Source organism: Ureibacillus sp. GCM10028918, from assembly GCF_042666115.1.
GTDB lineage: Bacteria > Bacillota > Bacilli > Bacillales_A > Planococcaceae > Ureibacillus.
This window is the reverse complement of sequence record NZ_JBHTFK010000002.1, coordinates 346,029-461,371: the sequence shown is the minus strand read 5'-3', so window position 1 is coordinate 461,371 and position 115,343 is coordinate 346,029. Positions and strand designations below refer to the sequence as shown.

Below are 115,343 nucleotides of genomic sequence, written 5' to 3'. Positions count from 1 at the left end.
ATTTTTGCAACTTCCATAAAATAATTCATACCAATAGCCCAGAAGAATGAAAGCCTTGGTGCAAATGAATCAATATCGATGCCTGCTTTTAAACCTGTACGTACATATTCCAGTCCATCAGCTAAAGTGTATGCTAATTCGATGTCGTTAGTAGCGCCAGCTTCTTGAATATGGTATCCCGAAATCGAAATGGAATTGAATTTAGGCATATATTTACTTGTATACTCAAAGATATCCGCGATAATTTTCATGGACATCTCTGGTGGATAAATATATGTATTTCGTACCATATATTCTTTTAAAATATCATTTTGAATCGTACCTGCAAGTTGCTCCGGAGTAACACCTTGTTCTTCAGCAGCCACGATATAAAAGGCCATGATGGGTAATACTGCACCATTCATTGTCATTGATACAGACATTTGATCTAAAGGAATGCCATCAAATAGAATTTTCATATCTTCAATTGAATCAATGGCAACCCCTGCTTTACCTACATCCCCCTTTACACGAGGATGTGTGGAATCGTATCCACGGTGTGTAGCTAAATCAAATGCAACCGATAACCCTTTTTGACCCATCGCTAAATTTCGACGGTAGAATGCATTTGACTCTTCTGCCGTTGAAAATCCCGCATATTGACGTACAGTCCATGGTCGGGCAACATACATTGTTGGATATGGCCCCCGTGTATTTGGTGCAACACCGGAAACGTCATTTAAATGATTGAGATGTTCAATATCTTCCTTATTATAAAAATCTTGAACGTCAATTCCTTCATTCGTCATAAAATTGCGTTCTGATTGCAAGTGTTCATTTACTAAGACATCCTGTATTTGGACGGATTCGAAATTCGGCTTACGCTTACTCATTGTTGTACCCCCTTCAAGCTTTCAAAGATCTCCGTCAGCTTTTCAACAATATTTTGACCAGCAAATATAAAGCCATTTAAACCTTTAGCTAACCATGCTTCTTGTTCCTGTTTAAACCTGCCTGCTACATCTACTATTAAGGATTTAGGTTTAGTTTCAAGAATAAAAGGGACAAGCGTACTTGCATCCTCATCTTTTGCAGCAATGACTACATAATCACAATCAGCCTTTTCAATCCAGTCCTTCGCAGATTCAATGGTAAAAATATCACCTGACTTTTCGGGTACAATACCAGCAGTTGCAAAGAATCCTTCAACAAAATCTGCACGCGGTTTAAAGTCTTTTAATTTTCCGTATGTTAGAATGGCAATTTTCGGCTGAATCGTTTTATAATTCACTCGTAAATTTTCAAATGGAATCGCTAGACGCTTTATTTGTGCAAATTGGCCATTTGTCTCAGCAGGCACTTCATCAACTGGGTTTGCATAAATATTCGTCCCAATAAGCGAGTGTTTCCGAGTCTCCACCTCTTTTAGTCTACTCTTGTATACTTCATCTAAATCAGCTTTTAGCTTACCTGATTGGGTATATGCATCAATGCCCCCAACCTTCTCAATTTCTAAAAATAGCTCCCAAGCTTTTTCTACATATTCAGCTGTTAAAGCTTCTATAAAGTAGGATCCACCAGAAGCATCTAAAACATTTTCGACATATGATTCTTCTTTTAAAACTAATGAAACATTACGTGCGATTCGGATTGATTTTTCGGTTGGCTTTATTAAACAATCATGTGGATGTACAGTAAAGTAATCTGCCCCTCCGATTAAGGCAGCAAGCGCTTCGTTTCCAGCTCGTAATAGGTTTACATATTGATCTGCTTTTGTATAGCTTCTTAAAGAAGTCTCTGCCAACACAGGAATTGCGGTAGGCTTATCAACTTCGTACGCTTTTGTAAACGCTTTCCACAATACTTTAAAAGCTCGTAATTTCGCAATTTCAGAGAAGAACTGTGTATCGATGGCAAAGTTGACAAAGAATTTAGATGTTAAGCTTTCAAATCCGCCTTCTGCCTCAGCATATTTAGCTGCCAATGCCAGAGCCAATGCCAACTCTTGAATAGCATTTGCCCCTTCATAATGATAAGGAACCGTATTTACTGAATTTGTTCTTACATTCTCGAAACCATTTAATCTTAAGGGCTCATTTGAAACGATAAAGCCTTTTAAAGTTGGTTCATCTATTTTATTAAAAACATCCAAAATAGGGTCTAGTTTATTATCCACATATAGCTTGAACTGATTTTCAATTAAGTGTTTTGCTAATCGAATTAAATTTTCATCATCCCAACCAAAAGAAACTCCCTTGCTATCGATTGCTATACAATCATTTCCTCGCTCAATACTTTCTTGGAGTGAAGTGAAAAATTGTGAGGCAGTTTCTCCATATATTTGTTGTGATACTTTGATTCCATCTGTAGCCTTAAATGATCGAATCGTCGAAATCTGTTTTTCTAATTGTTCCCCTAATTTGTCCACTAACATTTCTTGCGTATAAAGAGGCTCTAGTATTACACCTTCAATTGTTTTAGTGAATAACGTTTCAAACGGTTTCCCCTTTAATGCTTTTATTGCCTCTGCTTTCCACTCATCATAAGTAACTGATGGAAATTGAATATCCTTCATTTGAATTGACATATTCTCGCTAAAAAGCTTCCCCCTTTAACTATTATCCCGTAGTAATGAGCTGTGGGACTCCCTCTTTAATGCCCCACTAAAATTAACAATAATTAGTTGAGCATGAGTAACTCAACTAATTAAAGTATCATTATTAATTTAATTCTACATTAGAAAAGCTTTCCAATAAAGTAAAAAAAGTAAAAGAAGCCTTATAAAACAAGGCTTCTTTTACTTTTAGTAGACGGACATCGTGTCTTTATTTGCATTTTCGAGAATATCTTTCACTCTATTCAGAAATTTCCCACAAATGAGTCCATCTAAAATTCTATGGTCAAGAGATAGGCATAAGTTTACCATATCACGTGCAGCAAACATGCCACCTTCCATAATTACCGGTCTTTTTACGATAGACTCTACCTGTATAATTGCAGCTTGCGGATAATTAATAATTCCCATCGACTGAACAGAACCAAATGAACCCGTATTATTTACAGTGAACGTCCCACCTTGCATATGCTCAGAACGAAGTTTTCCACTTCTTACAATAGTAGAAAGCTCATGAATCTCTTTTGCAATGCCTTTAATGGATTTTTCATCAGCATTTTTGATAACAGGAACAAATAAGGCATCTTCTGTTGCTACTGCAATAGAAATATTAATGTCTTTCTTTTGTATAATTTTGTCATCAGCCCAAACTGAATTCATCATTGGAAACTCTTTCAATGCCCTTGCAATTGCTTTAATGAAGAATGCAAAATAGGTTAAGTTAAATCCTTCTTTTCCTTTGAATTCAGTTTTGATGGCATCTCGATAAGCTACAAGATTTGTTACATCCACTTCCATCATCATCCAAGCATGTGGTACCTCTTGTGCGCTCCGCACCATATTTTTCGCAATTGCTCGGCGGACTGATGAAACGGGGATTTCAATATCATGCGCAGTACTTTCAAAAGCAACGGCATTTTCTTTAACTGTTGCTGTTTGCTTTTCTTCCACTTGTTGTACAGGTACAATTTGTGCCTTAGTGAAAGGTTCTGTCTGTGGTGTTTGGCCATTTTCTATAAGTTTCTGCAGGTCTTTTCTAGTAATTCGACCTTCTAAACCAGTACCTTCTACTTGTTGCAAGTCGATATTATGTTCCTCAGCTAATCGTAAAACAGCTGGTGAGTATCGTTTTTTTGAAGTTGAACTTGATACCGTCTTGGCTGGTTCCGCTTTTTCTGTTTGCACCTGATCAGTTGCATCTACGCTAGCTGAACTGACATTAGAATTTAGTGGCTGAACGGCTGTGGTATCTCCAATTGCCTCATTCGCTACATCAACAGAACAAATGATTGTGCCAACCTGTAATGCTTCGCCCTCTTTTGCTACCAGTTCTTTAATCGTCCCTGTATATGAGGAAGGAATTTCTGCATTTACTTTGTCAGTTACTACCTCTGCAATCGGATCGTATTTATTGACCTTGTCTCCTGGTTGGACTAACCATTTTTCGATTGTACCCTCGGTCACACTTTCTCCCAGTTGCGGCATTAAAATATTTTCAATAGACATCTAATATCCCCCTTTTAGAACGCAGCCAAGCTTCGCATTGCTTGTTCTATTTTTTCAGGATTAATCATGAAATATTTTTCCATTGTTGGTGCATAGGGCATAGCAGGAACATCAGGACCAGCTAGGCGCTTAATGGGCGCATCTAAATCAAATAAGCAATGTTCTGCAATAATTGCTGCTACTTCACTCATAATGCTACCTTCTTTATTATCTTCCGTAACTAATAATACTTTCCCAGTCTTGCTTGCTGCTTCAATGATTGCTTCTTTATCTAATGGGTAAACTGTGCGCAAATCTAAGATATGTGCTTGAATACCATCATCTGCAAGTCGCTCTGCAGCTTGGATAGCAAAATTCACTGCTAAACCATAGGTAATCACAGTAATATCGTCACCCTCGCGTTTTACTTCCGCTTTTCCTATTGGCAGTACATAGTCATCTGCAGGAACCTCACCTTTTATTAAACGATAGGCACGTTTATGTTCGAAAAATAGTACCGGATCTTCGTCTCGAATTGCTGCCTTCAATAAACCCTTTGCGTCGTATGGTGTAGAAGGAATAACAATCTTTAGACCTGGAGTACCAGCAAATAACGCTTCCACCGATTGAGAATGGTAAAGCGCTCCGTGTATTCCTCCACCAAAAGGTGCACGTATAACAATAGGACAGTGCCAATCATTGTTTGAACGGTAGCGAATTTTTGCAGCCTCTGACACAATTTGATTTACGGCTGGCATGATGAAGTCAGCAAATTGCATTTCAGCAATAGGACGCATTCCAACCATCGCTGCACCGATTGCAACCCCGGCAATCGCACTTTCTGCTAAAGGTGTATCAAGTACACGAGATTCTCCAAATTGATCATACAGCCCGGCAGTGGCCTTAAACACACCACCTTTGAGGCCAACATCTTCCCCTAATATAAAGACATTTTCGTCTCTTTCCATTTCTTCTTTCATTGCCATTTGAATTGCTTCAATAAATGAAATCACTGCCATCAGCTCTCTTCTCCTTCCTCGTACACATATTTCAGTGCATGCTCTGGAGTTGCATACGGAGCATTCTCCGCATAGTTAGTAGCGTCATTGACGATAGCCATCACTTTCTCATTAAGTTGTTTAAAATCGTCTTCTGTTGCTACCTTTGACTCTTTTAAATAGTTTTCAAATAACTTAATCGGGTCTTTGGCTCTACCTTCTGCAATATCCTCAGCCGTTCGATATTGACGATCGTCGTCATCTGATGAATGCGCTGTCAAACGGAAAGTAACTGTTTCGATCAAACTTGGTCCTTCCCCGCGTCTTGCACGATCAGCTGCTTCCTTTACCACTTGGTAGACTTCTAATGGATTTTTGCCATCCACTGTAACACCCGGCATTCCATAGCCGATCGCTCGATCAGATACTTTCGCACAACCTAATTGCTTTTCAATTGGCACAGAGATCGCATATTGATTGTTTTCAACCATAATAATGACTGGTAATTTATGAACACCTGCAAAATTAGCCCCTTCATGAAAATCTCCTTGATTAGTAGAGCCTTCACCAAGAGTTACAAATGCTAAATAATCTTGTTTTCTCATTTTACCAGCAAGTGCTACTCCTACTGCATGAGGTATTTGAGTCGCGACAGGAGATGAACCTGTTAAAATTCGATTTGTCTTTTGACCGAAGTGCCCGGGCATCTGACGTCCACCTGAGTTTGGATCCTCGGCTTTTGCAAACGCGGAAAGCATTAGATCCTTTGCTGTCATCCCAAAATGCAGCACAACTCCCATATCACGATAGTATGGAGCTATATAATCCTTTGTCTCGTCAAGTGCAAATGCCGCTCCAACTTGCGCAGCTTCTTGACCTTGACACGAAATGACAAATGGAATTTTGCCAGCGCGATTAAGCAACCACATTCTCTCATCAAGGCGTCTAGCCATTAACATTGTTTCATACATTTTGAGGACATCTTTATCAGATAATCCTAATTGCTGATGTTGAATTTTCACTTCTCCCACATAAAACATCCCCTTTCAATAAAGTGGAAAGCTTCATTTTACCACTATCATTCCATAACTGTAACTTGATATCGATACCCATTCATTCTCGATTTCCTATTAATCTATTCTTTTAGAAGTGAATGGCTCTTCCCTCTACAGCAAGAGCTGCTTCACCCAATATTTCACTCAGTGAAGGGTGAGGGTGAATGGTTTGACCGATTTCCCAAGGAGTAGAATCCAATAATTTACCTAATGCTGCTTCTGAAATTAGATCTGTAACATGTGGTCCTATCATATGAACACCCAATAGATCATTCGTTTCTTTGTCTGCAATAATCTTAACAAATCCTTCTGCATCTCCGTAAACTAAAGCTTTACCTATACCTTTAAATGGGAACCTACCAACTTTGATATCGAAACCATTCGTTTTTGCTTGTTCTTCTGTGAGACCGATACTTGCTGCTTCTGGAAAACTGTATATACAGCGCGCAACATTTGTATAATCAATCGGCTTCTTTTCGCCGTTCACAATATGTTCAACAGCCGCAATACCTTCATGTGATGCGATATGTGCTAATTGCATACCCCCGATTACATCACCAATCGCGTATATATGCTTTTCTTTTGTTTGATAAGCATCGTTAACTTTAATGAAATTTGATTCAGTCTCAATTTCCGTATTATCTAATCCAATATCATCAATATTACCAATTCGACCAACGGCTAATAAAAGTTTCTCTGCAAAATAAGATTTATTTTCCCCTTTTATATTGGCAGATATCTTGATTCCATCCTGCACTTCAATAGTATCTGATAGTAATTCAGCATTTTTTATAATTTCAACACCTCTTTTTGCAAGGTGTTTTTCCATTTCATTTGAAACTTCTACATCTTCACTTGGTAGAATGCGATCTCCATACTCTAAAACTGTAACTTGTACCCCAAAGTCTGCTAACATTGAAGCCCATTCGATACCAATGACGCCACCGCCAACAATAATGATAGAAGTAGGCAATGTTTCTAATTGTAATGCATGGTCTGATGAAAGAATTGTTTGTCCGTCAACATTTATCCCATTTAAATTTCTAGGTCGTGAGCCAGTTGCTAATATGACATTTTTTGGAATCAGCATTTCATTTTCATGCCCTTCCATTTCTACTGAAATCGTTCCAGGCATCGGCGAGAAGATCGACGGTCCCAGAATTCTACCCGTACCATGATATACATCGATTTTCCCCTTTTTAATCAATGCTTTCACGCCATTATGAAGTTGCTCTACGATGGCTGTCTTTCTACTTTGAACTGCTGGAAAATTAAGTTTGACCTCAAGGGCCTCTACACCAAATTCCTGAGAATTAACTGTTTGCCGGTAAACTTCAGCACTTCTTAATAGAGCTTTACTTGGGATACACCCCTTATGAAGGCAAGTACCACCCAGCTGCTCTTTTTCTACGATTGCCGTTTTAAGTCCAAGCTGTGATGCTCTGATCGCAGCTACATAGCCCCCTGTTCCACCACCAAGGATGACTAAATCATATTCATGAGCCAAATAATTCCCTCCTACCCAAATTGGGAAGCAAAGAAAATCTTCACTTCCCGCAGATGACTTTTTAAAACATATAAATTATCTTCCGTTTAATATATTTTTCCCATTCTTTAAAAATTGTGAACGGGATTTAGACATACGCTCAATTCGTTCTTCAGCAAGACGATTTGCCGCTAGATATGTTGGTATATTATCACGTTTTGAAATTTCAAAGATTTTCGCAATGCTATCGTAAATTGTTTCTACACGTTTCATAGCACGCTCTCTATTATAACCATATAATTCATCGGCAACGTTTATCACACCACCTGCATTAATAACGTAATCAGGTGCATAAACAATGCCCATTTCATGTATGATATCGCCATGCTTCGAATCCTTAAGCTGATTATTTGCAGACCCGGCAATGACTTTAGCCTTTAACTGAGGAATTGTTTCATCATTGATGATGGCCCCTAATGCACAAGGCGAGAAGATATCAACATCTTGATTATAGATTTCTTCAGGTTCAACTGCAATGGCATTAAAATCATTAACAACTCTATCAATTGCTTTTTGATTGATGTCGGTAACAACTAATTTAGCGCCTTCTTTATATAAATATTCGCATAAGGTATAAGCTACATTTCCAAGTCCCTGAACAGCAACTGTTCGATCTTGTAAACTATCCACTCCAAAAGCTTCTTTTGCAGCTGCTTTCATGCCAAGATAAACACCGTATGCCGTGATCGGCGATGGATTTCCTGATGAACCAAATGTCGGCGAGATTCCAGTTACATAATCCGTTTCTTCATGAATTAAATCCATGTCAGATACTGTTGTTCCAACATCTTCAGCAGTAATGTATCGTCCATTCAGTCCTTGTATGAATCGACCTAATGCTCTGAACATTTCTTCATTTTTGTCTTTAAAGGGATCACCGATAATAACAGTTTTACCACCACCAAGGTTTAGGCCTGCAGCAGCATTTTTATATGTCATTCCTCGAGCTAGACGGAGTGCATCTTCAATTGCTTGCTCTTCAGTTGCATACGTCCACATCCTACATCCACCTAAAGCAGGACCAAGTGTTGTATCATGAATAGCAATTATTGCTTTCAAACCAGAAGTTTTATCTTGGCAAAAAACAACTTGTTCATAATCGTATTTTTCTAAGTACTTGAAGATTTCCATAACTATCCCTCCAATAAAGTAAGCGTTTTCTTTCTCGAATAATCAATAATTTCATTAAAATCAAACTAATAATTCTTAAATCATATTAGTCTGCCTAAAAAATTTTCTTACCTAATCTAAACATACTTTTAATTCTGGAAATAGGCAACAATAAATGTCAAAATTGTTATATTAAGAATATTTGGAACTATCAGAAATGTTATTCTGCATTATGTAAAAATGCTAGTGTTCCTTGACTTTCATGTTGACCATTGTACAATAAAAGGTATAGTGAGGTGTTAAGACAAATGGCAAGAATGGTAGCGTTTATCATTATGTTAATTCCTGCATTAATGGCTGGTGCTGGAATTAAATTTATGAGAGATACATTGTTCGGCAAATTAATATCACCATTTCCCTGGTTATGGCTACAATTCATTCTAGGAATCATTTTCTTAGTCGTTGGGTTAGGGTTTTTTGCAGGTTTCTTAATTCACAGAGATCGCAAAAATGGTAAAATCCCACCAAAGGTTCAGTAAGTGAGAAATTTTTACATAAAACTTTCTAACATAAAAAATAGACGCTCAATTCTAGGATAACCAAGTCCCCTATTATTGAACGTCTATTTTATTTTTTTCTATTTGCTGCTTTTGCTACAGTATCTGGGAAATCAGTTATCCAGCCAATGACTGATGGATCGGGATTGGCTAAATACGGTTCCTTTCCAGTAATAGCATAGTATCGCAGTCCCTTTCCTGCCTCAATGCATGCTTTAAAATACTCCGGTTTGTAATATTTTCTATGCGCATGAACCGCGTCGATATGTGATTGTTTCCATAAATCTTGCCAATTGAATTTTTTAGTTGCAATAATGGCAGTTTGAAGTTCCGGCCTTTGCATTTTTACTACTCTCATTAACTCATCATGAAATGACGAGAAATGACTACCCATAGGCAATTCCAATTTCTGCAGACAATCGATCATAGCATTATGATTGTTTAGTAGTGTTTCCTTCAATTCAATATTTAATGGCATGTTGTAGCCATTGGCCCATTCTACTACTGCCTGAAATGTAGGGATTCGCTCTTTTGAGAAACGTCTTAAAATATGTTTCCCTAGAGGATATTTTATTAATTCTTCTAAAGTACATTCGTTGATTTTCTTCCTTACCCCCGTCAAACGAAACAAATCTAGATCATGATACACAACTAAACGGTTATCTTTGGTACACTGTACATCCAATTCAATACCATCAGCACCCAGAAGCCTTGCTTTTTCAAAGGCTTTAAATGTATTTTCCAAAGTATAACCTGATGCTCCTCGGTGAGCAAAGATAGGGACTCGGTTTGTCATTTTATACATTCAATTCTCCAAATTCTAATTTAAACTTCCCATGCTTACTTTGGTTAAGCAACGAGGATTTTTTGCCAATCCTAATATAGGTACCGGAAAAAGCCTCTTTCGTGACAAGAACTTCTTCCTTTCCGATATTTTTCATATCTAGCATTAACTGCTGGATTTCTTTATCGATTAGCTCACATTGCTTTTTCTTTTTTTCTAATTCTTGTTGTAGAGCCTCTAAACTTTTTAGATGTTGTCGGCTTAGCTTACTTTTATGTTTATTTACTTCATCTACTTTTACCGTTAACTGTAAAGTTTCTTCACGCATACTCTTTAAAAGGGCTGCTTTATCTTGAACTTGGTCATAGGCTTCCTGCTTACTTAAACTTTCAATTACCAATTCCGTACGTCTTTCTAATCGATTCCCTGAAACCGATGTAATAATTGTATTTTTGGCTATGGCTTTTCCGCCAATAATCTTGCCATTTCTTTCATCCAATTTAATGGTGTTTGCCACTAAGTATGAACCTAAGGAATAAAATCCGATAACAATCTCATTGTTTGCGAATAAATTTGCATCATTCACATGTTTTACAAAAATGCTTCCTCCTGCCATAACTTCTGTATCCCCTAATCCAAAGAGGCCATTTTTTATATAAATATCACCATTTTCAGATTTGAGCAGCTTAGCACCGGTTACACCTTCTGGACTTTCTATTGAAATATCGCCCATTGCGCTTACAGAATAGCCACTATTTACTGTACCCCTGATAGAGACAGAACCATCAAATTGTATGTTCCCTGTAGCGATTCCGACATCTCCATCAATTGTCAAATGATTGTTGACAGTAAGTAGCCCTTGTCTTTTTTCAACGGCCCCAGATTTTGAAGCGTGTAGGATAATCTTGTCATTTTGATCTACTTCATAAGCAGCCTGTGGGTCATATTGAAGAGGCACATCCTCACCGAATGGAGCTGGAACACGCTCTCCAAAGATATTTATTCCCTCAATCCCAGGTTGGGGAGGAATTTTTTCACCTAACCAGTCACCTTCATTAATTTCAAAAATAAAATTCATTTCAAAATAATCTGCTTTGCCATCTTCATGAATGACTGGTTTTCTTTCAGGAATTTCTAAATAAGTGACTTTCGCATCTGCACCTTTTACTGGTAGTGTACCTTCAGCAATGCAGTAGGACTTTCCAGTAATCAGTTTATTTATTTCAATTTCTTTAATACCATGACTAATTTGATTTTCAGATAATAGCTCATCTAAATTTTGAAGGATTATCTGTTGATTATCTAAAACTTTTTCATTTGTTTCATTGATTGAGATTGTGGCTGACATTTTGTCTTTTGAGATTTCTAATTCAATGACAGGAAGCCATTGACCGATTTCAACCGGTTGAATAGATTCTTTTTCTAATGTTCTTTTTAATAAAGCAAAGTTAGTTAGTCGAATTCTTGGATATTTCCTTAGAATTTGATCAAAATCCTTCAACAAAAAATTTGGTTGTATTGTGTTTAAGAACACTTTATTGTTTTCTTCGATTACCTCTATAAAATTATTGGAAAATAATATCATAGTAAGACACCCCACCCCTATGTCTTAGTATAAATAAAATTTTCCAGTTTGTTTAGAGTAATATCCCAAAACAGTTAAATCATTACTTTTGATACACATTGTTCTTTGATATAAATTTTTTTGGAATTACCTCTACTTTTTCCTTAGTTACCCCCTTTTTTTGGTTTTCTACTTCTATTTATGGATTATGCTGCACATCTGCTTTACTTTTCTTGTTGTTTTTCTTCTACTTGCTCCACCGGACTTGGTACTTTCTCGTCTTCATTTCTTGGTTTTGTATAAACCATCACTTGGGAACTGTCTTTTACACCTGCTGTTGTGGGGTCGATAATAATTCCAAATAGGGCTAAGATAAGCAAGATTGTCTCCAATAATTGATGTATTTTCGCACTGATTATAGTGATATCCACACCAAATAATGAGGCAGCATGATTTGCCAATAAAACGAATGCCGAAATGATGGCAATCCAAAATTGTCGATGTCTAAGACGGACTTTCCAATTTATTTTCATCACTTATTCTCCTTTGCTAAAAAATATTGTGTATATTTATATACTATTTTCTATTTCGACTGAGAGGAGAATTGATTGCCTATTCAGCAAGTAAAAACACATCTAACTGCAGGAATTACCTGTAATGAGATGTGTTTTAAGGATAAGAACAGGCATAAATTCATTTTCAGGTTTGTAATCCGTTACGCTTAACTTTATTTGGTCTTCAAATACTCTTAGTAATTCTTTATAAACCAGCTTTCCAAGAACACCCGTTGCTCCAACAACCATAATAGTTTTCAAGATTATTAAACCCTCTTCCTGGTAGAATTTTTGTAAATTTTACTAGAATACTATCAGGATTATTTTTAATATTTTCTTTGATTTTTCCAATATAAAAAGCACCTCCATTTATTGAATTGAAAATACCCAATAAATAAACGTGCTTATTCATTTAGTTATTTATTAAGGATCTCACACTGTTCCCTACTGCATTTATAGGGATAGCATATCCAATGCCCAGATTCAAATTTCTCTGCATTTGTTTAATTAAAATTTGAATAAATTTAACAAGATTTGCATTACCAATTAACTCCATTTCTTTTGGCTTTGCCTGTTGGACTTCTGTCAAAAAATAAGATAGCGCATTATGCTTTGCATTTACTATGCCTACTAATTCTCCATTCGCATTAAATAAAGGTCCTCCAGAATTACCATGGTTAATAGATGAATCAATTCTAATTAACTCATATTCTTTCAACAGTTCAAATCCAGCAATATTTGCTGAAAGGGCAGTTATTTTTTTTATATTTAAAGGGAAACCAACAACAAATGCCTCCTGCCCTATTTTTACCGTTCTAGAATCACCTATTCTAACCCCTTTACCAAGTGGTTTTTCAACTTCTAAAATAGCAATATCTTTTTTGGGGTCATTAAAAATGATTTTACATTTTTGAGCGTTATCTTCTCCAGAAAATCTAGCAATATTTAAAAGATCAGGCTTAATACAGTGGGAACAAGTGATGATCTTAGTGCCATCGCCAATTATTACACCTGATCCTGATGAAATCATTTTCTTTTCCTGTGCATTATTGAGAACACAGATATTTACCACAGAGCCTTTTATTTCCTCGAATTGCTTTGAAAAATCCATTATCTTCCTCCTAAATGATCGTCTCCTTTTGTCTAAGTATTATATGAAATAATGTACTATACGGTTTTCCGTCATAATAAGGATCAATTGTCAGATTTATTGTCGTTTCACATTTGATTATTGAACCAAAGACAAAAAAACATCTACTTAAATAGCAATAAAAATAATTTAAAAGGCTGTGCATTTTTTATATGTTCGTTATTCTATCGATAACATGCGACAGTTTTAAACTCTTCATCTGATACTGTTATACCATTGACTAACCCAACACATCTGAATAACGAGGAGCACAACATTTTCTTTAAACACGATGTTTGGGTTCCATGCAATAATATGCTAATTTCATTTACTCTTTTCCCTCTCATTTTTAGGCATAATTAAAAGCCACTCAATGTACAAGTGACTATATGTTTTGTTTACTCTTTAATTTTGAAGGATCTTTTCTGGAATCATTACAACTTTTAAGGAGTTACCTCTTCTACATAATCATAATTCTGTAAATAATTGTTCAAAGGTATCGTATTCTTTATCAGAACCATATAAAGAATAGACGAATTTAAGGTTATCGAATTCGAATACAGTCTGATGGTACCAGTCAATATTTTCGATTAACTTATTTTTCAATACAGTTAATTCACTTATATCATTTATACCAGCTATTATCCTTTTATAATTATCATTATTTATAATTTCGTTATTAAACTTCAAAGTATTTTTCCAATAGAGCCTATCACGTTCGTTACTACTAATTTTTATTACAATTCCTTTGACCAGATTTTCGGAACTTATCCTTAAAGAGATTACTGACTCATCTATATTTTCATTTGCATTTTCATCTTCCAATAAAATAGTTAAATCTTTATACCTGGCGATTGTTCGATTAACTTTTGTTGTTATTTCAAAACCATTTTTCTCAAAATACTCTTTAAACTGGGAAGTAAGTTCATTCTTCTTTTTTATTACGGCACTTTCTATCTGAATAAACAATGCTGTGTAAATAGCATTAAAAATCTTGTATTTATCTAATGTTAAAAGCCTTAGTGTTTCCAATTCCTTGCTCTTTTTGTTTGCATCGTCTGCTTGTTTCTTTATCTTATTAATATCCATAACTTCACACCTCCATAATGTGTTCGTTACTTAATTAGACAAAAAGTAGGAAAACCCTTTTATCATAAATTTTCAAAACATAATAAAAAGCATCGCTCGAATGAACGTGGCTTAAAACAATTAATCCTTTACTATTAAACTATTCAATATGTCTTTCTTTATTGTATTCGTCTGCTTATATACATTATTAAATTCATTATATTCCTCAGTATTGCTCATTTTCCTCAAGAATAGATTTTCTTTTCCTTTGTGGTTTTACATTCTTAACTTCTTTATCGGATTTTTGATAAATGCTTTGCAATCGCAATACATCATATTTTCTAAAGTATTCTAATACTGTAATTGTTATTTTTTTCTACATAAAAAAGCACCTCCATCTATTGAATTGATAGGAACCCAATAAATAAACGTGCTGAAAAATTTACAGATATTCATTTAGTAATTTATAGCTTTGTAAAGTAGTTTATTGCTTAATTAAACTTGTATAAAGACATCTTCGAACTACTATAGCCCCTCGATAAACAAACCCTTAAGAAGCCACCAATTCAATACGGATCTTGTCCGCAATCATGGCAATGAATTCTGAGTTGGTTGGTTTTGATTTCAGGTGGTGAACAGTGTAGCCGAACATTTGCGATATGGATTCGTAATTTCCGCGATTCCATGCAACTTCGATGGCGTGGCGGATTGCACGCTCTACACGTGAAGGCGTTGTCCCGAACTTTTTCGCAATTTCAGGATATAAAATTTTTGTAACAGAACCTAATAATTCAATATCATAGTACACCATTTGGATCGCTTCTCTTAAATAAGAATATCCTTTAATGTGAGCCGGTACACCAATTTCTTTAATAATTGCTGTGATTGTTGTATCTAACTGACGTTGATTCACTTTAGCTTGTCCTTCTGGTTGAAGTATACTTTGTCTTTTTACACTTTCTACTTTCTGTCCAGCACAGTGTAAGATTTTTTGCACAAGTTGGTCAAACTCAAATGGTTTTAACATAAAGTATGAGGCACCATATGTAACCGCTTGTTTCATGACATCCTCTTGTCCAAAGGCAGTAAGCATGATCACTTGCGTTTTTGCAATACCATCATTGCTGTACATTGCTTCAAGAACACCGAGACCATCTAGATGTGGCATGATGATATCTAGCAGTAATACGTCTGGATTAAATTCTTCTAACATTTTAATACAAAGTTTACCATTTGATGCAGTTGCTACTACTTCAATATCAGGATGGTTTTCAAAAAACTGTTCCATCGTTTTGACTAAATCACGGTTATCGTCAGCTATTGCCACTCTTACTTTCGCCAAAAAAATTCCCCCTTAGATTATAAACAACACATATTCTACTTAAATAGTATCCCATCTCAATATATGCCACATATTTACTATACTTGACAATTCTATTTTCGACAATTGTTAGTAAAAACCTTTTTTTAAATTAAAAATAATTATGTAGTATGATTGTTTCTTGTTGAATCGACATGTTTGATATAGATGCCAATCCATATAGAAAATTATCCGTTACACCTAAGTCTTATTTTAATAAATAAAATGGAAAAAGACTATACTTTTTAAAAGATATAGTCCTTTTTCCATATAAAGTTTATTTTGGTTTTTTCTTCAACATTTCATTTACGGTAATTGCAGCACCTTTAGACGGCTGTTCGACAAACATATGGGTTACTGCTCCTACAAATTGTCCCTTTTGAATAACCGGGCTCCCACTCATACCTTGCAGAATACCACCTGTTTTTTCAAGTAGTTCCTTGTCGGTTACAATAAATTGTAAAAAGTTTTCTTCAATTTTTACAATTTCAATTTCAAATGCCTCTACTTCCGAACCTTCAATGGCTGTATAAATCTCGGCCTTACCTAACGCAATTTCATCGTCTTTCATGATTTCAATGGGTTTTCGTAAATTATTTTTTATTTCGCTTTCCCAGCTACCAAAAATACCATACAGGTCATTCGATTTAACATTCCCTAAACGAATGTTGTTATTTTCTATAACAGAAATTTTATAACCTGGATTCCCCGGGCTACTTTTCTTTATTTGTTCAATGGAGGCTAAAAAAATTGACCCATCTGTAAAGTCTGGTGGTTCGTTCAATACACCATCTATTATTTGATGACCCAACGCGCCGTATTGCTTCGATTCTGGATCTATAAAGGTTAATGTCCCGATGCCATCCGTTTCATCTTTCAAAAAGGGCAAAATATTATTTGCCTGCTCGCTAGTCAGTGAAATATCACGTTGCTCTTGTGCTTTTTGTTTAACGGATAACGTAAGCTCTTTGGAGCCTAACTGTTGTTTAATTTTATCAACTGATGATACTTCAGAGCCGTTTACTCCTTTGATCACGTCACCTTTTTTTAGCCACTGACCATTTGGCAATAATACATCATGAGCAACGTAAACAAATGGCAATTGTAACTGTATCCCAATTGATTCACCCATCGGTATTAATTTCTTCGCAAAAGCTTCCGCGTTTGGCGATAAAATGAATACCATGAGTAAGATAAAAGTAAACAGATTACGCAAATGGCACTTCATAGTCCACCTCCTTTAAGATTTGTACATTTACTATGTGTCACTTGTACATCAATAATGAGAGGTAAATATTTGTCGCAATAATTCTTAAAAAGGTGGAATAAAGGAGTAGCTATTGTTTTAACTACTCCTTTAGACTGTTGACAAGCGATCTCTTTCATCCTGCATTGGTTGGCTCGCTTGTCCCCTCTATTCGGGTCTACACTTGCCTGTCCGCTTGTCTGGCAAGCGTTTTAAAGGCAGTCTGGTGTATTTTACTTTTCAAGAATTTCTTCAGATGAGTGTAGACAAAGTCGGTTAATCGACTTTGTCTACGCTCTGAGGAATAGCTATCGTCTTAACTACTCCTAATACTACAATTGACAAATATTTTCATCGAATATTGCATCTAAACCATCGAGTTCTTCATTTCTTGTTTACGAACAGTGGCAAGCTTTAAAAGTTCGGATGCATGTTGTAAGGTAAGCTCAGTTATTTCAGAGCCACTCATCATACGACTGATCTCTTCTATTCGATTTTGCATATTGATATTAGAAACAGTTGTATACGTTCTATTTTTTTCCACTTGCTTACGAATTAAATAATGCTGATCTGCCATTGCAGCAACTTGTGGTAAATGTGAAATACAAAGTACTTGCGAGCAGATCGAGATTGCTGCAATTTTTTCAGCAATCGCTTGTGCCACTCTACCACTAACTCCGGTGTCGACTTCATCAAAGATAATGGAAGTGATGCCATTTGATGAAGAAAACATCGTTTTTAGTGCTAACATAATCCGAGATAACTCTCCACCTGATGCAATTTTTGGTAAAGATTTAGGTGGTTCACCAACATTTGTTGATATATAGAATGATACATAGTCTTTCCCATTGGAATCAAAACTATGTAGGCTTTCAAAATTAACAATAAATTTAGCTTTTTCCATATGTAAATCGCGCAATTGAACCATAATTGCTTCACTTAATTTCAATGCACTCTGCTTTCTAATTTTTGTTAAGGAAAGTGCAAGCTCTTCAAGCTCCTCTTCCATCATGCTTATTTTCTTTTCGTAATTTTGAATCGTTTCATCGCGATTTTGCAATTGGATTAACTCGTCTTGAATTTTCTCAAAATATTCGATAATATCCTCTACAGTGTTTCCATACTTTCTTTTCATCGTTTGATATTGTGCTAAGCGATGTTCCACCTCATTTAGACGTTCTGGATCAAATTCTAGATCATCTAACACATTTTTAATTTGATATGCAGCATCCTGAAGTGCGTAAAAAGCCGAATTAACTGACTCAGAGGATTCTTTAAATTGTTCATCCAACTCCACAATATCCTCTAATGCATTCATCGCATCACCGATTTGATCCAAACCTTTTAGCTCTCCAGATATGGATTCATAGGCAATATTGGCGCGTTCAAAAATTTTATGGAAATTAGATAACCGTCTACGTTCTTCAACAAGTTGTTCTTCTTCACCGATTTTCAGGTTCGCTTCCTCAAGCTCATTTATTTGGAACTGAAATAAATCAATACGTTGAGCAAGTCTTTGTTCATCTAAACTGATTGATGCAATTTCACGTTTAAATTCTCTATATGCTTGATATTTTTCTGTATACTTCTCTTTAACTGGCGCTAACTTAGTATGCGCAAAATGATCCAGTAAATAAATGTGTCTTTTTTCATCCATTAGTTCCTGACTTTCATGTTGACCATGGATGTCGATTAATGTTGAACCAATCTCTCGAAGAATTGAAAGTGTCACTAATTTCCCATTAACTCGACAGACACTCTTTCCATTTTCGTTAATATCCCTGCGAAGAATAATCATTTCTTCTTCACATTCTATTCCATATTCTTGAAGCTTGTCATAAATCGGGTGTCGGTCATTTAAAATCATAAATAACCCTGTTAATTCGGCTTTTTTAGCACCATGTCTTATAAATTCAAGTGAAGCTCGTCCACCAGCAAGTAAATGAACAGCATCAATAATAATGGATTTACCTGCACCTGTCTCACCAGTTAGTACTGTAAGTCCTTCGGAAAAGTCCACAGTTAAATCATCAATGATTGCGAAGTTGCGAATACTAAGTTCTTTTAACAAACATACATCACCTCTTGAATTTGCTTTATACCTATGTATAAGCTCGAAAATATTCATGCATAATGAATCATGCTAATTTTGCGAATCTTTTCGATTACTTTTAACGTTAAATTAAACCAATGATACGCTCTTTAATATCCTCACGGTCTTCTTCACGTCTACAAATGATTAAGATTGTATCATCTCCAGAGAGTGTACCCAAAATTTCTTCCCATTCTAAATGATCTATTAACACTGCTATCGCATTTCCATTACCAGGCAACGATTTTAACATTAAAAAATGAGCAACACCATCAATACTGACAAATGAGTCTGTTAATGCTCTCTGCAATTTCTGTAAAGGGTTAAATCTTTGATCTGCTGGCAAACTATACTTATATCGGCCATCTTGCAGCGGTACCTTCACTAAATGCAATTCTTTTATATCTCGCGAAACTGTTGCTTGGGTTACGTTATACCCAGCTTGTTTCAAACGATCTACTAAATCATCCTGTGTTTCAATTTCGTTATTTGTTACAATTTCCCGAATGCGCATATGGCGTTGACCTTTGTTCATTTCATCCACCTCTTATGAATATTTATGTATATTTATACTAACATTTCACATATAAAACCACAAGAAAAAGTGGACAGCCCTGATTTCTAGAGCCATCCACTTCACCACTTCATGTTATTTCAATTCATTATGAGCTGATTCAACTAATTCTTTAAAGTTTGTAAAGGGAGCAATTTCTTGCCCTTCTTCAGGATTTACTAAATGGAATAAAAACTCGATATTCCCTTCCCCCCCAGTGATAGGAGAATAGGAAGCATCCTTTACTGCAAATCCAATTTTCGTTGCCATGTTAGCTGTTTCTTCGAGTACATCTAAATGCACTTTTGGATCACGAACAATCCCCTTTTTCCCAACATTCTCTCGGCCTGCTTCAAATTGCGGCTTTACTAAAGCCATGACATCTCCACCAGGAATTAAAATCGTTTTTAAAACAGGTAAAATAAGCGATAACGAAATAAAAGATACATCAATGGATGCAAATTCCGGCAAGCCTTCTGTAAAGTCCTCAGGCTTAGAGTATCGGAAATTGGTCTTTTCCATCACTGTTACTCGTTCGTCGGAACGGATTTTCCAGGCTAACTGGTTGGACCCTACGTCAAGTGCATAACAATGCTTTGCTCCATTTTGTAGGGCACAATCAGTAAAACCGCCTGTAGAAGAACCTATATCAAGCATCAGTTTACCCGAAACCGACATATCAAAAATTTCCAGTGCCTTCTCTAATTTAAGACCACCACGGCTTACATACTTTAACTGTGAACCTTTTAATTGAAGAGGTGCATCAATGGAAATTTTTTCGCCAGCTTTATCAATTCTTGTTTCATTTGAGTAAACAAGACCAGCCATAATCGAACGTTTTGCTTTTTCTCGTGTTTCACATAAGCCTCTTTCGACTAGCAGAATGTCTACTCTTTCTTTCATTTGTTTTGTCATACTAATTTCGTACCTATTACTTTGTTACTCTTTACCAATTGTTGAATGCGAGCAATTGTATCCTCTTTTGTTAGGTGAATTTCTTCTAGCAACAGGTCAACGCTTCCTTGTTCGATAAACTGGTCAGGAATACCCATTCGATCGACTTTAACATCAAAGTAGTTATTTTCGCTAGCAAATTCTAGCACAGCGCTGCCAAAACCGCCTTGCAGCATCGCTTCTTCGATTGTTAAAATCGGCATCTTCTTGGCGAATAATTCGTGTAGCATGTCCTCATCAAGCGGTTTAATAAAACGGGCATTCACAACTTTCACATCAATTCCTTGAGCAGCCAGTTCCGCTACTGCTTCCATAGCCATAGGAATCGTTGTACCAAAAGTTAAAATACAAGCATCTCTCCCGTCCTTTAGAACCTCCCAGCTACCAATAGGAATTGTTTTCATTTCCTCATCCATTGGAACACCTAAACCATTGCCACGCGGATAGCGTAGTGCGATAGGGCCATCATTATATTCAAATGCTGTTTTGACCATATGTTGACCTTCGTTTTCATCCTTTGGCATCATTAACACCATATTTGGTAGGTGGCGCAGGAACGAAATATCAAATACGCCTTGGTGAGTCTCACCATCTGCTCCAACTAATCCCGAACGATCAATACCAATAACGACATTCAAGTTTGGTCTAGCAATATCATGCAGTACTTGATCGTATGCACGCTGCAGGAAAGTAGAGTAAATAGCTAAATACGGTTTCATGCCTTGTGTAGCAATACCCGCCGCCATTGTTGTAGCGTGCTGTTCTGCAATCCCTACATCAAAGAATCGATTTGGGAAGTCACGTTGTATGCCTTCCATCTTTGATCCTACAGGCATTGCTGGCGTAATCGCTACAATTCTCTCTTCATTCTCCATCAGTTTGCGAACGGACTCAGAAATTAAATTACTCCACCCAGGACCTTTTACCTTAGATTTGACAAAGTCACCAGTTTCCATTTTATAAGGTCCAGTTCCATGCCATGTACCTACTGTATCTTCTTCTGCCGGTTTATAGCCCTTGCCTTTTTTAGTAATGACATGAACAATTACCGGACCTTTTACTTTTTTCGCATACTCTAATGTTTTATCTAGTGCTTCAAAATCATGACCATCAATAGGACCTAGATATTTAAAGCCCATTTCTTCAAAGAATACACCCGAAACAACTAAATATTTCAAGCTATCTTTTACACGTTCGGCTGTACTTGCAACTTTCCCGCCTAGTAGAGGGATTTTCTTCATCAAAACTTCTAATTCTTCTTTTGCCTTTGAATACTCTTTTGCTGTTCGCAGGCGCCCTAAAATACTGTGTAATGCACCAACATTTGGAGCGATTGACATCTCATTATCATTTAAAATGACAATCATATTCTTTTTTTCATGTCCAATATGATTTAGCGCCTCTAGAGCCATCCCACCTGTTAAGGCACCGTCTCCTATAATTGGAACAACATAATTATTTTCCTTTTTAATATCACGAGCGATGGCCATTCCCATAGCAGCTGAAAGTGAAGTTGAACTATGACCTGTTTCCCATTCGTCGTGTTCACTTTCTAATCGTTTTGGAAACCCGCTAAGGCCTTTATATTGACGTAATGTATCAAACTGATCAGCACGACCTGTTAAGATTTTATGAACATAAGCTTGATGTCCTACATCCCATAAAAATTTATCCTTAGGACTGTTAAATGCTTTATGCAAAGCAATTGTTAATTCAACAACACCAAGATTAGGACCTATATGTCCCCCAGTAATCGAACATTTTTCAATCAGGAAAGAGCGGATCTTACGACTTAATAACTCCAGCTCTTTATTCGTCATATTTTTTAAAAAGGATGGACTAGTAATTTTAGTTAAATCCATCTCACACACACCTTTTCATCATAATTATTCTAAGAAAATCGAAAGGCGGATCATTCAGCTCCGACAGAAACCGAAGACTTCCAACAAGCAAAATTTGCATATGCAGGAGGAAGTTTTATTTTCGAGGAGTTAGCCGCCATAGCTAGACACAAATAAGAAAAACGTATTTACTATTATAACAGTGAAAACTCGGATTCAAAAGAACTTCCTTTAATTTAGTTATTTCTTTTCACAATATAACTAGCAAATTCTTCTAATAATGACGTGTTTTTCTCAATTTTTTCAAGTGCTGATACAGCAAGACCATAATGCTCTTCAAGTTTTGCTTTTGCGCCCTCTAATGATAATAGAGCCGGATATGTGCTTTTTTGGCTTTCAACGTCTTTTCCTGCTGTTTTACCAAGCTCTTCACTTGTTCCAACAATATCTAAAATATCATCTTGAATCTGGAATGCCAAACCAATATGGTGTGCATACTCAACTAGCGCTTTTCTCTCATCCATTGTCGCATCTGATAATACAGCACCTGACTCAATACTGAATCTTAGAATGGCACCTGTTTTATTAATATGAACATTTTCAAGCTCGGGTAGATTTAAACGACGACTTTCACCGTCAATATCTAATATTTGCCCACCTACCATACCCTCTGCACCTGAAGCAATACTTAACAGATTGATGAGTTCCACTTTTTTATGGGGATCGACGTTTTCCATTCTTGAAAGTACACCAAAACTTAATGTGTTTAATGCATCCCCTGCAAGAGTTGCTAATGCCTCTCCAAAAACCACATGGTTCGTTGGTTTTCCACGTCTCATATCATCGTTATCCATACTTGGCAGATCATCATGAATAAGAGAATATGTATGAATCATTTCTACTGCAGCACCGACTGTTAGAGCTTCTTGTTGCTTATTATGAAACAAATCGCATACTGCTAATACAAAAAGTGGACGAATTCTTTTTCCACCTGCTTTTAATGAATAGAGCATCGATTCTTTTAAAATTTCCGGAGCATTGATTCGTTCAACTAAATCATAGAGCTCAGCTTCGATCCTAGTTAAATTATCATCAATAAATTGCTTTAATTGATTTGTCATAAATTAGTCCTCTCCGTTGGCAGGTTCAAATGCTTGCTTTTCACCTTGATCATTCACGATAGATATTAACTGATTTTCTGCATTTGAAAGCTTTTGATGGCAATAATGCGATAATTCCATGCCCTTTTTATATAAATCAATCGCTTCTTCCAAAGGCACATCCCCAAGTTCTAGTTTACGTACAATCTCTTCGAGTTCCGACATCGCCTCTGCAAATGGTTGTTGCTTTTCCACGTACTATTCGCCTCCTTTTTGTTCAAGCGTATTTAGAATTTTTGCTTGTGCTTTCCCATCATGGAAATGAATCATAATTTCATCATCTTTTAAAAGCTTTGTAACAGAATTTACTACTTGTTCATCCTTATAGGCAACACTATAGCCTCTCGTCATTATTGATAACGGATTTAACGCTTCTAGAGTACGTATATTTGAGATATATAGATCTTTCTTTTTGTCTATTAGAGACGAGATGGAACGCGTTAGCATTCTCTTCATTTGTTCAATTTGCTTATGATTTGATTGAATGGCATAAAGCGGTGAATGCAGCTTAATGGCTGTCACATGCTTTTGTAGTTCATTTGACTTTTTCATTAAATACATCTGAGATGCTCTGCCTAATTGCATATCTAATTGAATGACTTTCTCTGTAAAAGGACGGTAAAGCCGGTCAGGTGTTGCAAATGGATAGGCATTTTGCATTTTATTTAAACGATGTCTTTCATGCTGTAATCTTTGTGACGTCATTTGATGCAACTGTGATTTGCTTCGCAGCAATTGCTGCATTAGTTCATGTTGATTAGGAACTGCTAATTCCGCAGCGGCTGTTGGGGTTGGTGCACGAAGGTCTGCTACAAAATCAGCAATGGTTGTATCTGTTTCGTGTCCAACTGCACTAATAATTGGTATGCGGCTTTCAAAGATTGCTCTTGCGACCTCTTCTTCATTAAATGCCCAAAGATCCTCAATTGAACCTCCGCCACGCCCAACTATTAAGACGTCACATAATTGTTGTTTGTTCGCAAATCGAATGTTTTTGACAATATTTGGTGCTGCATAATCACCTTGTACAATCGTTGAATAAATGACAATTTCCGCTAAGGGGTAACGCCTTGAAATAGTGGTGCAGATATCTCGAATGGCCGCACCTGTTGTAGCGGTAAGCACACCGACAGTTTGCGGGAATTTCGGGATTGGTTGTTTGAAATTCGGATTAAATAACCCCTCTTTTTGCAATTGTTCTTTTAACTGGTTGAAGGCTACAAATAATCCGCCTACCCCATCCGGCTCCATCGTATGGGCATAAAGCTGGTAATTTCCAGACGATTCATAGACAGAAACCTCTCCACGAATAAAAACCTGCATTCCTTCTTCTGGTTTGAACTTTAGTTTACTTGCTTGTGTACGAAACATGGCAGCATTAATTCTTGCGCCTGTATCCTTCAAAGTAAAGTAGATATGTCCTGAACTATGTATTTTGACATTGGAAAGCTCACCCTTTACATAAACTTCACGTAAATGTGGATCCGCATCAAATTTTCTTTTTATATACTTTGTTAATGCTTTTACGGTTAAATAAGAAGACGTTGTCATATTTACGGCTCCTTCATTGAAAGATTAGGAATTCATCCCATTAGAAAAATACGAATTTCACCAATAAAGCGAAATTCGATTTTCTTCAATAGAAAAGCTGTTTCTCTTTTGAAAAACAGCTTCTATTTTTATTCTACATGTTTTTATACTATTTGTCCTGCAATAGCTTTTTTTGTGCAGACTGTACAGTGTTATAAAGCAGCATTGTAATTGTCATCGGTCCTACTCCACCAGGAACAGGTGTAATATGTGATGCAATCTGCTCTACTTCTGCAAAATGAACATCGCCTATTAATTTATTGTTCTCATCGCGATTGATTCCGACGTCGATGACAACCGCACCAGGTTTAACATGCTCTTTTGTAATAAAATTCGGTCGACCAACGGCAGCTACTATAATATCAGCTTGCTTTGTTATGGATGGCAGGTCAGGAGTTTTTGAATGTGTGTATGTAACAGTAGCATCTTTTTGCAGAAGCAGTTGTCCCATTGGTTTACCGACAATATGGCTTCTTCCAACGATGACCGCATGTTTTCCAGCAATATCAACTTGTGTGTACTCCAATAATTTCATTACGCCATATGGAGTGCATGGTAAGTACGTTTCCTGACCTAGCATCATTTTCCCTACACTAACAGGAGAAAAGCCATCAACGTCTTTTTCAGGAGAAATTGTCGCAATGACTTTATCTTCGTTAATGTGCTTCGGTAACGGTAGTTGTACCAAGATTCCGTGAATACTTTCACTATTATTGAGTGAGCGAATCTGTTCAAGCAATTCATCTTCTGATACTTCATTCGGTAATTTGATAAGTTCAGAATAAATTCCAATTGCCTCACATGATTTCTGCTTATTTCGCACATAAGTTTGTGATGCAGGATTGTCGCCAACCAAAATAACTGCTAAACCAGGTGTAACCCCTTGGTCCTTTAACTTTGCAACTTCCTCAGCTACAGATTTACGGATTTCTTGCCCAATTTCTTTTCCATTGATAATCATTGCATTCGACATTTTTGTTACATCCTTTCAAACGACTATTGTTGTGTGAATTTAGATAGTACACCGTTTACGAATTTGCTCGATTTTTCATCACCGAATGTTTTACAAAGCTCTATCGCCTCATTCAGAACAACACGGTTCGGAGTATCTTGCATAAATTTTAATTCGTATATAGCAATTCTTAAAACTGTTCTTTCTATTTTAGGTAAACGGCCTAATGACCAGTTCTCTAAGTTTTTAGTAAGCAGTTCATCAATTTCTTCTAAGTTTTCTTTAACACCATGTACTAACTTTTCAAAAAAGGTATCTGATTCCTCTTCTTCTAGTACGTGGCTAATTGCTTCCTGTAATGTTAGATCTGTATTATCTAACTGAAACAGTACTTGCACTGCTTTTTGGCGCGCATCATGTCGTTTCATGTATAAATCTCCTTCATTGGTAACATTAGTTTTTATAATAACATATTTTAGCTTTCCGAACACTGCTTCAATCATTTCCGCCTAAAAAATTTGTCGGGAGGTTGTCAGTATTTTATTGACCATAATGGGTGATTTATCTACGATAGAAATGAAATGAGGTGTTTTGTTTGTGGAAACAGTATTTAAGTGCAGTTGTAGTTGGAGTTGTAATTGCAATTTTTGAGTTTCCATTTTGGATAGCAGCAGTTCTTCTTTTAGGTGTTTCACTCTGGATTATCGGTGAATTTCTTTATATTTTGTATGGTTCCACCAATATGGAAAAAGTTGAAAAGTTCATTATTGCCAAGCAAAAGGAGCCTATCTACCACTTTGTTTATGCTCAAGGATTTGGTACATTACAAGATCAAATTTTAGCTATAGATAAAATCCTAAGAAAGTATAAACAACCTCATATTCATCAGTATTACCTAGCTTTACAGCAACTACTTTCGAATAATTTTGAACAAGCACTTATTGAGGCAAATCAAATTGGAAAAGAACCGATCATGAGCTATACGAAAGCTCTGATACTCGTACAAATGGGGAATATCGAAGACGCGAAAAGCTATAAATTCGAAAAACAGTGGATGGAAGAAGCGATCATTGCAATGATTTCAGCGCAAAATAAGGACAAAGGCAGTTTTGAGCTGCACGCTAAAAAAGCGATGAATGCCGCTCGAGGCGTACAGAAACTAAGTTTAATTTATAGCTTTAAAGCGATGGATATTTAATTACAACATAATCCTTATACGAATACTAAACCTAATATGATTTTTATCATTATTAAAAAAGTGCCATACATTTCTAAATGGCACTCTTTTACTTCTTATCCCCACAAAACCACTTCAGTTTTCTCTTATCATCACTCTTATTTAAAGATCTGTGCAGCTTTAACTGCCTTTTTCCATCCGCTATATAAGTCCGTTCGATTGTTTTCCTCCATTTTCGGTTCGAACTTGTGGTCTTGATTCCAATAATGGCTAATTTCTTCCTTGCTCTTCCAAAATCCTACTGCAAGCCCTGCTAAATAGGCTGCCCCTAAAGCAGTTGTTTCATTAATAGCTGGACGTTCAACAGGAACGTTCAAAATGTCTGACTGGAATTGCATAAGGAAATTATTTTTCACTACGCCTCCATCAACACGCAGTGATTTTAAGGAAATCCCCGAGTCCGCTTCCATCGCACTTAATACATCCTTCGTTTGATAAGCCAAAGATTCTAATGTTGCACGGATAAAATGCTCCTTTTGAGTACCACGTGTTAATCCAAAAACAGCACCCCGCACCTCACTGTCCCAATAGGGTGTACCTAAACCAACAAATGCCGGAACGACATATACTCCTTCTGTACTTATCACTCTCTCCGCATATTGCTCACTTTCAGAAGAATCTCGAAGCATTCTTAAACCGTCACGCAACCACTGAATAGCCGATCCAGCGACAAAAATACTACCTTCGAGAGCATACTCTACCTTGCCGTCAATTCCCCAAGCAATAGTTGTTAATAAGCCATGATTGGAGTGAACTGCTTGTTCTCCAGTATTCATTAGCATAAAGCATCCAGTGCCATAGGTGTTTTTAACCATTCCGGATTCAAAACACGCTTGACCAAATAGTGCTGCTTGCTGGTCACCAGCAATCCCGGCAATTGGGACCTCAACGCCAAAGAAGTGCTTTTTCGAGACATGTCCATAGATTTCTGAAGAGGGGCGTACCTCCGGCAGCATAGATATAGGGATTCCTAGTATATCTAATAGCTCTTCATCCCATCTTAACTCGTGAATATTGTACATTAATGTTCGAGAGGCATTTGAATAGTCGGTGACATGAACCTTTCCTTCTGTCAGTTTCCAAAGAATCCAAGTATCAATGGTACCGAATAATAATTCCCCATTCCTACTCTTTTCTTTTGCCCCTTCAACATTCTCCAAAATCCATTTCACCTTCGTACCCGAAAAATAAGCATCAATTAACAAACCGGTCTTTTGATGGAATAACTCCCCGTATCCAGCTTCATTTAGATCATTGCATATTTCCGCTGTTTGTCTAGATTGCCAGACAATGGCATTATAAATTGGTTTTCCAGTAGTTTTATCCCAAACAACGGTTGTTTCCCTTTGATTCGTTATGCCAATCCCTGCAATTTGTTCTGGTCGTATATTTTTTTCTGTTAAAACCGTTGCGATTACTGAAAGAATCGAACTCCAAATTTCATTTGCGTTATGTTCAACCCATCCAGATTGCGGGAAATGCTGTTTAAATTCCCTTTGCGATACATATTCAACTTTTCCTTCTTTATTAAATAAGATGGCTCTTGAACTTGTTGTGCCTTGATCTAAAGATAGAATATATTGTTCCATATACCTCTCCCCTTTCCAGCAAGAAGTTGTAAGATCATCATTATCCGGCAATATGACTAGCATTACAATCTTACAATCTATTACTAATATTTATCCATTTATCATATAAAGTAAAACATTTAATCCTCATCGTATGTACTACTTGTAACTTTTAAAAAAGAGCATGTCCAATGCGACATACTCTTTTTTAGCTATTTAAACAATATTAGTGTTCCCTATGGGCTGCTTCATCTTTAATCTCTTCTCTTAGCCCGTCAATCGCCTCTTTTCGGCGCTTATTTTTCGACTGAATTTTCGCCTTTTCTTCCGGGCTTGAAAAAGCAAGCGTTTCTTCTGCAGCTTCAATATTTTCTAGTGTATTGTGAATTGTAGCTTGTAATTTTTCAACGTTATCGGATCGATCATCTGGTTTTGGTCTATTATGATTTGTCATCGTGTATCCCTCCAAAGTGATTATTATAAAATACGGACTTAGTTTGGTACCTTTTTTAAGCTTTATACGGTTTATGGTTTCTTTTTTTTGAGAAATAAAAATACCACAAAGGTGCTTTTAAACCTTTGTGGTATCGATGTAATTGTAATTATTCTGCTTCTTTTACCTGTTCAAATTGTATTGCAGTAATATGAACATTCACTTCGTTCGTATCAATCGATGTCATATTAAGGATAGCCTGTCTAACTACAGTCTGGATTTCCTTTGCTACTTTTGGGATTGAAAATCCATATTTAACCGAACAAAATACGTCGATGACAATTTGTCCTTCTTCCGTAATTGTAGCTTTGACCCCTTTAGAGTGTACTTTTTTACCAAAACGTTCAGCAACGCCTGATGCAAAGCTACCACGCGTAGCAGCAACGCCGTCCACTTCCGTTGTCGCGATACCTGCAATCACTTCAATGACTTCTGGAGCTACTTCGATTTGACCAAGTTCTTCTTTTCCAGAAGGAGTTGGTTGTATGAAAGCTTTTGTTACTTTCTCAGCCATCTTCTTCATCCTCTCTTACTTCATAAATCATTCTATTTTATCAAAAACAGTAATTTATAAAGACTTCTATTTAATTTCATTATACACCAATTTTCTCCAGTACGCTTATTACGAACACAGATTTGTTTTATTTTCTTAGGCTTCTTTCCATACTTTAGAAAGCAACTCATACGATTTTTTTCGATCATTAATATTATAAATCGGACTATTGATCATTAGCTCATCTATTTCTCGATGGCGCATAAATTCCACTAATTGATTATATACTTTTTCGCTCGAACCATAGAACGTATACTTTAGCTGTTGATGCACAACCTTCTTTTGTTCCTCTGTCCAAAGATTGGTCATGTCTCGTGGTGGTTGCGTTTTCCCTCTTTTTCCTTGGATAATTCCCAAGAACTGCTGAAATAAAGTACTCGCTAAAAACTCTGCTTCTTCCTCTGTATCTGCTACAACTGCATTGACGGCAACCATTACATAAGGCTTCTCTAGAACTGCTGAGGCCTTGAAATTTCTTCTGTAAGTAGCTATTGCATCGTCCATTAAATCGGGTGCAAAATGACTTGCAAACGAATAAGGCAATCCTAATTGACCTGCTAACTGTGCGCTATATAGACTTGAACCTAATAACCAGACCGGAATTGACATCCCTTTACCCGGTACCGCGATAACAGGGCGCTCGACATCTTCAAAGTATCCTCTCAACTCATCCACTAACCGATCAAATTCATAGGCACCTCGATCATCTCGACGCAATGCCCGAGCCGTCAACATATCTGATCCTGGTGCTCTCCCTAATCCTAAATCAATACGTCCAGGATACATGGATTCCAGCGTCCCAAATTGCTCGGCAATAATTAGTGGCGAGTGGTTTGGCAACATAATACCACCAGACCCAACACGAATTGACTTTGTACTAGCTGCTAAATACCCTATTAAAACAGCAGTCGCCGAACTAGCAATCCCTTGCATATTATGATGTTCTGCTACCCAATAGCGATGATAACCAAAGTTTTCAACTGCCTGAATTAATTCTCTACTATTTTGAAATGACTCAGCGGGTGTACTGCCTTCTAGTACCGGTGCTAAATCAAGTACTGATAATTTCGGTAACATTTATGTCTCCCCCTCTCATACCTATTCAGTATAAAACGAACTTTATAAGGAATCATTTATTTTACCTCGGCATGGAATAAGAAACCAAGATTGCTTCATAGAAAACACACTAAAATAAAATTTTATTTAGTATAACCCTTTCCCCAGAAAAAAGATCGCCTCCTTGTTTTGAGCCGATCTTTTAGAGTATATAGGGTATTTATTTCGAGGTAACTTCTTCTTTTTAGAAGTGTTTAAAATGTCGTTCTCTCTAGGAATTTCGTATTAAACTTCCCTGACTGGAAAACTTCATTACTCATCAATGCTAATATTACGCATATCGTAATCAAGATATTATACTAAGCTGATCATATGGTAATTGAAGTGAAGTTAGAGGCTTTATTAGAAGAACGAAAGCTTAAACAATACCAATTATCAAAAATGACTGGATTGACAACTCGTACTATTTCTGGATTGGTTAATAATAAAATGGAACGAATACCTATAAAGGCAATATGTAAAATTGCAGAAGGTTTGAAAATTGAGGATATAGTGGAGATAATGGATTTTAAGAAATAAAAACTAGGCTCACAGTGTAGTGATAAACTGGACTCTGTTGCGATATTCAACTTGACTTATGGGGGTAAGTCATTGAATATAATTTGGGATATGTCGATTGTTTATAAATACTTAGACAAATTAATTACAAAACTTATCTAACTCAAATCATCTTTAGCACCTATAATACATACAATGAGGAAGATAATAAAACTCATTAGAGGCACCAGAACAATTATAGAATTTACAAACATAATACAAACCCCTTTTAAATCTAGTTTATTTATTATGCCTGAGAAAGAAACTAACATACGTCCCCTTTTTGAGATAACTATCTCTGTAAGTGTATTCCTTTCTTCCCTATAATATCTTTGTAACATTAATTTACAAAGAAAAAAGACCGTTCTCTATAGTGGAAAGACGGTTTTAATAATTTCTCAAACTAATATTCAACAATTTTAGAAAAATAAGTTAAATTGCATTAGATCCACTTATTGCTGCCAGGCATTCTATTGTAATCGTATTAAGTTAAAGGAATCGTTGTTGGAGCAACGGTTCTTTTTTTGTTTAAATTTATAAATAATCCCCACGACTATTCAAAAACTCTTCTTAATTTATGCCTAAATATTGAGTGGTGACTGCTAGAGATTTGTGTGAGAGTGCTTTACTTATCACCACTACATCTGCACCCTTTTTCTTAAATTCATCGCATAGAGCCTTCTAATGGCATGAGCATTTATATTGTTCAAAGCGTACTTTCTCGCATAATTAAATAATCGTTTTGTAATGGCATTGTTACATCAACCAAAATCCGAGGTGTGATAACAAGTGTAGGTTCTTCTTTCTTTTAATCGATTGGTATTAATTCGATTGCTTTAATAAAATCATTTAAATCAAAAATTCCTGTTCTTACTCTTGATTTACTTTTAGACAATAAAAAGACCTCCTAACTCATTGAGTTAGAAGGTAATAAACTTTAGTAACTAATTAACTTGTTCCATTCATCATTCTAGTCCACAGAAGCGATTTCTTCTTTTTTAGAAGTGTTTAAAATGTCGTTCTCTTCAAGGAACTTCGTATTAAAATTCCCTGACTGGAAAACTTCATTATTCATCAATGCTTCATGGAATGGAATCGTTGTGTGAATTCCTGGTCCGTCTACTTCAAACTCACTTAAGGCACGATTCATTTTTGCAATCGCTTCTTCACGAGTATCCGCATGAACAATCAATTTCGCTACCATAGAATCGTAATAAGGCGGAATTGTGTATCCAGCATATACTGCAGAGTCAATACGTACACCATAGCCGCCGGGAGTTATATAAGTTTCAACAGTCCCAGCTGAAGGCATAAAGTTTTTGTAAGCATTTTCTGCATTGATGCGGCATTCAATTGCCCATCCATTCATTTTAATATCTTCTTGGGCGAACGGAAGAGCCTCACCTGCAGCAATTTTTAACTGCTGTTGTACTAAATCCACACCTGTAATCATTTCCGTAACAGGATGTTCTACTTGAATTCGTGTATTCATCTCCATGAAGTAGAATCGATCTTCACGATAGTCATAAATAAATTCAATTGTACCTGCACCTTCATAATTACATGCTTGTGCTGCCAACACAGCCGCTGCTCCCATTTCTGCACGACGTTCTTCGGATAGTGCAGGAGATGGTGCTTCTTCAACTAGCTTTTGCATACGACGTTGTACTGTACAGTCACGTTCACCCAAGTGTACGACATTTCCGTATGAATCTGCCAACACCTGGATTTCACAATGACGGAAGTACTCGATGAATTTTTCTAAATAGACACCAGGATTACCAAATGCAGCCGCTGCTTCTTTTTGTGTAATTTCAATGCCTTTTACTAAATCCTCTTCTGTACGTGCTACACGAATTCCTTTACCGCCACCACCAGCAGTTGCTTTGATAATGACTGGGTAACCGATTTCACTTGCCCATTTCTTGCCTGTTTCTATATCTGGCACAATGCCTGTACCAGGTACTAACGGAACACCCGCTTCTTCCATCGAACTACGAGCAACGTCCTTAATGCCCATAATTTTGATAGAATCCGATGATGGTCCGATAAATTTAATACCCGCTTGCTCACAGCTTTCTGCAAAATCAGCATTTTCAGCCAAGAAGCCATAACCAGGATGAATCCCGTCCACACCTGTTTTTTCTGCAACGCTTAAAACAGCTGGGAAGCTAAGGTAAGAATCCTTTGATAACTTCGGTCCAATACAATATGCCTCATCTGCTAATTTAACGTGAAGTGCATTACGGTCTGCTTCTGAGTAAACGGCCACAGTTTCAATGCCTAATTCTTTGCATGCACGAATGATACGTACGGCAATTTCACCACGGTTTGCAATTAATACCTTTTTCATCGTTAACGCACCCCTTACTCAGGTTTCACTAGGAATAGTGGTTGACCGTATTCAACTAATTGACCGTCTTTTACTAGAATTTCAACGATTTGGCCCTTGATTTCAGCTTCTATTTCATTGAAAAGCTTCATTGCTTCAACGATACAAACGATTGTTTCTTCACCAACTTGATCCCCTACTTTTACGTAGGCAGGCGAATCTGGCGATGATGCTTGATAGAATGTGCCGACCATCGGAGAAGTGATTTTATGTAATGACGAGTCATCTACATGAAGTGGTGCTGTATTTTCTTCCACTTTTACTTCTTCTACTTTTGGAGTTTCTGTCACAACAGGAGCTGCAACTTGTTGAACGACTGCAGCAGTTTCTTTTGCCGGTACAACTACCTCTGAAATAACTCCATTATTTTTTTTCAGTTTAAGTTTAGCCCCATCGTTTTCATAGACAAATTCGTCAATTGATGAATTGTCCACTAATTTGATTATCTCTCTCAATTCTTGTACTTTAAACATGAGAACACCCCTTGTACTTTAGTAACTACAATTACCATTTTATATTTTTTTAATACTTTTTGAAATACATAAATAGATTTTTATTGAAAAACGTGAAAAAACAGTGCTTTCGTTGCTATAACGAATGCACTGCGTAATTTCTGTCTTATTAACAATATTAATACTATATTAAAAAATATTATCGCATTAATAGTAATTTGATTCAGGGTTTACCGTTACTTGTGCATCTTCAATTTCTGATTTTACAATGTAAATAATTTCGTTTGCTTGTGCTGATGATAACTCTTCAGTCAATACTGAAACTGCCACTTTTTCTTCATTTATTCGTACTAAAGCATCTGAATAACCAATAGATTCAATTAACATTTCCAGCATGGATTCTGAAGATTCTTGAGCAATTAACGCATTCATTTCATTATAGGCAGCACTTTTTTCTTCTGCTGTATAGTCGTCAGATGCAATTTTTTCTGTTAATTGAGTTCTTAACTGATCTCGTTCGTTACTAACTTCCATACGCATTTCATCGAATAAATAACTTTCTGAAGTAGTTGTTGTAATTTCTTCTTCCGTTACACCCGTTAGAGTAGTTTCTTGTAATGTGTCATCTGTAAAAATTGTTGTTAAATCCACACTGCGATTTGGTTCAAATACATAATAAACTGAGATAACAGCCGCCAAACTTAGTAGCGTTAATAACCATACGGTTCTTCTTTTTACTTTCATTGTTCATCTCCTTTGTTCTCCATAGGTACAATCATAATTCTGTGAGTAGGCATTTGCATGACACTACTAATAGTTTCTAAAAGTTGCTTTTTTATAGCCGGGTTAGACGCCCCTTCCGATACAACGAGCAATCCTGATAAATATTTTTCATGTTCACTTGAACTTAGATATCCATTTAGTAAGCTGTCTGAGTCATTTTCACTGGGAGTTTGGTTCTCATAATGGAAATATACCTTTACTTGTCCAACTCCTTGAATCTGACCGAGTACTTGTTCAAGTCTACTTTCTTCTGTTGATGATTGATTTTGCTCTTCATTTGACTCATTCCACGTAACAGAAATGTACGCAATGAACACTAATACTGCAATCGGAATAAAGATTAATTTTTGTTTTTTCCATTTATTTTCCACCTCACGTTTTTTTGGCGCCCCCTTTCTTTCTATTACACCTCGGCTTTTTGCCGATAGGCATTTACTTTGTTCAGCAAGATTCATTGTTTATACGTGAAATGATCATGCCTTCTAGGTGATTACAGCCTTACTGATCAAAGTTTTCTGTTTCAACACATTGTATGAAGCTAGTCCCAACTCTATGCTTTAGAGTTTAAGAAAATCTAATACTGTTGTTAAAAAAATTAATAAGGTTGCTAGTTTTACATAGACCAGGATGTCTTTTTCATCTGCCAAAAGTAGTAAACATTTTCCTATTAAAATAATCGCGATTAGTTTGATCAAAAGCTTTTCCCCACCCCTAGCTGCATAATTACCATTAATATTAACCAAATAAAGACAAAGGCAATTCCTAACAAAATGGCAACTGCACAAAGCAGCAATAATGACTTTCCTACATCATCCAGCAATCCACTAATAGTACTTCCAGTAAATGGTTCCACTATCGCAGCTATAAACTTAAATGTTAACGCATGAATAAGCAGCCTACCTGCCGGATAGAAGGAAGCCCCCCAAAAAGCAGTCATGGCCCCAAAACCAACCACTGTTGTAGCAGTCGATTGATATTTGTGAAAAATAGAAAAACCTTCAACAATCAGTGATCCAACGATCGGAACAGTTTGCTCAATTACCTTCTTGATCGGGCTTGCGATAGCTTGGTCAATTGTAAAGAATGCAACACCTGTAAAAGAAAGTACTGTAACCATCGCTATAAGGGAGGCAGTAATTAACGTCATCACTGTTCCCCGTATCAATTCAGAAGCCTTTGAAAATGAAATATCTTGAATAAACCTTGTACAAAAATCCAGTATTAATGCCACAGTAATGGCCGGGATTAATATTTTTTTGCAAAGTAAAATCAACATCTCGAAAATAAAAAGAATGACCGGGCTCCATGCGATAAATGAAAATACTGCATTTAAAACAACTAAAAGCGAAGTTAAAATTGGTGTAATCGCTAAAAAGAAATCAGAAGCAACATCGACTAAATTTCCCATCAAGGAGAAAGCATCCACCACAGTTTGTCCAAGTGTTAAAACGAGAATGATCACAAATAGTGCATCCGCAAATTTTTTGAATTTCGGTACAAACGCTTCGACTATTAAAAACATGATGGTATAAGTCAAGATTAAAATGATGGATTGTCCAGCAATTTTCAATGGGTCCAAAAAGATATTTAGTATTTCATGCATTGGCACAGAGCCCCTTACTGAAGCTTTTCTAAAATTGACGATAAACTTGACAATATTTTTCCTAGTTCACTTGTCCAGTAAAATAACAGCACGATACGAATTGAGAACATTACGAGTTCGCCAAATGTTTCATAATCCTCTTCCTCAAAAATCGATTGAAAGAACAAACCTAGCTGATAGAAAAGTGCAGAGTACACAAGTTGAGGTACATAAGGCACTGACTGTACATATGAAAGGAGCTGCTCTAAAAAAGGAATAGTGAGCATCGACAATAAGAAATATAATAGGACGAAAAAAAAGATGACGACAATTATTCCATGTAGTTTGTTGATTGTTTCTTTGATAAATATTAAAAGAATCATTAGGATTACGGCATAAATTAAAAATGTCATAGTTTAACCTAATTTAAATTAAGCCATTGGAAGAATGTAAGAATGTCGCCAAAGAAAAGCCGTAAAAATCGTATTAGTTCTGCAGTAATATACAAATATGCAATAAAAAATATAAAGAATGAGAATTCCTTCTTGCCGATTTGCTCGAAGAAAACATGCAGCAAAGCAATTATGAGCCCTACTCCAGCTACTCGCAAAACGTCCTGTAACTCCATCACGACGCCTCCTTGTGTAAGGCAATATATGAGCTTGTTCAAAAAAATAGACCTTGAACTGAAGAAAAAAATCATCTAATAGATAGATGACTCAGACTGTTGAATAACGCTCGCATCCGCGTTACTTGCCTCGCTCGGCCCCTCATGAGGCGAAAGCGAACAGGATGTTAGTCATGCGAACTATGGCACAGGACGTGCCGTTTTTCGTTCGCGTACTTCTCCGTTCTATTGTCGATGCAGAGTAAAACTGACCGACTAGCGTTTTCAGGACATTCATAGAGTCCAATCATAGGAAGCGGGACTCCGAACACACTTGCGATTTCTTCTCTTGTGAGTTTTCGAGACACATCTAATAGATAGAAGACTTTTTATACCTTATTAACAACCTGGCAAAATTATTAGCTATTAAAATAAAAAAAGAGTGCAAACAAGGTCAACTTGACCCTTGTCTACACTCTAAAATCCGAAACTATTTCCTACTTAAGCACGCGATACGTAAGATCCTTCAGTAGTATTGATGATTAATTTGTCGCCTTCATTTACAAAGAATGGTACGTTTACCATTAAACCAGTTTGCATTTTCGCAGGTTTAGTACCGCCTGAAGCTGTATCACCTTTAATACCTGGTTCTGTTTCAGCCACTTCAAGAACAACTGTATTTGGTAATTCAACACCCAACATTTCACCTTGGTAAGATTGGATATGAACTTCCATATTTTCAAGAAGGTATTTTAACTCTTCTTCAATTTGCGCACCTGCAAGTTCTGTTTGCTCGTATGACTCCATATCCATGAAAATATGAGAATCACCTTGTGCATATAAATATTGCATTTTACGGTTGTCGATTTGTGCTTTTTCTACTTTTTCACCAGCACGGAAAGTTTTTTCTGTTACGTTACCGTTACGTAGGTTACGTAATTTAGAACGAACGAATGCTGCACCTTTCCCTGGTTTAACGTGTTGGAAATCCAATACGCGGTATAATTGGCCATCAATTTCTACTGTAAGGCCAGTACGGAAATCATTAACTGAAATCATAGCTGTTTTCCTCCATTATAAAATAATTAATTCTTTGTTTGAATGAGTTAATTTTTCATTACCTGTTTCTGTGATTAAAACATCGTCTTCAATACGAACTCCACCAATTCCCGGTAAATAGATACCCGGTTCAATTGTCACAACCATGTTCGGTTCCAAAACCGAGCTAGATCTTGATGAAAGTGCAGGACCTTCATGTACTTCTAAACCGATTCCATGTCCTGTTGAATGTCCAAAGGCTTCACCATAGCCCTTAGATGATAAATAATCACGAGCAATGCTATCTGCTTGCACCCCAGTCATTCCTGGTCCTACTTTTTCCAAGGCAAGCAGTTGTGATTCCAACACCGTATTGTACATTTCAACAAGCTTTTCGGAAGGTTGTCCAACTGCAATTGTTCGAGTAATATCTGAAATGTAACCATTATATAAAGCACCGAAATCAAGTGTAACGAAATCACCTTTTTCAATCACTTTGTCAGTAGCTACACCGTGCGGCAATGCACTGCGCACTCCACTTGCTACAATCGTGTCAAAAGAGGAGGCTGTTGCCCCTTGTTTCCGCATGAAAAATTCCAATTCATTCGAGACTTCAAGCTCGGTTAAACCGGGCTTGATAAATTCTAGAATATGCGAAAATGCATTATCAGCAATCTCACATGCAACCTTAATAATATTAATCTCTTGTTCAGTCTTTATCAAGCGAATTTTTTCAATTAATCCAGAAAGCGGTACTAATTCAGCTGATATGAGCGATTTATAAGTTTCATACATTGAGTAAGTCAATGTATCTTTCTCAAAACCTAATGTTTTGATACCCATTTTTGCAATCGTATCTGCTGCTTCTTGAAAAATAGTCCCTTCATGTTGAACAATACGGAAATCTTGAATTTGTTTGTTAGCCTGTTCTGTATATCGGAAATCCGTAATAAACACTGCATCATCTTGTGATACGATTGCAACTCCAGCCGATCCAGTGAACCCAGTCATATAACGGCGATTAAATCCGTTTGTAATCAGCAACCCATCAACATTCTGTTCTACTAACGCTTTACGTAATTTTTCTAATTTAATCATTTAAAGCTCCCCCATTCATTGTTCCAAGAACTTTCTAAGCGCCAGTTCATAGCCAAAAGTTCCAAGACCGCATATTTGTCCAACACATTCTGCAGCTAACTTTGATTCATGACGAAACGATTCTCTTTTATGTATGTTTGAAATGTGCACTTCAATGACAGGCACATTTACAGCTGCAATTGCATCCCGCAGCGCAATACTTGTATGTGTATATGCGCCAGGATTAAAAACAATTGCCTTAACATCCGCATCTTCTGCTTCGTGGATCCAATCAATTAAAATTCCTTCATGATTAGATTGTTTAAATTCAATGGTAGCATTAAATTGTGCTGCGAGGTTGATGCATTTCTCTTTTACATCATCCAAAGATTCACTTCCATAAATTTCTGGCTCACGTTTGCCTAGACGATTTAAATTCGGTCCATTTAGCACTAAAACCTTCATCAACATTCTCCTCTTTTTAGCGGATAGGAAAGTATATATTTTGGATTATCCGCAATCAACATGGGACATTCACATTGGGCATTAAATCTTGTTTTAACGAAAATTACCACTTTTATTTTACCACAGAGTCCTTATACGGCAACTTATTTTGTTCACTATGAGCCGCGTAGTGGAAAGCAGCTGTTTCAAAGACAAATCTAGCAGTAATAATCACTGTAACCATAAAAGGGATAGATAATTTCTTAAAAGATGAAAGCTCTGCCGGCAAATCAAAAATTACCCACTCACATATAAGCGCCAATATTGAACCAATAATAAGCGAAGTTAGAAAGCTAGGAACCATCTCAACAAATTGCATAGCAAAATAAAGGAGAAGCGTTATTAAAAAAATCGCAATAAGTAAAAATAGCCATTTTACTGACCAATGACTTGATTCCATTATATTTAATCTTTTGGCGTAGCCAACTGGACTCCATTTAATAAAATGAAAAAGAGATAAGAGTTTTAAGCCAATCGTTAAAAGAATAGAAGCAAATAAACTTGTAGTAACAGCTAAATAAATCACGGACAGCACCTCTTTTTTTTAATAAGTTTCGCCAATATTTAAAATTCATATGCGTAAACGTAGAGGTTTTGACGAATATTTAGTACAATGAATTAGTTATAAGTTTTATATTTTGAGAGAGTGGTGTAGAACCTTGGCTAATGAAGCACCTGTATACGGCGGACAAGCACTTCTGGAAGGGGTCATGTTCGGTGGAAAGGATCATACCGTAACAGCAGTTCGTAGAAACGATGATTCAATTGAATACTATTATGCAAAAAAACCGAAAAAACCCATTTTTCAAAAACTAAAAAAAATCCCTTTTCTTCGAGGAGTAATTGCATTAATCGAGTCTTCGGGACTTGGTGCAAAACATCTTCAATTCTCAAGTGAACGCTATGAAATTGACCCTGGTGAAGAAGTGCAAAATAGCGAAGAAACGTCGAAACTTCAAATGATTTTAGGTGTAGCCGTTGTTGGGGTTATCTCCTTCCTATTTGGTAAATTTGTCTTTACCTTAGTGCCAGTATTTATGGCTGAATTATTTTCACCTTGGATATCCGGGAAATACCCTCAAATATTCTTAGAAACTTTTTTCAAACTGATCTTACTTTTAAGTTATTTATATGTCATATCGATGACTCCATTGATAAAACGTGTATTCCAATATCACGGTGCAGAACATAAAGTCATCAATTGTTATGAAGCCGGCTTAGATGTTACAGTTGAAAATGTCCAAAAACAATCGAGACTGCATTATCGTTGTGGTTCAAGTTTTATCTTATTTACAGTTGTAATCGGGATGTTTGTTTATTTCTTTTTCCCTACTGATCCATTGTGGTTGCGTATTGTGATTCGCATTCTTTTAATTCCAGTTGTACTGGGAATATCATTCGAAGTACTGCAAGCAACGAATTCGCTTAGAGGTATTCCTGTACTGAAATATTTAGGTTATCCAGGTTTATGGCTTCAATTATTGACAACAAAGGAACCTAAAGATGAAATGGTGGAAGTAGCAATTGCTTCATTTAAGAAATTGCACGAAGTTGAAAAGGATCCTGAGATTGGAATGAAATTACATCACGATTAACATAAACGCATTTGGTGGAGACCAAATGCGTTTTTATTATTGTTATAAAGATAGAATAATCCATTTACAATTTCAGGCAACTTCGATAAGATTACCACAATACATTAATAGTTTAGGGGTAGCGCAAAAATGGAACTGGATTTAACGAAAGTAATCATTATCATCTTTTTTGGGTTTGTCGGCGCTTTTATAAATGCTACTGTTGGTGGTGGGGGCTTAATCACGCTTCCCGCCCTATTATCCGTAGGTCTTCCCCCATCGGCAGCCATCGCTACAAATAAGTTAGCAGCTTCCATGGGGAACTTAACCAGCTCATTAACGTTTTTTAAAGCTGGTAAAATTGATCTAAAGCTACTCGGCCCCATTCTGCCCTTCGTTTTCATCTTTTCAATGTTAGGTGCGTGGACAGTTCATTTAATAGATTCCGAGTTGTTGAGGCCATTAATTATTGTTATGTTAATAGTCGTATTGATTTATACGCTATTAAAAAAGAATTGGGGACAGTTAGAAGAGCGAAAGCCATTAGACTGGAAGCGTGGTACACTCTTTGTTGCTAGTATTCTACTATTAGGCTTCTATGATGGCTTTTTCGGACCAGGGGCAGGTTCCTTTATGATGTTCGTCTTGTTAATCGCAGGCTTTGATTTTTTACAAGCGGCCGGCAATGCAAAACTACTAAATTTCATTAGTAATATTGCAGCACTTATCATGTTTTTAATTTTAGGGGAAGTAGTCTTCACGTACGGATTAATTATGGGTGCATCAATGATTGTCGGTGCTTTTTTTGGGACAAAATTCGCACTTAGCAAAGGGACAAGTTTCGTTAGAATGCTCTTTATCATCATGACAGTTGTTTTAATTATTAAAAATATCTATGATTATTGGTTCGCTTAAAAACAAAAGGCAATCTCCATAATGGAAATTGCCTTTTTGCTACCTTATTATAGCCCACATTTTAGTTGTGCCCCACAGCCAGTACATGTGTTGCAGCCACCTAGTTCTTCAACTGTTCCTTGACGACAAACTGGACAAGTATTCCCAACTTCAGATCCAATTGTTACGTTTGTAGTTGCAAGCGGTGCAATAGTATCTACTAAAACTACAGGTTGTTTCTGTTTTACTTCCTCTTCAAGTACTTCTTCAAAAGCTAACTGCTCATCATGAGAGGATTCTGCTTTTAACGTAAGTACTTGTGAGTCACGGCTTCCATCCACATAAACCGTTCCACCTTTTGCGCCACCATTGTATAAACGTTCGTACACTTTTTGGACCTGTTCGACAGTATATCCTTTAGGTGCGTTTACCGTTTTAGAAATGGATGAATCCACCCAGCGCTGGATGACACATTGTACATCCGCATGTGCTTCCGCTGATAGTTGCATTGATGATACAAACCAATCTGGCAAGTTATTTTCATCTGCTTCCGGATGTGCCTCTAAATATTCCTGAACGATTTCTGCCTTTACTTCGATAAATTTCCCTAGTCGACCTGAACGGTAATAAACGAATGAGAAATATGGTTCAAGGCCAGTTGCAACTCCTACCATGGTACCAGTAGATCCCGTCGGAGCAACTGTTAATAGATGCGAATTGCGAATGCCGTTTTCAAGTACACCCTGGCGAACATGTTCAGGCATTTTTTGCATATAGCCTGTATTGATGAAGGCTTGTCTTAAGCGATTTGTTTCTTCCGGTGTTTCCCCTTCAAGGAAAGGGAAACTTCCACGTTCTTTTCCGAGTTCGATCGACGTTTCATATGCTGCTACCGCAATCGTCTCGAAGATTTTATCGACAAGCTCGTTTCCTTCCTGTGATCCATACTCTTTTTCACAGTAGATTAATAGGTCAGCTAGTCCCATCACTCCAAGACCGACTCGACGTTCTCCTAAAGCTTGTTTACGATTTTCCTCCAGGAAGTATGGTGTAGCGTTAATAACGTTATCCTGCATTCGCACACCTATTTGAACTGTTTCACGCAGTGCTTCGAAGTTGACTGTTTTCGATTCTTTCTCAGCAAACTGAGCCAAATTCACAGCAGCTAAATTACACACTGAGAATGGTGCGAGAGGTTGCTCTCCACACGGGTTTGTTGCAACAACTTTTTGACCATAGCTTCGCGCATTTGTCATGTCGTTTGCATTATCGATAAAGAAAATACCCGGCTCTGCTGCATACGTTGCACAGATATTGATCAAGTTCCAAAGTTCACGAGCTTTAATTTTACGATAAGTATGAACTCGGTACCCTAGAGCTTCCCATTCACGGACATCCCCTACTTCGTGCCATTTTTCGTTGTAGATGGCCATTTCTTCAGGTGTGTAGCTTGCAACATCCGGGAATCGCAATTCATAATCTTCATCATTCTCAACAGCTGTCATGAAGTCTTTTGTTAATGTCACAGAGATGTTTGCCCCTGTTAAGAATTCTGGATTGTGAACACTATAAGTACCACCATCACGCAATTTAGATTCTGCTTCCTTGATTATAGGTTCATTGAATCCCCCTAGACCAGGAATATTTCTATAGTTAACAATCCCTTGATACATTGCTTCTTCTTGCTGAGTTAATGGTTTGAATTTTAGTTTTTCATTTGCTAATTGGGAGATTAGTTCATCATTCGTATTTTCGATTAGGAAACGAAGAATACGTGGGTTTTGCATTTTTGAAATGATGAATTCCACAATATCGGGGTGCCAATCCGCTAACATAATCATTTGAGCACCTCGACGACTGCCACCCTGTTCAACTAGATGCGTCAGCTTCGCAATGTCATCTAGCCACGATACAGATCCACTCGATTTTCCGTTTACACCGCGTGCTAATGTGTTGCGCGGACGAAGTGTCGAACCATTTGTACCAACTCCACCACCGCGGCTCATAATTTCCATTACTTGTTTACGGTGATCACTAATTCCTTCACGGCTATCGGCAACAAACGGCATAACATAACAATTAAAGAACGTTACATCTGTTTGGGAGCCAGCCCCATACAGCACGCGACCAGCTGGAATGAATTTTAAAGATACGAGCTGATCATAAAACTTCGCAAACCACTTTTCTCTATTTTCTTCTGTCTCTTCAACAGCTGATAATCCAAACGCATTACGTTTTGCAATTTGTTCATAGAAAATTTCAAGAGGCTTTTCAATGACGTCTAATGAGCGTACGATGATACCTGTTTGTTGTTCTGTTGCATCATCTAGAACATGGCGGTATTCTTCATCGATTAAAATTTGTGCTTTCTTTGCTTCTGCATCAATCGATTGAATATAACCTAAACCACGGGCAGGAAATTTCGGATCTTCTTTGATCGTTAATACGACAAAATCTCCGGCCTTTAATGTTTTCTTTTCGGTATCCTTAAACGAATAGCGATCAATCATTACCAATCTTGAAACACCTTTATGCGTAATATGCATATCCGGTGTAATTGGATGTACTTGAGGAAATTTCTCTATGTCTTTATTGAGTTGTTCTACGAGGATGGTTGTTTTCGTTTCTTTTGCCAATACCATCTGCCAGCCTCCCTTAATAGATAATACATCTAGTATAATCTACTTCAGCCATCACCACAACATATAGTGTCTGAGAAATAAAGTAAATACTAGATGTAGTTAATTTTTCACTAGAAAAGATTACCTTATAAAAAATATCATTTCAAGGGCTTGATTTTTTTAAAACTATTTCAAATCCTTTATTTTAAAGACTTTCAACTCTATAAAAAAATTTCCGGGATAGAAGAAACGTACGTTCTTACTTTTTAAAATTCCATTCATCACTTAAATATTTTGTTTCTTCCAGCATTTTTACATATTGTAATTGTTCTTCAGTTAATTGATAGGGCACCAATTCTATCTCCAATGCTTCCTCAAATCCCTCTCTGAAGGCCTTGATACATTGCGAAATCGTAATTTCCTTATCTGTTAATCTATTAATGGCAACAGCCTTTTCCGGGAGCTTCTGACGCATCTTCTCTTTCGCTTCAGGTGAAGAAAATTTAAATACAGAAAGGAGTTTCTCTTCATCAAGATCAAGTAATATTGCTCCATGCTGTAAAATAACACCTTTTTGGCGAGTTTGAGCACTTCCCGCTACTTTTTTCCCTTCAACGACTAATTCATACCAGCTAGGGGCATCAAAACAAACGGCGCTTTTCGGTTTCTTTAAGTCAGCTTGTTTTTCCTCTGTATCAGGGATGCTAAAATAGGCATCTAAGCCTAATTTTTGAAAACCTAGAAGCAACCCTTCACTCAGCACCCGGTAAGCTTCTGTCACACTTGCAGGCATCTCGGGGTATTGTTCTGTCACTATGATACTGTAGGTTAATTCACTTTCATGCAAAACTGCCCTACCACCAGTTGGGCGTCTCACAAATCCTAATTTTTGTTCTCTTAAAACTTCTAAATTTATATCTTTTTCTGCACTTTGAAAATAACCAATGGATAGTGTAGCTGGATTCCATTCATAAAAGCGTATTACTGGAGGAATTTCTCCTTGACTATGTAAATCAAGCAACGCTTCATCTAACGCCATATTATACGAGGGACTACATGGTCCTGAATTAATAAAATACCATTTTGCTTTCATTTCATCATCTCCTAAAACGCACTAAATATCATTTTAACAAACTGATTGGACTAACGCCACTTTCTCTTTTATAATGGAATATGAAGAAAGAAAGGAGAAATTTTGCAGTGGCTGTACTTTATACAATTGCTATCATACTAGGTCTTATCATCGTATACGTTCTAGTAAATTCACTGCGTCTTAAGAAGGCAGTGACAAACTTAAATCAAGATGAGTTTATCCAAGGCTATCGTAAATCACAACTAATTGATGTGCGTGAAGTAAAAGAATTTGAAGCGGGTCATATTTTAGGTGCACGTAATATCCCCTCAACGCAACTTCGCCAACGCTACAAAGAAATCCGACCAGATTTACCAGTCTACCTGTATTGCCAAAATGCAGGCCGTAGTGCGCGTACTGCTCTTTTCTTAAAGAAAAAAGGCTATAATCAGGTTTACCAATTACAAGGCGGATTCAAAACTTGGACAGGTAAAGTGAAATCAAAAGCATAAGCCATTAGAAAATCACGATTCATGCCCAAAATCGATCGGGCAATGTTTTGTTCTTATGTTGCTTTTACTCAAAATTATACTATTTTACCGACTAAAAGGGACGTCTCAAAGTTTGTGAGATGTCCCTTTAAAATGATTCGAAATATATATCTTCCCTGCCGCTCTTTACATTCTTCCATCTATATGACACGCAAAAAAAGCGCTATCCCAAAATGACATATTATGAGTTTCTTCCTATTATAATATAGATTAATTTATTTTGGGCATTTTTTATTAAATTAAAAACAATCAAATTAATGAAACACCTTTTATCTGTTGTCAAATTTTTGATAAATTACCAACTAATAATGAAATAGACGTCCCATATCGAGACGTCTATTTCGTATTAACCTTCGATTTTCGTATAACGGAGTACCGGTGTACGGGCAGCACGAGTTTCGTCTAAACGGCTGATCACTGTTGTATGTGGCGCTTCTTGAACGATTGACGGATTCTCTTCTGTTTCATTTGCGATTTGAATCATTGCATCGATAAATGCATCTAATGTTTCTTTAGATTCGGTCTCTGTCGGCTCAATCATCATTCCTTCTTCAACATTCAATGGGAAGTAGATTGTTGGCGGGTGATATCCAAAGTCTAATAGACGTTTTGCAATATCCAAAGTACGAACACCCAATTTCTTTTGACGACGACCAGAAAGAACGAATTCGTGCTTACAATGACGGTTATATGGCAGGTCAAAGTAAGGCTCCAAGCGACGCATCATATAGTTTGCATTTAATACAGCATATTCAGTTACGGCTTTTAAACCATCTGGACCCATTGTACGGATATAAGTATACGCACGAACATTGATTCCAAAGTTTCCGTAATAGGGCTTTACACGACCAATTGATTGCGGACGGTTGTAATCAAAATGGAAAGATCCATCTTCTGTCTTCACTAAAACAGGTTTTGGCAAGAAAGGAATTAGATCCGCTTTCACACCAACTGGACCCGACCCTGGACCACCCCCACCATGAGGACCTGTGAATGTTTTATGAAGATTTAAATGTACACAGTCAAAGCCCATGTCTCCTGGACGCGCTTTACTCATAACGGCATTTAAGTTGGCCCCATCATAGTAGACCTTACCGCCAACCCCGTGAATGATTTCAGCCATTTCTATAATGTTTTCTTCAAACAAACCTAATGTATTTGGATTTGTTAGCATTAATGCGGCAGTATCTTCTCCAACTACACGACGTAAATCGTCTAAATCTACTAAACCATCTTCGTTCGATTTCACGGTAATAGTTTCAAAACCTGCAACCGTTGCTGAAGCTGGGTTCGTTCCGTGCGCAGAGTCCGGTACGATTACCTTGTTACGATAACCTTCGCCATTTGCTTCATGGAATGCACGAATCATCATTAATGCTGTCCATTCTCCATGAGCTCCCGCTGCCGGTTGTAAAGTCACTTCATCCATTCCTGTAATTTCTACTAATGAAGTTTGAAGTTCATATAATAATTCCATTGCTCCTTGTACAGTAGCCTCATCTTGTAGAGGGTGGATATTGGCAAAACCTGATAATCTAGCTACGTTTTCGTTAATCTTAGGATTATATTTCATTGTACAAGAACCTAATGGATAGAATCCTGAATCTACCCCGTGATTACGACGAGATAGGGCAGTATAATGACGCATAATGTCTAATTCAGCCACTTCCGGTAATTCAGCAGCTTCTTCACGTACAAATCCTTCTGGTAATAAATCTTTTAAATCAAAATCCTGTACATCTAATTCTGGTAAGCTGTAGCCTACACGTCCTTCTTTGGATAATTCAAAAATGAGTGATTGATTTTCGTTATGCATTGTAAGCCCCCATTTTCTCAACTAGTGCGTCGATTTCTTCTTTTGTACGTAATTCCGTAACAGCAATTAATACATTGTTTTCTAGTTCAGGATAAACTGTTCCTAAGTCGTAACCACCGATAATACCGTCTTGAATTAGTTGTTTATTTATTTCATTTACAGGTTTAGTTGTTTTCACAACAATTTCATTAAAATGTGCACCTTGGAACGAAACTGTGAATCCAGCTGCTTCAAAAGCATTTTTCGCATAACGCGTTTTCACAATATTTTGTTTCGCCATTTCTTGCACGCCGTTTTTACCAAGTGCAGTCATGGCAACAGATGCAGCAAGTGCTAATAATGCTTGGTTCGAACAGATATTAGACGTCGCTTTTTCACGGCGAATATGCTGTTCGCGGGCTTGCAATGTTAATACATAGCCACGACGACCATCCTGATCCACTGTTTCACCTACTAAACGACCCGGCACTTTACGCATTAGCTTAGTTGTTGTAGCGAAATAACCACAATAAGGACCACCAAAGCTTTCAGGAATACCAAATACTTGTGCATCCCCAACAGTAATGTCCGCCCCCAATTTACCTGGAGGTGTCAGGATGCCTAATGCAAGTGGATTTGCTGAAACAATAAATAATCCTTTAGCTTCATGAGCAATATCACCAATTGCTTGGAGATCTTCAATTTGACCAAAGAAGTTTGGATATTGCACCATAACCCCAGCTGTATTGTCGTCTATTAAATCTATTAATTTGTTGATATCAGTAACACCATTATTCGTTGGCACAGTCACAACCTCAATAGATTGACCGTATGCATAGGTAGCAACTACATCACGATATTCAGGATGGATTGATTCAGAAACAAGCAATTTTTTTCGACGAGTGTGACCCGCAGCAAGCATCCCAGCTTCCGCTAATGAGGTACCTCCATCGTACATCGATGAATTAGCTAAATCCATTCCAGTCAATTCTGCAATCATTGTCTGGAATTCAAAAATCGCTTGAAGTTCACCTTGTGAAATTTCAGGTTGATATGGTGTGTAGGCTGTGTAAAACTCTGAACGAGAAATAACATGATCCACAATGACCGGTTTATAATGGTTATAAATACCAGCACCCAAGAAAGAAATATTCGAATCCGTGTCTTCATTTTTTGCAGCAAGCTGTTTTAATTCTTTTAGTAGTGAAGATTCTGATTTTGCCGCTTTAATATCGTATAACCCTTGGAAGCGAACACTTTCAGGAATATCCGAAAATAGTTCGTTTACACTTTCTACACCAATAGTGGCAAGCATATCTTTTTTGTCTTGTTCCGTCATAGGAAGATAACGATGTACCATTATATAAGCCTCTTTTCACAATTTATTTTGAGCGTTTATAAAAAGGAGTTGCAGTAGTTTTCGCCTTCAATTTTTTATTACGAATCTCAATTTCTATCTCTATATCTAATTGCGCAAATTTTGCATCAATTAAGGCTAGACCGATATTTCTTTTTGTTAGAGGTGATTGAGTACCAGTTGTAATTTCACCGATTTCAACACCATCTTTATACACTTTATAACCATGACGAGGGATTCCTTTATCAATCATTTCAACACCGATCAGCTTACGAGATAAACCATTTTCCTTTTGAGCAATCAATGCGTTTTTTCCAATAAAGTCACTTTCCTTTTGAAGCTTTACAGCAAAACTGATTCCAGCCTCAAGTGGTGAAATGTCTTTTGAAAGCTCCTGACCGTAAAGTGGCAGACACGCTTCAAAACGTAGAGTGTCACGTGCGCCTAATCCTGCCGGCACAACTCCCTTGTTCTTTCCTGCTTCCAATATTTTAGTCCAAAGAGCAATAATGGCTTGAGGTTCTCCGTAAAGTTCAAAGCCATCTTCTCCCGTATAACCCGTACGGGAAAGTAATACATTGTTTCCAGCAATCTGAGCGTTTTCTATAAATTTAAAATATTTTAAAGAGTTTAGGTTTATTTCTGTTAAAGTTTGTAGTATTTCTTCAGAGAGAGGACCTTGCAAGGCAATCTGTGCATATTCGTCGGATTTGTTCGTTACTGTTACTTCCCCTTGTACGCAAGCTTTCATCCATTCAAAATCTTTTTCAATATTAGCCGCATTAACGCACAATAAATATTTCTCATCTTCTAATCGGTAAACTAAGAGGTCATCCACAACTCCACCATTTTCGTAGCACATAGCATTATATTGTGCTCCACCAATTACAACTTTTGAAATATCATTGGTTAATAAATGCTGTAAATAAGCTAATGCATCTTTTCCTTCTACAATGATTTCACCCATATGGGATACATCAAAAAGGCCAGCACGGTTACGAACAGCATCATGCTCTTCTTTGATGGAAGAGAATTGGACTGGTAAATCCCAGCCTCCAAAATCAATTGTTTTCCCACCATATTTTGCATACTCGTCAAATAAAGGCGTTCGTTTTAATTCATTCCCCATCTTCAAGTCCCCCTAGTATTATCGATATTTTTGCACATAAAAAAGGACAGACGAATCCCCTATGTTGAGGAATCCCCTGTCCTTGCACCTGAAAGTTACACCAAATCGTTCATAGTAATTTTGAAACGATAAAATTGGCTTTCCCCTTTGGTGGCTGAATCAAACAAAACGAAACAGCACTCTCCAGAGATGCGTCCTGTACGAGTCTTTTTGCCTGAGAGATTCATAGTTCTTCACTACTTGCTCCTTCGGCGACGCTTTTCACGTTCTCTCCCCGCACAATCATCCGCGCAAATATTCATAATTCAATGTACTAAATACGACCTCTCTTGGCTATATCCTAACATTGGTTGTTATGAAAAGGCAATCTTTTTTTAAATTTAGTTCAAAGGCGAACATTAATAGTAAGTCTTTAGATATCATTCGCCTTTTAAACGATTCACTTGGAATCCAATATACTCAACAATTTGACGAAGTATTCGGCCCTCTGTTAATACTCGAATATGCCCGGCAGCTCGATAGAATTTTCTTCTTGTTTGATACAACAGTTCCAACTCTTGTTTAGTAGAACGTTGCACGATTGGTCGATTTTTATCATTTTTAATCCGCATATAGATATCTTCAAATGTTGCATCTAAAAAAAAGACCAACCCGGAGCGACGCATTATTTTACGATTTTCTTCACTTATTGCAACTCCACCGCCAGTTGCAATAATACATGCTTCGTCACGGAAGTTAAGAAGAAATTCTGTCTCCAATGTTCTAAAATGAGCTTCCCCATATTCCTCAAATATTTCAGGAATCGACATCCCTTGTTGCCGAACAATCTCATGATCCATGTCATAATATGGCACTCTTAAAAAATAACTTAGCCTTCGTCCGATAGCGCTCTTACCACATCCCATGAAGCCTACTAAATATATTTTTCGCATGCTATCACCTTCTTTGACTTTCCAAAATCTATCTACTACCTACTAACAATTTCCTTCAGTAGGTTTATCGTAGCATGAACATTGGTGAATTCCAACGAATTATACAACTTTATTTGTGATTCGTAGGATAAACAATAGAAAGTAATAAAAGAAGTTGTCACCAATAGCAACAGGATAGCAAGTGCAAAAGTTGCTCCTCTCTCATTCCGTATTCGTTTGAACAAAAAACCTCCTCTCCTTTTCTATACCATTTTGAAAGATTACAGCTATGGTGATAAATTCTCCATCCCAACCAAACACAGCACTATCAATTCCTATTAACAACGGAATATTCCCTTCATTATTCACTGTCTGACGCAGAACATCCCCGCTGCGATTTATCTTTATTGTTTCTCTCGACTCCGTATAGAAGACTTCTACTGTATTGGATTGGTCTGATAATCTAACCTCTTTAACATTTGAGAAAGATTGCTGGACATCTTGAACAAAAAGTTCCCATTGTACATGTTCTTTAGTAAAGAAGGTCGTATCCATTTGCTTAATCCAAAACATTACCAACAACAAAATTTGAGAAAGAAGGACAAAGACGACAAAGGAAAAAAGAGCTTCAAGGAGTGTGTAACCTTGATTATTTTGAACTATTCTCATTTCGATTGATGCATTTCACTCGCTCTCCACTTAAATTATTAAATTGGACACAAATTTGTTCTCCATCATATGTCCATTGATATTCATTTTGATCAATGGATTTGGTCCCACTAAATACAGTTTGGGATTTTATCAATTTTGCGGCCTCTAAAGCTGTTTCAGACGCATGCAGTTCTAGTTTTTGGTTATATAGTGTAGTTTTTAATTGATAGGTTAATGGAATTAATGAACCCGTTATAACCAAAACAATAACAACCGTTAGCAGTGTCTCTACAAATGCGATTCCTTTACTATTCAACCAACCTCATCCGTCCTTCTTTAATATAGATAATTAGATCCTTTTTTCCATAAGGGGTATCAAACTTTATGGTTCCAAAAGGCGAAACCTCACCTTTTGGATTAATAATAAAACGTTTCAAATTGCTATAAATATCAAGCTTAATATTACTCGGGAAATCCTTTTCCAATATGGTTTCTCCAGTAGATACATCGAAGACTTTATAATGATTGTCATTATAAAATTGGACGTAGATCGTCTCTTCATTATGAATTGCCCGTGCTTGCATTTCTTGAATATCTAATACTAGCTGCTGAAAAAACTGATCTACTGCTCGTTTTTCTGAAAGCTTGACTGTTATTTGAAAAACGATTGAAGATATGAGAAGGAAAATAAATAGTACAAGGAGTATTTCAACTAAGGTAAACCCTTTGCGATTCTTTATATACTCTTGTGTGCGAAACTTAGCTACCACTCGCATCCTCAGGACTTGACTTTTTGACTGCTACTACATTTCCATTACTTTCTATTTCAATCAAGTCACCATTAGGACATGCAGTTTCTTCTTCATCGGTCAAGTAACCTTCAGTTTTTAACTGGCTTAATGTAGGTAAAGTGTTATGATCAATTTTATAGGCTTCGACCTGCCCCTGCACCATCTGCAAATAGGCTTCACACCCCTTATTATCAATTGTCGCAAAGTGTTTTGTAACATTTGGTATCGTAACCAATATGAGAACCGATATTATTAGCAAAACGATTAGCATTTCGATTAGAGTAAATCCTTTTTCGTTCTTATTATTCAAGTGATACACGCTCCTGTTAAATTATTTCAATTAGTTCGTACATCGGAAGCAGAATACTTAAATATGCTGCAATGATACTTAACGCAATGATGATAAAGAACATCGGTTGTATAATTGAAATCCCTTTTTTGATAAAATATTGTAATTTTTCATCAATCAACTCACTGTAAATTAATAATTGCCTTCCTAAATAACCACTCTTTTCTCCGTGTTTTATAAACTCTTCGAATTTTGCTGAAAACCAGCCTAAATTAAAGACAGCCGATGAAAGTGACTCACCAAAAATTACTTGCCTCTCAATTTCTTTTGACACATAGGCTAATGTCTTATTTAGTTGTTGATTTTGTAGTATGGTAAGGGCATGTTGAAGTGAAAATCCTCCGATTAAAAGGTCCCCCATCGTTTTGGCTAATTGATTTGTGATATGCATTTTGTAAAAGTAATTAATTATGGGGAGCTTCAACATCATTGGTAATCGTTTCTGGACATCTTGTTTCTGGATGAAAACAATAGAGGTGATAACGAGGCAAAGAGCAATAATGAACGCAAAGCCTAATATATCCGGCAATCGGAGGAAAATTGATGAGATCAATAAAGTAGTATTACTACTAACCTCAGTTCTAGTATTTAGTATTTGTGTGATATTTGGTAGAAAGTAAAGGCGAAATGCAAAAAAGATACTCATTAGAACAATACTAAGGAGAATAGGATAGCTTAATAGGTGGATTATTTTTTTTCTCATTTTTTCATTAAAATCTAGTTGTGTAGAGATGGATTGCAAACTTTGAGCAAGTTTTCCGCTTTCCTCTGAAATTTTAATAGCTATTAAAAAATGTTTTGGAATAGAAAAACACTGCAAGATTTCGGTTAAATCTTCACCATTTTTCAATTTTCCTTCAATCATATTACGCCATTCAGCGGGATTATCTACGTGATAAGGCAACAACATATCAATTGAATCCGGGAAAGTATACCCTTCGTTCAACAATGTGCTGATTCGGTTCAGGAAGGAAGGTAACTCTCGTACTTTCTTATTTTTATTAGGGCGGAACGAGAGGTTTTTTAGTTTATGAAGTAGTAGATGCATTTCTTTTTCTCACCTCATATGAAGCCAGCTGATTCGTTAGCCTTTCAGATTGTGGCAGCCTATACTGTTCGCCTCGCATAGTTGCCGCAATTGCATCAACAAGATTGAGGTCACTCAAAATTTCATAGAGAGCTTTTCTTTCTTCACTTCCTACTTGTACTAGCGACTGGGCAATGATACCAATGACAGCTTGTCTAATTTCCTCGAGTGAGATATTTAAATCCAGCAGCCGATAGATACAATTGACTGTGTCCTTTGCATGTATAGTTGAAAGTACTAAATGGCCAGTAAGCGCTGCTTCAACGGCAATCTTTGCTGTTTCACCATCTCTAATTTCCCCAATCATAATAACATCTGGAGAATGCCGTAAAATAGCCTTTAAACCTGTGGCATATGTGACACCCGCACGTTCGTTCACTTGAATTTGCAGTAAATTAGATTGGTTGCTCTCAACTGGATCTTCCAGCGAAATAACATGGCGTGCCAGCATTTCGCTCGCATGATTGACTAAGGAGTATAACGTTGTGGTTTTTCCTGATCCAGTAGCGCCACAAAATAGCAATAAACCTTGTCGGTTGGAAACGAGCTGAATTAATTTTTGTGCCGAATTTGGATTTAAAGATATAGAAGAGATTGGAAGGCGGGAGTTTTGTACAAGGATTCGAATAACTAAACTCTCTCTTTTAAAAATCGAGGGTAATGTAGACACGCGAAACGCGTATAATTGATTCAAAAGTTCCTTCTGGAAAGAACCACTTTGAGGCTTTCTTTTTTCACTAATATCAAGAGCTGATAAAAATTTAAAATAAGAAATAATTCTATCACCGATTTCATTCGGTAGATCGCTTGTTGGAAATAGCTTCCCATATTTTCTGAAATGGATAGAATAGCTACCTTGCTGAGGAACAATATGAATATCAGATGCCCCGAAGTGAAGTGCCTTTAACAATAATTGCATACTCTTGCTCTCAACAACCGATTCTATCTCCATAAAAACACCTCCTTGTTTTTTAGAGCAATTAGTTGACCGCAACTGTTTATAGCCAGTATATCTTGGTACTTTTAAGTTGAAAACCCTTTTCCCTAAGTTTAATTTTTGAGTACATTAAACTTGGGGAAATTTCTATTTTGGCTTCAATAACTCTGTTCATAGAATAAACAGAAAATCTATCAGTTTTGCGGTAATTGTATAATTACTTCATAATTTCTATATCAATTCTATTTCAGTAAAGTTAAAATAAAATTGTAAGAAAAGTAAAAAAATAGTGGAAAGGTGATTGCATGGCATGATACATCCTTTAAAAATAACGAGTACATTATCCGATGAAACACGATACCAGATATATGAATTCCTGCTTCAACAAAAAAAATCATTTACTGTACAAGCGATTGCGGACCAATTTAATATTCATCCCAATGTTGCCAGACTTCATTTGACGAAGCTTTCAGAAATTAATTTACTGTCAGCTAACTTTGTGAAATCCGGCAAAGGTGGAAGACCAGGACGGGAATACAAAGCTTCCGAACAAGGAATCGAATTAAGTTTTCCAAAGAAAGATGATCGTCGATTAATAAAATGGTCAATGCTACTATTAAATGAATTGGGACCTGTTGCTCTCGAGAAAGCTAAACGAATTAGTTATGATGATGGAAAATCTGAAATGAATCTATTGCTCAAAGGCAGAAAAGGATTAGCTCTAACTGATTTTGATGAAAAAATTAAACTCTTAACTACTGCATCTTCAATGATTGGATATATACCGCAAATCGTAGAAACTAATAAGGGAAGAAAAATAACTTTCTCAATTTATAACTGTCCGTTTAAAAATCAATTTTCTACAGATAATGAAATTATATGTACTCTACATGAATCTTTTTTGAAAGGACAAGTTGATGCACTATTTACACAAAATGACTTTGTACAAGTGGAAAGTATGAACCATAATTGTGAGAATTGTCAATATGAAATAGAGGTACCAAATTAATGTCTCTAGTATTTTCTACTCTATTGTCACAAACTTAATGCAAGTTTGAGTTTACATTATAGTTTCAAATCATTTATAATAAAAGATGATATTATTGTGTCGTTTGGAAAAAGGAGGGATACTTCATGAGTAACATGTATAAAGTTATGGCTTTCTGGACTGGTGTTTTTGCCGTTATGTTCTACCTTGGTGATATGTACGAGGTTTCGCTATTATTCGTTGGTAATACAATTTTATTCTTATTATTAGGCTTCTTAAACCTAACAGAGCGCATGTACATGTACATTTTCGGAGCTTATTTAACAATATTCTTCGCAGGATTTACGTACTACACTACGTTTATACACGTACCTGGTGCAGGCCACTAATAAATGACATCGACTGAATACTCGGTCGATGTTTTTTATTTATACCAAAAGTGCAAGACCGGTACCTGGCTCCTAGAAGCTTCCAGCAGTGCCTAATTAAAACAATCTTTTTTCGCTTCCTAGACAGTCCACTACTTCGGGAGGGTGATGCTTTATGAAATTGTATTAATGCGATTCACACAGAGCAATTTTACTGTTTCTTGAAGAACAAAAAAACGATTCAAACAATGTAGAATCGTTTTCGTTTAATAATTATTTAAAATCCGTTTAAAAATGGGTTCGTATCCATTTCTTGTGCTGGAGTCGTATAGCTGCCATGTCCAGGGTAAATAATTGTATCGTCGGGTAATACTAATAATTTTTCATGAATGGAATTTATTAGCTGCTTATGAGAACCTCCAAGTAAATCTGTTCTACCGATACTTCCCTCAAATAATGTATCCCCTACGATTGCAAAACCGTCTTCTTCAAAAATATATGAAATACTGCCAGGTGAATGGCCTGGAGTAAAAACTGCTTTAAAACTTAAACCCGCCACATTAAATGATTGTTCCTTGCGTATGATATGCTCTTCCAAAGGTTTTTGAACAATATAATTCGGAAGCTCTGCATACCTTCCAGAACCATTTTTCATTGGGTCACCAAGCCAAGCGACTTCTTTTTCATGTACATATAAAGGCAGATTAAACTGCTCTCTTAGATCTTCCACAGCACCAATATGATCAAAATGAGTATGGGTTAAAAAGATGGCTTTTGGTTTTAATTGATTTGACTGAATTACTTTTATTAACTTTGAAGATTCTTCACTTGGGTCGAATATTATACAGTCTTTTTGCTTATTACTAATTATATAACAATTTGTTTGAATTGGGCCTAAACTATATGCTTTAACATTTAACATTGAAATCACCTCTCGATTATTATACATGGATTAGAAAAAAATTACATTGTCTAGTCAAACAATCAGATTATTTCTTCTCGACAAACAGGGTAAGGTGATTTACAATAAAGAAGGAATATTGTTTATCGACATGCATCTATTGATGTCGAAAGGAGTGTCTTTTTAATGAACTTATTAATGGTTATTTTCGCTTTAGTAGCAATTTTTGCAGTAGTAAATTTCTTCCAGGCAATCAAAGAAAAGAATATCCTTTCTTTAGTTTTTAGTATTGCTACTGCAGCAATTTTTGGTTGGTTTGTAGTTATGACAATTTTAAATCAAGGCTACCCACCACAATTACATCACTAAGATAAAAACGAGGTATCTTATAGATACCTCGTTTTTTCTTTCTACTTTTATTAAAAAAGGGTTATCTCCATTACTTTACCGGAGATAACCCTTTACTTTACTCTTCCACTTCTAGTGCATCTTGATGTAAATTGCCTGTTTCTTCATCATAGAATCGCAATAAGTCACCATTGATAATTTCATCTGAGTATTCTAGTTCGACTAGTGAACGATCAATATATGGCTGACATACTTCGATTCCTATTTCCTCACCTGTTTCACGATTATAGCATACTTCACCAGCGTAAACTAATTCATCTGTTACAAACCGACCATCCCTAAAAATAACGAAGTCCTCATGCTCTTCGGAGAAAAGATCTGCACCAAGTTGCATGTCATTAGCCGTTTCAACTCCTAATAAATGCAACAAAGTTGGTCGTAAGTCGATTTGACCGGAAGCCTCCTCAACTACTTTTCCATCCCCTGAACCTGGAACGTGGATGAATAAAGGAACAGATTGAAGTAGAGCACTATCATAAGCTGTAATTTCTTCTTTATCTAAATACATGGACATTGCTTTATTATGGTTCTCTGAGATTCCATAATGATCACCATACATCACAATAATGGAGTTTTCATATAGACCTGATTTTTTCAACTCATCAAACAATACTTTAATTGATTCATCCAAGTAACGAACTGTTTGGAAATAACGATTTAATGTGCCTGAGTTTGAATTATACTCAGGAATCATGATATCCTCTTCTTCCAAAGTAAAAGGATAATGATTTGTTAAAGTAATCATTTTTGAATAGAATGGCTGTTCCATGTCAGTCATTAAATCAACAGATTGTTCCATGAACGGGATATCTTTTAATCCCCAGTTTACTGAATTTTCGTCTGTTACATCATACGATTCAATATCGTAGAATTGATCAATACTAAATGACTCGTATATTTCGTTACGATTCCAAAACGATGCATTGTTGGAATGCATTACATTTGTAAAGTAACCATTTTCACCTAATTTTTCTGACATTGTGTTAAATGTATTACGGCCATGAGTAAAGAATACTGCCCCACGTCCTAATCCAAAAAGTGAATTTTCGACTATGAACTCGGAGTCACTTGTTTTACCTAAGCCTGTTTGATGATAGAAATCATTGAAATAGTAGGTATCTTTATCAGTAGTTAAAGAATTTAAAAAAGGAGTTACGACTTCCCCATTCATCTCATTATTAAGAACAAAGCTTTGTAATGACTCTAATTGAACAAGAATCAAGTTGCGTCCTTTATATTTTCCAAACATTTCTTCATTAACTGTGGCTTGATTCGCTTGAACATAATTATCTACTTCAACTAATTCACTACCATCGGCCAATGCCCGCTGTGCACTAGATTTTGATTGGACATAGATATCATACAGATGATAATTGTAGGTACCGATATTTTTTACAAGCAACTCACGGTCGAAAGCTCGCGTTAAAAGCTCAGGACGCTCCGTTTCAGCCAAACCCAGATTCAAGAATACCATTGCCATTGAAAGGACAAAATAAGCACGACGCATTTCGATTCTTACAGGAGTAAGCCCTTGTACTTTAGGAATATATTTAATCGCTAAAAGCAGCACAATCACATCTGCAAAATACAGAATATCAGTTAAACTAATAATATCAGCTACAGAATTACCCAAATCGCCGAAATTACTAGTCTGGAATAAAACTGCAAAGGTTATAAAATCATTATAGAATCGATAGAAACCAACATTTGCAAATAGTACGATTGCTAAAATTGTACTCACTGTTATCAAATAACGGTTTCGTACCTTCGTTGTTTTAAAGAATAATGATATACCATATGCAAATAAGATGAAACTTAATGGGTTAATAATCAATATTAACTCTTGCATGGCATTTTCAATATCCAGCTCGAAGCTCGTATGATACACTATTACTGTCTTAAGCCAAGTTGCAATAATTGCAATAGCTAATATCGAATGTTTGGGCCATTTAAATGAGTTCATTCCAAAACATCCTTTCCTACAAAATTTATATATATTAGTGGAATACATGACTTGTGAAATAAAATTTACAACGAATCAACAAAGATTATAATAAACAAAATTTATCTTAATCTTTTTTACTTTATTTAGCAATACTATCTACAGAAAAACTAATCGACAGAATATTACAAGAAACACCATACAATATGACGTTTTTTAATAATTACCTATGTTTATTTACGTTTCATTTACAAAAAGGTTCCCAAATTAAAACAGTGGAAAACATCCACTGTTCGTTCATTTCATTTAATTAACATATACTTAACATTTATTAACATTAATTGACTATTTCAAACATAAAAATGAAAATATTACAAAAAAATCTAATTTTTACAGTATCAATTTATGACTAATGAAGGTTTTTTTGTTCTTTTTCTATCCGAGAAGCTTCTTGCCTTAAAATTAACATTGCCGTCTGAAAGTCTTTCGGCTCCAATACCTTTGCTTTATATAGCTCACGTATTTCGTCCTCCATCAAAAGTACATCCCCTAAGCGATCTCTTGTATAAATAAATGTACCGTACTGTTTTAATAGGTCATATATATCTTTCATTGATTTCATAAATTAGACTCCTTTCGATTTTTCACGCAATCGATTCTACGCGTTTCTGTTATTATAAGATCTACTGGTATATCAAAATCTTCTACCGGTACGTTTTCTCTTATTTGAATACTAAATGCCAAGGAGATTAACATCCCTCTAAATTGGGTGAGATAGCGATCATAGTAGCCCCCACCATACCCAATTCGATATCCTTTTATATCAAAGACGATTCCTGGCACGATGATGCAGTCGATCTTTTCGGCAGGTACAAGATGGGTACATTCCGGAATCGGCTCCAATAAATCCATATATACGTTTTCAAGTTGATTGAAATTCTCGATTTCATAGAAATTCATAGAACGGTCAATGGTATTGCACTTTGGTACTACTACTTTCTTCTTAAGCTTCCATAGAGATTCAATAATTTCTTTAGTATCAACTTCTTGTTTATTGGATATCGTGATAGCAATCGTCTTTCCTTCTATGAAAGAAGGTTCCTTAAGTAAAGTTTCCTTTATATGTAGAGATGAAAGGTTAAACTGTTCAGAGTCGATTTTCTGTAAGGAGTGTCTGACTTGATTTCGTAAAAGTTTCTTATTCAATTTAATTCATCTCCTATAAAAGTTATTTGTTATTTATAATTAAAAAGCCAAAACCACAAGTGGTTTTGGCAATAATGCTTACTTAGTTTCACGGTGAAGAGTGTATTTCTTCTCGCGAGAGCAATATTTTTTAAGTTCAAGACGCTCTGGATTGTTACGTTTGTTCTTTTTAGAAATGTAATTACGTTCGCCACAATCTGTGCAAGCTAAAGTAATGTTTACGCGCATTATTAACCCTCCCACTCTATATCAAGACTTGTATCACATTTGAGCATGATTTATACGACTAAATCATTATAACATAAACTGAAAAAAAATCTAGCATGATTTATTATTAACTTTTCTTATGGTAAAATAACGTAAAATGCCTGTCAACGGAGGAAACAAAGTGGAATTTTCAACGATTTTAATGATCATCGGTATTATCTGTATCGTTGCTTCATATTTCCTAAAAGATACTTCAAAAAAATTAGAGCAAGACTTCGAGGATTTATCTATCAGTATTTATCAAGAAACAAATTCATTAAAAAAGCGATTGAAACTTATAGAGGAAGAGTTACTTTTAGAACCAAATTTTACAGTTAAACGAAACAGCACGGGTAAAAAACAATTGGAAGCTTATCAAAATAGCGCGCAAGCTCCACATACAAAACAAACAAATGCAGCCACTAACACCCAACAAATAAACGAGATACTGGTTAGTCAAGTAATTCAACTAAATAAACAAGGATATCCAGTTGACGAAATTAGTAAAATGTCTACTTTATCAAAAGAGCAAATAATTTCAATATTGAAAAGTGGGGGCAACCGATGAAAAAATCATCTTTACGCGCCTTTGGTATTGCTTGTTTTGCAATCGGTTTATTAATCACTTTCTCAGAAAGAATTCACATTCCTTTTATTTCTTCGTCAGAAACCAATACGGAAGAACAATATAAAACGAAAATTGTTCAATTGGAACAACAGTTAAAAGATGCTAATGAACAACTCTCGACCCTCGGACAAGAACAACCGGAACAACCATCAAAAGAAACGGCAACAGATGATAAGACGTCAAAAGATGAGACTAATAAATCTGAAGAAACAGTAGCCGATTCTGGGACAACAGATCAAGAAGTAACTGATACACTCTATATTTATGCTGGTTTAACACCCGCTGAAGTCGCGCAAAAACTTAAAGACATGAAGATTGTTACGAACAGTGTGGAAATGGAGCTATTTTTAGCACAACCAGAGTATGCTACTTCCATTCAAAAAGGACAATTCCAATTAAATTCTTCCATGTCCATAGAAGAAATTGCGAATATTATTACGGGGAAATCAGACAATTAATAATTGAAGTGAAGCCAATTTTTTATAAGCAGCTTCACTTTTTCTGTGTTAAACGCTACATCCCTTATTATCAACTTTTGATTTTTTGAAAATACTCTCGGATATAGTTTGCAAGGAGTTTTGTAGCTGCACTTTTAAAATGTTTACTTATATACGCCAACCCTATTTCACGACGGCAATTGGGTGCATTTACTTTTAAAAGACGAATTTTATATTGTTCGAGCCCCTTTATATATGGAATCAGCGATACACCAAGACCACTTTCGACTAAGCCTGTAAGTGTATGAACCTCTTCACCCTCGAACGCTACATTCAGTTGAAAACCCTCCTGTTTAAATAAATCATCAACAGATTTACGTAACGTATTCCCCTTTTTAATGGAGATGAAGGGTTCATCAGCGAAATCCTTAAGCTGTACTTGCTTTTCACTGGCAAGTCGATGATTCTCTGGAACAATCAAAAAAAGTTCTTCTTCCCAAAGTTTTTCCCAAACCAAATCTTTATACGTATCTAATGATGAAATTAAGCACAAATCAAGCTCACCTACTTCAAGCTTATTTAGTACAGTACTTGAGTTACTTTGGGTAAGTTGAATTTTCATTTGAGGATAGACTTTTTTTACAGCAGCCATTAACTGTGGAATTACTTCAAGACCCAGTGTATGCATAAAACCAATGGAAACCACTCCTTGTCCTGGAGAAACAAGATTTAAAAGATCCTCTTTTGCCACGTCATATTCTTTTAATATAGACTCCGCACGTTCCAAAAAAAATCTGCCATAACGATTCAATTTGATCGACCGTCCATTTCTATCGAATAAAGCTACTCCCAAGTTTTCTTCTAATAAAGAAATCGACTTACTCAGAGCTGGTTGTGTAATATGTAAAATTCCAGCTGCACGGGACATGTTCTCTAATTTTGCAACTAAAACAAAATATTGAAGTGAATTAAAATCCATTTTGCGGACTCCTTATTACTAAAATTTATAAGATAGATAAAAATAATGAATTATCCTTATTACTCTTTCTTCATTATAATAAATTAAAGTTCAAAAGAATGTTAATTTTGAAAAAGAGGCGTATCATCATGAATTATATACAAAAAGGTACAAAAGAATTTACCTTGGCAATTTTAGCTCTATTTGCTGCAGGTTTTATCACCTTCGCTAATCTATATATAACACAGCCATTATTTCCGCAATTTACGGAATCCTTTGGTATATCCCCAGCTACAGCAAGTCTCTCCCTCTCTTTATCAACAGGCGTATTGTCTGTTACCTTAGTATTATTTGGATCCCTTTCAGAATCTTGGGGACGTAAACGGTTAATGACCATTTCGATATTCGCCGCTTCCATCCTGACTGTGCTACTTGCTTTTGCTCCAAGCTTTGAAACACTTTTAATATTACGGATGTTGCAAGGATTTGTTTTTGCTGGAGTTCCTGCAATCGCGATGGCCTATTTAGGTGAAGAAATGGATCCTAAAAGTCTCGGGGTCGCAATGGGACTTTATATTAGTGGAAATTCGATTGGTGGGTTATCTGGCCGAATTATAATGGGTACAATGAGCGACCTCTTCAGTTGGCAGCTCGGGATGGTCTTTACGGGATTATTGAGTTTACTTATTTGTCTCTATTTTGTCTGGGCGCTCCCAGCTTCAAAGAATTTTACACCAAGAAAGCTTGAATTTAAAGCATTAACAAAGTCATTGTTTCATCATATAAAAGATCCCGGTTTACTTTGTTTATTTGGAATTTCATTTACGTTAGTGGGCGGATTTGTCACTCTTTATAATTATATTAGCTATAAACTACTCGATTCACCATATAATTTAAGTAGTACAGTTGTCGGGTGGATATTTGTTGTGTACTTAGTTGGGACGTTTAGTTCCACATGGTTCGGCAGTCTGTCAGATAAATTTGGCCGCCAAAAAGTATTGCTTGCCGGAATCGCTATTATGTTCACCGGTGCTTTACTCACACTCCCTATTAACCTCATTATTAAAATTGCAGGTATGGTCGTCTTTACCTTTGGATTTTTTGGATCCCACTCCATCGCAAGCGGCTGGGTAAGTTATCGTGCTACGAAAGATCGAGCACAGGCATCTTCACTTTATCTATTTGCCTATTATTTTGGTTCCAGCGTTGGTGGTACAACGGGCGGATTTTTCTGGGCTAGATGGGGATGGAATGGAGTCATTGCATTTATTAGTGCTTGCATCATTACAGCCTTTACGTTAGCTGTTACAATGGTATTGTTGAATCGAAAATCGAGAAAGCTTGAGAACACTTAGAGTGCCTTAAGAAAGAAGGATGACAATGAACATATATAACTTTGATGTAAAAGACGAAAATGGCAAACCTTATTCTCTAAAAAAATTCGAAGGAAAAGTCCTACTTATTGTTAACACTGCAACAAAATGCGGTCTAGCTGGCCAATTTGATGAATTGGAAGAACTATACAAAAAGTATCAGGGTCAAGGGTTGGAAATACTCGGATTCCCATCCGATCAATTCAAACAAGAGTTGAGCTCAGGTAACGAAGCAGCAGAAGCTTGTCGACTTACATACGGGGTTACTTTCCCAATGCATGAGCTTGTTAAAGTAAATGGTGAAAATGCCCATCCTCTTTTCAAACATTTAACTGAAGAAACGAAAGGTCTTTTGGGGAAAAGTGTAAAATGGAATTTCACAAAATTTTTAGTCGATCGTGACGGCAATGTTGTGAAACGTTATGCCCCAACAGACAAACCATCAAAGTTTGAAAACGACATCGCAAAATACTTGTAGCTGGTAAAAAGACGCAAATCAAATTCGCGTCCTTTTTGTTTACCATAATGGTTCAACCTTCTTTGAAAAGCTAGTAGTAAAATTTATAAGTAAAAACCCTCCTCGTTATATCCAATCTTTCTTCACTTTATATGCAGCTCATTAAACTCTTATCGAGCTACCGTTTTCAACAATCCTTTCAAATATAAGCTCGTGTTTGTTTTTCCAACTTCCCTAATAATCATACCAACGATTAATAGTCATCTTTGTTATGTAGGTTTTAAGCACTGCCTCTTCCCTATACTGGTCATGTTTCCTGTAATAAGCAAGAAATACATCTTGAATTATTTCTTCTGCAATTCGTTTATCTTTTGCATATGTATAAGCAATTCGAAGTAAGTAATCACCATATAGATTGAGTACTTCTTCTATCTGTTTTTGCAAATTGCCCCTCCTTTTTTATTTCTATTCTATAGACGTAGGAAATCTTAAATTAGACGAAAAAAGCACACATTATTTTCAAATGTGTGCTCGAATTAACTTTAGATAAAACCATTTAGAACGTTCTTTGCTTTTAGATCAACTCCGACCAATTTTTCGTCATCTGTTGGGGATTGAGCAATCCTTTGTAATGCATCTTCCAAAGCAATCTTCATAAAAAACGGCAGTTGAGGAACAATGTAGTCTAAACTCCATTCCTTCACACTAATATTTGAACTTTTTGATTCAAACAACTCGAAAATAAATGGTGTAATCTCTGTTGGGAATTTTAGCAACAATTCAGCCAATGTTTGTGTTTTCATTAGCTTATTTTCACTAACTAGTTGTAATAGTAATGGGAATTCATTTCTAAGCTGTTCACTAGTCATAGCTAGGAAGTAATCTTCTGTTTTTTCCAAAATTCTGCTCCTTCCATTGCTAAATCTAAATAACTTTTAATAAATTTATTTTTTTCAAAAATGATTGAATCATCTTTGTACCCGTCTCTGTCCCAATTGACTCCGGATGGAACTGCAAGCCAAAAACGGGAAATTCCTTATGTTGAATGGCCATGATTTCTCCATCATCTCGTGATGTTGCAATTACCTCTAATACTTGAGGTAAAGTAGTTGGATCAATAATTAATGAATGGTAGCGCATGACTTGAATCTCATCGTCTAGCGATTCAAACATTCCCACTTTTTTATAATCTAAAGTAGATAGTTTTCCATGCATAATATTTTCGGCACGTACGACGTTACCACCAAATGCTTCGCCAATAGATTGATGACCAAGACAAATACCTAAGATTGGAAATTCCTTGTACAACGCTTTTACAATATCAACTGTAATTCCCGCTTCAGAAGGGGTTCCAGGACCTGGCGATAGAACAATTGCCTCAGGTTTTAACTTTCGAATTTCCTCAATTGTCAAGGAATCGTTTCTCATTACTTTGACTGACTTATTAAGAGCTGAGATTTGTTGATATAAGTTATACGTAAATGAATCATAATTATCGATTAATAAAATCATCTGTGCACCTCCAAAAGAGCTTTTGCTTTATTGATCGTCTCTTCGTATTCCGATTCCGGAATTGAATCATAAACAATTCCAGCACCAGCCTGCACAAATGCCTTTTGATCCTTCACAATCATTGTTCGAATGGCTAAGGCCAAATCCATATTACCACTTGATGAGATATAGCCAATTGCTCCTGCATAGACGCCTCTTTTAAGCTGTTCTAATTCATTGATAATTTGCATTGCTCTAATTTTCGGTGCACCCGAGACTGTTCCAGCAGGCAAACATGAAGTTAACACATCCAATACGTGTGTATCCTCATTTAACTCCCCAGTGACTTCAGAAACAATGTGCATAACGTGTTTATACCGTTCAATGTTCATATACTTCGTCACTTGAACCGATCCAATTTGACTCACTCGACCAATATCATTTCGTCCAAGATCAACTAGCATACGATGTTCAGCAATCTCCTTCTCATCCTGAATGAGTGTTTGCTCTAGTTTGAGATCTTCTTCCTTTGTATTTCCCCTAGGTTTAGTACCGGCAATCGGATTTGTCGTTATTTTTCGATCAAGTACTTTCACTAAGCTTTCTGGTGAAGTGCCCAATATTGTATATTCATCAAATTCGAGAAAGAACATATAGGGTGATGGGTTTGAGGTACGTAATTTACGGTACAAAGAAAATGGGTTCCCAGAAAATTGAGTTTTAAATCTCTGTGAGAGGACGACTTGAAATATGTCGCCTTTTTCAATATGACTTTTTGCTGTCTCCACCATTTTTATAAATTCAGCTTTTTGAATTGTTGGTTCAAATTGTACTGAAACAGCTGCTTCTTCTACAAATGTGACACCTTGCTTGATGTCATCCACAATCGTTTTTATGCAATTTTCCATTTCACTTTCTGTTCTTCCACTTCGGAACAAATCAACCGAAACAATTGATACCACTTGGGATAAGTGATCAAAAACAATAAATGTGTCATAAAAATATACGTGAACATCCGGCATTGTTAGTTCATCTTGAAGTCTTTCACCAATTTCTTCGTGATAAAAAGCTGTATCATAGCCAAAGTAACCAATTGCCCCACCAAAAAAAGAAAATGGATAGGATTCATCTTGAATTGGTAACATGCTACGTAACTTATCCAGCACAGAACCATCCTCAGTTTGAGCTTCATGTTCTTGAAATTGATAAGTGTAATTTTCTTTATTTCCTTTTAATTCTGCAATTGGGTTTAAGGCAATAAACGAGTAACGACCACTTTCTTCATGTTTAGCAGATGATTCAAACAGTATCCTCTTACTTCCTGCCAAACTCTCAAAAATCGAGATCGGCGTCATCATATCCCCCTGTATTTCATGGATAACATAATTTTTCACTTCAACAGTCATCTCATCTCTCCCTTTCTCTTCTCATCTCAGCTCTACTTGCACTACTAGTGTTTAACCAATTTGTAAATATGCTGTTAAACAATATAAAAAGGCCCTTCCATCACATAAAGGACGGAAAGAGCCGTGGTGCCACCTTCATTGACTAAAGATTGGTTCGTAAAACCGCTTTAGTCCACTTAACTGTTTTTAACGTAACATCACGCTAGTACCTACTGTCAGTTCAATACTAGAAGCTAGAAAGCCCATTCGTATTATGTCATGCTCTAGCTTCCACCAACCGCTAGCTCTCTATTCCACTACATAATACTACTCTTTTTCATCATTGCTAAAATATTTACTTACAATCATTTTATATTAACTTTTCATGCTATTCAAACAATTTTATTAGTTTTTTCCAGAAGTTCTCGATTCCATAGCTATAAACGTTATTAAGCTAAATAGTTCATGCTGACAATGCTACAAAACACTAGAAATGAAAGCTCATCAAAAAAACAACTTGGTGAAAATTCCCCAAAAAATGGAACTCCATGATCTTCATGAAGTTCCACTATTGCTAACGATTTAAATCATATCGTTGACCCTTTTTTAAATAGAGTAAATATTCCGCGATATTTGTTGCATGATCAGCACAACGCTCAATATAGCGACAAATAAAGGATAAATAGGTAATTTGCGAAATGTTTTCAGGTGCAACCGAGCTTAACCGCATTAAATGTGTGATGATGTTGCCGTACATTTCATCTATCTGATCATCATACTCAGCTATTTCTTTTGCTTTACTCATATTTTCTTCAACAAAAGCTTCGACTACTTGACGTAGCATTTCCGTTGTTTTAAAGCACATATCTTCAAGCAATTCGACAGAAGTTATAAATCGCTCTTTTCCGATACGAATCGATTCTTTGGCAATATTTACTGCATAATCACCAACACGCTCCATATCGGCGGCAGCTTTCAGTAATACAACCAAACGACGCAAATCCTTTGCGACGGGCTGTTGGCGAGTCATTACCAAAATGACACGGTTATTAATCTCTTCTTCTAATCGATTAATAATTACATCTTGTTCTATAACTTCTTTCGCTCTAGCAATATCTTTTTCGATGAATGCATTAAAAGAGATTTCTAAAGCTTGAATACAAAGATTACTCAGCTTTAATAGTTCTGATTGAATGGCCTGAATTTCATGATCAAAACGCTCTCTAGCTGCCATGAATAAACCAATCCCTTCTTTTTATCCGAAACGTCCTGAAATATAATCTTCCGTGCGTTGATCTTTTGGCGTAGAGAAGATTTTATCCGTTTGATCGAATTCTACTACCTCTCCATTTAAGAAGAAGGCTGTTTTATCAGATATACGTGCTGCTTGTTGCATATTGTGTGTAACGATAATGATTGAATAATTATCCTTTAATTCTTGAACAAGTTCTTCGACTTTTAAAGTTGAAATCGGATCAAGTGCCGACGTAGGTTCATCCATAAGAATTACATCTGGTTCAATAGCTAGACAACGTGCGATACAAATACGTTGTTGCTGACCACCTGATAATCCATATGCATTTTGATGCAAACGGTCTTTTACTTCGTCCCAAATAGCTGCACCGCGTAAAGACTTCTCTACAATTTCATCAAGGACTTTTTTGTTTTTTATTCCATGAATCCGTGGTCCATAAGCGATATTATCATAGATTGATTTTGGGAATGGGTTTGGTTTTTGGAATACCATACCTACGCGTGTACGTAATTCTTCTACTTCATAAGATGAGTCTAAAATATTGCGACCACGGTAATTGATTTCCCCATTAGTTTTAACGATAGGTACTAGTTCCACCATACGATTTAACGCTTTAATATATGTTGATTTACCGCAGCCAGATGGTCCGATAATCGCTGTTACTTCATTTTCCTTAATATCTAAATTAATATCTTTTAATGCATGGTGATCCCCATACCAAAGATTAAAATTTTTCGTATTGAAAACTGAGTTTTTATCAACTACTTGAGTTGTTTCACCCACAAATTGTGACGGAGTTTTTATTTTAACATTTTCTTGTTTATTTGTTTTATTCATAAGCTCTACCACTTTCACACATCCTTAATATCGTTTTTGGAACTTATTGCGAATAAATATAGCAATAGAGTTCATAATCACAAGGAGAATCATCAATACAATAATACCTGCAGAAGCTACGTACTGGAAGGCTTCCTGTGGACGTTTTGCCCAGTCATAAATTTGCAGCGGCAGTGTAGTAAATTGACTTAAAAGGCCATCAGGTAAGAATTGCAGAATAACCGGAATCCCTAATACTACTAGCGGAGCCGTTTCACCAACTGCACGGGATAAGGCCAAAATACTACCAGTTAAAATACCAGGAATTGCAGCAGGTAATACTACACGAGTGATTGTTTGCCATTTTGTCGCTCCCATACCGTATGAAGCTTCACGTTGCTCCTTTGGTACAGCACGGATTGCTTCTTGAGAAGCAACAATAATGACAGGCAATATCAACAAACTCATTGTAAAACCTGCAGCGAGTAAACTTTTCCCTAACACTAACATACGAACAAATATAGTTAGACCAAGTAAACCAAAAACAATTGATGGAACTCCAGCTAAGTTCGAAATATTCATTTGGATAAAACTAGTAAACTTGTTTTTCTTCGCATATTCCTCTAAGTAAATAGCTGTCCCCACACCCAGAATCATAGAAACTGGTGCAATAATAATCATCAATAACACGGAACCAATTAAGGCCGCTTTAATGCCTGCTTTTTCCGGGAAGCGAGATCCAAAATTATTGAAAAAATCCAAGTTAAGATATCCAGAGCCTTGTGTCACGATACGTACAAGTAAAATGACTAAAGTAAGTAAAGCTAGTGATGTTGCAATCAGGAAAATCATTTTCCACAGAGAATTATATTTTAATCGCGATTTCATACGCTTCATTACAACAGTATCATCGATATATTTCATATTAATACTCCTCCCTGAAGCGCTTAGAAATGTATTGTGCGAGTAAATTCATGATTAGAGTAAATACAAATAATGTAAAACCAACAGCATATATTGAATAATAAATTGTCGTTCCATAACCTGCATCACCAGAAGAAACTTGAACAATATAGGCAGTCATTGTTTGAATCGACCCTGTCACATTGAAATCAAATGTAGGCGTAGCCCCACCAGCAAGTGATACGATCATTGTTTCTCCGATCGCACGCGAAACAGCTAATACAACAGAAGCGATGATTCCCGAAAGAGCTGCAGGTAATACAACTTTTATTGAAACCTCCAACTTCGTAGCACCTAAGGCTAAAGCACCTTCTCTGATCGAATTTGGTACTGAGCTCATTGCATCTTCAGATAATGATGCAATCATTGGAAGGATCATAATACCAACAACAATCCCCGGACTAAGGGCATTGAATATTTTCAGCGACGGTATCAATTCTTGAAGTAATGGTGTAACAAATGTTAAGGCAAAGAAACCATACACAATTGTCGGTACACCAGCTAAGACTTCTAAGATTGGTTTAATCGTTCGACGCGTTTTGTCTGAGGCATATTCACTTAGATAAATCGCAGCTCCAATCCCTAAAGGTACAGCAACGCAGGCTGCGATTACCGAAACTTTTAATGTACCTAGAACTAAAGGTAAGATTCCGTATAATGGCTCACTTCCTGAGAATGGCAGCCACTCTTTACCGAATAAGTAGTCAGTAATTGATACCCTCTGAAAAAATTCAAACGTTTCAAAAATTAACGTAAATACGATACCAATTGTAGTAAGTACAGATATTAGTGCAGTTATTATTAAAATAATGGGCATTAATTTTTCTATAAATTTCTTTCCTTTTCTGTTACGGGATTGTGCAATCATTTCTTGAATAGATTGCTCTTTCCCTAAGCCTTGAGAAGCCATTGTACAAACTCCCTTCAAAATACGTGAGAAAATGTGTGAGATACCTTAGTGGCGGGCTCCCACACATTTTATTAATCTTGTATTACTAATTATTTCAAGCCTTCTAGAGTTGATAAGCCTTCTTCATACTTTTCGTCTGGTAATTTTACGTAACCAACAGCCTCAGCCATAGCACCAGCATTTTCTAAAGAGAATTTCATGAAGTCATAGAACGCTTCATTTTCTTGTAATGCTGTGTTTTTCGCATAAACGAATAGTGGGCGAGATAGTGGAGTATATTCTCCAGATTCAATTGTTTCATTATTCGGTTCAACACCATCGATCTTTACAGCTGTTAACTTATCTTGGTTTTCTAGGTAATAAGCATAACCAAAGAATCCGATTGCGTTTTTGTCACCAGCAACACCTTGAACCAATACGTTATCATCTTCAGATAATGTTGCAGCTTTTGCTAAATCAGCACCTTCTAGAATTACTTCATCGAAGTAGTCGTAAGTACCTGAGTCAGTACCTGGTGAGTAGAATACTACGTCTTCTGCTGGCCATGATGGATCAATATCAGACCATTTTTTTGTCGTACCATCTTCAATCCAAAGTTGTTTTAATTGATCAACTGTCAAATCAGTAGCCCAATCATTTTCTGGATTAATAACTACTGTTAAACCATCATTAGCAACTTGGAATTCTGTATAATCAATACCTGCTTTTTCTAATTCAGCAATTTCTTCTTCTTTTATTGGACGGGATGCGTTAGAGAAGTCAGTTTCACCAGCGATAAATTTCTCAAAACCACCGCCAGTACCTGAAACACCGGCAGATACTTTTACATCTGGTTGAACTCCAGCATATTCTTCAACAAGAGCTTCTGTAATTGGTGCTACAGTTGACGAACCGTCACCTAGTACTTCTCCAGATAACTTTGCATCACCTGAATCTTCAGTAGTATTAGTTTCGCTTCCTGTTGCCGCTTCATCTTCTGTGTTTGTCTCAGTATCTGTGTCTTCTGATCCACAAGCACCTAATGCTAAGCTAGCGCCTAGTGCGGCTGTCATTGTTAAGTATTTCCACTTTTTCATCTCTTATTTCCTCCATCAAATTCATAGTAAGTTTGTCTTACAGGTATTACTATAAAGCTAGTTTATTGATGTCATATAAATGCTTTGTAAAGAAATTGTAAATCGGTATCGAAATTTGTAAATTAACACAAACTTTTTGAATAGCTTTTGATAAGTTAAACATCTACCGAATTTATATAACTTATAAGAATTTCTTAACTTACTTCTAGAATGCTCTAAAACATAAAAAATCCCTTAGAAAATTAATTTCTAAGGGATTTCAATACGTATTATTTATTCAGTTACTGTTTCTTCTTCTGTATCTTCATCTATTTTTTCACCAGTTGTAGTTGGTAAAATTTCTTGTTTAACTGAGCTTGAAGTTTGCCCTTCTTTAGCATATTTCTGTTTTAACTCAAAATACACATCTACAATTTCTCTAGCGGTCTCGCTTGCATGTGGCAATGAAATATTATAATTTGTTGTTGCCCACGGGAAAATAACCGCATAGGCTACTTCCGGGTTTTCATAGGGTGCAAAACCAACATGCGCAATATTGATCGTTTCTGATGCCCATTCATCTCGAATTGGCCCATAGTAGACTACCTCAGCCGTCCCTGTTTTACCTGCTGCCGTATATGGTGCATCACCAAAATAAGAACGTGCTGATCCTTTCGAACCAACATATACTTTTCTTAATCCCTCTTTAACATTGTTAATTTCATCGGTTGAATTAGATATTCGGTTTAATATTTTAGGTGTTACTTCTTCAACTAAAGGACCTAACTTTTCCCCATCTTCTGATGGTTCACGTACTTCTTTTAACATTCGTGGTTGAACTCGATAACCACCATTTGCAACAGTAGAAATATATTGCACCATTTGTAATGGCGTATAGGTATCAAATTGCCCAATGGCTAAGTTCAAGATTTTACCATTATCTGTTAGCTCTCCAGCGAACCCCGCAAATTCATTTGGCAAATCAATCCCTGTGTTTACGCCAAGGCCAAATTGTGCATACGCATTTCTCATCGTTTGAAGTGTACCATCCTTAATTCTAAATGGCATATTATAACTATATGTTGAACCAGCAATTTTAATAGCCGTTTGGAACATATATGAGTTTGAAGAACGTTCCAGGGCAGTTTGATCGTTCATTGCAATTCGGCCACTGCGGTTAAAGATAGAGCTCTTAACATTCGTTCCAGCCAGCTTAATTGGTTGGTCAATCATAACTTCTCCAGGTTTGATAGCCCCTTCGGAATATCCCATTAGCAATGTGGCTGCTTTAACCGTTGAACCAACTTCATACGCAGTTGTAAATGAACCATATGAATAATCAACAATATATCTCTTTCCTGTTTCTTTATCCGTTTCAAGTTTCTTGCCAACAACTGACAATAACTCTCCAGTTTTCGGATCCATCATAACAAAAAACGCTCGATCCAGAAGCTGGGATTGGCTCATTGATTTTAATTCCAACAATTTCTCTTCAACAATGCGGTCTGCTGCTGCCTGCAATTCAATATCGATTGTTGTAACCAAATCACTGCCTGGTTCCCCTTCATAAGTTGTTACAGTATCGATTACTTGCCCTTGTTTATTCGTAATATTTTTCACAACAGATTTTTGACCTTGAAGAAGTTCTTCATAGCTTGCTTCAAAATAACTTTCCCCAACACGGTCGTTTCGCGAATAATCTCTTGCTAAATAGTAGTCAAGCTTCGATTTTGGAATGCCCTTACTTGGAATTGTGGTTCTACCCAAGATTGCTAACGAAGATAATTTTACACGTTTCCAGTCTGTTGTCGTATTCACACCCGGCAAGTCTGAGAGTCTTTCGGATACTCGAGCAAATTCTTCGTCTGTCACGTCTTCACTTTTAATAATTTGAGGAGATAAATTATAACCAGATGACATTTCTCGATAAATAGCCAATACTTCTAAATCAAATTGTGTCAACTGTGCTAAATCTTCCTCCGTAGTACGTTCACGAACTAATCGATCTATCTCTGCTTGAATTTCTTTTTCTTCAAGTTCTTCATTCTCTCTTAGTTTTTGTTCTTCTTTTTCAGTTACTTTCTCATATGCAATTTCTTTATTTTTCATTATCCAGAAATCCTGCTTATCACGTAATGTCACTCGATCAACTGGCTGTTCCATTAACATTGCTAATTGGTTTGCGATTTCTAGCATTTCCGAAGTTGTTGTTGTTTGCATTTTCGTATATGTAATAGCATTTTCGGGTTCATTATCGACTAATACTCTTCCGTATCGATCGTATATTCTTCCACGGGGTACGCTCGTATTCACAGCTACTTCTTCTGTTCTTTCGAGAGCTCGTACATAATCTTCACCTTTTACAATTTGTAAATATCCCAATCGGAATATGAGCATGGAAAATAATAGGAAAATGGAAAAGAAAAGGACGTTCATACGAAATGACAAACTAGCCCGGTATTTTGCCTTTACACTGGATGCACGTTGAGTTTTGGTTTTTTTTCGCAATTGTAATTGCTCCCCCTTTCTTAATTTTGACTTTCCAAGGATCAATACATACATTTTAGTATAGCATTTGACCAAATGATTAAAAAGCATCGAAGGTTGTAATCTTCAAGTTTTGTGACGGTAAAAATAGAAAATGGTTCCATCTGAAATATAGATTGTAACGATAAAGAGGATGGAAATTTTTTCCCACCCTCAAAAATCCTGACAACAGCTTTTATCCTATTGTAATGCCGGTTAAGCTCTGAAGGCAATCCTTGCCTTTCCCCACCTACATGCGTAAGCTGACAAATTTTTATAAAACAATCCAGGTAAACTGCTCATTTTGTGAAATTACCTAAAACAGTGTTACTGTTCCCTTCTCTCCATTACGTTTATGCCAATCCCCATCAGTACTACCGAGATGAATAGCAATATTCCTAATGGTTGAAGCAGATCTTTAAACGAGCTATTATTTATCGTCACACCATTTAGCAACTCTAAACCATATGTTATCGGCGAAATATTAGATAAAGCTAAAATAACTTCGGAAGTGACAATTTCAAGCGGCCAGTAAGCACCACCCAACATCGCGAATGGCACAGCAATCACCATAATTATAGCATTGAATTTACCTGGAGTGCTTACCACTGACGCAATAAATATAGAGAGGGCGACAATACATAGCAAATAAGGAATCACCAAAAGTAAACTTTTATAAAAACCTCCATAAAAATCAACACCTACAACAAAGTGGAAAATTGAAAGAACAAGTAGTACTTGTATATAACCTATTAAAAAACTATATAGAATATTAGCAATATAAATTTCTGTTTTTCCGATTGCAGAGGTCGTTAAACGGTCCCATATATGCATTCTTCTATCCATTATGATTGGGTAAACACCGTTTGACACAGTATAAATTACCATAAATAAACTAAAGCCAAACAAACTATGGAGTTTAGAATCCCAAATAAAATCTTCATCATTTGTAAAGCTTGCATACTTTATATGGAAGCTTGGGTCTGCAGCAGCTTCATTAATTATTTGTTCTGCCTCATCTTGTTGATTGGCAGGAGTAGCACGAATGATTGCTTCTTTTTGTGTAAGTTTGCTGTAAATCATCGTCAGTTCATTGGTGATCAGAGCCTCATCCATAAAATCCGGCGAAGTAATCAGCTCATAACCATCCTCCATTAAGTGAACTGCAACCTCAAATTCCCCATCTTCTACAAATGAAACTGCTCTATCTGCTTTGTATAAAGTAAATTCCATTTCTGGTATTTTTTCAAGTTCCTTCATGTAGATTTCTGTTTGCTCATCAATAAGGTCCGAAAAAACGGCTACGGGGAATTTACCTTGCGAACCAAGGCCGAGTACATATGCAAATGCACAAATAACTATAGTGATAATGATAAAACTAGCTGGTTGGCGTACTAACAATAAAAATTTAGTTTTTAATATGTGTATCATACATTACCACCTCTTTTCGGAAAGAAAAGGAAAGCTAATAGCAAAAACAAAGCAGCTAAACTTGAGAGAATTGTGATATTAGGCAATAAATCATTTAAACTCCCATTTTGAACAATCGTTAAATAGCCATCTAAAGCTGCCCCATTAGGAGTAAACATCCCTGCATTGGCAATGAATGGCGATAAGCTACTGATATTAAAATAACTACCTCCGAAAAATGCCAAAATCGCTACGAGAGTTGTTGAAAATAAATTGGAAGCACCTGCGGAATTAGATCGAAAGTTAATAGATGATAAAAGTGCTGCAATTGCTCCAATAACACTTGAAAAAACAATAGAAAGCAATAAAAACAGCTCCCATTTGGCAAAACTGATATTAAATACAAAGTACGAGAAAGAGAATAAAATCAACACTTGTATTAATGAAAATATTATTGAAGAAACAATAATACTTAATAAATAGGTAACCGGATGAATTCGAGCAAGCAGGATACGATCAAAAATATGAGTATTTTTTTCTATAAACGATTGACTAGCTAGAGTACCCGCAACATATAGCATAAACATGACAGTCATACTAAATGTGTAATAGACACTGGAAGATACCTCTTCCAAGGAATCCACAGAATGTATCTGAGAATGTATTTCCTTAGTAGGGAGTGTAGTCTTATCTGACAGAAGATTATTTTTCCCCAGTTCCGAGAGCAGGGTAAATTGTTGCTGATAGAAATCGAGAATATGTTTGACTATCATTGCAGTAACTTGTTCACCTTCATTCAGATATACTTCAATAGCGGGTTTCTCCTGATCATAGAAAATGGCGTTTAGATATTCTATTGTAAAGTTTTTCGGTATTTCCAGAACAACATCATAGTCTCCGCTTTCTTTTGCCTCCGCCAAGCTTTTCGCTTCTAGCTGTGTCACATGAACTAACTCTTTTATTTCTTTATTAGATTGAAGCTCTTTTAGAAGCAACGAAATCGGCAACGAGTTTTCCATATTTTCAATTGCTTGTGGATCCATTGGAATATTAGGAGGTAAAGAATTCAAAACATGTTGAAATTGCTCTTGTTCATCATCATATTCAATAATAGCCAACTCGATGGTTGTCATCTCGGAATTTCCTTCCATTAAGGGTCCTAAGGCAAAACTCAGAATACAAATCAGAACAATGGGCATTACGAATAAGGTGATAATCTCTGAGGGACTTCGAAATAATAACTTAATTTGTTTTTTTAGAAGCGCTATAAACATGATTTCCCCCCACTAATTTCGTAATGCTCGACCTGTCAAATGCAAAAATACATCTTCAAGGGAGGCTTCTTCTACCTGGAAACTTTTTAAAATGACATTATTTTTTTCACACAGCGATAACAACATTGGCAAAAAATCCATTCCTTTGGCAACAGTAAACGTAACCGCAGCATCTTTTGCGTTTATATTAGATAACATTGGTTGCGTTAATAAATCATTTAAAAAACCTTTAGAATGGTATTCAAGTTTGACATGTACTGTATTTTCCGATGAAAGTACCGCTTTTATTTCTTCTTTTGTACCAGATGCTATGATTCTCCCTTTATCCATAATGTAAATGCGATTACAAAGATATTCGACTTCTTCCATGTAATGACTCGTGTAAATAATTGCCATATTGGAATTTTCATTTAAAGTTTTTACAGTCTTTAAAATATGATTTCTGGATTGTGGGTCAATTCCAACAGTTGGTTCATCCATTATTAAATATTTTGGTTCATGAAGCATTGCAACGCCAATATTTAGACGCCTTTTCATACCACCCGAATAGTGTTTTACTAGCTTTTTTGGTTCATCCTGTAATCCAATTTGCTCAAGAACAATCTCAATGCGTTCATTTAACAATTGCTTGGGCATTTTTTGAATGCTACCAAAAAAATGAAGATTTTCTCTCGCAGTTAAATCTTGATAAAGTGCAATTTCTTGTGGAACGACGCCTAAAACGTTTCTAAGCTCGGATGGATTTTTGAGGATACTTTTTTGATTTAGCAATACATCCCCTTTTGTCGGAGATATTAATGTGGATAGCATTGCAATCGTTGTCGATTTCCCCGCACCATTAGGGCCAAGCAATCCTACTATTTCCCCCGATTCGATATATAAATTCACTTCATCCACAGCTGTTAATTTTTTAAAATTTTTAGATAAATCAACCACTTCAATCATATAAACGCCATCCTTTCTATGTATACTTTAACAATTTGGAAAAAACTTTCTAAGTAGCTGACGTCACTATACACTGTGACCTAAGTCATTTTTTATTTATTGCAACTTGGCAAATAAAAAAAGCGGTATATAAAACCCGCTTAAACTAAACCATTTTTCACTGCATAAATGGCTAATTGTGTTCGATCACGTAAATCTAGTTCTTGTAGAATGTGGGTAATGTGGTTTTTAACAGTACCTATAGATAAAAATAAACTACCGGCTATCTCTTTATTTGTCTTTCCTTCTCCTACTAACCTAACAATGGATAATTCCCTTTCAGTTAACGGAATCTGAATTTCTTCATTCTTTTGTCCAACACTTTGTTGTAATAACTTCGGCATTAGCCTAGCAGCAATATCTTCTTGCAATACTAATCCCCCACTCAATACACTATGAATTGAAGAAATTAGTTTTTCAGGTTCAGAGGATTTCAGCAAGAAACCATTTGCTCCGTCTTTTAAAGTTTGATAGGCATATTCTTCATCATCGAATGTAGTTAAAATAATGACTTTCAAATCTGGATATTGGGATTTAATGCGTTTTGTAGCCTCAATCCCGTTCATTTCCGGCATGCGAACATCCATCATTACCAGATCTACTTGGTGATCTTTTAGTTGGTTTAATGCTTCTATGCCATTACTTGCTTCTCCTATAACCCGTAATTTTTCATCTTGTTCCAGAATCAATTTTAATCCATTACGGACAATTGACTGGTCTTCAACGAGCAATATTCGAACCGTCATTTTCTATCACTCCTTTTGCACCATGCATGGCTGTATTTTTGTAGGCTTTCATCGGAAAAGTACCTTTAAGTATAAATTGGTCATTCGTTCTCAAAATCTTTAGTTCCCCTCCAATTTCCTTAAGGCGACCCTCCATGTTGCTTAAACCAAATCCTTGAATAATTGGGTCTTCCGAAATTATTTTGTTCTTGACTTCAAACTGCAAATTTTGTAATGAATTTACACCTACAATAACTTCTACTTCCTTAGAATGACTATATTTCATGGCATTTGTTAAACTTTCCTGCAACACTCTATAAAGGACAATGCTTTGAATATTGGACAGGGGTAAGGATAGCACACCTTTTTCAAGTGTGAAGCGAATATGTAAACGGCTCTCCATTTCTAGTTTCCGTATTAGTTGAATAACGGATTGAATTCCAGTTGTTTCAACAGATTTCAATTGTCTAACTGCATATCTGGTCTCTTCTAAACTTTCTCTAGCTAATTGCTTTGCTTCTTGAATACTATCGGTTTCATTTTGTATTGAAATGACCTCAAGCTGCATTAATAGAGAGGTTAATTTATGTCCAACTGAATCATGAATATCCCTTGCAATTTTCGTGCGTTCTTCCGCTCTTACAAGCTGCTCTTGCTCAACAGACATTCTCTTTAGGTGCCTATATTCTGTTAACAATTGATCATAGATAAGTCCTTTCGATTGTGCATTCTCCATATACTGATAAAGTAAATAACTAACAACAAAAACGGTGGCCATTAAAAGGAAAACATAAATTGGCAGGTTGTTTACAAGACCGAAAATCATACAGACTGCAATCGAAGAAAAGAAGAACACATAAAAGTGCCTGCCTTTTAATAGAAAGATTCCTTCTACTATCATAAAACCAACTAATGGTAACCAATATGAATGATTCATAGAAGTAAAACTACTAATTGTTATTAAAAGTAGTATAAGAAAAAAATTAATGATTGGTTTATGGATAATAGGAATTAGAAAATATAAACAAAAGACCCCTGTTATGAGAAATAACGTACTTGTGAAGCCATCTTTTGTATAAAATGTATGAAATAGCAAACTCCCAATGATAGCAACAATACAAGTTAGTCGAAACAGAAATACTTTCAATACCATTCACCCGACTTCTTAGCAATTTTTTACAGACTTCCCTATATTATATATCGATTATTCCGTTCTTTATATGGTAAATGATATATTCTTAGGTAAGTTCTTTAGAGACCTTTTTTGTTTCAGAACACAAGCGAAAAGCGAACCGCTTAGCCCTGTGTCGACGAAAACACCACCTCGTGTGGCAACGTCGACATGACTTACATCGTGTAAGCCCCAAGCTGTTTATGAAACCTGACGAATGGGCTTGCATCTGCCGCTTCACTTTCGATGCAGATAAATTGCATCTGCCGCTTCGCTTTCGATGCAGATATATTGCTTCTGTCGCTTAATTTTAGATGCAGATAAATTGCTCACGTTGTTAAGCGCAGGCCGAGTCTCGAGGGGATGGGCTGCTTGCGCTAGATGTAAAATTACGATTTCAGAAACTATTCCACTCAGCAAAATTTTAAAATTCCCCTGTGAACGAGAAAAAAGAGGAAGCTTATTGGCCACCTCTTCCATTCAAATATTTTTATACTTTCTAAACTCATCCAAGAACAGTTGGTAGTTATCAAACTTGATAGCAATCTTTTGGTATGGCTTTTTAATACCCATAATCAATGTTGCTTCTTTTGGTTTATTTAATTTGAGTATGACATCCGGGACTACTTCTTCAAAGTCTTTTGCCATAAAATCGATCGTATCGTTTGTAAGTTTTTGCTTTAATATTCCTTTATCTGTAATGATCTCATCAATTTCTTCCCACTTGATTTCCATTCGTTTTATTAACCCCAGTGAAATATAAAATTTGCTTTCGTCTATATGGACTGCGTTTAATCGGACTGCCTGGATGTCTGCTAAAAAGAAAATTGCAGAATATATATTAAAGAGGAGTAACACTAGCGATAGGAGGATGGATTTATCATGCAGCCACCAATGGATACCTATCGTTTCGATTACAATGGCGTGAATCAACATAATCTGGAATGCAATATAACTTGAGTTTTTGTGTAAAGTTATCGTTTGGTCATTTTGATTGGGCTTTTTTCTCCAGCTCATAAATGCATAATAGAACATTAACATTTCTGAACAAATGATATGGATAATAGGATGTTTTTTTACATAATGATCGACGGCATTTGAAAAACCAAAAAGCATTGGCAGTTTACTTTTTTGCGTCGCTTTCACAATTTTGGGTAAAAATCTAAATAAGGTCACGATCAGAAGTAATTCTAGTAACACTACCCCTGCCTCAACTGCAAATCCTGCCCATGTAATCGCTGCGTACGGCTCTAAATACTCCATAGGTATTAGGAACCTTGCTGCAATAAGTCCTGTTGCTGTAAGAAGAACAAATACTTTGATACTTTTTTGTTTTCTCCACAATAAAAATAACAATGGTGCAATAATCACTATATCAATTAATGACCCAATAACAACACCGTTTGTTGCTCCTTGTAATACTCTTTCACCGATATCGGTATGATATAAAATCATGTTACTTCCGAGAACGAACAAAAGTAGCATTAACCAAATTGTTTGCCTGGATTTTTGTAAAACAGCCATGTAATTCCTCCAATACAATTTATTGAAGCCCCTTTATATTCATTATAGAAAATCTTGTATGCGCATACAAATTACAATATTTCGAATTTTATATAGTCTTCAATAAAAAAACTTGAACCTACACATAAGTGTAAGCTCAAGTTTCATTTACTATTTAACCCCAAACTTCCTCAGCAATTTCCTTAACTAGAGTAAGCTTTTGCCATTGGTTTTCTTCTTCTAGAATATTACCGTCTTCTGTTGAAGAGAATCCACATTGCGGGCTTAAGCAAAGTTGATCTAAAGGAACGAATTTAGCTGCTTGATGAATGCGAGCTTTTATTTCTTCTTTGTCTTCTAATTCACCAAATTTTGATGTTATTAACCCTAACACAATTTTTAAATCCGGGCGATTTACATATTGTAATGGCTCAAAGCTTCCAGAACGCTCATCATCAAATTCCAGGAATAGTCCATCAACATTCAAACCACCAAAAATAACTTCGGCAGCAAAATTATATCCACCACTAGAAAAGAATGTTGATTTATAATTTCCACGGCAAATATGCATAGTAATCGTCATGTCACTAGGTTTATTCTTGATGGATTCATTAATGACATATTGAAGTGTCTCCATGAATTGTTGTGGGTCTCTACCTTCTGATACTAATTTTGCACGTGATTCTTCTGAGAATAAGCTAGCCCAAGATGTGTCATCTAGTTGTAAATAACGGCAACCTGCATCATAAAAGGCTTGGACTGCTTTTTGATAAGCCTTAATTGTATCTTCGATTAACTCTTGATTATTTGTATAGATGTCTGCATTAAGATCTGCACGAGCGTGTAACATGTTCGGGCTTGGTATTGTAAACTTCACTGTTGAATCACCGGCATGTTCTTTGATGAATTTAAAATGATCTAAAAATGGATGGTTGCCAAAACCAATTTTCCCAACAACTCGTACTCCTTCTTTTCGTGTCTCTAGGTTATGGAAATTCAAGCCTTGCTCTTTTTCGTAATAATCCATCCCATCAAGACCACCTAGGAAATCAAAGTGCCACCAGCTGCGACGGAACTCTCCATCTGTAATCGCTAAAACTCCACTATCCTTTTGTTTTTCAATTAGACGAATGATTGCTTGATCTTCTACTTTTTTCAATTCCTCATATGTAATTTCGTTATTCTGGAATTTTGAACGTGCTTCCTTTAGCTCAGTCGGTCTTAAAAAGCTTCCTACATGATCATAACGAAATGGTGTTGTTAATTGTGTCATCTTTTTTTACTCCTTTTCATAAAAAGCAATATACTTGGAAAGAAAATTATTCACACAGTAAAGTAACATCTACCCAAACTTTTTACATTTTTAATAAGTTTTAATATAACATAAAAACGTCAGATAAGACTAAGTTTTCCGACAATACTTATTGGTCATTTATTACAAGAATCTCTTTCTTACAGAGTGATAGTTCATTTTTAAACTGCTTGTCTATTACTTCACCGTTTTCATTAAAAAATAAAAATAGCTAACACCGATTAGTTCAATGCTAGCTATTTTTCAGATTAGATTATTCAGTTTCAATTTCTTTATCTGTTTCTGTTTCTGTTTCTTTATCTGTTTCTGTTTCTGTTTCTGTTTCTGTTTCAACTTCATTTTTATCCGTATATCTTGCGATGGTATTTATACGTTCTAACATTGGTGGGTGTGTATAACGGAAGATTTTAACAAGCCATGGTGGATTTACTTCACTTAATCCTGCTTTGGCAAGATTTTGGAATGTACTTACTGCAGCCTCCGCGTCCCCAGTTAGTTCCATTGCATACTCATCTGACCGTGTTTCCTGATATCTAGAGATAGCGTTGGAAATTGGGTTTGAAACAAACAGTAAAAAGGAAACTAACACGAAAAATAAAGGAAGTGAACGTATATCACTAACCTTCTCGATATTCAATACTCGTCCGAATTTAGAAACCATCCAGGGCATTATTTTAGAAATTAACCATAAACCAACTAATATTGATAGTAAATAGGAGGCAATTCCGATATAAATATGTTTCTCAACGTAATGTCCCATCTCGTGAGCCATAATAAATAGGATTTCTTCATCTGTTAAGTTATTTAGTGTTGTATCCCACAAAACAATTCTCGAGTTGTCCCCTATTCCTGTTACATATGCATTTAAAGCATTGGTTTTTTCAGACATATCGACCTCAAATACATGATCTGAAGGAATGTCCGCTCGATCCGCAAGACTTAGGATTTTCGCTTCAAGCTCCTTATCCTTCAGTGGTGTAAACTCATTATAAAGAGGATCGATGACAACCGGTTGGAGGTACATCATAAAAATTGCAAACGGTATTGTTAGCAACCAAGCATAAAGCCACCATTTTTTCGCACTCTTTTGAATTAACCAATACAACACTAAAACAACGAGTAATGTCGTTCCGAAATTTATCCAAAAATCGATCACATAATCCCGCATCCATGAAGAAAAATCCTGAGTGCTAATGCCATACTCTTTACTTAATGTATAGCGATAAATATCGATTGGATAGAAGATAATCGTTGTAAAAAGGTATAATAGGAATACATAAGCACCATTTTTTAATAATTTCCACCTTGTATCAGCCCAATTTTCCAACACACGTGAAAGTCCTGTAAATAAAATTAAAAAATAAACAAGCCATTCAAAGGGGGTAATAACAAAGAAGAGGAAATTCCGTATTTTTGAATAATCATCACTTAAATAAAGCTCACGTTCTGTCATAAAGGTTTGCGGGTCAGCCACTGTACCCTTTAATGTAGCTGGTACTCCTCCTGATGCCCCATGAAATATGTAAAAATACATACCAACAGCGTAGACTACGTACAAAACCAGCGCAGCTATGCTCCATTTCTTCGACAAACTTTCCACCTCAATTCTTCTTCTTACTTCAGTGTAAGAAAAAATGGACAAGATAGAACCATTTTTTTGAATCTTTTTATTTAACGAATCACTTTTTTCAAAATAATAATTTTGTTGAATAATAAAAGATGAGACGATTGTCTATTTACAGACAACCGCCTCTTCATAAACAAAATTGAATTTGCACTTCTCCAACTATCCATTATTAGGTGCATACAACTATAGCTTTTAAATACTCAACCATAGTTAAATAACGACTTATACATTTTGGGATCGGTTAAAAATTAATATTTACTGGACCTTCCCCTTTAGTATTCATCAGTTTTATTTGAGTTGGAGTAACTTTCAGAATAACCATCTTTGGATCATCGGGCCCAGTAAACCAATCTTTCAAGACGTTATTCCATACTTTTTCTCGCATTGAATCATCTGAAGATATTTCAACTTTCCCTTCAATTTCTAAATACTCATCTCCAAGTCCTTTTCCATCGTACCCAATGAGAATATGAGTATCTGGATTTTTAGATAATTCTTCTACTTTGTGTGTGTTGTCACTAGTTACTGTATATAAAGTAAAATTGTCATTGAAGAATGTCATATAACGAGAATGAGGTTTATCCCCTTCTACCGTTGCCATTGTTCCGACCATATTATCTTCCAATATTTGTACTGCAATCTTTTCTGGTGTTTTGGACATTTTTTTCTTCGCTCCCTTTTACATATCAGAAATAGTATGGAAAGATAACCGTGTATTTATCCAATTCAATTTATAGAGGTCTCCAAGTTTCTAAAAATTTTGAAGTACGCTTTCTGCCAATATCTATTAATGTATTTTTTGCTTCCTGATCTAAATCAAATTGTGTTGCACTATAATTCTCTACAGGGATGAATACAATATTTTTTTCATGCTTCCTTGATATATAACGTTCATCATGGGCATTCTTCATTGTTGAAAAAAGTGCTTCAAATAAATCTAACCCATTATTAATTTTCTGTGGAGGCATATCCTCTCGGGGATTACTGAGTTTTAACCCAATAATAGGACGTTGTTTGTTTCCATTATCAAAAATCCACAATGGAAAATTACTAAGAATGCCTCCATCCACAAAAAGGCATTCCCCTTTACCGTCTCTTAACTTAATAGGTTCAAAAAAAAATGGGATACCGCAGCTCATACGCAGTGCTTTGGCCACTGAAAACTTGCGCCAATCGATACCATAGGAGGCTAAATCGTCAGGTATGACAATCATTCTGCCATTTGTCAGATCCGATGCGACTAGTTTTAGTGAACCTCTAGGCAAATCATTAAATGTTAAAATTCCCTTAACAGCCAATTTTTTATAAAACCATTTTTCTAATGCTTTACCTTTATATAGTCCCATCCGAAAATATAAATTCAGCCACTTCAGGAAGGGAAGATTACCAACAGGTTTTGGAGGATCCAGGAGTGATTTTAATTGGAGTTCATCTAGCATTTTTTCAATTGCATTTGCAGTATATCCTGCAGCTATAAAAGTTGCCATAATGGCACCAGCACTCGTTCCGGCCACACGTTTAAAACAATAATTATTTTCTTCCAAAACTTGCATTGCCCCAATGTAAGCAAATCCCTTTATTCCACCACCCGAGAACACTCCATCAATAAGCATGTACACTCCCCTTTATTTGTTCTCGTTACACTTTAAGAAAAATGGGGAGATTTTAGAACTTATGTCGAAAAAAACATACAAAATAGAATAATAATTTTTGTAAGAAATAAAAAGTATTTGGTTTCAAACTGATTTGTTTTGAAACCAAATACTTCTATTTATTATTGGTTTAATCTGGATGGATTATGTTTATTATCGCGTTTATCCTTATTTTCATTTTGATTTTGCTTTTTTGCCTCATTGTTTTGACCAATGACATCAAAATCATCCGGACTCAAATCGTAGCCATGTCCATATTCTTCTCGATCTAAAGAGTTCTTTTTATCTTTACTCAACATCTTCACCTCCATAAGGATAATTTGAACCTTTTTGTCGGTAATTATGCTTTAGATAAACTTAAAAAAGAGGGTTGGCCAAAATGCAAAAACACCAATTTCCTCGAGCAGGAGATTGGTGTTTTTGGATGTAGCTAAAATTGATTTCCGTTACAATGGACGCTCATCCATGGGCACGTCTCGAGCTTTTAATCTCTCCCTCGCATTGTTTTCAAGGAGTCGCCACTCCAATTCAATCGATTCATAAAGTATTAGTTTTTAATATGGATTCATCCATCGTTCAAAGAGTTTTCTCTACTTCTGTCCCAACCTATAACAAGATTAATGATGGTGTTGATGCTGTTCTCTTTCAACTTCATCAGTAGTTAATGTCATTAAATCGATATAAGTCGTCACTGCTAAAAATAAAATAGCGAAAGCAAAACTATACTTCACTTTTGATGGAATGCCTTTCAGGAAATTTTGATAGGTTTGTCTATTCCAAAGCCCCGCTGCCAATATACAACTGACTAAATATATAATTGTAAAAAAAACGATGCTGAGAAGCTGATTGCTTGAAGTCATGATACTAAGCATTGCCCCCATCATTGCTCCCATAAAAAGTGCACCAACACTCTCTAGCACAACCTTAATCGACAATTGATAGGTCATGATACTAACCAATAAAAAGCTAGTGAGAATAGCAATAACCGTAGCAAATACCATATCAGAAATCCAGATACCAACAAGTATTCCAACTAGTGTACTTTTCGTCATCGTAACAGTCATTGCTAAGCAACTCGTAAGATGGCTATCTCTAGACTGTTTCCTGAACACCGAGCCAAGAACAAAAGTAAGTAATATGATGCTAATCAAACTCACTACTGCAACCAATAATCCACTCCATTCATTATGCAAATTGCACAATCAACTTGTATTAAAAAGATTCATTTAAAAATATTGTCATGTTTAATGTATTCCTGCATCCAAATATTTATTCTATTTACTGATTGTGTCTAATGAATTTAGAATCTGCTTAAAATTTTATTAGGTTTCCATTACTGCTAGTTTTTTAACTTTCCCTGGAAACAAAAAAAACGTTGTCTCACAATATTTTGTAAGACAACGCCTTTATTTTTATTTGATCAAATCTAATTCTAAGCTTATTTAGCAGCTTGATATTTAGATTCAACAACATCCCAGTTTACTACATTCCAGAATGCAGTAATGTAGTCTGGACGACGGTTTTGGTAGTTTAAGTAGTAAGCATGCTCCCAAACGTCTAAGCCTAGTACTGGCGTTTTACCTTCCATTACTGGAGAGTCTTGGTTTGGAGTTGAAGTGATTGCGATTTCGCCACCATCTACTACTAACCAAGCCCAACCTGAACCGAAACGGCCAGTTGCAGCTTTAGCGAATTCTTCTTTGAAGGCATCAAAGCTACCGAATTTAGCGTCAATTGCAGAAGCTAATTCACCAGTTGGAGCTGTTGCCCCACCTGGAGCCAAGATTTCCCAGAATAACGCATGGTTAGCATGTCCACCACCATTATTACGTACAGCTGTTTGTTTGTCAGCTGGAAGAGCATCGATGTTTGAGATAAGGTCTAATAGATCTTTACCTGCAAATTCTGTTCCTTCAACTGCCGCGTTTAAGTTTGTTACATACGTGTTGTGATGTTTAGAATGGTGGATTTCCATAGTTTTCGCATCAATGTTTGGTTCTAATGCATCATAAGCATAAGTTAATTGTGGTAATTCATAAGCCATTTTGTATTTCCTCCCTCAAATTAAAAAGTAATCTCTATTCCTTTTCTAGGGTATCAAAATTATTGTCCTGATTCAATCAATAAACACTTAAGATTTACAATTCAGCCTTTTGACGGAAAGCCTGGTTGTATTTACCTTTAAACTTTTAGTTCCTTAAATAGCAATGATAAAAATAATGATCATAATTACTTGAATTATACCCTTTGTTACAATGGATGTTAAGAAGCCTACCAATGACCCTATACCAGCTTTTAATGCTTGTTTATATTCTGTTTTAGTGACTAATAGTTCCCCTATAACCGCACCAACAAACGGTCCAATTAAAATTCCCGCAACCGGTATAATGAATGGTCCAATAAGTAAGCCAATTGTACTTCCCCACATTCCCGCTTTGGTACCTCCAAATTTCTTTACACCAACCAAATTGGCAAGAGAATCTGCAACAAACAAAAGGACTATAAACAAGATTTCAATTGTCCAAAATAACCAACCTAGCTCCGCGAATGAATTAAACAACCCATAAACGATAAACCCCAGTACAATAAAAAGTACGGATGGAATAATCGGATAAACCAGACCTACAAAAGCGACGGCAAAGCTAGCAATAATTAGTACCCATGCAATTATATCCAAAAAAACAACTCCTATTCCAAATTACTAAAGATATACGATAGAACTCTTGAAAAGTTTCAAATGTGAGAAATAATAATTTTGATTCTATTAAATTTATCGCTTCTATCTTTATAGACCATTTCTATTCATGTTAAACTCACATATGGAGGAGAAAATATGGTAAAACACTCGCAACTCATTATGGATAGTCTCGTTCATCCGAAAAAATTAGCAGCTTATAGATTATTAACTATCGGAAAAACCATTCAATATGTTTTTATACTAATTGCTGTTGAAACAATCTATTCATTCTTTCAATTTTTAACTGGAGTAACAGAGACTTCATACAATTTTACAGGCTTAACAGAATATGTGAAAGATATACAATGGCTACTATATCCTTTCGCATTTGCATTGTTGACACTAACTACGACAATTCTTGTTTTTATAAGAGTCAGTATTTATGCATTTGTTGGTGTAATCCTTTTAAAAATAATGCATCGACGTGGAGAATATCGTCATATGTGGCGTACAGCCGCACTGGCGATAACTTGGTCTACACTCATAACTGTACTATTTTCAATATTAAATATTTCTAGCATAGTTTCTTCTGTGCTAGGGATAATTATTACAATGATTCTATTAATTCTGGCTTCAACAAAGTATCCTAAAATACCGAAAAAATAATAGTCATGATTCCTCCTTCTCTTCATATAGTGAGAGAAAGGAGGGATTTTTATGAGATTTCTTATCTTTACGGTTGTGTTTTTCCTTATAGCAGCTGTGATTAAAATAGATTTAACTGACGGTACTGTTCCATTGGCAGCATTTGACAAAGAACCGTTAACTGAAGCGTGCGAGCAACAAATTGCCATTAAAACCCTTTCTGTAATGACAACTGCTGGTGATACTGTACAAAGTTTGCTCGCAGCTTACCCATCAGAAGTCGATTTATCATATCCTGAAAGGATGGCACAGTTCTATAAATTGAATCCACATTTACAAAAACAAGCAATGATAACTGGGGAACTTATTAAAATACCAATCTATGATAAACTAGAAAATAATTGCTGATAATTAAAAAGTGACGTTTCTTCCTTGTCCATCTTTCACTACACTGATAAAATAATAGAAGTGTGGTACGCGAAAAGTTAAGATACGTACCCCAAAAAGGAGAGAATCTTCATGAGTGAACTTATTCACCGTTCAAAAACACGTCCTGTACGTGTAGGAAATTTAACGATTGGTGGTAGTAATGAACTATTCATCCAAAGTATGTGTACAACAAAAACACATGATGTAGAAGCGACAGTTGCAGAAATTCTTAGGTTAGAAGAAGCGGGTTGTCAAATCGTTCGTGTAGCAGTCCCAGACGAGCGTGCTGCAGATGCAATTGCTGATATAAAAAAACGTATAAATATTCCGTTGGTAGCGGATATTCATTTTGATTATAAGTTAGCTTTAAAGGCAATCGAAAATGGAATTGATAAAGTACGCATCAACCCAGGAAACATTGGTCGTCGCGAGAAAGTTGAAGCTGTTGTAAATGCAGCAAAAGCAAAAGGGATTCCTATCCGTATCGGAGTTAACGCTGGTTCATTAGAGCGACATATCCTAGAGAAGTACGGTTACCCAACTGCAGATGGTATGGTTGAATCCGCATTGCATCATATCAAAATTTTGGAAGACTTAGATTTTCACGATATTATCGTTTCGATGAAAGCTTCGGATGTAAACCTTGCAATTGAAGCCTATGAAAAAGCAGCGAAGGCTTTTGACTACCCATTGCACTTAGGGATTACAGAATCAGGTACTTTATTTGCTGGTACAGTTAAATCAGCTGCCGGCCTTGGTGCGATTCTGTCGAAAGGTATCGGTAATACATTACGTATTTCGTTATCGGCTGATCCAGTTGAAGAAATTAAGGTAGCACGCGAATTATTGAAATCCTTTGGCCTTGCTTCCAATATGGCTACTCTAATCTCTTGCCCTACTTGTGGTCGAATTGAAATCGATCTTATTTCAATTGCAAATGAAGTAGAGGAATACATTTCAAAGTTGAATGTTCCTTTAAAAGTAGCCGTACTTGGTTGTGCAGTAAATGGTCCTGGAGAAGCACGCGAGGCTGATATCGGTATTGCTGGTGCACGTGGAGAAGGATTGCTATTTATGAAAGGTAAAACAGTTCGTAAAGTACCTGAAGCCACAATGGTGGAAGAACTGAAAAAAGAAATTGATAAATTAGCAGCTGAAATGGTGGAAGAGCGAGAAAAGAATGAAGCACAAGTCTAATGGAGGCTAGGAGTTTTTTTATGACGTCCAGGCAAAAACCACGTTTTGGAATTGATATTGATGGAACCGTGACTACACCTGACACGCTCATTCCACACATTAACGAACGTTACAAGACAAACATCGTATTAAACGATGTCATTGAGTATGATTTTCTAAGTGCATTTCCCCATCCGGTGGACCGCAATGAATTTGCAAAATGGTTTAAGGAAAACGAAGCTTATATGTATTCAGTAAGCACTATTTCCCAGGATGCACAGGCCATTTTAGAAAAATGGCAGCATCTATATGAACTATTTTATATTTCTGCTCGTGATATAAGTGTATTCGATATTACGCAAAAATGGTTTGAGGATCATAAAGTCCCCTTCCATCATATCGACTTAATCGGAAGCCACAATAAACTAACTGTGGCAAAAAAGCACGCTGTAGACGTCTTTTTTGAGGACAAACACGATAACGCAGTGATGTTGGCAGAAGAACTGGATATTCCAGTCTTATTGTTTGATACGCCTTATAATCGCCAACCGGTTCCAACAAATGTCGTAAGAATCAATAACTGGGTTGAAGCAAATCATTGGGTATTAAAACACTTCTAGCAAAACAGGCGACAAGTAAATTTACTGTTGCCTGTTTTTTAAATTTCCAAAATTCCTTTCTTCCATCTTTCTACAAATGTTTCAAAGGGAATTCCATATCGCTTATAAATATCATGATACACAAAATAAACCCCTAATTTCTCTAAAAGAGCATCATCAATCTTCATCCATACTTCCCTTCGCCATTTTTATAAGTTTCGTATAAAACTAGTTTTCGATGCTTGTACTAAAACCATTTTACGTAATTGCTAGTGGACTTATGAGGAATCAGAAGATTTACATAAATTCACGACTTTAGTCGCAATAGAGAAAATCTGTTCTCTAGAGATAAGATAAGATAAAAGTGCAATAGATAAGTAGATTACTTTTCTAAACCCACGCTTTTGACTCCAAATATAAAATATATGTATCTAAATGTAGAATAAATTCAAATTTTCAAACTATTATAAAATAATACTGCTATATTCTTCAGTAATTTGTTATACTTTTTCTAAACAACTTAATGTATCGGGGGAACAAGCATGTATAATACGAAAATGCCCCTCACAAAGGATGAATTATTTCCATTTCTTTGTAATATTAGTGAGCAATTTCATATTGGTATGGCCATCATCAACCTAGAAAAAAGCGATTTCCCTTTTGTCTATGTTAATGAAGCATTTACAACACTAACTGGATATTTGCAAAATGAGTTAATCGGAAAAAATTTTGACTTATTAACTGGAATTAATACAAGTATGGAGCATTATGGGGAACTCATTTATAATATCGCAGGGAAGAGTCCCTTTGAAAAAAATATTTTACAATATCAAAAAGATGGAACTGCCTTCTGGAATCATATTACCTGTCAACCAATAAAGGATTATGAAGGTATTAGCTCTTACGCATTGATTCATTGCAAGGATATAACAGAGCAGATGTTAAGTAAGATGCTATCGAAATTGGAACACGAGGTATATATAGAGTTAGAAGAGAATGGCGAATTGAAGAATATTTTACAATTAATAACCGAGAAAGTTGAAAAGTATTATATTCGTGATATTTTCTGTGCTATCCATGTTGTGAATCAAGAACGTAATTTAGTTGCAATTGCTAGTGGTTCCCTCCCGCTTTCATTGATTAAAGACCTGAATCATCTTGAAATTGGTGGATCAACAACAGGTTATAATGAGAGTGTTGTCTATATTAATGATTTATCCATTAAAAGTAACAATTCAAACAAGCTGATAAAAAAATATAATCTAACTTCTTGTTGGTCGAAGCCAATTTTTACAAATGAAAAAGCTCTGCTCGGCTATTTTTCAATATACATAAAAGGAGAAATGCAGCTAAGACAGGCAGATATTGAGTTCTTAAAAAAACTATCTCCCATAGTTGCACTCTCAATGAAATATGTAAAACAGAAACAAGAGCTCAAAAAGTTAGCATTTTTTGATGTAACCACCGGTATACCTAATTATAATAACTTTTACACAAGCCTGGTCTTGTGGGTTGATGAGAAGATTAATGGCTCTCTTCTACTCATCCAACCAAATGAGTATTCAAGTATTGTAGATTTATATGGAAGAAAATTTGGAGATGAATTAATCGGACAAATCGTTAATCGCTTTTTATCAATGAATGAGTTAAATGAAAAGATTATTTACGGGAGATTTTCAACTACTTCATTTATTCTAGGGGTTAAACAAACGGATGTAGATAATTTAAATTATTTTATAAAACAGATATTACAAATCACATCTACCCCATTTACAATTGCCGATAGAGAGATATTCATCACTTTAAGAATTGGTGTGTCTTATTTTAATGAACATTTAACTATAGATGAAAGTATTCGTCGAGCTGATACAGCTTTAACAAACTCACGTCTTCAAAATACTGTTGTATCGTATTTTGAAATGGGAACAGACGAACGGATTCAAAGAGAGCTCAATATTTTAAATCAATTACAATTTGGGCTTAAGAATGAAGAGTTTACTGTTCACTTACAACCAAAGATTAATTTAAAGACGGATGAAATTGAAGGGTTTGAAGCACTAGCTAGGTGGCATTCGCCCGTTTTAGGCCATGTCTCCCCTGCAGAATTCATACCCATAGCTGAAAAAAGTGGAAAAATAAATGAAGTTGACATATTAATTTTAAGGAAAGTACTGAGATTTCAAAACCTGCGTCTTTCAAAGGGCTTGAAAATGATACCTATTGCCGTCAATATTTCACCTGTTCACTTTTATAGTGAATCGTTTGTGAATGACTTCCTTACGTTAGTTGAAGAATATAAGATAACGCCAGATTATATTAAAATTGAAGTAACGGAAAGTGTTGAGTTATTTGATTTGAAAAAGGCAAAAGAAATCCTGTTGGAATTAAAAAAATTAGGTTATGAAAGCTCTATTGATGATTTTGGTGTTGGTTTTTCAAGTCTTAGCTACTTACAACAATTACCCTTCTCTGAAATTAAAATCGATCGCAGTTTTATTAATAACATCAATAATCACGACATGCATGCAGTCGTACAAACTATTGTCCAGCTTGCCGAAAAATTAAGAATGGATGTTGTAGCAGAAGGTATTGAAACTTCTGAGCAATATTCAATATTACAGAAAATTGGATGTAAATCAGGGCAAGGATATTACTTCCACAAACCAATGCCCCTTGAGGAAGCTGAAAACCTACTTGATTCAATTTAAGAAATAATTCGAAAAAAAACCATTTTCCTAAAGAGGAAGATGGTTTTTTTAGGAAAAGCGATAGATAGATTTTCGTTTCGGCTACTCTTTTTTCGGCAGTAATTAGGTGTTTATTCTGAGCAGGAAGCTTTGCTCTATAGGGAATCGCAACGCCGACAGCTACACTCGAATCTTCACAACAATCCACTTATAAAGGTTTTACAGATTTTCGCTAGTTTTCATGAAACTTTTACTTATGTCTCAGCTCTTTATCGTTAATTTAATGTATCTCCTAGATTTTGAGCAATAAACTCAACCATATCCTTTAAATTCTCAGGTGTCACACCGTGGCCATCTGGGTATGTTTTAAAGGTAACTTGTACACCAAGCTCTTCAAAGTAATCTTTACTATTTTCTCCCCATTGGATTGGAAAGTCATAATCATATTCGCCATGGGATATAAAAATTTTCGTTTTATCTAACGGGGCCTTTTTATACTCGTTCATAACGAAGTCTGGCAAATACCCACTCAAAGCAACTGTACCATTAATCAGATTACCTAAAGTTAAGGTAAGTGTTTCGACAACTGCAGCACCCTGATTAAATCCAATTAAAAAGATTTTGTTGCTATCTAAATGGAATTGCTCGATTGCTTCTAGTATGAAACTTTGGCTAAAAGTAATCATTTTATCAAATACTTCTCTTGTAGGTTTGCCTTCTTCCTCAAATGTGTAAAAAGCAAAGCCAGGAGAATGCGTGATAGGTCCTCTTAAACTAAAGATATGACAATGACCTTTAAATTCTTCAACTAATTGCAGCAAATCCTCTTCATTACTTCCTAAGCCATGAAATAAAAATATAGCCGGATGTAGTTCATCATTCGTTTTTGATGTTGGGATATGCTTAAACGTATAGGGTGATTTCATGTTTTTAATTCCTCTCTCATTTTAGAGCTTTGAATATCTTGTATTGTATCAAAAATTAATGAAAATGTTTACAATAATAGCCTTTTGAAAGGATTTTCTCATAAAATGCATTAGAAAAGCACAACTAGACCAAAATAGGTCGAGTTGATGAGCACATCTATCAAAATTTCCTTGAAAACTTATCCTTATAAACAAATATCTCCAAGATAAGTGTAAAATCTGGTATACTACTTTCCGAGGTGAAACTATATGACAATAATAATTCTAATTAATGTCGCCGTATTAATTGCACTTATGGCATTCTTACGCTACTTAAATAAAAAGCATGTTAAGTTTTCCAACCGTGTTTTTGCTGCGCTTGGCTTAGGTATTCTTCTAGGTTTAGCTCTGCAGCTTATTTTTGGTGCTACTTCTGATGAGGTAACAAATACTGTACCCTGGTATAACATCATTGGGACAGGCTATGTAAAGCTCCTGCAAATGATTGCAATGCCACTTGTATTCATATCAATTCTAGCAGCCTTTACCAAGATGAAGCTTGGTAATAATTTAGGGAAAATTGCTGGACTTATATTACTTATACTAGTCGGTACTACTGCCATTTCTGCTGGTGTAGGAATTCTTTCCGCTACCATATTCGACCTTGATGCTACTGAATTAGTGCAAGGGGAGGCAGAGAAAGAACGAGGTACTTCTTTAGAAGAACAATCTGCGGAAGTGAAATCCTTACCAGAGCAAATTATAGAACTATTTCCTGCCAATCCATTCTTGGATTTAACTGGTGCACGTTCAACTTCGACAATTGCGGTAGTTATTTTTGCAGCTTTTCTAGGTTTTTCTTATTTACGAATTGTTCGCAAGGATGAAGAAACATCCAAAACGATTAACAAGGCAATTGATGCGATCTATTCTTTAGTTATGGGAGTCGTGACCATCGTTTTAAGGTTAACACCTTATGGAATCTTGGCTATTATGGCACGAACAGTAGCAACAAGTGATTTTGGAGCTATATATAATTTAGGGAAATTCGTAATCGCTTCATATGTAGCGTTAATTATCGTATTCCTGATCCATTTAATCATCATTTCTCTAACAGGTTTAAGCCCTATTATGTATGTAAAAAAAGCGAGCGAAACTTTACTTTTTGCTTTTACATCAAGATCTAGTGCTGGAGCTCTGCCATTAAATCTAAAAACACAAGAAGAACGATTAGGTGTTCCGGATGGCATTGCCAATTTCGCAGGCTCTTTTGGACTTTCGATTGGCCAGAATGGATGTGCCGGCGTTTATCCCGCAATGTTAGCAATAATGATTGCACCAACTGTAGGGATTAATCCACTGGATATTAGCTTTATCGCAACTGTTATTATCATTGTGGCAATCAGTTCATTTGGTGTGGCCGGTGTTGGTGGTGGTGCAACATTCGCTGCGATAATCGTTTTGTCAGCACTTGATTTACCTGTAGCACTTGCCGGGGTATTAATTTCAGTTGAACCATTAATTGATATGGGTCGTACAGCATTGAATGTTAGTGGATCTATGACGGCTGGTGTTACTACAGCAAGAATAACTGGCGACTTGGATAAGGACATATTCAATAATCCGTCCATTAAAGAACTAGGCGAATCGTAATACAAACCCTTCCAAATTCTTTGAATTAGGAAGGGTTTTATATGTCTCTTTACATATAATATGAACATGTTTATATATGCTTTCTATTATCTTTTACTTATTTTATCGACATTCTACACTTTCTAATTGTCAATATTAGATAATTTCCATAAACTAAATATAAACTATCTACATAATTTGGATATTAAAACTTAAAGAGGGTGTTTATGATGTATGAGAAGATTACTATTGATGAAAGTATTTTATACATTGAACAGCATCATGTTGACACTTTTATGCAATTGGCAACAAAATTGGACAACTACTCTTACCTTCTAAAGGAAGGTGGCATTAGCAGAATGGATGGCTGGATAATGGCCTTCAATATTTGGCTTATATTATTGCCAGAAGATGACATAATTATTAAGACAGACGAAACTTCGTTATATTATACATCAAATGTTTTAATTTACAACGCCCTCAAGGACGACACGTATTTCCAGCATTTAAAAGATAGAGCGGATGCATCCCCGGAGTTGCTTTATCTTTCTTCGCTTTTTTTGGCAACTGGCTTAAATGAATGGCTATTATTTGTAATGAAGAAATATCAATTACACGGGCTAATTGAGCGTGGCAAATCTCGAAGTTACTTTAATGCACTCAATGGTACGGATGAAGAAATTCAAATCTTCCTTGAGGATCAAGCACAATTTGTAAAAGCTGCTGTTCAGGAATTGCGGGAGAATTCTTTTAAACAAATGATAAAAAGATGTTGTGATGAAGCATATTTTTTATATGTTGATCATTATCAGCAACCTCTAATAAAGGATTGAGGATTTAAAGCCCAGAAATTTTTTTGAGATTTTGCTGGGCTTTCATTTATGAAGAATGAATTAGCCGATCTTTACCGAATGATAGACTGTAGTTAATTGATTTTTAAACTCTTCCAGCTTGTCATGTGATATACCAACTATTACTGAGGTTGCTGGTCCACTGGATTTATGCAAATCTAGTGAGCATTCAAATTTACGATCAGGGAAAATCCTTTCAAGCTCTGAAAGAATGCCTTTGGATCCAACTGGCCAGATTTTTTTAGCGATTTTTAATTGAATTAAATTATGTATTTCTTTTAGTTTTGCAACATGCTCTGATTCATTAATTACCTCTTGACCCACTAAAGGCTTTCCAACAACAAACCACAGAAGATTTTCTTTAGAAATTTCATAGAGTACCTTACCAATAATCATTAAACTAATACCAGACTGTAAAGACTTAAAGTTTGATTCTGTAGACCCGTTAATGACTGGCATTGCTGAGCCTACTTCGTCAAAAGCTGCTTGAATGCCCTTCTCATAATCTGCCCACGCTTTATCACCTGTGAAATTCGATAAAAAAATATTTATTGGCTCTGCACCCGCACACCACTGCTCCAACAACGCAACCCGCATTGTATAATACGCTGTTAATTCATTGGATACATGTACTTCATCCAATTCTTTTTCACCAATACAGCCTGAATTATCCATCGTTACAACCGTCTTATCATCTAATCTAATCGCATTTCGCATAAGTTCAATTCTTTCCTTTCGCTGATACTTTTTCAATTACAGGCAGGGTAACTGCAGCAATTACAGCATTGATGACTGCAGCAATAACTAAGTTTGGTACTGCACCAACAAAAAATGCAGGTGAAATTAAATAATAGAAAGGAAGAGCTGCCAGTACTCCATTCCCAATAACAAAAGTGATCCACTTCAATATTTTAAAGCCCTTTTTATGTAATATATTAAAAATGTATGTAATAATGAGCATTTCAAATGCAATGAGTATATGGAATGGTCCAGATGGAAAGCCCGATGTTAGAGCGGTTGCTAAGTGTCCTAAGCCCGATGCTAAACCGGAGTAGAGTGGCGGTAAAAAAGCAACACTCACTAATGCAGGCGCAGAATCTAATGCAGCAGTTGTCATGAATCCCGGTATCTTTATAAAACTGCCGATTACGCAAATTGCTGCAACTAATGCTGTTAAGACCATTCTTTTTAATGTGATGCTATCCAATTTTACAATCCATCTCCCTTTAAAACTTGTGGGATACCGTACCAGACTCGAATGACACTTTCACTTTGAGTAAAAAGCTTCTGATATAACCGCCCACAGGCATCACGCAATTTCCTTTCTTCTTTTAATAGTGGTACAACACCTCTACCAATATCCGTACATACGCAAATAACCTGTGCTTGTTGATTCAATTGATGAATTTTATTAAAAATTTCTTCTGCGATGATTTCTTCATCTAAATGAACTTTTTGAAGAATCATTTTTTCAAAGTTCCCGATAACAATAATATCCTCTCTTGAAAACAAAATGTTCTTTGGTATTTCACCTTCAAAAAAATGAGGTTTCCCATGATTTAATAATACTTCTTTTACAAACTTTCTTTTGCCATTATAGGCTCCACCGATAACAACTTGCACCGTTTCCCCTCCTTTACTTGGGAATAATCAGGCCACTCCAGTGAATAGATGGTTCTATGTGATACCAAGATTTGTTGAAAAGATTTTTCCATCGGTCCAAAAATAGATAGTAAAACACGAATGACGCCACCATGAACTACAAAAGTATAGTCGGCATTTTGAGAGATAATTTGCTGAAAAGTACGAACCACCCTGTGTAAAAAGTCTTCATAGGACTCACCATTCGGAGGAGGAACTTTTTGTGGATCATCAATCCATTGACGATAAATGGATGACCTCTTAAGTTCCTCATAAGTCTTCATCTCAAAATCCCCAAAATTCAATTCTCTGAAATTTTCTTCAGGTAGATAGATGGCTCCTGGGAAGTACAGGTGTGCTGTCTCTTTGCATCTCTTTAAATCACTCCCATAAACCAATTTAGGACATAAAGGAACATTGAAATACAGTTCTTTTGCATTAATTGATTCATCAGTCCAGCCAATATATTTTCCTTTTAAGTTGGCATTTGTCTTTTCATGTCTTATTAAATGAACAACAACAGAATCCCCCATAAAAACACCTCAGTCCCTTCATTTAAAGCTCCCAATAAATCCCCAGTCATTCCACCAAAGTTTTTAATCGTCCACTTTCTATACAGAAGGACAAATAGAAGCATACATCCAACTAAAATCATTCCTTTGAATCCCATTACATAGTATGTATAACTATTAAATACGAGCGTATAAAGTATAAGTGCAGTCCATAATCTCGCCGGATTTACTTGAGATTTAAAATATGAGGCTAACCCTTTTTCTTTAACCGTATGGGTTGTAACAAAGTAGACTAGCAGGGCTAACCGACTTAAAAAAGGAATCGCAAGAAAATATAAAAACATATTTTGTGGTTCCTTTTGTAATAATTCATAGGTAAAGCCTATTTTTAGTAGTAACATTACGACTAAACTAATTGCTCCAAAGGCTCCAACTCGAGAATCTTCTAAAATTGCAAGTCGCTTCGCTTGGTCCTGATAAGAAAAATAGGCATCTCCCATATCAATCCAACCATCTAAATGCAGGCCTCCTGTCATGACAATTCCTGCTACAACAACCAAGATAGCAAATAGTAGAGTAGAAACATGAAAATATTGTTCATTTATCATATACAAGATATATAAAGAGCACCCCATTAGAATGCCTAAAAAAGGCAGCATTGTATACATTGCCGTGACTGATTGTTGATTCATCGGAAGCTGCTTTCGAATAGGTAAAGAAGAAAAAAACTGAAACGACAAAAGCAATCCAATCATACTATTTTTCAAAATGGGCACCGTCCTATTTCCAACGTTCAATCTTACTATAATCCATTTCGTATGCTTCGTCACTGTATCGAACAATCCATTGATGTAATTTACCTAAATGCTCACGATAGTAATTCACCTCTGAAAAGTGAGAGAAAGGTTCATCTAAGATTTCGTTCGATACAAGTAGAACTACAGCATCATCCTCAATCCATTGCAATATCTGTTTTTTTATTTTATCCAGGTACTTATCAATTTCAATTAGTCTTTGATTTTGATTAAGTCGTTCTGTATTATAGTGTACATTATTTAACCAAGTCGTTATACAATCCCATAGTATTACGGATTTTGAGGAGATTATTTCATCAAAGCATACTTCTTCTTGTATTTCAATTGTACTCCACTCTATAGCTGACTGTTCACGATCTGCTTGATGACGTTTTATTCGTTTTGTCATCTCTTCATCAAAAGCAACACCTGAAGCAATATAGTACAGGTTTGTCCGTTCAAATTTTTGATAAAGCTGTTTCGCATAATATTCGGCATATGCACTTTTTCCGCTCCGAACGCCGCCTGTAATAAAGACTAGTTTACCCATTTGGACCTCCTCGGTATTTTTCATGATCATTTAGATAAATGGAAATGAGCAGACTCTTATTCAGAATTTGCCCTGACTGTTGACAAACGCTAGCATACTGCGTTGGTTGCCCCGTTCCTCCCCTCATGAACTCATATTCTCTTCTGATCTCGGTAGAGCTTCCCGCATTGTATGACAAGCGTTTTCAAGTTAGTCTGTGAATCTTTATTCTTCAAGAATCACTCAAAAAATGAGTGTAGACAAAGTCAATTTTCGACTTTGTCTACACTCTAAGCAAACAATTATTAGGAATTTGCCCTCTGTTCTTTAGTTAAAAATCTCCGGGTAGATTGCTGATGCAATTAGTTCGATTGCTTCACCGATACGTGGTCCTGGACGATCTAGGATGTCGGCGTTTAACTCATAAACTTCTTCATTTTGGACAGCCGTAATATTTGACCATCCCTCACGAGCTAAAATTTCTCCTTTAGGATCCTCACTATAATTTACAGTAGTGATAATCGCTTCTGGATTACGTGTAATTAAATCCTCTTCTGAGACAGCAAACCAACTTTGCTGATCAGCATATATGTTTTCAACACCAGCTGCTTCAATCAGCTCTTGTTGGAATGTACCAGAGCCAACAGACCAAATATCTGGAGATGGCGAGATTTCAAAATATACTTTTTCTTTAACATCTAGTGAAGCAGTTTTTTCTTGAACCGCAGCAATTTGCTCTTCGATCCCGGAAACGATTTCATCTGCTTTTTCTTCAACATTTAAGACTTCTGCAATTTGCTCAATATCTCCATAAACATCATCGATTGTTGCAGCTGTTTTGATAACAAAAACCTTCAATCCAGCATTTTCTAATTGTTCAATATGTGTTTCTTCCCCAACTGTATAGGCAAACACAACGTCAGGCTGCAGTTCTATTACTCTTTCGGTATTTATTGTCATCGAATCTGAAATACGTTCTATTTCAAGAGCTTCTTCAGGGTATGTATCAAATTCTGTTGCACCGATGATTTGCTCCCCTACCCCAAGCTCAAATAAAATTTCAGTATTACTTGGTTGTAATGAGACAATTTTTTCTGGCACTTGCTCAAAAGTCACTTCCACACCGCGGTCATCAACGACAGTGTAAGGACCTGCTTCTTCAGATGCCCCAGCATTTTCAGTTGTTTCTGTATCATCATTTTTAGCTGGTTCTTCTGAATTACAACCAACTAATAATAATGAGATTGCTAATGGTGCCAGCCACTTCTTCTCTAAAAATTTCATCTTATTTCCTCTTTTCGTTTTTTCTTTATTGGATAGGATTTACTTACAAATGGAATTTCATCTACACCCTGTTTGCAGTTCGTGTAAACGGCCATTACAAAAAATACATTTGCAAGAAGTCCTAAATAATCAAACAAAATTTCTGGTACTTCGCGTTCTTCACTTACTTTATGTAGTGCACGGTATGATTTCTTTGCTTCACTGCGGCAAACATGAAGCAAGGCACCCGCTTCACTGCCTTGAGGCAATAAAAATTGCTTGATTACATCCCCAACTTGCTCAACATAATAATCATAGCGGTCACTCAAAGCTTGTAAATCTTCCTCTGTAATCGCTAATTTTCCCCGTACAGAGCCGTTAACATGATACGCGTTAGGCTGGATTACTTGTAAATCCTCGTAAACAACCTGACATGCATCATCTCCACGCAACACTGGTAAAACAGCTCCTATTCGGGTTGCAAGTGAATCTGTTCGAATCTCGTAATCGACTAAACTCCCTTGCTCACGCATAAATGGATAACAACTAAATCGCATATCCTTTCGAATATTTAACCCCCCCATAAAAAAATCAAATAGCGAAAAACCCATTCATCTACCAAGAGAAAATAAAAAGCCATCCGCGAAATGGATGGCAAAAGATTACAGAATAAACTCACATAATACTATTCATTCAATTATGCCGTACATTCCCTTTATTTCCGAAGAGGTTAGTTACGATCAGAAAAAGATAGGTCTCCTGGCTTGTGCATAGCATTTCGAAGAGCCTTCCCATCTATAAGAGACAGTGGCGAATTCCTGAAATTAGCACATACAGTTGCGGATACAGCTTCGGTCTTGCACCGAATTCCCAATTAAGCGTTTTTTACGCATCTTTTTCCTGCAAACACTATTCACTTAACAGCAATATAACATATTTTCCAAAATAATAGTATTTTTATTTTTTCAAAAGAAAAATAATAGAAGGAACCAAGAAATTAACTGCAGCTCATACATTTTCCATAGATCTCGAATTTATGTGCTTCAATCGTATATCCTGGAAGTTTTTCATTTAACATTTCCATTGGGCAGATAGAGATTTCTTTTACGTTTCCGCATTCCATACAAATAAAGTGATGATGATGGTGATCGGATTCACACTGCATACGGAAATTTCTTTCACCATTTAACTCTGTTTCTTCTAAAATCCCAAGGTTGACAAATGTAGCTAAGTTCCGATAGATTGTATCAAAACTCATTCCAGGAAAATCTTGTTTCAATACAGATAAGAGATCCTTTGCAGTTAAATATTTATCGGTTTCTTGGAACATATTCAATATTAACTCACGTTTATCGGTTTTTTTAAAACCGTTATCCTTCAGTATTTCCCATGCTTTTGTTAAATTCATTTAACTGCTCCCCTTTCTTTTGCATTTAAATTAAGTACGATTTTTTTCACGAGGATGACAATCAATAAAATTAGGATTGATGTGACGACAATTGTACCACCTGGTGCCAGATTTAAATAATAGGCGCTTGCTAATCCTATGATAACAGCTGCTTCACCAAAAAGGATTGAATAAATAATTGTTTGTTTAAACCCTTTTGCGATTCGCATACTTGCTGCAACTGGCAAGGTAATTAATGATGAAACTAGTAATATCCCCACAATTCGCATACTTGCTGCAATAACCAAGGCAACGACAAGCATAAATAAGAAATGAATCCATTTTGCAGGCAACCCGCTAGCGTGGGCATATTCTTCATCGAATGCAAGTACAAACATCTCTTTGAAAAACAAATATAGGAATACGATGACGACAATCGCAATACATATGACAATCCATAAGTCCTGTCTCGACACAGCCGAAACAGAACCGAATAGATAACTCATTAAATCAGTATTAAAGCCGCTTGCCAGCGAGACAAAAATTGCGGTTAGACCAATCCCTGCCGACATGATAATCGGAATAGCCAACTCTTCATAATGTTTGTATAGTCTACGCAACCGTTCTATTAAAATTGAGCCGCTTACCGCTGCAACAATACCTAAATAAATCGGATTTAAAAGGATTAGCCAAGAGAAGCTCTGACTTAGATATAAGCTCCCCGCAATCCCTGCCAAAGTTACGTGGGATAATGCATCTGCGATGAGAGACATTCTTCGTACAACGATGAAAACACCTAATAATGGTGCAATTACTCCAATAACCAGCCCGGAGATAAAGGCATTTTGTAAAAATTCGTAGTTTAAAATTGCTTCAATCATTTTGCCTTCTCCTCATTAATGAATCTTTCGAACTGAATGTCCATACCAATTATCCAATTGAGTTTGAGAAATTGTATCAAACTCTTTCTTAAAGCCATGGAAATGAATCGTTTGATTTAAGCAGGCAACATGACTAATGCGGTTTGATACCGTATCCACATCATGAGTAACTAAAATAATCGTCTTATTTTGTTCCTCATTTAACTTTGCCAACATATCATAAAATGATTGAACATTTTCGTGGTCGATTCCTACTGTTGGCTCATCTAGAATTAAAACTTTAGGGTCTGATACAAGAGCCCTTGCAATAAATACTCTTTGCTGCTGGCCACCTGATAGCTGACCGATATTACGGGAACGGAATTGCTCCATACCTACAGAAGTCAAAGCTTCTTCTACTTTGCCATTTGCACTTTTTGGTATTTTTTTAAATAGGCCAACTTTTTTCGTTAATCCACTTTTAACAACTTCCTCAACAGTAGCTGGAAAGCCCGAGTTGAATGCATTGGATTTTTGAGAAACATAACCGATCCATTCTCTATTACGGAATGTTTCATTCGATTGACCAAAAAGTTGAACTTCCCCAGCCATTGGTTTTAGTAATCCTAGTAATAGCTTTAATAATGTGGATTTACCTGAACCATTTGGGCCAAGAATTGCCAGGAAGTCTCCTTCCTCCACTTTTAACGAGATGTTTTTTAGAACTTGCGTATATTCATATTGAAAAGACACATTTTTCATATCAATTAATGTTTGGCTCATTTTTTCTCTTCTTTCTAATTCATAATCATTACGATTTACAACTTGTTAGTATAGTAGATTCTTAGCAAATTGTAAAGTAAGTAAACTTGTTTTAGGTAGATTTTAATTTTAAAATGAAATGTTTTTTTGAAAGGATGTAGTTTTTTGAGACAGATTGAGTTTATAGAACAATTTTTATCTAAATCAGATAGAGAAATCGTTAAGTTTTCAAGAGAATATGGGATTGATCTAACCATTGAAGAAGTACAACGTTTAAGACCTCTCACTGAACGTGCCTCAATCACTTGGCTAATAACAGGAATACCAAATTCCTTCTTGAAAGAAGTCGAATCCATTATTGGAAAGAAGAAATTAAAAAAACTTTTAAAATATATGGAGAATTACTAAAACATCAGGTTAGACAAAAAAGAGGCTTCTTTGTAGGAAGAAACCTCTTTTTATCCGGATTGGGGAGTGAAAATTACCTATCCACTTAAGTGAAACAATGGATAATCGCTTGATTTAGGGATTAGATAAGTTTTCTAATATTCCATAATAATTTTTTTCACTACTTCATCGATTGCATTTAGTCTGATAAATGTCTGGTTTTGTGTCATAATGGCAAAAGCATAAGTACGTCCGCTACTTGCTTCTACATAGCCTGCTAATGTATAGACTCCCGATATGTGTCCCGTTTTAGCAATTACCCTATTACGGTATTTTTCTTCTTTAAAACGATTTTTTAAGGATCCCCCTACTTTACGTTCAGTTTGTCCACCTATAGGTAAACTTGAGTGAACAAGTTTAAATGTAGGACTTTCACTCATTTTAGTCAATAAAAGCGAAAGTTCATTTGCTGTCACTTTATTGGTGTGGGACATACCAGAACCATCCTCAAAATGCCAATTTTCCATATTTAATCCGATAGAGATTCCATATTCCTTTAATGCAATTAGCCCTTCATTGGTATCACCTTTCCCATTAAACTCTCGACCTAATGTTTTAGTGAAAATATCAGCCATACTATTATTACTAAGCTTTAAAAATGGCTGCATTAAGGCTGCTAGAGGTAAGGAATGCTTTGTATAAAAAATTCCCGCCTCTTTTGGTACAAATTTGCGCTCAATTGAACTATTTTTAGTAAAGGCCAGACCAGATTTCTGAAAGCTTTCTTTTATTGCTTGTAATGTATTAATCGTAGGGTCAAACAAGGTCACCCAATCCTTGAAGGTTTTATTATAAGGTATATTTCCCGTAATGGTAATTTGATTTGTGCCATATTCGCGTAGGATTTCAATCGTATTTTGTTGATTTTTATTTACAGTTAACGCTTGATTGTTAATGACCATACCACTTGTACTTGGCTCAGCAGAAATAATAGGTCGCTCCCCTGCATTTGTTGCATGTACATGAATGATAATTGTACCGGCATCATAATCATTATCAGGTGACATTGTTAAAGCAGAAGTTCTAGCTGCAAAATAAAAACTTTCATCTTCTTTAGCTATTCCAGGAGTCAATTGTTCTCCTGAAAATATCGAATCATCGCCATAAAGATTTCCATTTATTTGATGAATTCCATTAAACTTTAAAACACTTGCCATGAAAGTGAAATCCTTATTTTGTAAAGTAGGGTCGCCTCCACCTTGAATGTAGAGATCACCGTTAAGGGTTTTACCTTTTATCTCACCATCTATATAAAGCTTTGTTTGAAACCGGTAATCTGGGCCAAGCATCTCTATTGCCGCCGATGCTGTTAATAACTTTAAAGTAGATGCCGGTTTCATTGCGATATCTCCGTTTTTTTCAAAAAGTAATTCACCATTATTTAATTCACGTAAAGAAACACTAATATTCTCGTTTCCTAATTGGGCTTGTACAGTATTTTCTATACTTGGTGCTGCTTGTACAAAATGAGACGGGATAATGAGTAAAAGTATTGTAATAATAGAAAGAATTAGTTTCGTTTTCATAATTCCTCCAAAAATTTAAGATAAAATTAGTATAGGCTACTTTTTTATTACTTAAGCCATTCATTTAAACAAAACCAAATAAGCTTTAAAAATAGATTATTTACCCCCATTTATATGTTTGATAAATTGGCAATACGACTTTTCCCCAAGTCTATTGATAACATTATTTTTAAGAGTTTCCTTATAATCCATTAATCTAAGTACTTAATAATTCTTTAAACAAAAAAACATCAAGCAATGAATTTGCTTGATGTCTCTGTAGTCAGTATTAAACTAGTAATGCTTCGATTTCTGCTGGTTTATATTCGCCAGTTTTAAGCATTTCTATTTCAAGTTTATAAGGAGCTTTTTTGTTCTTCGCGTCAGGTCCTATCCATGGTGTTTCCAGGATTTTCGGTACCTCTTTAAAGGCTTCGTGGTGAACAATCGATTTAAGTGCTTCAAATCCAATATGTCCAAATCCAATATTTTCATGGCGGTCTTTGCCTGCTCCACATACATTTTTGCTATCATTGATATGGACAACCTTTATTTTGTCGATTCCAATCAATTGATCGAACTTAGCCAATACTCCATCAAAATCATTAATAATGTCATATCCGGCATCGTGTGTATGACAAGTATCGAAGCAAATAGATAAACGGTCATTATTTTTTACACCATCGAAAATTTGGGCAAGTTCTTCAAACGATCTTCCGATTTCTGTGCCCTTCCCTGCCATTGTTTCTAAGGCGATTTGAACTGGATACTCAGAGGATAACACCTCATTTAAACCTTCAATAATCTTCGCAATTCCTGCCTCTACACCTGCACCCACATGGGCACCGGGATGTAAAACGATTTGTGTTGCACCGATTGCAGCTGTGCGTTCAATTTCCTTTTGCAGGAATTCTACACCTAGAGCAAAGGTTTCAGGTTTTGTCGTATTCGCAATATTAATAATGTAAGGTGCATGAACAACAATGTTTGAAAGTCCGTTTTCTTTCATATGTGCGAGACCCTCTACAATATTTAACTCTTCAATCGGTTTGCGACGAGTATTTTGCGGTGCACCCGTATAAATCATAAACGTTGATGCACCATAAGAAGCTGCTTCTTTACTTGAACCTAGGAGCATTTCTTTCCCACTCATCGAAACGTGTGAACCTAGCAACATTTTCAAGTCCTCCTAAAACTTAAGCTAATCAATCATATCTCATTTATTTTTGACGGTTTTTCTTACGTCTTTCTTTCTTTTTAATCTTTTCCATTTCCCAACGCATATTTCGTTTGTAACCTGGTTTTACCTTTTTAGGTTTACGTACCTTTGATTTTGCGATTACGTCAATTTCGTTTTCATGTTTTGCTCTGTTTTGGCGTGCATGACGTTCTTTTAATTCAATCCATTCTCCGTTTTTCACATCTTTTGGTACGAACGGTATGCCCATTTTTTCTACTCGAACTACTGCATCTTCATCTTCTGGTTCGAATAATGTAATGGCAGTTCCTTTATTTCCTGCACGAGCTGTTCGACCTACACGGTGGATAAAGAATTCCAGGTCTTCTGGGATTTCATAATTGATCACATGGGAAATCCCTTGAATATCAATACCACGTGCTGCTAAATCAGTCGCAACGATATATTGGAATTCTAAATCACGAATTTGTTTCATCATTTTTTTACGGTCACGAGGACTTAGATCCCCATGTATTTGTCCTACTCGGATTCCTTGCTCCGCTAAATAGCCAGCAACTGCTTCAGCATTCTTTCTTGTATTACAGAAAATAACAGCTAAAAAAGGATTGATGGCTTCCATTACTTCGACTAAACGGCGATTTCTGGATTTTGAACGAACAGGAACTAATACGAAATCAATACCTTCAGCTACAGGGCGTTTGTCATTCATATGAATATGGACTGGAGCTTCCATATATTTCTTTAAGAACGGTTGTAATTTCTCAGGAATGGTTGCAGAGAAGACGTACATTTCAAGCTTTTCTGGCATATGGGATGCAAAACCATCGATTTCTTCGATGAACCCCATATCAAAAGCAAGGTCAGCTTCATCAACTACTAAAATAGGTGCCGTATGGACAAGTAATGCACCTTCTTTTACTAAATCACGAATTCGTCCAGGTGTCCCTACTACGATTTGTGGCTGAGTTTTTAATTTATCAATCGATCTTTGTTTATCAGTTCCACCAATGAACAATTTCGCTTGAATATCTGTTTCCCCAATTAACTCGCCTAATGCATCGTAAATTTGTTGTGCAAGCTCTCTCGTTGGAGAAGTGATAATCGCTTGAACCTCTTGCTTCTCTTCATTAATACGTTGAACAATCGGTAATAGAAAACTATGTGTTTTCCCTGTCCCTGTGTGCGCTTGTCCAATCGCACTTTTCCCTTTTAAAATAAGGGGAATCATTTCCTTTTGAATCGGTGTTGGTTCTTCAAAGCCTAGTTTTGCAATTGCGTCTTTTAAAAATGGCTTTAAATCGTAATCTGAGTACTTCGACATTTTTCGTACCTCCTAATATGTTTCACTATTGTACCATCTATAGTGAAAAAAGAACAACTAAACAAGTGTGGAACTCAAGGTATAGCAAGGCTTTTGGAATATTTAATCTATTTCCATTAAATGAAAACTTTAGGCAAAATAAAAAAACCAGGAATGTACTCCTGATTTTTTTATTCCCTTATTAATAGGGCATGATTTTTTCAACTGGTTTTGGTTCTTTAATTTTTGGCAGAATTTTATCGATTGTAACTGTTCGTTTAATTTCGTGTGTATCTGGGTCTTGAGGGTCAAATTTCTCTAAGAAAGTAATGACCTCTTTTACGATTGGTGTTGGTGTAGATGCCCCGGCAGTCACTGCAACCGTCTGGATACCCTCTAACCATTCGAGTTTCAATTCTGATATGTCTGCAATACGATATGAAGGTGTGTTGGCGATTTCCTCGGACACTTGTGTTAAACGATTTGAGTTATTTGATTTTGGATCACCAACAACGATAAGTAAATCTGCTTTTCCTGCTTGTTCCGCAACTGCTTCTTGTCGAACTTGAGTTGCCAGACAAATTTCTTCATGAATTTGAATATGCGGATATTTTTCTTTTAAATAATCCATTGCAACTTTTACATCCCATTGACTCATAGTCGTTTGGTTCGTCACAAGTAACTTTTCGTTATCTAATTGCAAATTATCAATATCTTCAGCACTTTGCACTAAATGGACATGGTCGGGCGCAACACCAATAGCCCCTTCTGGCTCTGGATGGCCCTTTTTACCAATGTAAATAATATCAAAGCCTTCAGCCGACTTCTCACGGATTAAATCGTGTGTCACGGTTACATCAGGGCAAGTCGCATCGATTGATACAAGTCCTTTTTTTCTAGCAATCTCTCTAATTTCAGGTGATACACCATGTGCTGTAAAAATAACAGTGCCTGATTCAACTTGTTCAATAATTTCTTTTCGGTTTTCACCATCCAATGTAATGATACCGTCTTTTTCAAATGCATCAGTTACATGTTTATTGTGAACAATCATACCTAATATATAGATTGGTCTTGGTAATGATTTATCTAATGAAGCATTTCGTGCAATAACCATTGCATCCACTACCCCATAACAATAGCCTCTTGGATTTATTTTAATGACCTGCATCATGTCACTCCTTTTGTGGTACATAGTTCTATTATAACGGAGCGACACGTTTAATACAAAACTTCCTTCTAGCCTTTTATTCTCTATTCATCAAAATGATAGGGTGGCTGGAAGATTCTCGGAACTGATGGACGTGTAGTTATTTTTTTAGGTCTAACTCCTTCATTAAAAGCAGGGGATTCCGAAAAATCGTATTCCTCGTTTCTATCTTTTCTTGTGGATCTTGCAGGTTTCGCAGGTCCTGCAAATCTTTCAGGCACCGCTGGTCTTTCTGGTCTTTCCTCTCTTGCAGCTCTTTCAGGTCTTTTGAACATTTCAGGACTTTCTAAACTCTCATCGAAATCAAATTGTTCTCTTGGATTAGGTTCTTTGGAATCGGAATTCTTCGGTAATCCTTGAAAGCCTTTATATAGTCTCCACAGGGCAGGTAAATTACGAAACATCGGTGTTGCTTGTTGTACTAAAGGTTGAAAACTTTGGGCAGTTGCTAAAAATCTATTGGCAGTATCCATAAAGGTTTGCAATTTTGGGGTTGATCCACCTGCACCAATCCCCAGTCCTGGTACCGGTCCTGGTGCCGGGCCTCGACCAGGAGGTGGGAACATTCCTTGTTGCGGGAACTGAGGTGGTCTAGCTCCAAAGCTGCCTCGTGGTCCTTGAAACTGATTAAAAGGTCGACTTGGGGGCATTGGTTGTCGGAAACTTTGAGGGCGCATAATAATCTCCTTTCTTCATACAATAGACGAAGTTGTTCTAAGGTATCATATGCAATGAGGCGTTTAAATGTACGGTTTTAATAGAGGATGTAATAAAAATAGAAAGACCCCTTATGTCCAATATATGTAAGGTGAATGTCGCAGTTTTCCCATGGAACCATAAAACATATACTTTCTCGTCAATAAAAATAGCCATTTCCTAAGCAAAAAAATGACTACTAACTTTTTTAGATTTACTATACAAAGTAATGATTTATGGGTCTGCCTACTCCGCCATAGTGTACATCTACATTAATAAAGTTTTGTTTTTCTAAAAAGTCTAAATACCTTCGCGCCGTTACTCGAGCAACACCGATTCCGGCTGCCACCTCATCTGCTGATACACCTTCCGTTGATACTTTCACGAAGAGAAGTACTTTATCTAAAGTAGTACGATTAAACCCTTTAGGCAATTCTGTTAAAAATGCAGCTTCATTTCCACTCGATTCTTCCTTCTCACGGTGAGGATGAATCATTTCATCCAGTTCTTTTTGTGTGATATCGTGAACTCCAAATGACTTTAGTTTAAAATTATAATAATTTAATAAAGTTTGCTGTATTCTTTCAAAAGTGAACGGCTTCATAATGTAATCGTAGACACCCAAATGCAGGATTTGTTGGATTGTTTGCATGTCATTCGCAGCAGTAACAGTAATTACGTCAACTGGTAAATTGGAATTACGAATTTTTCTAAGTGTGTTTAAACCATCTTGCTCAGGCATAAAGATATCCATAATGACCAAATTTGGACTAAGCTCGATAATTCGGTTGAATCCTTCCAGTCCGTTACTGCACATAGCGATAATCTCAAACCCCTCAACACGCTCTATAAACTGTCGATTTACTTCCCTTACCATTGGGTCATCTTCTACGAGCAATACTTTAATCGTTTCCAACAATGATTCCCCCTTTAAATTTCAAAAGTAATTATAAATGTAGTCCCTTTATTTACTTCACTAATTACTTCTATTGTACCATTACCTTTTTGCACAATTTCGTCTACTAAATACAAACCGATTCCCCGATCTTCTTTGCCTTTTGTTGAAAATCCACTCTCAAAAATACGGGCTTGAATTTCTCCAGACATTCCAATTCCATTATCACTTACTAAGATAGCTAGGATGCCGTCATTATCATCTATTGAAATATTAATTTCTTTTTCTTTTCGGTTAACGGTAATAAATGAGTCAAAAGCATTTTCGATTAAATTTCCAAATAACACTACAAAATCATGATGGTCAAGTTTTTCAGGGAATTTTGTAAATTTACTTTCCTTATCAAGGTTTACTAAGATTCCAAGCTCTTTTCCCCGGCTTATTTTACTTAATAATAATCCAGAAATATTTTCATTGTAAATACGCTCATTCAAAAATTTTGTTACATTATCATGTTCATCTTGAACTTGAGATAAATACGACAATGCTTGATTTATGTGTCCCAAATGCAACAACCCAGAGATTGTATGCAGCTTATTTTTATACTCATGCGTTTGCACTCTTAACGCTTGTACAAAGGCTTTTACACCTGTTAGTTCTTCGGCCAATTGTTTAAAGGCGGTTAAATCTTTAAAGACCGCAACAGCCCCTACTTTTTTCCCATCCACAAGTATAGGAATACGGTTGCTTAAAATACTGTGTTCGTTCACATATATTTCTTGGTCATATACCGGCTTCCCCGTAAGAACTATTTCCGGCAACCTAGTATCAGGCAATACATCGTAAATGTTTTTTCCTATATAATATGAATGCTCTTTCTCGACCCCCAAAATTTCACTTGCTTTCTTGTTGAAAATGGTAAT

123 protein-coding genes, 2 riboswitches and 1 other annotated feature (2 of these 126 cut by a window edge) are annotated in these 115,343 nt (G+C 36.1%); of the genes, 21 read left to right on the top strand and 102 right to left on the bottom strand.

What is annotated here, in order from left to right:
• The 7 genes from scpA to ACFQU5_RS02210 form a co-directional block, all read right to left on the bottom strand.
• Positions 1-872, bottom strand: partial view of a methylmalonyl-CoA mutase gene (gene scpA, locus ACFQU5_RS02240; RefSeq protein WP_390284274.1) — the beginning only. 1,279 nt of this gene lie to the left of the window's left edge; only the first 872 of its 2,151 coding nucleotides appear in the window; its start codon is at positions 870-872; its stop codon lies beyond the left edge, outside the window.
• A complete protein-coding gene (locus tag ACFQU5_RS02235) occupies positions 869-2,566 on the bottom strand; it encodes a methylmalonyl-CoA mutase family protein (protein WP_390284272.1) in 1,698 nt (565 codons plus the stop codon). Before ACFQU5_RS02235 ends, scpA begins: the two co-directional genes overlap by 4 nt.
• Before the next feature lie 216 nt (positions 2,567-2,782).
• On the bottom strand, positions 2,783-4,099 hold the full coding sequence (locus tag ACFQU5_RS02230) for a dihydrolipoamide acetyltransferase family protein (protein ID WP_390284270.1): 1,317 nt from the start codon (positions 4,097-4,099) through the stop codon (positions 2,783-2,785).
• 14 nt (positions 4,100-4,113) lie between these two features.
• Positions 4,114-5,097 (bottom strand): alpha-ketoacid dehydrogenase subunit beta, encoded by a 984-nt coding sequence (locus tag ACFQU5_RS02225; RefSeq protein ID WP_390284268.1) that lies wholly within the window; start codon positions 5,095-5,097, stop codon positions 4,114-4,116.
• Positions 5,097-6,047 (bottom strand): thiamine pyrophosphate-dependent dehydrogenase E1 component subunit alpha, encoded by a 951-nt coding sequence (locus ACFQU5_RS02220; RefSeq protein ID WP_390284694.1) that lies wholly within the window; start codon positions 6,045-6,047, stop codon positions 5,097-5,099. Before ACFQU5_RS02220 ends, ACFQU5_RS02225 begins: the two co-directional genes overlap by 1 nt.
• Positions 6,048-6,219: 172 nt before the next feature.
• On the bottom strand, positions 6,220-7,638 hold the full coding sequence (gene lpdA / locus ACFQU5_RS02215) for a dihydrolipoyl dehydrogenase (protein WP_390284266.1): 1,419 nt from the start codon (positions 7,636-7,638) through the stop codon (positions 6,220-6,222).
• A 75-nt stretch (positions 7,639-7,713) separates the two neighbouring features.
• Positions 7,714-8,808 (bottom strand): Leu/Phe/Val dehydrogenase, encoded by a 1,095-nt coding sequence (locus ACFQU5_RS02210; RefSeq protein WP_390284264.1) that lies wholly within the window; start codon positions 8,806-8,808, stop codon positions 7,714-7,716.
• 287 nt (positions 8,809-9,095) lie between these two features.
• Between ACFQU5_RS02210 and ACFQU5_RS02205 the strand changes: the two genes are divergently transcribed.
• Positions 9,096-9,326 carry a DUF2627 domain-containing protein gene (locus tag ACFQU5_RS02205; protein ID WP_390284262.1) on the top strand — a complete coding sequence of 77 codons (231 nt, stop codon included), beginning with the start codon at positions 9,096-9,098 and terminating at the stop codon, positions 9,324-9,326.
• An 88-nt stretch (positions 9,327-9,414) separates the two neighbouring features.
• On the opposite strand, the gene ACFQU5_RS02200 is transcribed toward ACFQU5_RS02205, so the two are convergent.
• From ACFQU5_RS02200 to nusB, 17 genes are all read right to left on the bottom strand, one after another.
• Positions 9,415-10,149, bottom strand: coding sequence for a glycerophosphodiester phosphodiesterase (locus tag ACFQU5_RS02200; protein ID WP_390284260.1), 735 nt, complete (start codon positions 10,147-10,149; stop codon positions 9,415-9,417).
• A complete protein-coding gene (locus ACFQU5_RS02195) occupies positions 10,142-11,713 on the bottom strand; it encodes a flagellar assembly protein A (protein WP_390284258.1) in 1,572 nt (523 codons plus the stop codon). Before ACFQU5_RS02195 ends, ACFQU5_RS02200 begins: the two co-directional genes overlap by 8 nt.
• Before the next feature lie 203 nt (positions 11,714-11,916).
• Positions 11,917-12,225, bottom strand: a complete 309-nt coding sequence (locus ACFQU5_RS02190) for a phage holin (protein WP_390284256.1) — start codon at positions 12,223-12,225, stop codon at positions 11,917-11,919.
• Positions 12,226-12,327: 102 nt separating this feature from the next.
• Positions 12,328-12,507 (bottom strand): hypothetical protein, encoded by a 180-nt coding sequence (locus ACFQU5_RS02185; RefSeq protein ID WP_390284254.1) that lies wholly within the window; start codon positions 12,505-12,507, stop codon positions 12,328-12,330.
• A 151-nt stretch (positions 12,508-12,658) separates the two neighbouring features.
• Positions 12,659-13,357, bottom strand: a complete 699-nt coding sequence (locus ACFQU5_RS02180) for a S1 family peptidase (protein ID WP_390284252.1) — start codon at positions 13,355-13,357, stop codon at positions 12,659-12,661.
• Between the two features lie 486 nt (positions 13,358-13,843).
• Positions 13,844-14,464, bottom strand: coding sequence for a hypothetical protein (locus tag ACFQU5_RS02175; protein ID WP_390284250.1), 621 nt, complete (start codon positions 14,462-14,464; stop codon positions 13,844-13,846).
• A 529-nt stretch (positions 14,465-14,993) separates the two neighbouring features.
• Positions 14,994-15,785, bottom strand: a complete 792-nt coding sequence (spo0A, locus tag ACFQU5_RS02170) for a sporulation transcription factor Spo0A (protein WP_390284248.1) — start codon at positions 15,783-15,785, stop codon at positions 14,994-14,996.
• A gap of 295 nt (positions 15,786-16,080) precedes the next feature.
• Positions 16,081-17,031, bottom strand: coding sequence for a SpoIVB peptidase S55 domain-containing protein (locus tag ACFQU5_RS02165; protein WP_390284246.1), 951 nt, complete (start codon positions 17,029-17,031; stop codon positions 16,081-16,083).
• A 385-nt stretch (positions 17,032-17,416) separates the two neighbouring features.
• The gene (gene recN, locus ACFQU5_RS02160) at positions 17,417-19,120 is read right to left on the bottom strand and encodes a DNA repair protein RecN (RefSeq protein ID WP_390284244.1); all 1,704 of its coding nucleotides are present in this window, start codon (positions 19,118-19,120) and stop codon (positions 17,417-17,419) included.
• Between the two features lie 106 nt (positions 19,121-19,226).
• Positions 19,227-19,676, bottom strand: a complete 450-nt coding sequence (ahrC, locus tag ACFQU5_RS02155; protein ID WP_390284242.1) for a transcriptional regulator AhrC/ArgR — start codon at positions 19,674-19,676, stop codon at positions 19,227-19,229.
• A 114-nt stretch (positions 19,677-19,790) separates the two neighbouring features.
• A complete protein-coding gene (locus tag ACFQU5_RS02150; protein WP_390284240.1) occupies positions 19,791-20,609 on the bottom strand; it encodes a TlyA family RNA methyltransferase in 819 nt (272 codons plus the stop codon).
• Positions 20,606-22,510, bottom strand: coding sequence for a 1-deoxy-D-xylulose-5-phosphate synthase (gene dxs, locus ACFQU5_RS02145; protein WP_390284238.1), 1,905 nt, complete (start codon positions 22,508-22,510; stop codon positions 20,606-20,608). The genes ACFQU5_RS02150 and dxs overlap by 4 nt, the downstream gene beginning before the upstream one ends.
• A 215-nt stretch (positions 22,511-22,725) precedes the next feature.
• Positions 22,726-23,610: a polyprenyl synthetase family protein gene (locus ACFQU5_RS02140; protein ID WP_390284236.1), complete on the bottom strand. Its 885-nt coding sequence runs from the start codon at positions 23,608-23,610 to the stop codon at positions 22,726-22,728.
• Positions 23,611-23,613: 3 nt separating this feature from the next.
• Positions 23,614-23,814: an exodeoxyribonuclease VII small subunit gene (gene xseB, locus ACFQU5_RS02135; RefSeq protein ID WP_390284692.1), complete on the bottom strand. Its 201-nt coding sequence runs from the start codon at positions 23,812-23,814 to the stop codon at positions 23,614-23,616.
• Between the two features lie 33 nt (positions 23,815-23,847).
• The gene (gene xseA / locus ACFQU5_RS02130; RefSeq protein ID WP_390284234.1) at positions 23,848-25,200 is read right to left on the bottom strand and encodes an exodeoxyribonuclease VII large subunit; all 1,353 of its coding nucleotides are present in this window, start codon (positions 25,198-25,200) and stop codon (positions 23,848-23,850) included.
• Positions 25,201-25,348: 148 nt separating this feature from the next.
• Positions 25,349-26,212, bottom strand: a complete 864-nt coding sequence (gene folD / locus ACFQU5_RS02125) for a bifunctional methylenetetrahydrofolate dehydrogenase/methenyltetrahydrofolate cyclohydrolase FolD (protein WP_390284232.1) — start codon at positions 26,210-26,212, stop codon at positions 25,349-25,351.
• 23 nt (positions 26,213-26,235) lie between these two features.
• Entirely contained in the window at positions 26,236-26,619 is a 384-nt protein-coding gene (gene nusB, locus ACFQU5_RS02120) for a transcription antitermination factor NusB (RefSeq protein ID WP_390284230.1), read from the bottom strand.
• Positions 26,620-26,786: 167 nt separating this feature from the next.
• Here nusB and ACFQU5_RS02115 point away from each other — a divergent pair, with 167 nt between their 5' ends.
• A complete protein-coding gene (locus ACFQU5_RS02115; RefSeq protein WP_390284228.1) occupies positions 26,787-27,389 on the top strand; it encodes a hypothetical protein in 603 nt (200 codons plus the stop codon).
• 137 nt (positions 27,390-27,526) lie between these two features.
• Here the strand turns inward: ACFQU5_RS02115 and glpK are convergent, their stop codons facing one another.
• The 4 genes from glpK to ACFQU5_RS02095 all read right to left on the bottom strand — a co-directional run bounded on the left by glpK (position 27,527) and on the right by ACFQU5_RS02095 (position 31,119).
• A complete protein-coding gene (glpK, locus tag ACFQU5_RS02110) occupies positions 27,527-29,017 on the bottom strand; it encodes a glycerol kinase GlpK (protein WP_390284226.1) in 1,491 nt (496 codons plus the stop codon).
• 205 nt (positions 29,018-29,222) lie between these two features.
• Positions 29,223-29,450 (bottom strand): small acid-soluble spore protein Tlp, encoded by a 228-nt coding sequence (gene tlp / locus ACFQU5_RS02105; protein WP_390284224.1) that lies wholly within the window; start codon positions 29,448-29,450, stop codon positions 29,223-29,225.
• Between the two features lie 148 nt (positions 29,451-29,598).
• Complete coding sequence (locus ACFQU5_RS02100; RefSeq protein ID WP_390284222.1) at positions 29,599-30,003, bottom strand: Asp23/Gls24 family envelope stress response protein; 405 nt, start codon at positions 30,001-30,003, stop codon at positions 29,599-29,601.
• Between the two features lie 135 nt (positions 30,004-30,138).
• A complete protein-coding gene (locus ACFQU5_RS02095) occupies positions 30,139-31,119 on the bottom strand; it encodes an LLM class flavin-dependent oxidoreductase (protein WP_390284220.1) in 981 nt (326 codons plus the stop codon).
• A gap of 351 nt (positions 31,120-31,470) precedes the next feature.
• Between ACFQU5_RS02095 and ACFQU5_RS02090 the strand changes: the two genes are divergently transcribed.
• Positions 31,471-31,677, top strand: coding sequence for a helix-turn-helix domain-containing protein (locus ACFQU5_RS02090; RefSeq protein WP_390284218.1), 207 nt, complete (start codon positions 31,471-31,473; stop codon positions 31,675-31,677).
• Between the two features lie 988 nt (positions 31,678-32,665).
• Here the strand turns inward: ACFQU5_RS02090 and accC are convergent.
• The 12 genes from accC to ACFQU5_RS02030 all read right to left on the bottom strand — a co-directional run bounded on the left by accC (position 32,666) and on the right by ACFQU5_RS02030 (position 40,656).
• Complete coding sequence (gene accC / locus ACFQU5_RS02085; RefSeq protein WP_390284216.1) at positions 32,666-34,048, bottom strand: acetyl-CoA carboxylase biotin carboxylase subunit; 1,383 nt, start codon at positions 34,046-34,048, stop codon at positions 32,666-32,668.
• Between the two features lie 14 nt (positions 34,049-34,062).
• On the bottom strand, positions 34,063-34,560 hold the full coding sequence (gene accB, locus ACFQU5_RS02080; protein ID WP_390284213.1) for an acetyl-CoA carboxylase biotin carboxyl carrier protein: 498 nt from the start codon (positions 34,558-34,560) through the stop codon (positions 34,063-34,065).
• A 186-nt stretch (positions 34,561-34,746) separates the two neighbouring features.
• On the bottom strand, positions 34,747-35,283 hold the full coding sequence (locus ACFQU5_RS02075) for a SpoIIIAH-like family protein (protein ID WP_390284211.1): 537 nt from the start codon (positions 35,281-35,283) through the stop codon (positions 34,747-34,749).
• Positions 35,280-35,693, bottom strand: coding sequence for a hypothetical protein (locus ACFQU5_RS02070; RefSeq protein ID WP_390284209.1), 414 nt, complete (start codon positions 35,691-35,693; stop codon positions 35,280-35,282). The genes ACFQU5_RS02075 and ACFQU5_RS02070 overlap by 4 nt, the downstream gene beginning before the upstream one ends.
• Positions 35,694-35,879: 186 nt before the next feature.
• Complete coding sequence (locus ACFQU5_RS02065) at positions 35,880-36,017, bottom strand: hypothetical protein (RefSeq protein WP_301137645.1); 138 nt, start codon at positions 36,015-36,017, stop codon at positions 35,880-35,882.
• Positions 36,014-36,925 (bottom strand): stage III sporulation protein AE, encoded by a 912-nt coding sequence (locus ACFQU5_RS02060; RefSeq protein ID WP_390284207.1) that lies wholly within the window; start codon positions 36,923-36,925, stop codon positions 36,014-36,016. The genes ACFQU5_RS02065 and ACFQU5_RS02060 overlap by 4 nt, the downstream gene beginning before the upstream one ends.
• Positions 36,926-36,939: 14 nt before the next feature.
• Positions 36,940-37,317 (bottom strand): hypothetical protein, encoded by a 378-nt coding sequence (locus ACFQU5_RS02055; protein ID WP_390284205.1) that lies wholly within the window; start codon positions 37,315-37,317, stop codon positions 36,940-36,942.
• 8 nt (positions 37,318-37,325) lie between these two features.
• Positions 37,326-37,532: a stage III sporulation protein AC gene (locus ACFQU5_RS02050; RefSeq protein ID WP_137729024.1), complete on the bottom strand. Its 207-nt coding sequence runs from the start codon at positions 37,530-37,532 to the stop codon at positions 37,326-37,328.
• A gap of 480 nt (positions 37,533-38,012) precedes the next feature.
• Positions 38,013-38,570, bottom strand: a complete 558-nt coding sequence (gene efp / locus ACFQU5_RS02045; protein ID WP_390284203.1) for an elongation factor P — start codon at positions 38,568-38,570, stop codon at positions 38,013-38,015.
• Positions 38,571-38,585: 15 nt separating this feature from the next.
• Entirely contained in the window at positions 38,586-39,647 is a 1,062-nt protein-coding gene (locus ACFQU5_RS02040) for a M24 family metallopeptidase (RefSeq protein WP_390284201.1), read from the bottom strand.
• 15 nt (positions 39,648-39,662) lie between these two features.
• Complete coding sequence (gene aroQ, locus ACFQU5_RS02035) at positions 39,663-40,091, bottom strand: type II 3-dehydroquinate dehydratase (RefSeq protein WP_390284199.1); 429 nt, start codon at positions 40,089-40,091, stop codon at positions 39,663-39,665.
• A gap of 112 nt (positions 40,092-40,203) precedes the next feature.
• A complete protein-coding gene (locus ACFQU5_RS02030) occupies positions 40,204-40,656 on the bottom strand; it encodes a hypothetical protein (protein ID WP_390284197.1) in 453 nt (150 codons plus the stop codon).
• Positions 40,657-40,840: 184 nt separating this feature from the next.
• Here ACFQU5_RS02030 and ACFQU5_RS02025 point away from each other — a divergent pair, with 184 nt between their 5' ends.
• Both ACFQU5_RS02025 and ACFQU5_RS02020 read left to right on the top strand, forming a co-directional pair.
• Entirely contained in the window at positions 40,841-41,725 is an 885-nt protein-coding gene (locus tag ACFQU5_RS02025) for a DUF1385 domain-containing protein (RefSeq protein WP_390284690.1), read from the top strand.
• 129 nt (positions 41,726-41,854) lie between these two features.
• Positions 41,855-42,619, top strand: coding sequence for a TSUP family transporter (locus tag ACFQU5_RS02020; RefSeq protein WP_390284195.1), 765 nt, complete (start codon positions 41,855-41,857; stop codon positions 42,617-42,619).
• Positions 42,620-42,666: 47 nt separating this feature from the next.
• Here the strand turns inward: ACFQU5_RS02020 and ACFQU5_RS02015 are convergent, their stop codons facing one another.
• Positions 42,667-45,240 carry a vitamin B12-dependent ribonucleotide reductase gene (locus ACFQU5_RS02015; RefSeq protein WP_390284193.1) on the bottom strand — a complete coding sequence of 858 codons (2,574 nt, stop codon included), beginning with the start codon at positions 45,238-45,240 and terminating at the stop codon, positions 42,667-42,669.
• Between the two features lie 238 nt (positions 45,241-45,478).
• On the bottom strand, positions 45,479-46,312 hold the full coding sequence (locus tag ACFQU5_RS02010; protein ID WP_390284191.1) for a lipoate--protein ligase family protein: 834 nt from the start codon (positions 46,310-46,312) through the stop codon (positions 45,479-45,481).
• Positions 46,313-46,419: 107 nt separating this feature from the next.
• Between ACFQU5_RS02010 and ACFQU5_RS02005 the strand changes: the two genes are divergently transcribed.
• Positions 46,420-46,803, top strand: coding sequence for a rhodanese-like domain-containing protein (locus tag ACFQU5_RS02005; protein ID WP_390284189.1), 384 nt, complete (start codon positions 46,420-46,422; stop codon positions 46,801-46,803).
• 385 nt (positions 46,804-47,188) lie between these two features.
• Here the strand turns inward: ACFQU5_RS02005 and gcvPB are convergent, their stop codons facing one another.
• From gcvPB to comGA, 10 genes are all read right to left on the bottom strand, one after another.
• Complete coding sequence (gcvPB, locus tag ACFQU5_RS02000; RefSeq protein ID WP_390284187.1) at positions 47,189-48,658, bottom strand: aminomethyl-transferring glycine dehydrogenase subunit GcvPB; 1,470 nt, start codon at positions 48,656-48,658, stop codon at positions 47,189-47,191.
• Positions 48,651-49,997 (bottom strand): aminomethyl-transferring glycine dehydrogenase subunit GcvPA, encoded by a 1,347-nt coding sequence (gene gcvPA / locus ACFQU5_RS01995; RefSeq protein WP_390284185.1) that lies wholly within the window; start codon positions 49,995-49,997, stop codon positions 48,651-48,653. Before gcvPA ends, gcvPB begins: the two co-directional genes overlap by 8 nt.
• 22 nt (positions 49,998-50,019) lie before the next feature.
• On the bottom strand, positions 50,020-51,123 hold the full coding sequence (gcvT, locus tag ACFQU5_RS01990; protein WP_390284183.1) for a glycine cleavage system aminomethyltransferase GcvT: 1,104 nt from the start codon (positions 51,121-51,123) through the stop codon (positions 50,020-50,022).
• Between the two features lie 192 nt (positions 51,124-51,315).
• Positions 51,316-51,409: riboswitch (glycine riboswitch) on the bottom strand.
• A gap of 133 nt (positions 51,410-51,542) precedes the next feature.
• The gene (locus tag ACFQU5_RS01985; protein ID WP_390284181.1) at positions 51,543-52,055 is read right to left on the bottom strand and encodes a shikimate kinase; all 513 of its coding nucleotides are present in this window, start codon (positions 52,053-52,055) and stop codon (positions 51,543-51,545) included.
• Positions 52,056-52,256: 201 nt separating this feature from the next.
• Entirely contained in the window at positions 52,257-52,703 is a 447-nt protein-coding gene (gene comGF, locus ACFQU5_RS01980) for a competence type IV pilus minor pilin ComGF (RefSeq protein ID WP_390284179.1), read from the bottom strand.
• Positions 52,684-53,001, bottom strand: coding sequence for a hypothetical protein (locus ACFQU5_RS01975; RefSeq protein WP_390284177.1), 318 nt, complete (start codon positions 52,999-53,001; stop codon positions 52,684-52,686). The genes comGF and ACFQU5_RS01975 overlap by 20 nt, the downstream gene beginning before the upstream one ends.
• On the bottom strand, positions 52,994-53,455 hold the full coding sequence (gene comGD, locus ACFQU5_RS01970; RefSeq protein WP_390284175.1) for a competence type IV pilus minor pilin ComGD: 462 nt from the start codon (positions 53,453-53,455) through the stop codon (positions 52,994-52,996). Before comGD ends, ACFQU5_RS01975 begins: the two co-directional genes overlap by 8 nt.
• On the bottom strand, positions 53,445-53,786 hold the full coding sequence (comGC, locus tag ACFQU5_RS01965; protein ID WP_390284173.1) for a competence type IV pilus major pilin ComGC: 342 nt from the start codon (positions 53,784-53,786) through the stop codon (positions 53,445-53,447). Before comGC ends, comGD begins: the two co-directional genes overlap by 11 nt.
• A gap of 16 nt (positions 53,787-53,802) precedes the next feature.
• Positions 53,803-54,873, bottom strand: a complete 1,071-nt coding sequence (gene comGB / locus ACFQU5_RS01960) for a competence type IV pilus assembly protein ComGB (RefSeq protein ID WP_390284171.1) — start codon at positions 54,871-54,873, stop codon at positions 53,803-53,805.
• Positions 54,854-55,864 carry a competence type IV pilus ATPase ComGA gene (gene comGA / locus ACFQU5_RS01955; protein WP_390284170.1) on the bottom strand — a complete coding sequence of 337 codons (1,011 nt, stop codon included), beginning with the start codon at positions 55,862-55,864 and terminating at the stop codon, positions 54,854-54,856. Before comGA ends, comGB begins: the two co-directional genes overlap by 20 nt.
• 295 nt (positions 55,865-56,159) lie before the next feature.
• On the opposite strand from comGA, the gene ACFQU5_RS01950 reads away from it, so the two are divergent.
• Both ACFQU5_RS01950 and ACFQU5_RS01945 read left to right on the top strand, forming a co-directional pair.
• Positions 56,160-56,858, top strand: coding sequence for a helix-turn-helix transcriptional regulator (locus ACFQU5_RS01950; protein WP_390284169.1), 699 nt, complete (start codon positions 56,160-56,162; stop codon positions 56,856-56,858).
• A 125-nt stretch (positions 56,859-56,983) separates the two neighbouring features.
• Positions 56,984-57,226, top strand: coding sequence for a DUF2626 family protein (locus tag ACFQU5_RS01945; RefSeq protein ID WP_036201966.1), 243 nt, complete (start codon positions 56,984-56,986; stop codon positions 57,224-57,226).
• 256 nt (positions 57,227-57,482) lie between these two features.
• Here ACFQU5_RS01945 and ACFQU5_RS01940 read toward each other — a convergent pair whose 3' ends face one another.
• A complete protein-coding gene (locus tag ACFQU5_RS01940) occupies positions 57,483-58,127 on the bottom strand; it encodes an MBL fold metallo-hydrolase (protein ID WP_390284166.1) in 645 nt (214 codons plus the stop codon).
• A 165-nt stretch (positions 58,128-58,292) separates the two neighbouring features.
• Here ACFQU5_RS01940 and ACFQU5_RS01935 point away from each other — a divergent pair, with 165 nt between their 5' ends.
• A complete protein-coding gene (locus ACFQU5_RS01935; RefSeq protein ID WP_390284164.1) occupies positions 58,293-58,475 on the top strand; it encodes a DUF2759 domain-containing protein in 183 nt (60 codons plus the stop codon).
• A gap of 97 nt (positions 58,476-58,572) precedes the next feature.
• Here ACFQU5_RS01935 and ACFQU5_RS01930 read toward each other — a convergent pair whose 3' ends face one another.
• From ACFQU5_RS01930 to rpmG, 4 genes are all read right to left on the bottom strand, one after another.
• Positions 58,573-60,477, bottom strand: coding sequence for an LTA synthase family protein (locus tag ACFQU5_RS01930; protein WP_390284162.1), 1,905 nt, complete (start codon positions 60,475-60,477; stop codon positions 58,573-58,575).
• Between the two features lie 388 nt (positions 60,478-60,865).
• The gene (locus ACFQU5_RS01925) at positions 60,866-61,078 is read right to left on the bottom strand and encodes a YqgQ family protein (RefSeq protein WP_390284160.1); all 213 of its coding nucleotides are present in this window, start codon (positions 61,076-61,078) and stop codon (positions 60,866-60,868) included.
• On the bottom strand, positions 61,075-61,662 hold the full coding sequence (locus tag ACFQU5_RS01920) for a 5-formyltetrahydrofolate cyclo-ligase (RefSeq protein WP_390284158.1): 588 nt from the start codon (positions 61,660-61,662) through the stop codon (positions 61,075-61,077). The genes ACFQU5_RS01925 and ACFQU5_RS01920 overlap by 4 nt, the downstream gene beginning before the upstream one ends.
• Positions 61,663-61,740: 78 nt before the next feature.
• Complete coding sequence (rpmG, locus tag ACFQU5_RS01915; RefSeq protein WP_008408521.1) at positions 61,741-61,890, bottom strand: 50S ribosomal protein L33; 150 nt, start codon at positions 61,888-61,890, stop codon at positions 61,741-61,743.
• 160 nt (positions 61,891-62,050) lie between these two features.
• Between rpmG and ACFQU5_RS01910 the strand changes: the two genes are divergently transcribed.
• Positions 62,051-62,476, top strand: coding sequence for a hypothetical protein (locus tag ACFQU5_RS01910; protein WP_390284155.1), 426 nt, complete (start codon positions 62,051-62,053; stop codon positions 62,474-62,476).
• The gene (locus ACFQU5_RS01905; protein ID WP_390284153.1) at positions 62,473-62,994 is read left to right on the top strand and encodes a hypothetical protein; all 522 of its coding nucleotides are present in this window, start codon (positions 62,473-62,475) and stop codon (positions 62,992-62,994) included. Before ACFQU5_RS01910 ends, ACFQU5_RS01905 begins: the two co-directional genes overlap by 4 nt.
• Positions 62,995-63,064: 70 nt before the next feature.
• Here ACFQU5_RS01905 and ACFQU5_RS01900 read toward each other — a convergent pair whose 3' ends face one another.
• Positions 63,065-63,952 (bottom strand): LysR family transcriptional regulator, encoded by an 888-nt coding sequence (locus tag ACFQU5_RS01900; RefSeq protein ID WP_390284151.1) that lies wholly within the window; start codon positions 63,950-63,952, stop codon positions 63,065-63,067.
• 128 nt (positions 63,953-64,080) lie between these two features.
• On the opposite strand from ACFQU5_RS01900, the gene ACFQU5_RS01895 reads away from it, so the two are divergent.
• Both ACFQU5_RS01895 and ACFQU5_RS01890 read left to right on the top strand, forming a co-directional pair.
• Complete coding sequence (locus ACFQU5_RS01895; RefSeq protein WP_390284149.1) at positions 64,081-65,286, top strand: MFS transporter; 1,206 nt, start codon at positions 64,081-64,083, stop codon at positions 65,284-65,286.
• Between the two features lie 25 nt (positions 65,287-65,311).
• Complete coding sequence (locus ACFQU5_RS01890) at positions 65,312-65,782, top strand: glutathione peroxidase (protein WP_390284147.1); 471 nt, start codon at positions 65,312-65,314, stop codon at positions 65,780-65,782.
• Between the two features lie 213 nt (positions 65,783-65,995).
• Here ACFQU5_RS01890 and ACFQU5_RS01885 read toward each other — a convergent pair whose 3' ends face one another.
• The 24 genes from ACFQU5_RS01885 to ACFQU5_RS01770 form a co-directional block, all read right to left on the bottom strand.
• Positions 65,996-66,205, bottom strand: coding sequence for a sigma factor (locus tag ACFQU5_RS01885; RefSeq protein ID WP_390284145.1), 210 nt, complete (start codon positions 66,203-66,205; stop codon positions 65,996-65,998).
• Between the two features lie 98 nt (positions 66,206-66,303).
• The gene (locus ACFQU5_RS01880) at positions 66,304-66,660 is read right to left on the bottom strand and encodes a DUF5071 domain-containing protein (protein ID WP_390284143.1); all 357 of its coding nucleotides are present in this window, start codon (positions 66,658-66,660) and stop codon (positions 66,304-66,306) included.
• A gap of 25 nt (positions 66,661-66,685) precedes the next feature.
• Positions 66,686-67,273: an anthranilate synthase component II gene (locus ACFQU5_RS01875; protein ID WP_390284141.1), complete on the bottom strand. Its 588-nt coding sequence runs from the start codon at positions 67,271-67,273 to the stop codon at positions 66,686-66,688.
• Positions 67,270-68,658: an anthranilate synthase component I gene (gene trpE, locus ACFQU5_RS01870; RefSeq protein ID WP_390284139.1), complete on the bottom strand. Its 1,389-nt coding sequence runs from the start codon at positions 68,656-68,658 to the stop codon at positions 67,270-67,272. The genes ACFQU5_RS01875 and trpE overlap by 4 nt, the downstream gene beginning before the upstream one ends.
• 104 nt (positions 68,659-68,762) lie before the next feature.
• Positions 68,763-68,990, bottom strand: a binding site (T-box leader).
• 221 nt (positions 68,991-69,211) lie between these two features.
• Positions 69,212-69,871 (bottom strand): phosphate signaling complex protein PhoU, encoded by a 660-nt coding sequence (gene phoU, locus ACFQU5_RS01865; protein WP_390284137.1) that lies wholly within the window; start codon positions 69,869-69,871, stop codon positions 69,212-69,214.
• A 21-nt stretch (positions 69,872-69,892) separates the two neighbouring features.
• Positions 69,893-70,729, bottom strand: coding sequence for a phosphate ABC transporter ATP-binding protein PstB (gene pstB, locus ACFQU5_RS01860; RefSeq protein WP_390284135.1), 837 nt, complete (start codon positions 70,727-70,729; stop codon positions 69,893-69,895).
• Positions 70,730-70,753: 24 nt separating this feature from the next.
• Positions 70,754-71,632 carry a phosphate ABC transporter permease PstA gene (gene pstA, locus ACFQU5_RS01855; protein WP_390284133.1) on the bottom strand — a complete coding sequence of 293 codons (879 nt, stop codon included), beginning with the start codon at positions 71,630-71,632 and terminating at the stop codon, positions 70,754-70,756.
• A gap of 1 nt (position 71,633) precedes the next feature.
• Positions 71,634-72,581, bottom strand: a complete 948-nt coding sequence (gene pstC / locus ACFQU5_RS01850) for a phosphate ABC transporter permease subunit PstC (RefSeq protein WP_390284131.1) — start codon at positions 72,579-72,581, stop codon at positions 71,634-71,636.
• Between the two features lie 89 nt (positions 72,582-72,670).
• On the bottom strand, positions 72,671-73,657 hold the full coding sequence (locus tag ACFQU5_RS01845; protein ID WP_390284129.1) for a PstS family phosphate ABC transporter substrate-binding protein: 987 nt from the start codon (positions 73,655-73,657) through the stop codon (positions 72,671-72,673).
• Between the two features lie 273 nt (positions 73,658-73,930).
• Positions 73,931-76,144, bottom strand: coding sequence for a peptidoglycan D,D-transpeptidase FtsI family protein (locus ACFQU5_RS01840; RefSeq protein WP_390284127.1), 2,214 nt, complete (start codon positions 76,142-76,144; stop codon positions 73,931-73,933).
• A 345-nt stretch (positions 76,145-76,489) separates the two neighbouring features.
• Positions 76,490-77,593, bottom strand: coding sequence for an ABC transporter permease (locus ACFQU5_RS01835; RefSeq protein ID WP_390284125.1), 1,104 nt, complete (start codon positions 77,591-77,593; stop codon positions 76,490-76,492).
• Positions 77,590-78,846, bottom strand: a complete 1,257-nt coding sequence (locus tag ACFQU5_RS01830) for an ABC transporter permease (protein ID WP_390284123.1) — start codon at positions 78,844-78,846, stop codon at positions 77,590-77,592. The genes ACFQU5_RS01835 and ACFQU5_RS01830 overlap by 4 nt, the downstream gene beginning before the upstream one ends.
• Positions 78,847-78,858: 12 nt before the next feature.
• The gene (locus ACFQU5_RS01825) at positions 78,859-79,791 is read right to left on the bottom strand and encodes an ABC transporter ATP-binding protein (protein WP_390284121.1); all 933 of its coding nucleotides are present in this window, start codon (positions 79,789-79,791) and stop codon (positions 78,859-78,861) included.
• A gap of 140 nt (positions 79,792-79,931) precedes the next feature.
• Complete coding sequence (locus tag ACFQU5_RS01820) at positions 79,932-80,576, bottom strand: response regulator transcription factor (protein WP_390284119.1); 645 nt, start codon at positions 80,574-80,576, stop codon at positions 79,932-79,934.
• Positions 80,551-81,492, bottom strand: a complete 942-nt coding sequence (locus ACFQU5_RS01815) for a sensor histidine kinase (protein ID WP_390284117.1) — start codon at positions 81,490-81,492, stop codon at positions 80,551-80,553. The genes ACFQU5_RS01820 and ACFQU5_RS01815 overlap by 26 nt, the downstream gene beginning before the upstream one ends.
• A 714-nt stretch (positions 81,493-82,206) precedes the next feature.
• A complete protein-coding gene (locus tag ACFQU5_RS01810; protein WP_390284115.1) occupies positions 82,207-83,250 on the bottom strand; it encodes a beta-carotene 15,15'-monooxygenase in 1,044 nt (347 codons plus the stop codon).
• Positions 83,251-83,404: 154 nt separating this feature from the next.
• Positions 83,405-84,502, bottom strand: coding sequence for a 5-methyltetrahydropteroyltriglutamate--homocysteine S-methyltransferase (locus tag ACFQU5_RS01805; protein WP_390284113.1), 1,098 nt, complete (start codon positions 84,500-84,502; stop codon positions 83,405-83,407).
• A 292-nt stretch (positions 84,503-84,794) separates the two neighbouring features.
• A complete protein-coding gene (locus ACFQU5_RS01800) occupies positions 84,795-86,132 on the bottom strand; it encodes a M48 family metallopeptidase (protein ID WP_390284111.1) in 1,338 nt (445 codons plus the stop codon).
• Positions 86,133-86,409: 277 nt separating this feature from the next.
• On the bottom strand, positions 86,410-86,829 hold the full coding sequence (locus tag ACFQU5_RS01795; RefSeq protein WP_390284109.1) for a pyridoxamine 5'-phosphate oxidase family protein: 420 nt from the start codon (positions 86,827-86,829) through the stop codon (positions 86,410-86,412).
• Between the two features lie 70 nt (positions 86,830-86,899).
• The gene (locus ACFQU5_RS01790) at positions 86,900-87,781 is read right to left on the bottom strand and encodes a patatin-like phospholipase family protein (protein ID WP_390284107.1); all 882 of its coding nucleotides are present in this window, start codon (positions 87,779-87,781) and stop codon (positions 86,900-86,902) included.
• 161 nt (positions 87,782-87,942) lie between these two features.
• Positions 87,943-88,116 (bottom strand): hypothetical protein, encoded by a 174-nt coding sequence (locus ACFQU5_RS01785; protein WP_390284716.1) that lies wholly within the window; start codon positions 88,114-88,116, stop codon positions 87,943-87,945.
• 321 nt (positions 88,117-88,437) lie between these two features.
• Entirely contained in the window at positions 88,438-88,989 is a 552-nt protein-coding gene (locus tag ACFQU5_RS01780; RefSeq protein WP_390284105.1) for a hypothetical protein, read from the bottom strand.
• Positions 88,990-89,258: 269 nt separating this feature from the next.
• On the bottom strand, positions 89,259-89,864 hold the full coding sequence (locus ACFQU5_RS01775) for a superoxide dismutase (RefSeq protein WP_390284103.1): 606 nt from the start codon (positions 89,862-89,864) through the stop codon (positions 89,259-89,261).
• A gap of 153 nt (positions 89,865-90,017) precedes the next feature.
• On the bottom strand, positions 90,018-90,497 hold the full coding sequence (locus ACFQU5_RS01770; RefSeq protein WP_390284101.1) for a DUF456 domain-containing protein: 480 nt from the start codon (positions 90,495-90,497) through the stop codon (positions 90,018-90,020).
• 156 nt (positions 90,498-90,653) lie between these two features.
• On the opposite strand from ACFQU5_RS01770, the gene ACFQU5_RS01765 reads away from it, so the two are divergent.
• From ACFQU5_RS01765 to ACFQU5_RS01750, 4 genes are all read left to right on the top strand, one after another.
• Positions 90,654-91,163, top strand: a complete 510-nt coding sequence (locus tag ACFQU5_RS01765; protein WP_390284099.1) for a DUF1189 family protein — start codon at positions 90,654-90,656, stop codon at positions 91,161-91,163.
• 51 nt (positions 91,164-91,214) lie between these two features.
• Positions 91,215-91,550 carry a hypothetical protein gene (locus ACFQU5_RS01760; protein ID WP_390284097.1) on the top strand — a complete coding sequence of 112 codons (336 nt, stop codon included), beginning with the start codon at positions 91,215-91,217 and terminating at the stop codon, positions 91,548-91,550.
• Positions 91,551-91,661: 111 nt separating this feature from the next.
• Entirely contained in the window at positions 91,662-92,768 is a 1,107-nt protein-coding gene (ispG, locus tag ACFQU5_RS01755) for a flavodoxin-dependent (E)-4-hydroxy-3-methylbut-2-enyl-diphosphate synthase (RefSeq protein ID WP_390284095.1), read from the top strand.
• A gap of 20 nt (positions 92,769-92,788) precedes the next feature.
• Positions 92,789-93,367 (top strand): hypothetical protein, encoded by a 579-nt coding sequence (locus tag ACFQU5_RS01750; protein WP_390284093.1) that lies wholly within the window; start codon positions 92,789-92,791, stop codon positions 93,365-93,367.
• 38 nt (positions 93,368-93,405) lie between these two features.
• Here the strand turns inward: ACFQU5_RS01750 and ACFQU5_RS01745 are convergent, their stop codons facing one another.
• Positions 93,406-93,534 (bottom strand): hypothetical protein, encoded by a 129-nt coding sequence (locus tag ACFQU5_RS01745; RefSeq protein WP_390284091.1) that lies wholly within the window; start codon positions 93,532-93,534, stop codon positions 93,406-93,408.
• A gap of 354 nt (positions 93,535-93,888) precedes the next feature.
• Here ACFQU5_RS01745 and ACFQU5_RS01740 point away from each other — a divergent pair, with 354 nt between their 5' ends.
• Positions 93,889-96,054 carry an EAL domain-containing protein gene (locus tag ACFQU5_RS01740; protein ID WP_390284089.1) on the top strand — a complete coding sequence of 722 codons (2,166 nt, stop codon included), beginning with the start codon at positions 93,889-93,891 and terminating at the stop codon, positions 96,052-96,054.
• A gap of 254 nt (positions 96,055-96,308) precedes the next feature.
• Here the strand turns inward: ACFQU5_RS01740 and ACFQU5_RS01735 are convergent, their stop codons facing one another.
• Positions 96,309-96,959, bottom strand: coding sequence for an alpha/beta hydrolase (locus ACFQU5_RS01735; protein WP_390284087.1), 651 nt, complete (start codon positions 96,957-96,959; stop codon positions 96,309-96,311).
• A 249-nt stretch (positions 96,960-97,208) separates the two neighbouring features.
• Here ACFQU5_RS01735 and ACFQU5_RS01730 point away from each other — a divergent pair, with 249 nt between their 5' ends.
• Together ACFQU5_RS01730 and ACFQU5_RS01725 are read left to right on the top strand one after the other, a co-directional pair.
• On the top strand, positions 97,209-98,591 hold the full coding sequence (locus tag ACFQU5_RS01730) for an L-cystine transporter (protein WP_390284085.1): 1,383 nt from the start codon (positions 97,209-97,211) through the stop codon (positions 98,589-98,591).
• Between the two features lie 206 nt (positions 98,592-98,797).
• Entirely contained in the window at positions 98,798-99,403 is a 606-nt protein-coding gene (locus ACFQU5_RS01725; protein WP_390284083.1) for a hypothetical protein, read from the top strand.
• Positions 99,404-99,463: 60 nt separating this feature from the next.
• Here the strand turns inward: ACFQU5_RS01725 and ACFQU5_RS01720 are convergent, their stop codons facing one another.
• The 11 genes from ACFQU5_RS01720 to ACFQU5_RS01670 form a co-directional block, all read right to left on the bottom strand.
• Positions 99,464-100,138, bottom strand: coding sequence for a hypothetical protein (locus ACFQU5_RS01720; RefSeq protein ID WP_390284081.1), 675 nt, complete (start codon positions 100,136-100,138; stop codon positions 99,464-99,466).
• Between the two features lie 4 nt (positions 100,139-100,142).
• Positions 100,143-100,628, bottom strand: coding sequence for an ECF transporter S component (locus ACFQU5_RS01715; protein WP_390284079.1), 486 nt, complete (start codon positions 100,626-100,628; stop codon positions 100,143-100,145).
• 2 nt (positions 100,629-100,630) lie between these two features.
• The gene (locus tag ACFQU5_RS01710; RefSeq protein ID WP_390284077.1) at positions 100,631-101,044 is read right to left on the bottom strand and encodes a bifunctional adenosylcobinamide kinase/adenosylcobinamide-phosphate guanylyltransferase; all 414 of its coding nucleotides are present in this window, start codon (positions 101,042-101,044) and stop codon (positions 100,631-100,633) included.
• Positions 100,996-101,595 (bottom strand): histidine phosphatase family protein, encoded by a 600-nt coding sequence (locus tag ACFQU5_RS01705; protein ID WP_390284075.1) that lies wholly within the window; start codon positions 101,593-101,595, stop codon positions 100,996-100,998. Before ACFQU5_RS01705 ends, ACFQU5_RS01710 begins: the two co-directional genes overlap by 49 nt.
• Positions 101,568-102,341, bottom strand: a complete 774-nt coding sequence (gene cobS, locus ACFQU5_RS01700; RefSeq protein WP_390284073.1) for an adenosylcobinamide-GDP ribazoletransferase — start codon at positions 102,339-102,341, stop codon at positions 101,568-101,570. Before cobS ends, ACFQU5_RS01705 begins: the two co-directional genes overlap by 28 nt.
• Before the next feature lie 13 nt (positions 102,342-102,354).
• Entirely contained in the window at positions 102,355-102,918 is a 564-nt protein-coding gene (locus ACFQU5_RS01695) for a bifunctional adenosylcobinamide kinase/adenosylcobinamide-phosphate guanylyltransferase (protein ID WP_390284071.1), read from the bottom strand.
• 306 nt (positions 102,919-103,224) lie between these two features.
• Positions 103,225-104,181, bottom strand: a complete 957-nt coding sequence (locus tag ACFQU5_RS01690; protein ID WP_390284069.1) for an ABC transporter substrate-binding protein — start codon at positions 104,179-104,181, stop codon at positions 103,225-103,227.
• On the bottom strand, positions 104,178-104,729 hold the full coding sequence (locus tag ACFQU5_RS01685; RefSeq protein ID WP_390284688.1) for a hypothetical protein: 552 nt from the start codon (positions 104,727-104,729) through the stop codon (positions 104,178-104,180). The genes ACFQU5_RS01690 and ACFQU5_RS01685 overlap by 4 nt, the downstream gene beginning before the upstream one ends.
• Positions 104,730-104,892: 163 nt before the next feature.
• Positions 104,893-105,072, bottom strand: a riboswitch (cobalamin riboswitch).
• A gap of 85 nt (positions 105,073-105,157) precedes the next feature.
• Positions 105,158-105,568 (bottom strand): Fur family transcriptional regulator, encoded by a 411-nt coding sequence (locus tag ACFQU5_RS01680; protein ID WP_390284067.1) that lies wholly within the window; start codon positions 105,566-105,568, stop codon positions 105,158-105,160.
• Positions 105,565-106,428: a metal ABC transporter permease gene (locus ACFQU5_RS01675; protein WP_390284065.1), complete on the bottom strand. Its 864-nt coding sequence runs from the start codon at positions 106,426-106,428 to the stop codon at positions 105,565-105,567. The genes ACFQU5_RS01680 and ACFQU5_RS01675 overlap by 4 nt, the downstream gene beginning before the upstream one ends.
• Before the next feature lie 15 nt (positions 106,429-106,443).
• Positions 106,444-107,190 carry a metal ABC transporter ATP-binding protein gene (locus ACFQU5_RS01670; RefSeq protein ID WP_390284063.1) on the bottom strand — a complete coding sequence of 249 codons (747 nt, stop codon included), beginning with the start codon at positions 107,188-107,190 and terminating at the stop codon, positions 106,444-106,446.
• A gap of 144 nt (positions 107,191-107,334) precedes the next feature.
• On the opposite strand from ACFQU5_RS01670, the gene ACFQU5_RS01665 reads away from it, so the two are divergent.
• Positions 107,335-107,577, top strand: a complete 243-nt coding sequence (locus ACFQU5_RS01665) for an endonuclease IV (protein ID WP_390284061.1) — start codon at positions 107,335-107,337, stop codon at positions 107,575-107,577.
• Between the two features lie 134 nt (positions 107,578-107,711).
• Here ACFQU5_RS01665 and dacB read toward each other — a convergent pair whose 3' ends face one another.
• The 7 genes from dacB to ACFQU5_RS01630 form a co-directional block, all read right to left on the bottom strand.
• On the bottom strand, positions 107,712-109,142 hold the full coding sequence (gene dacB, locus ACFQU5_RS01660) for a D-alanyl-D-alanine carboxypeptidase/D-alanyl-D-alanine endopeptidase (protein WP_390284059.1): 1,431 nt from the start codon (positions 109,140-109,142) through the stop codon (positions 107,712-107,714).
• Positions 109,143-109,410: 268 nt separating this feature from the next.
• Complete coding sequence (locus ACFQU5_RS01655) at positions 109,411-110,298, bottom strand: deoxyribonuclease IV (RefSeq protein ID WP_390284057.1); 888 nt, start codon at positions 110,296-110,298, stop codon at positions 109,411-109,413.
• Positions 110,299-110,341: 43 nt separating this feature from the next.
• Positions 110,342-111,640 (bottom strand): DEAD/DEAH box helicase, encoded by a 1,299-nt coding sequence (locus ACFQU5_RS01650; protein ID WP_390284055.1) that lies wholly within the window; start codon positions 111,638-111,640, stop codon positions 110,342-110,344.
• 181 nt (positions 111,641-111,821) lie between these two features.
• On the bottom strand, positions 111,822-112,790 hold the full coding sequence (locus tag ACFQU5_RS01645) for a 4-hydroxy-3-methylbut-2-enyl diphosphate reductase (RefSeq protein WP_390284053.1): 969 nt from the start codon (positions 112,788-112,790) through the stop codon (positions 111,822-111,824).
• 83 nt (positions 112,791-112,873) lie between these two features.
• Complete coding sequence (vrrA, locus tag ACFQU5_RS01640) at positions 112,874-113,506, bottom strand: VrrA/YqfQ family protein (protein WP_390284051.1); 633 nt, start codon at positions 113,504-113,506, stop codon at positions 112,874-112,876.
• Positions 113,507-113,742: 236 nt separating this feature from the next.
• Entirely contained in the window at positions 113,743-114,441 is a 699-nt protein-coding gene (locus ACFQU5_RS01635; RefSeq protein ID WP_390284049.1) for a response regulator, read from the bottom strand.
• Positions 114,442-114,455: 14 nt separating this feature from the next.
• Positions 114,456-115,343: the 3' portion of an ATP-binding protein gene (locus tag ACFQU5_RS01630; RefSeq protein WP_486395049.1), read on the bottom strand. The gene runs 705 nt beyond the window's last position; 888 of the gene's 1,593 nt are visible here — the last part of the coding sequence; its start codon lies off the right edge, out of view; it ends in the stop codon at positions 114,456-114,458.

Coding starts and splice junctions, on each gene's coding strand:
- ACFQU5_RS02235 (WP_390284272.1), bottom strand. CDS start 2,566: ATGTCAATTCAAATGAAGGATATTCAATTTCCATCAGTTACTTATGAT.
- ACFQU5_RS02230 (WP_390284270.1), bottom strand. CDS start 4,099: ATGTCTATTGAAAATATTTTAATGCCGCAACTGGGAGAAAGTGTGACC.
- ACFQU5_RS02225 (WP_390284268.1), bottom strand. CDS start 5,097: ATGGCAGTGATTTCATTTATTGAAGCAATTCAAATGGCAATGAAAGAA.
- ACFQU5_RS02220 (WP_390284694.1), bottom strand. CDS start 6,047: ATGTATGAAACAATGTTAATGGCTAGACGCCTTGATGAGAGAATGTGG.
- ACFQU5_RS02210 (WP_390284264.1), bottom strand. CDS start 8,808: ATGGAAATCTTCAAGTACTTAGAAAAATACGATTATGAACAAGTTGTT.
- ACFQU5_RS02205 (WP_390284262.1), top strand. CDS start 9,096: ATGGCAAGAATGGTAGCGTTTATCATTATGTTAATTCCTGCATTAATG.
- ACFQU5_RS02200 (WP_390284260.1), bottom strand. CDS start 10,149: ATGTATAAAATGACAAACCGAGTCCCTATCTTTGCTCACCGAGGAGCA.
- ACFQU5_RS02195 (WP_390284258.1), bottom strand. CDS start 11,713: ATGATATTATTTTCCAATAATTTTATAGAGGTAATCGAAGAAAACAAT.
- ACFQU5_RS02190 (WP_390284256.1), bottom strand. CDS start 12,225: ATGAAAATAAATTGGAAAGTCCGTCTTAGACATCGACAATTTTGGATT.
- ACFQU5_RS02180 (WP_390284252.1), bottom strand. CDS start 13,357: ATGGATTTTTCAAAGCAATTCGAGGAAATAAAAGGCTCTGTGGTAAAT.
- ACFQU5_RS02175 (WP_390284250.1), bottom strand. CDS start 14,464: ATGGATATTAATAAGATAAAGAAACAAGCAGACGATGCAAACAAAAAG.
- ACFQU5_RS02165 (WP_390284246.1), bottom strand. CDS start 17,031: ATGAAGTGCCATTTGCGTAATCTGTTTACTTTTATCTTACTCATGGTA.
- ahrC (WP_390284242.1), bottom strand. CDS start 19,676: ATGAACAAAGGTCAACGCCATATGCGCATTCGGGAAATTGTAACAAAT.
- ACFQU5_RS02150 (WP_390284240.1), bottom strand. CDS start 20,609: ATGACAAAACAAATGAAAGAAAGAGTAGACATTCTGCTAGTCGAAAGA.
- dxs (WP_390284238.1), bottom strand. CDS start 22,510: ATGGATTTAACTAAAATTACTAGTCCATCCTTTTTAAAAAATATGACG.
- ACFQU5_RS02140 (WP_390284236.1), bottom strand. CDS start 23,610: ATGACAAATCAATTAAAGCAATTTATTGATGATAATTTAACTAGGATC.
- xseB (WP_390284692.1), bottom strand. CDS start 23,814: ATGTCGGAACTCGAAGAGATTGTACGTAAACTAGAACTTGGGGATGTG.
- xseA (WP_390284234.1), bottom strand. CDS start 25,200: ATGACAACGTCTTCTTATTTAACCGTAAAAGCATTAACAAAGTATATA.
- folD (WP_390284232.1), bottom strand. CDS start 26,212: ATGTCGAATGCAATGATTATCAATGGAAAAGAAATTGGGCAAGAAATC.
- nusB (WP_390284230.1), bottom strand. CDS start 26,619: ATGAAACGACATGATGCGCGCCAAAAAGCAGTGCAAGTACTGTTTCAG.
- glpK (WP_390284226.1), bottom strand. CDS start 29,017: ATGGAACAATATATTCTATCTTTAGATCAAGGCACAACAAGTTCAAGA.
- tlp (WP_390284224.1), bottom strand. CDS start 29,450: ATGACAAATCATAATAGACCAAAACCAGATGATCGATCCGATAACGTT.
- ACFQU5_RS02100 (WP_390284222.1), bottom strand. CDS start 30,003: ATGGCTGAGAAAGTAACAAAAGCTTTCATACAACCAACTCCTTCTGGA.
- ACFQU5_RS02095 (WP_390284220.1), bottom strand. CDS start 31,119: ATGTTACCGAAATTATCAGTACTTGATTTAGCACCGGTACTAGAAGGC.
- ACFQU5_RS02090 (WP_390284218.1), top strand. CDS start 31,471: ATGGTAATTGAAGTGAAGTTAGAGGCTTTATTAGAAGAACGAAAGCTT.
- accC (WP_390284216.1), bottom strand. CDS start 34,048: ATGAAAAAGGTATTAATTGCAAACCGTGGTGAAATTGCCGTACGTATC.
- accB (WP_390284213.1), bottom strand. CDS start 34,560: ATGTTTAAAGTACAAGAATTGAGAGAGATAATCAAATTAGTGGACAAT.
- ACFQU5_RS02075 (WP_390284211.1), bottom strand. CDS start 35,283: ATGAAAGTAAAAAGAAGAACCGTATGGTTATTAACGCTACTAAGTTTG.
- ACFQU5_RS02060 (WP_390284207.1), bottom strand. CDS start 36,925: ATGCATGAAATACTAAATATCTTTTTGGACCCATTGAAAATTGCTGGA.
- ACFQU5_RS02055 (WP_390284205.1), bottom strand. CDS start 37,317: ATGACATTTTTAATTTATGCCGTAATCCTAATGATTCTTTTAATATTT.
- ACFQU5_RS02050 (WP_137729024.1), bottom strand. CDS start 37,532: ATGGAGTTACAGGACGTTTTGCGAGTAGCTGGAGTAGGGCTCATAATT.
- efp (WP_390284203.1), bottom strand. CDS start 38,570: ATGATTTCAGTTAATGATTTCCGTACTGGCCTTACAGTAGAAATTGAT.
- ACFQU5_RS02040 (WP_390284201.1), bottom strand. CDS start 39,647: ATGATTAAATTAGAAAAATTACGTAAAGCGTTAGTAGAACAGAATGTT.
- aroQ (WP_390284199.1), bottom strand. CDS start 40,091: ATGAAGGTTTTAGTGCTAAATGGACCGAATTTAAATCGTCTAGGCAAA.
- ACFQU5_RS02025 (WP_390284690.1), top strand. CDS start 40,841: ATGTTCGGTGGAAAGGATCATACCGTAACAGCAGTTCGTAGAAACGAT.
- ACFQU5_RS02020 (WP_390284195.1), top strand. CDS start 41,855: ATGGAACTGGATTTAACGAAAGTAATCATTATCATCTTTTTTGGGTTT.
- ACFQU5_RS02015 (WP_390284193.1), bottom strand. CDS start 45,240: ATGGTATTGGCAAAAGAAACGAAAACAACCATCCTCGTAGAACAACTC.
- ACFQU5_RS02010 (WP_390284191.1), bottom strand. CDS start 46,312: ATGAAAGCAAAATGGTATTTTATTAATTCAGGACCATGTAGTCCCTCG.
- gcvPB (WP_390284187.1), bottom strand. CDS start 48,658: ATGCATAACGAAAATCAATCACTCATTTTTGAATTATCCAAAGAAGGA.
- gcvPA (WP_390284185.1), bottom strand. CDS start 49,997: ATGGTACATCGTTATCTTCCTATGACGGAACAAGACAAAAAAGATATG.
- gcvT (WP_390284183.1), bottom strand. CDS start 51,123: ATGGGGAATGAATTAAAACGAACGCCTTTATTTGACGAGTATGCAAAA.
- ACFQU5_RS01985 (WP_390284181.1), bottom strand. CDS start 52,055: ATGCGAAAAATATATTTAGTAGGCTTCATGGGATGTGGTAAGAGCGCT.
- comGF (WP_390284179.1), bottom strand. CDS start 52,703: ATGAGAATAGTTCAAAATAATCAAGGTTACACACTCCTTGAAGCTCTT.
- comGB (WP_390284171.1), bottom strand. CDS start 54,873: ATGCATCTACTACTTCATAAACTAAAAAACCTCTCGTTCCGCCCTAAT.
- comGA (WP_390284170.1), bottom strand. CDS start 55,864: ATGGAGATAGAATCGGTTGTTGAGAGCAAGAGTATGCAATTATTGTTA.
- ACFQU5_RS01950 (WP_390284169.1), top strand. CDS start 56,160: ATGATACATCCTTTAAAAATAACGAGTACATTATCCGATGAAACACGA.
- ACFQU5_RS01945 (WP_036201966.1), top strand. CDS start 56,984: ATGAGTAACATGTATAAAGTTATGGCTTTCTGGACTGGTGTTTTTGCC.
- ACFQU5_RS01940 (WP_390284166.1), bottom strand. CDS start 58,127: ATGTTAAATGTTAAAGCATATAGTTTAGGCCCAATTCAAACAAATTGT.
- ACFQU5_RS01935 (WP_390284164.1), top strand. CDS start 58,293: ATGAACTTATTAATGGTTATTTTCGCTTTAGTAGCAATTTTTGCAGTA.
- ACFQU5_RS01930 (WP_390284162.1), bottom strand. CDS start 60,477: ATGAACTCATTTAAATGGCCCAAACATTCGATATTAGCTATTGCAATT.
- ACFQU5_RS01925 (WP_390284160.1), bottom strand. CDS start 61,078: ATGAAATCAATGAAAGATATATATGACCTATTAAAACAGTACGGTACA.
- rpmG (WP_008408521.1), bottom strand. CDS start 61,890: ATGCGCGTAAACATTACTTTAGCTTGCACAGATTGTGGCGAACGTAAT.
- ACFQU5_RS01905 (WP_390284153.1), top strand. CDS start 62,473: ATGAAAAAATCATCTTTACGCGCCTTTGGTATTGCTTGTTTTGCAATC.
- ACFQU5_RS01900 (WP_390284151.1), bottom strand. CDS start 63,952: ATGGATTTTAATTCACTTCAATATTTTGTTTTAGTTGCAAAATTAGAG.
- ACFQU5_RS01895 (WP_390284149.1), top strand. CDS start 64,081: ATGAATTATATACAAAAAGGTACAAAAGAATTTACCTTGGCAATTTTA.
- ACFQU5_RS01890 (WP_390284147.1), top strand. CDS start 65,312: ATGAACATATATAACTTTGATGTAAAAGACGAAAATGGCAAACCTTAT.
- ACFQU5_RS01875 (WP_390284141.1), bottom strand. CDS start 67,273: ATGATTTTATTAATCGATAATTATGATTCATTTACGTATAACTTATAT.
- trpE (WP_390284139.1), bottom strand. CDS start 68,658: ATGACTGTTGAAGTGAAAAATTATGTTATCCATGAAATACAGGGGGAT.
- phoU (WP_390284137.1), bottom strand. CDS start 69,871: ATGGCAGCTAGAGAGCGTTTTGATCATGAAATTCAGGCCATTCAATCA.
- pstB (WP_390284135.1), bottom strand. CDS start 70,729: ATGAATAAAACAAATAAACAAGAAAATGTTAAAATAAAAACTCCGTCA.
- pstA (WP_390284133.1), bottom strand. CDS start 71,632: ATGAAATATATCGATGATACTGTTGTAATGAAGCGTATGAAATCGCGA.
- pstC (WP_390284131.1), bottom strand. CDS start 72,581: ATGGCTTCTCAAGGCTTAGGGAAAGAGCAATCTATTCAAGAAATGATT.
- ACFQU5_RS01845 (WP_390284129.1), bottom strand. CDS start 73,657: ATGAAAAAGTGGAAATACTTAACAATGACAGCCGCACTAGGCGCTAGC.
- ACFQU5_RS01835 (WP_390284125.1), bottom strand. CDS start 77,593: ATGATACACATATTAAAAACTAAATTTTTATTGTTAGTACGCCAACCA.
- ACFQU5_RS01830 (WP_390284123.1), bottom strand. CDS start 78,846: ATGTTTATAGCGCTTCTAAAAAAACAAATTAAGTTATTATTTCGAAGT.
- ACFQU5_RS01825 (WP_390284121.1), bottom strand. CDS start 79,791: ATGATTGAAGTGGTTGATTTATCTAAAAATTTTAAAAAATTAACAGCT.
- ACFQU5_RS01820 (WP_390284119.1), bottom strand. CDS start 80,576: ATGACGGTTCGAATATTGCTCGTTGAAGACCAGTCAATTGTCCGTAAT.
- ACFQU5_RS01815 (WP_390284117.1), bottom strand. CDS start 81,492: ATGAATCATTCATATTGGTTACCATTAGTTGGTTTTATGATAGTAGAA.
- ACFQU5_RS01810 (WP_390284115.1), bottom strand. CDS start 83,250: ATGGCTGTTTTACAAAAATCCAGGCAAACAATTTGGTTAATGCTACTT.
- ACFQU5_RS01805 (WP_390284113.1), bottom strand. CDS start 84,502: ATGACACAATTAACAACACCATTTCGTTATGATCATGTAGGAAGCTTT.
- ACFQU5_RS01795 (WP_390284109.1), bottom strand. CDS start 86,829: ATGTCCAAAACACCAGAAAAGATTGCAGTACAAATATTGGAAGATAAT.
- ACFQU5_RS01790 (WP_390284107.1), bottom strand. CDS start 87,781: ATGCTTATTGATGGAGTGTTCTCGGGTGGTGGAATAAAGGGATTTGCT.
- ACFQU5_RS01775 (WP_390284103.1), bottom strand. CDS start 89,864: ATGGCTTATGAATTACCACAATTAACTTATGCTTATGATGCATTAGAA.
- ACFQU5_RS01765 (WP_390284099.1), top strand. CDS start 90,654: ATGGTAAAACACTCGCAACTCATTATGGATAGTCTCGTTCATCCGAAA.
- ACFQU5_RS01760 (WP_390284097.1), top strand. CDS start 91,215: ATGAGATTTCTTATCTTTACGGTTGTGTTTTTCCTTATAGCAGCTGTG.
- ispG (WP_390284095.1), top strand. CDS start 91,662: ATGAGTGAACTTATTCACCGTTCAAAAACACGTCCTGTACGTGTAGGA.
- ACFQU5_RS01750 (WP_390284093.1), top strand. CDS start 92,789: ATGACGTCCAGGCAAAAACCACGTTTTGGAATTGATATTGATGGAACC.
- ACFQU5_RS01745 (WP_390284091.1), bottom strand. CDS start 93,534: ATGAAGATTGATGATGCTCTTTTAGAGAAATTAGGGGTTTATTTTGTG.
- ACFQU5_RS01740 (WP_390284089.1), top strand. CDS start 93,889: ATGTATAATACGAAAATGCCCCTCACAAAGGATGAATTATTTCCATTT.
- ACFQU5_RS01735 (WP_390284087.1), bottom strand. CDS start 96,959: ATGAAATCACCCTATACGTTTAAGCATATCCCAACATCAAAAACGAAT.
- ACFQU5_RS01730 (WP_390284085.1), top strand. CDS start 97,209: ATGACAATAATAATTCTAATTAATGTCGCCGTATTAATTGCACTTATG.
- ACFQU5_RS01725 (WP_390284083.1), top strand. CDS start 98,798: ATGATGTATGAGAAGATTACTATTGATGAAAGTATTTTATACATTGAA.
- ACFQU5_RS01720 (WP_390284081.1), bottom strand. CDS start 100,138: ATGCGAAATGCGATTAGATTAGATGATAAGACGGTTGTAACGATGGAT.
- ACFQU5_RS01705 (WP_390284075.1), bottom strand. CDS start 101,595: ATGGGGGATTCTGTTGTTGTTCATTTAATAAGACATGAAAAGACAAAT.
- ACFQU5_RS01695 (WP_390284071.1), bottom strand. CDS start 102,918: ATGGGTAAACTAGTCTTTATTACAGGCGGCGTTCGGAGCGGAAAAAGT.
- ACFQU5_RS01690 (WP_390284069.1), bottom strand. CDS start 104,181: ATGAAATTTTTAGAGAAGAAGTGGCTGGCACCATTAGCAATCTCATTA.
- ACFQU5_RS01680 (WP_390284067.1), bottom strand. CDS start 105,568: ATGAATTTAACAAAAGCATGGGAAATACTGAAGGATAACGGTTTTAAA.
- ACFQU5_RS01675 (WP_390284065.1), bottom strand. CDS start 106,428: ATGATTGAAGCAATTTTAAACTACGAATTTTTACAAAATGCCTTTATC.
- ACFQU5_RS01670 (WP_390284063.1), bottom strand. CDS start 107,190: ATGAGCCAAACATTAATTGATATGAAAAATGTGTCTTTTCAATATGAA.
- dacB (WP_390284059.1), bottom strand. CDS start 109,142: ATGAAAACGAAACTAATTCTTTCTATTATTACAATACTTTTACTCATT.
- ACFQU5_RS01655 (WP_390284057.1), bottom strand. CDS start 110,298: ATGTTGCTAGGTTCACACGTTTCGATGAGTGGGAAAGAAATGCTCCTA.
- ACFQU5_RS01650 (WP_390284055.1), bottom strand. CDS start 111,640: ATGTCGAAGTACTCAGATTACGATTTAAAGCCATTTTTAAAAGACGCA.
- ACFQU5_RS01645 (WP_390284053.1), bottom strand. CDS start 112,790: ATGCAGGTCATTAAAATAAATCCAAGAGGCTATTGTTATGGGGTAGTG.
- vrrA (WP_390284051.1), bottom strand. CDS start 113,506: ATGCGCCCTCAAAGTTTCCGACAACCAATGCCCCCAAGTCGACCTTTT.